Origin of the sequence: Streptomyces sp. NPDC008137, assembly GCF_042957035.1 — a bacterium.
Lineage (GTDB): Bacteria > Actinomycetota > Actinomycetes > Streptomycetales > Streptomycetaceae > Streptomyces.
On record NZ_JBIBHN010000001.1, the window covers coordinates 284873 to 400215 of the forward strand.

The 115343-nt window shown below is 70.7% G+C and carries 91 protein-coding genes, 2 tRNA genes and 1 pseudogene (2 of these 94 running past the window's edge); 31 read left to right on the forward strand and 63 right to left on the reverse strand.

Translation table 11 applies throughout. The features are described 5' to 3' along the window. The 9 genes from obgE to ACFZBT_RS01280 form a co-directional block, all read right to left on the reverse strand. A protein-coding gene (obgE, locus tag ACFZBT_RS01240) for a GTPase ObgE (protein WP_391097498.1) crosses the window boundary here: on the reverse strand, window positions 1-210 show its 5' end (the start). 1227 nt of this gene lie to the left of the window's left edge; only the first 210 of its 1437 coding nucleotides appear in the window; its start codon is at window positions 208-210; its stop codon lies off the left edge, out of view. 106 nt (window positions 211-316) lie between these two features. Next, window positions 317-571 (reverse strand): 50S ribosomal protein L27, encoded by a 255-nt coding sequence (rpmA, locus tag ACFZBT_RS01245; RefSeq protein ID WP_215121439.1) that lies wholly within the window; start codon window positions 569-571, stop codon window positions 317-319. A 14-nt stretch (window positions 572-585) separates the two neighbouring features. Beyond that, window positions 586-906: a 50S ribosomal protein L21 gene (gene rplU / locus ACFZBT_RS01250; RefSeq protein ID WP_010041937.1), complete on the reverse strand. Its 321-nt coding sequence runs from the start codon at window positions 904-906 to the stop codon at window positions 586-588. A 228-nt stretch (window positions 907-1134) separates the two neighbouring features. Beyond that, window positions 1135-5241 (reverse strand): Rne/Rng family ribonuclease, encoded by a 4107-nt coding sequence (locus tag ACFZBT_RS01255; protein WP_391097499.1) that lies wholly within the window; start codon window positions 5239-5241, stop codon window positions 1135-1137. Window positions 5242-5500: 259 nt separating this feature from the next. Continuing rightward, window positions 5501-6283 (reverse strand): TIGR03936 family radical SAM-associated protein, encoded by a 783-nt coding sequence (locus tag ACFZBT_RS01260; RefSeq protein WP_391097500.1) that lies wholly within the window; start codon window positions 6281-6283, stop codon window positions 5501-5503. Window positions 6284-6331: 48 nt separating this feature from the next. Beyond that, the gene (locus ACFZBT_RS01265) at window positions 6332-7504 is read right to left on the reverse strand and encodes a hypothetical protein (RefSeq protein WP_391097865.1); all 1173 of its coding nucleotides are present in this window, start codon (window positions 7502-7504) and stop codon (window positions 6332-6334) included. A 44-nt stretch (window positions 7505-7548) separates the two neighbouring features. Further along, window positions 7549-8016, reverse strand: coding sequence for a GNAT family N-acetyltransferase (locus ACFZBT_RS01270; RefSeq protein WP_391097501.1), 468 nt, complete (start codon window positions 8014-8016; stop codon window positions 7549-7551). Further along, window positions 8016-8246 carry a helix-turn-helix domain-containing protein gene (locus ACFZBT_RS01275; protein ID WP_391097502.1) on the reverse strand — a complete coding sequence of 77 codons (231 nt, stop codon included), beginning with the start codon at window positions 8244-8246 and terminating at the stop codon, window positions 8016-8018. Before ACFZBT_RS01275 ends, ACFZBT_RS01270 begins: the two co-directional genes overlap by 1 nt. Continuing rightward, window positions 8246-8743: a DUF2975 domain-containing protein gene (locus ACFZBT_RS01280; protein ID WP_391097503.1), complete on the reverse strand. Its 498-nt coding sequence runs from the start codon at window positions 8741-8743 to the stop codon at window positions 8246-8248. Before ACFZBT_RS01280 ends, ACFZBT_RS01275 begins: the two co-directional genes overlap by 1 nt. Window positions 8744-8877: 134 nt before the next feature. Between ACFZBT_RS01280 and ACFZBT_RS01285 the strand changes: the two genes are divergently transcribed. Beyond that, window positions 8878-9567: an ANTAR domain-containing protein gene (locus tag ACFZBT_RS01285; RefSeq protein WP_391097504.1), complete on the forward strand. Its 690-nt coding sequence runs from the start codon at window positions 8878-8880 to the stop codon at window positions 9565-9567. Window positions 9568-9692: 125 nt separating this feature from the next. On the opposite strand, the gene ACFZBT_RS01290 is transcribed toward ACFZBT_RS01285, so the two are convergent. Continuing rightward, the gene (locus ACFZBT_RS01290) at window positions 9693-13343 is read right to left on the reverse strand and encodes a LamG-like jellyroll fold domain-containing protein (RefSeq protein WP_391097505.1); all 3651 of its coding nucleotides are present in this window, start codon (window positions 13341-13343) and stop codon (window positions 9693-9695) included. 352 nt (window positions 13344-13695) lie between these two features. Here ACFZBT_RS01290 and ACFZBT_RS01295 point away from each other — a divergent pair, with 352 nt between their 5' ends. The 5 genes from ACFZBT_RS01295 (at window position 13696) to ACFZBT_RS01315 (ending at window position 19739) form a co-directional block, all read left to right on the forward strand. Continuing rightward, window positions 13696-14742, forward strand: a complete 1047-nt coding sequence (locus ACFZBT_RS01295) for a substrate-binding domain-containing protein (protein WP_391097506.1) — start codon at window positions 13696-13698, stop codon at window positions 14740-14742. A gap of 177 nt (window positions 14743-14919) precedes the next feature. Next, window positions 14920-16167 (forward strand): extracellular solute-binding protein, encoded by a 1248-nt coding sequence (locus tag ACFZBT_RS01300; RefSeq protein ID WP_391097507.1) that lies wholly within the window; start codon window positions 14920-14922, stop codon window positions 16165-16167. 2 nt (window positions 16168-16169) lie between these two features. After that, a complete protein-coding gene (locus tag ACFZBT_RS01305; RefSeq protein ID WP_391097508.1) occupies window positions 16170-17072 on the forward strand; it encodes an ABC transporter permease subunit in 903 nt (300 codons plus the stop codon). Next, window positions 17069-17893: an ABC transporter permease subunit gene (locus ACFZBT_RS01310; protein ID WP_391097509.1), complete on the forward strand. Its 825-nt coding sequence runs from the start codon at window positions 17069-17071 to the stop codon at window positions 17891-17893. Before ACFZBT_RS01305 ends, ACFZBT_RS01310 begins: the two co-directional genes overlap by 4 nt. 64 nt (window positions 17894-17957) lie before the next feature. Continuing rightward, window positions 17958-19739: a trehalase family glycosidase gene (locus tag ACFZBT_RS01315; RefSeq protein WP_391097510.1), complete on the forward strand. Its 1782-nt coding sequence runs from the start codon at window positions 17958-17960 to the stop codon at window positions 19737-19739. Here ACFZBT_RS01315 and ACFZBT_RS01320 read toward each other — a convergent pair. The 12 genes from ACFZBT_RS01320 to ACFZBT_RS01375 all read right to left on the reverse strand — a co-directional run bounded on the left by ACFZBT_RS01320 (window position 19693) and on the right by ACFZBT_RS01375 (window position 35785). After that, on the reverse strand, window positions 19693-21663 hold the full coding sequence (locus ACFZBT_RS01320) for a TIGR03960 family B12-binding radical SAM protein (protein WP_391097511.1): 1971 nt from the start codon (window positions 21661-21663) through the stop codon (window positions 19693-19695). The two genes, ACFZBT_RS01315 and ACFZBT_RS01320, sit on opposite strands and share 47 nt — an antisense overlap. 87 nt (window positions 21664-21750) lie before the next feature. Continuing rightward, complete coding sequence (locus ACFZBT_RS01325) at window positions 21751-23256, reverse strand: CHAD domain-containing protein (RefSeq protein ID WP_391097512.1); 1506 nt, start codon at window positions 23254-23256, stop codon at window positions 21751-21753. 65 nt (window positions 23257-23321) lie between these two features. Next, window positions 23322-23930, reverse strand: coding sequence for a hypothetical protein (locus tag ACFZBT_RS01330; RefSeq protein WP_391097513.1), 609 nt, complete (start codon window positions 23928-23930; stop codon window positions 23322-23324). Window positions 23931-23952: 22 nt separating this feature from the next. Beyond that, window positions 23953-25155 carry a rod shape-determining protein RodA gene (rodA, locus tag ACFZBT_RS01335; RefSeq protein ID WP_391097514.1) on the reverse strand — a complete coding sequence of 401 codons (1203 nt, stop codon included), beginning with the start codon at window positions 25153-25155 and terminating at the stop codon, window positions 23953-23955. Continuing rightward, window positions 25152-27398: a penicillin-binding protein 2 gene (gene mrdA / locus ACFZBT_RS01340; RefSeq protein WP_391097515.1), complete on the reverse strand. Its 2247-nt coding sequence runs from the start codon at window positions 27396-27398 to the stop codon at window positions 25152-25154. Before mrdA ends, rodA begins: the two co-directional genes overlap by 4 nt. A gap of 140 nt (window positions 27399-27538) precedes the next feature. After that, on the reverse strand, window positions 27539-28210 hold the full coding sequence (gene mreD, locus ACFZBT_RS01345; protein WP_391097516.1) for a rod shape-determining protein MreD: 672 nt from the start codon (window positions 28208-28210) through the stop codon (window positions 27539-27541). A gap of 13 nt (window positions 28211-28223) precedes the next feature. After that, complete coding sequence (gene mreC / locus ACFZBT_RS01350; RefSeq protein ID WP_391097517.1) at window positions 28224-29171, reverse strand: rod shape-determining protein MreC; 948 nt, start codon at window positions 29169-29171, stop codon at window positions 28224-28226. Between the two features lie 145 nt (window positions 29172-29316). After that, entirely contained in the window at window positions 29317-30336 is a 1020-nt protein-coding gene (locus tag ACFZBT_RS01355) for a rod shape-determining protein (protein ID WP_004001297.1), read from the reverse strand. A 265-nt stretch (window positions 30337-30601) separates the two neighbouring features. Then, window positions 30602-31015, reverse strand: a complete 414-nt coding sequence (gene ndk / locus ACFZBT_RS01360; RefSeq protein ID WP_184592637.1) for a nucleoside-diphosphate kinase — start codon at window positions 31013-31015, stop codon at window positions 30602-30604. 76 nt (window positions 31016-31091) lie between these two features. Beyond that, window positions 31092-31466, reverse strand: a complete 375-nt coding sequence (locus ACFZBT_RS01365) for a DUF4233 domain-containing protein (protein WP_391097518.1) — start codon at window positions 31464-31466, stop codon at window positions 31092-31094. A gap of 5 nt (window positions 31467-31471) precedes the next feature. Beyond that, on the reverse strand, window positions 31472-32992 hold the full coding sequence (locus tag ACFZBT_RS01370; protein ID WP_391097519.1) for a glutamate ligase domain-containing protein: 1521 nt from the start codon (window positions 32990-32992) through the stop codon (window positions 31472-31474). 162 nt (window positions 32993-33154) lie between these two features. Beyond that, window positions 33155-35785: a valine--tRNA ligase gene (locus tag ACFZBT_RS01375; RefSeq protein WP_391097520.1), complete on the reverse strand. Its 2631-nt coding sequence runs from the start codon at window positions 35783-35785 to the stop codon at window positions 33155-33157. A gap of 139 nt (window positions 35786-35924) precedes the next feature. Between ACFZBT_RS01375 and ACFZBT_RS01380 the strand changes: the two genes are divergently transcribed. Further along, window positions 35925-36875: a hypothetical protein gene (locus tag ACFZBT_RS01380; RefSeq protein ID WP_391097521.1), complete on the forward strand. Its 951-nt coding sequence runs from the start codon at window positions 35925-35927 to the stop codon at window positions 36873-36875. 61 nt (window positions 36876-36936) lie between these two features. Here ACFZBT_RS01380 and clpX read toward each other — a convergent pair whose 3' ends face one another. The 5 genes from clpX to ACFZBT_RS01405 all read right to left on the reverse strand — a co-directional run bounded on the left by clpX (window position 36937) and on the right by ACFZBT_RS01405 (window position 41839). Beyond that, window positions 36937-38223 carry an ATP-dependent Clp protease ATP-binding subunit ClpX gene (clpX, locus tag ACFZBT_RS01385; RefSeq protein ID WP_020271910.1) on the reverse strand — a complete coding sequence of 429 codons (1287 nt, stop codon included), beginning with the start codon at window positions 38221-38223 and terminating at the stop codon, window positions 36937-36939. A 185-nt stretch (window positions 38224-38408) separates the two neighbouring features. Then, window positions 38409-39116 (reverse strand): ATP-dependent Clp protease proteolytic subunit, encoded by a 708-nt coding sequence (locus ACFZBT_RS01390; RefSeq protein WP_391097522.1) that lies wholly within the window; start codon window positions 39114-39116, stop codon window positions 38409-38411. A 109-nt stretch (window positions 39117-39225) separates the two neighbouring features. Then, on the reverse strand, window positions 39226-39831 hold the full coding sequence (locus tag ACFZBT_RS01395) for an ATP-dependent Clp protease proteolytic subunit (RefSeq protein WP_030818448.1): 606 nt from the start codon (window positions 39829-39831) through the stop codon (window positions 39226-39228). A 339-nt stretch (window positions 39832-40170) separates the two neighbouring features. Further along, entirely contained in the window at window positions 40171-41559 is a 1389-nt protein-coding gene (gene tig, locus ACFZBT_RS01400; RefSeq protein WP_391097523.1) for a trigger factor, read from the reverse strand. Between the two features lie 203 nt (window positions 41560-41762). Next, window positions 41763-41839 (reverse strand) — tRNA-Pro (locus ACFZBT_RS01405). A 163-nt stretch (window positions 41840-42002) separates the two neighbouring features. Here ACFZBT_RS01405 and ACFZBT_RS01410 point away from each other — a divergent pair. Beyond that, a tRNA-Gly gene (locus tag ACFZBT_RS01410) sits at window positions 42003-42073 on the forward strand. Window positions 42074-42158: 85 nt separating this feature from the next. Here ACFZBT_RS01410 and ACFZBT_RS01415 read toward each other — a convergent pair. Together ACFZBT_RS01415 and ACFZBT_RS01420 are read right to left on the reverse strand one after the other, a co-directional pair. Continuing rightward, a complete protein-coding gene (locus tag ACFZBT_RS01415; protein ID WP_391097524.1) occupies window positions 42159-44417 on the reverse strand; it encodes a PQQ-binding-like beta-propeller repeat protein in 2259 nt (752 codons plus the stop codon). An 82-nt stretch (window positions 44418-44499) separates the two neighbouring features. Beyond that, window positions 44500-44694 (reverse strand): hypothetical protein, encoded by a 195-nt coding sequence (locus tag ACFZBT_RS01420; protein WP_215121407.1) that lies wholly within the window; start codon window positions 44692-44694, stop codon window positions 44500-44502. Between the two features lie 623 nt (window positions 44695-45317). Between ACFZBT_RS01420 and ACFZBT_RS01425 the strand changes: the two genes are divergently transcribed. Continuing rightward, complete coding sequence (locus tag ACFZBT_RS01425) at window positions 45318-46499, forward strand: acyltransferase family protein (RefSeq protein ID WP_391097525.1); 1182 nt, start codon at window positions 45318-45320, stop codon at window positions 46497-46499. Between the two features lie 95 nt (window positions 46500-46594). Here the strand turns inward: ACFZBT_RS01425 and ACFZBT_RS01430 are convergent, their stop codons facing one another. The 13 genes from ACFZBT_RS01430 to ACFZBT_RS01490 form a co-directional block, all read right to left on the reverse strand. Then, entirely contained in the window at window positions 46595-48016 is a 1422-nt protein-coding gene (locus ACFZBT_RS01430; protein WP_391097526.1) for a DUF6177 family protein, read from the reverse strand. Between the two features lie 4 nt (window positions 48017-48020). Continuing rightward, window positions 48021-51995 (reverse strand): type VII secretion protein EccCa, encoded by a 3975-nt coding sequence (eccCa, locus tag ACFZBT_RS01435; RefSeq protein WP_391097527.1) that lies wholly within the window; start codon window positions 51993-51995, stop codon window positions 48021-48023. A gap of 50 nt (window positions 51996-52045) precedes the next feature. Beyond that, window positions 52046-53506 carry a CpaE family protein gene (locus tag ACFZBT_RS01440; RefSeq protein WP_391097528.1) on the reverse strand — a complete coding sequence of 487 codons (1461 nt, stop codon included), beginning with the start codon at window positions 53504-53506 and terminating at the stop codon, window positions 52046-52048. A gap of 57 nt (window positions 53507-53563) precedes the next feature. Further along, a complete protein-coding gene (gene eccD, locus ACFZBT_RS01445; RefSeq protein WP_391097866.1) occupies window positions 53564-54901 on the reverse strand; it encodes a type VII secretion integral membrane protein EccD in 1338 nt (445 codons plus the stop codon). A gap of 94 nt (window positions 54902-54995) precedes the next feature. Next, window positions 54996-55304 (reverse strand): hypothetical protein, encoded by a 309-nt coding sequence (locus ACFZBT_RS01450; protein WP_391097529.1) that lies wholly within the window; start codon window positions 55302-55304, stop codon window positions 54996-54998. Window positions 55305-55334: 30 nt separating this feature from the next. Then, entirely contained in the window at window positions 55335-55790 is a 456-nt protein-coding gene (locus ACFZBT_RS01455; RefSeq protein ID WP_391097530.1) for an HD domain-containing protein, read from the reverse strand. Between the two features lie 84 nt (window positions 55791-55874). Next, complete coding sequence (locus ACFZBT_RS01460) at window positions 55875-57074, reverse strand: DUF6508 domain-containing protein (protein WP_391097531.1); 1200 nt, start codon at window positions 57072-57074, stop codon at window positions 55875-55877. 480 nt (window positions 57075-57554) lie between these two features. Next, the gene (locus ACFZBT_RS01465) at window positions 57555-57956 is read right to left on the reverse strand and encodes a hypothetical protein (RefSeq protein ID WP_391097532.1); all 402 of its coding nucleotides are present in this window, start codon (window positions 57954-57956) and stop codon (window positions 57555-57557) included. Between the two features lie 41 nt (window positions 57957-57997). Further along, on the reverse strand, window positions 57998-60748 hold the full coding sequence (locus tag ACFZBT_RS01470; RefSeq protein ID WP_391097533.1) for an ADP-ribosyltransferase: 2751 nt from the start codon (window positions 60746-60748) through the stop codon (window positions 57998-58000). After that, window positions 60745-61134, reverse strand: a complete 390-nt coding sequence (locus ACFZBT_RS01475) for a DUF6507 family protein (protein WP_391097534.1) — start codon at window positions 61132-61134, stop codon at window positions 60745-60747. The genes ACFZBT_RS01470 and ACFZBT_RS01475 overlap by 4 nt, the downstream gene beginning before the upstream one ends. A 64-nt stretch (window positions 61135-61198) precedes the next feature. Beyond that, on the reverse strand, window positions 61199-61513 hold the full coding sequence (locus ACFZBT_RS01480) for a pore-forming ESAT-6 family protein (protein WP_328413977.1): 315 nt from the start codon (window positions 61511-61513) through the stop codon (window positions 61199-61201). Window positions 61514-61571: 58 nt separating this feature from the next. Beyond that, a complete protein-coding gene (locus tag ACFZBT_RS01485) occupies window positions 61572-61898 on the reverse strand; it encodes a hypothetical protein (protein WP_053671823.1) in 327 nt (108 codons plus the stop codon). A 166-nt stretch (window positions 61899-62064) separates the two neighbouring features. Then, window positions 62065-63243: a SpoIIE family protein phosphatase gene (locus ACFZBT_RS01490; RefSeq protein WP_391097535.1), complete on the reverse strand. Its 1179-nt coding sequence runs from the start codon at window positions 63241-63243 to the stop codon at window positions 62065-62067. Between the two features lie 162 nt (window positions 63244-63405). Between ACFZBT_RS01490 and ACFZBT_RS01495 the strand changes: the two genes are divergently transcribed. After that, entirely contained in the window at window positions 63406-64668 is a 1263-nt protein-coding gene (locus ACFZBT_RS01495) for a GNAT family N-acetyltransferase (protein ID WP_391097536.1), read from the forward strand. Between the two features lie 19 nt (window positions 64669-64687). On the opposite strand, the gene ACFZBT_RS01500 is transcribed toward ACFZBT_RS01495, so the two are convergent. After that, window positions 64688-65500 carry a DNA-formamidopyrimidine glycosylase family protein gene (locus tag ACFZBT_RS01500; protein ID WP_391097537.1) on the reverse strand — a complete coding sequence of 271 codons (813 nt, stop codon included), beginning with the start codon at window positions 65498-65500 and terminating at the stop codon, window positions 64688-64690. Between the two features lie 255 nt (window positions 65501-65755). Continuing rightward, window positions 65756-66253 (reverse strand): ribose-5-phosphate isomerase, encoded by a 498-nt coding sequence (locus ACFZBT_RS01505; protein ID WP_391097538.1) that lies wholly within the window; start codon window positions 66251-66253, stop codon window positions 65756-65758. A 280-nt stretch (window positions 66254-66533) separates the two neighbouring features. Here ACFZBT_RS01505 and ACFZBT_RS01510 point away from each other — a divergent pair, with 280 nt between their 5' ends. Next, the gene (locus ACFZBT_RS01510; protein WP_391097539.1) at window positions 66534-68018 is read left to right on the forward strand and encodes an amino acid permease; all 1485 of its coding nucleotides are present in this window, start codon (window positions 66534-66536) and stop codon (window positions 68016-68018) included. 107 nt (window positions 68019-68125) lie between these two features. On the opposite strand, the gene ACFZBT_RS01515 is transcribed toward ACFZBT_RS01510, so the two are convergent. Next, window positions 68126-70408, reverse strand: a complete 2283-nt coding sequence (locus tag ACFZBT_RS01515; protein WP_391097540.1) for a protein kinase — start codon at window positions 70406-70408, stop codon at window positions 68126-68128. Between ACFZBT_RS01515 and ACFZBT_RS01520 the strand changes: the two genes are divergently transcribed. Further along, window positions 70407-71150 carry a hypothetical protein gene (locus ACFZBT_RS01520; protein ID WP_391097541.1) on the forward strand — a complete coding sequence of 248 codons (744 nt, stop codon included), beginning with the start codon at window positions 70407-70409 and terminating at the stop codon, window positions 71148-71150. The two genes, ACFZBT_RS01515 and ACFZBT_RS01520, sit on opposite strands and share 2 nt — an antisense overlap. An 82-nt stretch (window positions 71151-71232) precedes the next feature. On the opposite strand, the gene ACFZBT_RS01525 is transcribed toward ACFZBT_RS01520, so the two are convergent. After that, complete coding sequence (locus tag ACFZBT_RS01525; protein ID WP_391097542.1) at window positions 71233-71811, reverse strand: biotin transporter BioY; 579 nt, start codon at window positions 71809-71811, stop codon at window positions 71233-71235. Between the two features lie 403 nt (window positions 71812-72214). Here ACFZBT_RS01525 and ACFZBT_RS01530 point away from each other — a divergent pair, with 403 nt between their 5' ends. Then, entirely contained in the window at window positions 72215-73597 is a 1383-nt protein-coding gene (locus ACFZBT_RS01530) for an amino acid permease (RefSeq protein ID WP_391097543.1), read from the forward strand. A 135-nt stretch (window positions 73598-73732) separates the two neighbouring features. Further along, window positions 73733-73864, forward strand: a pseudogene (locus tag ACFZBT_RS01535) (superoxide dismutase); the annotation flags it as partial. 121 nt (window positions 73865-73985) lie between these two features. Here the strand turns inward: ACFZBT_RS01535 and ACFZBT_RS01540 are convergent. The 3 genes from ACFZBT_RS01540 to ACFZBT_RS01550 form a co-directional block, all read right to left on the reverse strand. Next, complete coding sequence (locus tag ACFZBT_RS01540) at window positions 73986-74762, reverse strand: SAM-dependent methyltransferase (RefSeq protein WP_391097544.1); 777 nt, start codon at window positions 74760-74762, stop codon at window positions 73986-73988. Window positions 74763-74774: 12 nt separating this feature from the next. Next, the gene (locus ACFZBT_RS01545; protein ID WP_391097545.1) at window positions 74775-75398 is read right to left on the reverse strand and encodes a histidine phosphatase family protein; all 624 of its coding nucleotides are present in this window, start codon (window positions 75396-75398) and stop codon (window positions 74775-74777) included. A 901-nt stretch (window positions 75399-76299) separates the two neighbouring features. Beyond that, on the reverse strand, window positions 76300-77769 hold the full coding sequence (locus ACFZBT_RS01550; protein WP_391097546.1) for an FGGY-family carbohydrate kinase: 1470 nt from the start codon (window positions 77767-77769) through the stop codon (window positions 76300-76302). 148 nt (window positions 77770-77917) lie between these two features. On the opposite strand from ACFZBT_RS01550, the gene ACFZBT_RS01555 reads away from it, so the two are divergent. The 10 genes from ACFZBT_RS01555 to ACFZBT_RS01600 all read left to right on the forward strand — a co-directional run bounded on the left by ACFZBT_RS01555 (window position 77918) and on the right by ACFZBT_RS01600 (window position 87893). Continuing rightward, window positions 77918-79339: an extracellular solute-binding protein gene (locus ACFZBT_RS01555; protein ID WP_391097547.1), complete on the forward strand. Its 1422-nt coding sequence runs from the start codon at window positions 77918-77920 to the stop codon at window positions 79337-79339. Between the two features lie 3 nt (window positions 79340-79342). Beyond that, window positions 79343-80221: an ABC transporter permease subunit gene (locus ACFZBT_RS01560; protein WP_391097548.1), complete on the forward strand. Its 879-nt coding sequence runs from the start codon at window positions 79343-79345 to the stop codon at window positions 80219-80221. After that, window positions 80218-81042: an ABC transporter permease subunit gene (locus ACFZBT_RS01565; protein WP_391097549.1), complete on the forward strand. Its 825-nt coding sequence runs from the start codon at window positions 80218-80220 to the stop codon at window positions 81040-81042. Before ACFZBT_RS01560 ends, ACFZBT_RS01565 begins: the two co-directional genes overlap by 4 nt. Next, window positions 81039-82127, forward strand: coding sequence for an ATP-binding cassette domain-containing protein (locus ACFZBT_RS01570; protein WP_391097550.1), 1089 nt, complete (start codon window positions 81039-81041; stop codon window positions 82125-82127). The genes ACFZBT_RS01565 and ACFZBT_RS01570 overlap by 4 nt, the downstream gene beginning before the upstream one ends. Further along, window positions 82124-82933 (forward strand): DeoR family transcriptional regulator, encoded by an 810-nt coding sequence (locus ACFZBT_RS01575; protein ID WP_391097551.1) that lies wholly within the window; start codon window positions 82124-82126, stop codon window positions 82931-82933. The genes ACFZBT_RS01570 and ACFZBT_RS01575 overlap by 4 nt, the downstream gene beginning before the upstream one ends. Before the next feature lie 117 nt (window positions 82934-83050). After that, window positions 83051-84145 carry an ATP-binding cassette domain-containing protein gene (locus tag ACFZBT_RS01580; protein ID WP_391097552.1) on the forward strand — a complete coding sequence of 365 codons (1095 nt, stop codon included), beginning with the start codon at window positions 83051-83053 and terminating at the stop codon, window positions 84143-84145. After that, window positions 84142-85173: an NAD(P)-dependent oxidoreductase gene (locus tag ACFZBT_RS01585; protein ID WP_391097553.1), complete on the forward strand. Its 1032-nt coding sequence runs from the start codon at window positions 84142-84144 to the stop codon at window positions 85171-85173. Before ACFZBT_RS01580 ends, ACFZBT_RS01585 begins: the two co-directional genes overlap by 4 nt. A 19-nt stretch (window positions 85174-85192) precedes the next feature. Next, complete coding sequence (locus tag ACFZBT_RS01590) at window positions 85193-86617, forward strand: FGGY family carbohydrate kinase (protein WP_391097554.1); 1425 nt, start codon at window positions 85193-85195, stop codon at window positions 86615-86617. 26 nt (window positions 86618-86643) lie between these two features. After that, complete coding sequence (locus ACFZBT_RS01595) at window positions 86644-87672, forward strand: glycerophosphodiester phosphodiesterase family protein (RefSeq protein ID WP_391097555.1); 1029 nt, start codon at window positions 86644-86646, stop codon at window positions 87670-87672. Beyond that, window positions 87672-87893, forward strand: coding sequence for a hypothetical protein (locus ACFZBT_RS01600; RefSeq protein WP_391097556.1), 222 nt, complete (start codon window positions 87672-87674; stop codon window positions 87891-87893). Before ACFZBT_RS01595 ends, ACFZBT_RS01600 begins: the two co-directional genes overlap by 1 nt. A 3-nt stretch (window positions 87894-87896) precedes the next feature. On the opposite strand, the gene ACFZBT_RS01605 is transcribed toward ACFZBT_RS01600, so the two are convergent. Beyond that, entirely contained in the window at window positions 87897-88535 is a 639-nt protein-coding gene (locus ACFZBT_RS01605; protein WP_391097557.1) for a DsbA family protein, read from the reverse strand. A 137-nt stretch (window positions 88536-88672) separates the two neighbouring features. On the opposite strand from ACFZBT_RS01605, the gene pepN (ACFZBT_RS01610) reads away from it, so the two are divergent. From pepN (ACFZBT_RS01610) to ACFZBT_RS01625, 4 genes are all read left to right on the forward strand, one after another. Then, window positions 88673-91249, forward strand: a complete 2577-nt coding sequence (gene pepN / locus ACFZBT_RS01610) for an aminopeptidase N (RefSeq protein WP_391097558.1) — start codon at window positions 88673-88675, stop codon at window positions 91247-91249. Window positions 91250-91458: 209 nt separating this feature from the next. Continuing rightward, the gene (locus ACFZBT_RS01615; protein WP_391097559.1) at window positions 91459-92499 is read left to right on the forward strand and encodes a hypothetical protein; all 1041 of its coding nucleotides are present in this window, start codon (window positions 91459-91461) and stop codon (window positions 92497-92499) included. Between the two features lie 276 nt (window positions 92500-92775). Beyond that, window positions 92776-93387, forward strand: coding sequence for an ECF RNA polymerase sigma factor SigK (sigK, locus tag ACFZBT_RS01620; RefSeq protein ID WP_391097560.1), 612 nt, complete (start codon window positions 92776-92778; stop codon window positions 93385-93387). Next, window positions 93384-94127, forward strand: a complete 744-nt coding sequence (locus ACFZBT_RS01625) for an anti-sigma factor domain-containing protein (RefSeq protein ID WP_391097561.1) — start codon at window positions 93384-93386, stop codon at window positions 94125-94127. Before sigK ends, ACFZBT_RS01625 begins: the two co-directional genes overlap by 4 nt. 3 nt (window positions 94128-94130) lie before the next feature. On the opposite strand, the gene ACFZBT_RS01630 is transcribed toward ACFZBT_RS01625, so the two are convergent. The 10 genes from ACFZBT_RS01630 to ACFZBT_RS01675 form a co-directional block, all read right to left on the reverse strand. Then, complete coding sequence (locus tag ACFZBT_RS01630) at window positions 94131-94754, reverse strand: 4'-phosphopantetheinyl transferase superfamily protein (protein ID WP_391097562.1); 624 nt, start codon at window positions 94752-94754, stop codon at window positions 94131-94133. 116 nt (window positions 94755-94870) lie between these two features. Further along, complete coding sequence (gene sbnA / locus ACFZBT_RS01635) at window positions 94871-95854, reverse strand: 2,3-diaminopropionate biosynthesis protein SbnA (protein WP_391097563.1); 984 nt, start codon at window positions 95852-95854, stop codon at window positions 94871-94873. 44 nt (window positions 95855-95898) lie between these two features. Further along, complete coding sequence (gene sbnB / locus ACFZBT_RS01640; protein WP_391097564.1) at window positions 95899-96972, reverse strand: 2,3-diaminopropionate biosynthesis protein SbnB; 1074 nt, start codon at window positions 96970-96972, stop codon at window positions 95899-95901. After that, window positions 96969-97964: a TauD/TfdA family dioxygenase gene (locus ACFZBT_RS01645; RefSeq protein WP_391097565.1), complete on the reverse strand. Its 996-nt coding sequence runs from the start codon at window positions 97962-97964 to the stop codon at window positions 96969-96971. Before ACFZBT_RS01645 ends, sbnB begins: the two co-directional genes overlap by 4 nt. A gap of 12 nt (window positions 97965-97976) precedes the next feature. Then, window positions 97977-100391 carry an amino acid adenylation domain-containing protein gene (locus tag ACFZBT_RS01650; RefSeq protein ID WP_391097566.1) on the reverse strand — a complete coding sequence of 805 codons (2415 nt, stop codon included), beginning with the start codon at window positions 100389-100391 and terminating at the stop codon, window positions 97977-97979. Beyond that, window positions 100391-102898, reverse strand: a complete 2508-nt coding sequence (locus ACFZBT_RS01655) for a Pls/PosA family non-ribosomal peptide synthetase (protein WP_391097567.1) — start codon at window positions 102896-102898, stop codon at window positions 100391-100393. The genes ACFZBT_RS01650 and ACFZBT_RS01655 overlap by 1 nt, the downstream gene beginning before the upstream one ends. 210 nt (window positions 102899-103108) lie before the next feature. Next, complete coding sequence (locus ACFZBT_RS01660) at window positions 103109-104260, reverse strand: serine hydrolase (RefSeq protein ID WP_391097568.1); 1152 nt, start codon at window positions 104258-104260, stop codon at window positions 103109-103111. A gap of 50 nt (window positions 104261-104310) precedes the next feature. After that, complete coding sequence (locus ACFZBT_RS01665; RefSeq protein ID WP_391097569.1) at window positions 104311-105453, reverse strand: serine hydrolase; 1143 nt, start codon at window positions 105451-105453, stop codon at window positions 104311-104313. A gap of 94 nt (window positions 105454-105547) precedes the next feature. After that, window positions 105548-107317: a TIGR03767 family metallophosphoesterase gene (locus ACFZBT_RS01670; protein ID WP_391097570.1), complete on the reverse strand. Its 1770-nt coding sequence runs from the start codon at window positions 107315-107317 to the stop codon at window positions 105548-105550. 230 nt (window positions 107318-107547) lie between these two features. Then, window positions 107548-107988: an NUDIX domain-containing protein gene (locus ACFZBT_RS01675; RefSeq protein ID WP_391097867.1), complete on the reverse strand. Its 441-nt coding sequence runs from the start codon at window positions 107986-107988 to the stop codon at window positions 107548-107550. Window positions 107989-108224: 236 nt separating this feature from the next. On the opposite strand from ACFZBT_RS01675, the gene ACFZBT_RS01680 reads away from it, so the two are divergent. Further along, window positions 108225-111521, forward strand: a complete 3297-nt coding sequence (locus ACFZBT_RS01680; protein WP_391097571.1) for a S8 family serine peptidase — start codon at window positions 108225-108227, stop codon at window positions 111519-111521. A gap of 54 nt (window positions 111522-111575) precedes the next feature. On the opposite strand, the gene ACFZBT_RS01685 is transcribed toward ACFZBT_RS01680, so the two are convergent. After that, window positions 111576-112466 carry a hypothetical protein gene (locus ACFZBT_RS01685; RefSeq protein ID WP_391097572.1) on the reverse strand — a complete coding sequence of 297 codons (891 nt, stop codon included), beginning with the start codon at window positions 112464-112466 and terminating at the stop codon, window positions 111576-111578. 1 nt (window position 112467) lies between these two features. Beyond that, window positions 112468-113064, reverse strand: a complete 597-nt coding sequence (locus tag ACFZBT_RS01690) for a sigma-70 family RNA polymerase sigma factor (RefSeq protein WP_391097868.1) — start codon at window positions 113062-113064, stop codon at window positions 112468-112470. 348 nt (window positions 113065-113412) lie between these two features. Here ACFZBT_RS01690 and ACFZBT_RS01695 point away from each other — a divergent pair, with 348 nt between their 5' ends. Beyond that, complete coding sequence (locus tag ACFZBT_RS01695; RefSeq protein WP_391097573.1) at window positions 113413-114429, forward strand: aspartate-semialdehyde dehydrogenase; 1017 nt, start codon at window positions 113413-113415, stop codon at window positions 114427-114429. On the opposite strand, the gene ACFZBT_RS01700 is transcribed toward ACFZBT_RS01695, so the two are convergent. Beyond that, window positions 114430-114906, reverse strand: a complete 477-nt coding sequence (locus ACFZBT_RS01700) for a DUF1203 domain-containing protein (protein ID WP_391097574.1) — start codon at window positions 114904-114906, stop codon at window positions 114430-114432. Between the two features lie 181 nt (window positions 114907-115087). On the opposite strand from ACFZBT_RS01700, the gene pepN (ACFZBT_RS01705) reads away from it, so the two are divergent. Further along, a protein-coding gene (gene pepN / locus ACFZBT_RS01705) for an aminopeptidase N (protein ID WP_391097575.1) crosses the window boundary here: on the forward strand, window positions 115088-115343 show its 5' portion. Its footprint extends 2324 nt past the window's final position; only the first 256 of its 2580 coding nucleotides appear in the window; the start codon lies at window positions 115088-115090; its stop codon lies beyond the right edge, outside the window.

A 115343-nucleotide genomic window follows, 5' to 3' on the forward strand; every position in this document is an offset into this window, starting at 1 on the left:
GTTGGTGGCCTTGCGGTGCGGGGAGTGGTGGTAGTCGAGAAGCGTGGTGATCGACTGGTCGACGGTGAGGATCACGTCCCCGCCGCGACCGCCGTTGCCGCCGTCCGGTCCGCCCAGCGGCTTGAACTTCTCACGGTGGACGGAGGCACAGCCGTGGCCTCCGTTACCCGCGGCGACATGCAGCTCGACGCGGTCCACGAAGGTGGTCATGGGATGTGCCTCCAGTTACGTACGGGGTGTTCTCTGAGAACCAACACGCGAAAGGCGGACCCGCTTCCCGTGAGGGAAGTGAGGTCCGCCTCGCGAAAGCTTCCGGTCAGGCGACCGGAACGATGTTCACGACCTTGCGGCCACGGTGGGTGCCGAACTGCACCGAACCGGCGGCCAGGGCGAACAGCGTGTCGTCGCCGCCACGGCCGACGCCGGTGCCCGGGTGGAAGTGGGTGCCACGCTGACGGACCAGGATCTCACCCGCGTTGACGACCTGACCGCCGAAGCGCTTCACGCCGAGCCGCTGGGCATTGGAGTCGCGACCGTTCCGAGTGGACGATGCGCCCTTCTTGTGTGCCATTTCTCCTCAGTCCCTTACTTCGCAGCCGCGGGGATCTCAGTGACCTTGATCGCCGTGTACTGCTGGCGGTGGCCCTGGCGACGGCGGTAACCGGTCTTGTTCTTGTAGCGCAGAATGTCGATCTTCTGGCCCTTGTGGTGGTCCACGACCTCGGCCTGGACCTTGATGCCGGCCAGCACCCACGGGTCGCTGGTCACGGAGTCGCCGTCGACAACGAGCAGGGTCGAGAGCTCGACCGTGTCGCCAACCTGGGCGGTGGAAATCTTGTCAACCTCAACGATGTCGCCGACAGCAACCTTGTGCTGGCGACCACCGCTGCGCACGATGGCGTACACGCGGAACTCTCTCTCGCTCGGGGAAACGGCACCCCCGCAGGCCAGCCGCCCGACTCAGCGAGCAGCCTCTCCTGGGCGCCCGGCGCCCGGAGGGTGAGGTTTACGGGGATGTGACGCGTCATTCGACACGCCGACGGTCAAGGTTACGGGGCCCCGGCCAGGGGGGTCAAACCGAGGCCGGTCCGCCGCCTGTGCGACCGGTCACGCCGGTCGCACAGGGGCGGGATGTCAGCCCTCGTCGGTGGAGGCCGAGACGGAGGACGCGGACGACACCGTCTGCTCCGCCGCCACGGTCTTCTTCGACGCGGTCTTCTTCGCGGCGGTCTTGGTGGTCGCCGCCTTCTTGGCCGTCGTCTTCTTGGCCGCGGTCTTCTTCGCGGCCGTCTTCTTGGTGGCGGCCTTCTTCGCCGTGGCCTTCTTCGCCGTCTTGCGGGCCGTCTTCTTGGCCGGAGCCGGCTCCTCGGCGGTCTCCGGGGTGGCCTCGGCGGCGGCCGGGGCCGCGACGTCCGACGCCCCCTCCGCGGCCGACGAGACGACCACGACGGCCGCTTCCTCGGAGGCGGTGGACGCGGTGGGCTTGCGCACGGCACGGCGCCGCGGACGGGCCGGGGCGGCGCTCTCGGCGGGCGCCTCGGGCGTCTCCGTGGCCGGCTCGGGCGCCTCCGCGGCCTCGGCTGCGGCGGGCGCGGTCTCGGAGACCGTCACCACGGTCGCCTCCGCTCCCGCCGGAGAACCGGCCGGAGCCGACACCTTGCGCGTCGCCCGCCGACGGCCACGGCCCTTGGGCGCGGCCTCCTCGACGGCCGGAGCCTCTACGGCGGCGGCCGGGGCCTCGACGACCGGGTCCTCGACGGCCATCGGCTCGGCCTGCGCCTCGGTGGCCGGCTCCGGCTGCACCGGACGGGCGACCTCCTCGGCGGCGGTCACGTCCTGCGCCGTCGGTACCTCGGCCTCGGCCTGCTCGGCCTTCCTGCCCTTCCTGGCCTTCGGCTCCGCCGTCTCACCGCGCGGCGCACCCGCCGGAGCGGACGCCCGCCTGCTCGCCCGGCGCCTGGTACGGCCGCGTCCGGCCGCGGCCTCCGCCTCGGCGGCGCTGCTGTACAGCTCCTCGTCGGGCTCGAAGGACGGCTCGGGCAGGGCGATCGGCTCGGCGATCTCGGCACCCACCTCCGCCTCGGTCTGCGCCTCCTGCTCGGCGGTCTCGACGGCGGCCGCCTCGTGGACGTGCGGCTGCTCGGCGGCACCGGCACGCGCGCGCTTCTTGCGCTTGCCGCCGCCTCCGCCGCCGGCGCCGGTCGGCTGCTCCATGTGCACGATGACACCGCGGCCGTTGCAGTGGACGCAGGTCTCGGAGAAGGACTCCAGCAGGCCCTGCCCGACCCGCTTGCGGGTCATCTGCACAAGCCCCAGCGAGGTCACCTCCGCCACCTGGTGCTTGGTCCGGTCCCGGCCCAGGCACTCCAGCAGGCGCCGCAGCACCAGGTCCCGGTTGGACTCCAGCACCATGTCGATGAAGTCGATGACGATGATGCCGCCGAGGTCGCGCAGCCGCAGCTGGCGCACGATCTCCTCGGCCGCCTCCAGGTTGTTTCTGGTGACGGTCTCTTCCAGGTTGCCGCCCTGACCGGTGAACTTGCCGGTGTTGACGTCGACGACGACCATCGCCTCGGTCCGGTCGATCACCAGCGAACCGCCGCTGGGCAGCCAGACCTTGCGGTCCAGGGCCTTGGCGAGCTGCTCGTCGATCCGGTACGTGGCGAAGACGTCGACCTCGGAGGTCCACTTCGACAGCCGCTCGGCCAGGTCGGGGGCGACGTGCGAGACGTACCCGTGGATGGTCGACCAGGCGTCGTCACCGCTGACGACGACCTTGGAGAAGTCCTCGTTGAAGATGTCGCGCACGACCCGGACGGTCATGTCCGGCTCGCCGTAGAGCAGCGTCGGCGCGTTGCCGCTCTTGGCCTTCTTCTGGATGTCCTCCCACTGCTGCTGCAGTCGCTCGACGTCCCGGCGCAGCTCGTCCTCGCTCGCGCCCTCGGCCGCGGTGCGCACGATGACGCCCGCGTCCTCGGGGACGATCTTCTTGAGGATGGTCTTCAGCCGGGCCCGCTCGGTGTCGGGCAGCTTGCGGCTGATGCCGGTCATGGAGCCCTCGGGGACGTACACGAGGTAGCGGCCCGGGAGGGAGACCTGGCTGGTCAGACGGGCGCCCTTGTGCCCGATGGGGTCCTTGGTGACCTGCACGAGGACCGACTGGCCGGACTTCAGGGCCGACTCGATGCGCCGCGGCCCGTTGGCCATGCCGAGCGCCTCGAAGTTGACCTCACCGGCGTACAGGACGGCGTTGCGGCCCTTGCCGATGTCGATGAAGGCGGCCTCCATCGACGGCAGCACGTTCTGGACCTTGCCCAGGTAGACGTTGCCGACGTACGAGGTCGACTGCTCCTTGTTGACGTAGTGCTCGACGAGCACGTTGTCCTCGAGGACGCCGATCTGCGTACGGTCGCCGTGCTGGCGGACGACCATCACGCGCTCGACGGCCTCGCGGCGGGCCAGGAACTCGGCCTCGGTGATGATCGGGACGCGGCGGCGGCCCTGCTCGCGGCCTTCGCGGCGGCGCTGCTTCTTGGCCTCCAGACGGGTCGAGCCCTTGATGGACTGCACCTCGTCGGACGGCTCCGCCTTCGGCCTGGGCTCGCGGACCTTGACGACCGTGCGCTCCGGGTCGTCGTCGGAGGTCTCGGACTCGGTGCCGCTGTCACCGGCGCGGCGACGGCGGCGCCGGCGACGGCGGCTGCTGCTGGAGCCGCCCCCGCCGGACGACTCGTCACGGTCGGCGGCCTCGTCGGACTCCTCGTCCTCGTCGGCCGTGTCCTCGCCGTCCTGGGCCGCGGCGCCCTGCTCGGACTCCTCGTCCGTGGTCTCGTCGGAGTCGGCGGAGTCGCCACGCCGACGGCGGCGACCGCCCCGGCGACGGCGGCGGCGCGAGCCGCTCCCCTCGGACTCCTCTTGCTCGTCGGAGTCGTCGGAGTCCTCGGCGTCCTCCGACTCGTCGTCGGCGCTCTGGGCGGCGGCGGCCTCGGCGGCCGGGGCCTCGGACTCGTCGCCGGCACCCCGGCGGCGGCGCCGGCGGCGCGACCCGCCGGACTGCTCCTCCCGGGGAGCCTCGGCCGGCGCGGACGCCTCGGTCTCCTCGGGCTCGTCGGCCACGGCCGCCTCGGCTGCGGCAGCGGCGGCGGCCCGCTCCGGCGTCTGGAACTGGGGCTCGGTGAACACGGGCGCCTGGAACACGGCGACAGCGGGACGCGCGGGGCGCGCGGCCGACTCGCTCTCACCGTCAGCCGTGTCGTCGGCCGCGGCGGACTTCGAGGCCTTCGAGGACCTCGGGGACTGGGCGGGCTCGGCGAAGCCACTGGCGGCCCTGCGGGCGACCCGACGACGCCGCCGCGGGGCGGCATCCTCGGCGGCCTCGGCGGGCTCCGCGGGTTCCGCGGCAGGGGCGGCTTCGGCGGGGGCCTCCGGCGCGGGAGCGGCCTCGGAGGCGGGGGCCTCGGAGGCGCGGGCGGGCTCGGCGGCGGGGTTCTCGGTCACAGGTGCCTTCGCCTCCTCGGCGTTGCCTTCCGGCGCTCCGGCAGGCGCGGACACCCGCCGCGAGGCACGGCGACGGGTACGCCGGGGAGCGGCGTCCTCGGTGACCTCGGTGGACGCGGCGGCTGCGGTGGCCGCGGCGGCCTCGGTCTCTTCGGCGGGCCCACCGGTCGCGGCCGCCGGCTCCGGGGCACCGGACGCGGCCTGAGCCGTCTCGGGCGTCTCCGCCGGAGCCGCAGCAGGCGAGGTCACCGTGCGGGTCGCACGACGCCGGGTACGCCGGGGAGCGGCGTCCTCGGACACCGCGGCGGGGGCGGAGACCTCGGCCTGCTCCGACGCCTCGGAGCCGGCCGGAGCGGCGGCGGTCACCGGGACCACGGTCTCGGCGGCCTCGGCGGCCGCCGGGGTCCCGGCAGGTGCGGACGCGCGACGGACGGCCCGGCGCCGCCTGGGAGCGGCGGGCGCGGCCTCCTCGGCGCTCTCGGCGGCCTGCGCGGCCTCGGACGTCTCATCCGCCTCGGCGGCCGCGTCCTCGGCGGCTTCCACGACCTCGGTCGCGAGTTCGTCGGGATCGGCGGCCGGTATGGCCGGCGCGACGGTCTCCACCGGGGCGTCGGAGGAGCCGCCGACGGGGGGACCCGCCGGGCGGGACGCGGCACGCCGCTGCCGACGAGGCGGCAGGGTGTCGCTGGGGGTGTTCTGTCCGGAGCCCGTTGAGGACTCTGTGGGTTCGGTCGGTTCGAGCATGCGGGCTTTTCTCCCGTCAGGCTCCCGGGCGCCGCGCCTGGTCCGGCGATGCCGGTGACGTCCGCGGCTCGCGCTGTGCGCGTCGCCGCCGTCCGGGGCGCGGGCGCCGCACGGGAGCTCTCCGTGTCCTGTCTCGCCGGTTCCGTACGCCGAATGCGTACGGCCTGGCGAAAGTCTGCTGGTCGGTACGCTGCCCGACCCAGGTGGCTCCCGAGTCCGAGGGCGGCGCTACGACGTCCGTCCCTTCGCGGAACCTTCCTTACGCCGGCGCCGTCGCGGCGGCAGTCGGTTCGGCCGTTGAGAGGGCCTCCGCTGCCTCGCGGTCGGGCGCGAGCGGGTCGGTCACCGTGCCGGTCTCTTCATCGAACAGCCCCTGCGCCAGCCTGGTCACCGCTGCGGGGACCGGCGGCGCCAGGTCGGCCACGGCGCGGAGACCGGACAGGACGTCGTCGGGTCGTACGGCAGGCGTCACGTGCCGAACAACCAGCCGCAGTATCGCACAGGGCTGGTCGGTCGGCCTATCAGCCTGGGAACTGTGTGTTTCTGTGAGGTCTGGGATCTCCAGGCTCACTACGGCGGCGCGGGCGTCGAAGGTGCGGATGCCGTTCTTGGCCTGGCGCTGGACCTCGACGGTCTCGGCGGCGGTGAAGGCGTCCGCCGCGCGGCGGGCCTCCTCCGGCGGCACACCGTCCAGCCGCAGCTCCCATACGGAAGCCGTCAGCCGGTCGGCGAGTCCCGAGGTGCGGGCCTCGACCGCCTCGACGATGTCGAGCCCGGTGGGCATCGACGCGTCGAGAAGGGCCCTGAGCCGCTCCGGATCGCGCGCTGCGGTGAGCGCGATCTCCAGGTATTCCGCCTCACTGCCCGTGCCGGTGGGTGCGGCATTGGCGTACGACACCTTCGGGTGCGGTGTGAAGCCCGCCGAGTACGCCATCGGCACCTCGGCACGGCGCAACGCACGCTCGAAGGCGCGCTGGAAGTCACGGTGGCTGGTGAACCGGAGGCGGCCGCGCTTGGTGTAGCGCAGTCGGATGCGCTGCACCGCGGGTGCGGGCGGCGGGCCTTCGGGCTGTCGCTTGCCCAGTGTCGTTCAGTCCTTCGTGAGAGCGGTCGTACTGCTACCAAGAGTACGTGTCCCGCGCCCCGATGGTTCCCCGCGGTCGACGGGCCGCGCTCGCCTCGGTTCGCCGAGGAGCATCCGCCGGAAGTCGGCACGCGCCTGCCGCGCGGACTCCCGGGCGGTGGCCAGGGCCTGCCTGGTGGCGCGGCCCACAGCGCGGGCGGCTTCCGCTGCGGGCCGCAGGACGGTGTCCCGCACGACGTGTCCGACCGGTTTCAGCACGCTGCGGTACACCCACCGCAGCGGCTCTACGAAAGCCCACCGGAAGAGGGTGGCGAGGAACCGCCCGACGGCGAGCGAGATGTGCCCGGCGACGCGCCAGGCGTGCCCGAGGGCGTCCCAGACCTCCCGTCCGATGACGGCGAGGACCCTCCCGACGGGGGCGAGAACCCAGCGCCAGAGGGCGAGCCCGGGCAGGACGAGCAGGATCCGGGTGATCCAGTAGAGGCCCGCTCCGATACCGGCGACAATCATGCTCACCAGCCACACCAGCCCCCTGCCGCACCAGGCGATCGCACGCCCGACGGGTGCGAGCACCCAGGTCCAGAGCCATACGCCGGGTACGACCAGGAGGTACTTCGCGAGCCACGCCAGGGCGGTCCAGACTCCGATGCCGATCGCGGCGAGCACGGCGCCGAGGCCCTTCAGGACCCACGTCACGGCATGCCCGGCCGGCGTCAGCAGATGGGCGTACACCCAGCCGAACGCCGCCCCGGCTCCCCGCGCGAGCCAGGCGATCCCGTGCCCTGCGGGGGTGAGCACGTACCGGTACGTCCACACCACAGGCACGACGAGGAGCACGTTCCCGAGCCACCCGAGGGCCTTGCCCACCGGCACGACGACATACCGCCACAGCCCGACGACGGGCCAGACGAACACCGCCCGCCCGAGCCACAGCAGCGCCCGCCCCAGCGGCCGGAACAGCACGTCGTTCAGGAACCGTCCGGCCACGACGAGCGCGTCCCACGCCATCCGCACGGGGACGACCAGCACGAGCACGACGATCCGCACGGGAATCCGGATCGCGACAGCGAGACACCCCTCGGGCGCCCCGGGTACGGGCGGCCCGGGCGATGCGGTCCCCTGTTTCCGCAGGTCGACTCGCTCCTCGGCCCCCTCTCGGGCCGGCTTCTCCAGATCCATACCGTCGTAGACGCCACAGCGCCCCGTCCGGATCCAGACCTGGCTCACGCGCTTGTGACCCGCGTCTGCAGCAGCCGGGGCGATTCCTGGAATCCACACCGGGCGTAGGCGGGGATCGCTCGCGAGGTGGAGTGCACGGTCACCCGTTCCAGCCCGAGCTCCCCGGCCTGGTCCAGGACGGCCTGGATGAGCTGCGCCCCGAGCCCGCCGTCCCGCGCCTCGGGTGCGACGTAGACGCACTGGACGTCCCCGGAGGCCCGCCGCGGTGCCTGCGGCGTGGGCACCCGTCGCACCACCACGAGCCAGGCCATGCCGATGACCACGTCGTCACGGACGAGCACCGTGCATCGATGCGACCCGGCGTTCTCCCCGGCCCATCCGACGAAGTGCTCCACGAACTCCTCGCGTTCGCCGACGGCCTCGCCGCCGTTCTCGACGAGCCAGTCCCATCGCAGTGCGGCCACGGCCGCCAGTTCACCTGATCGAGCCGGGCGGATCTCGATGTTCTCCATCAGGGCATTGTCCGGACCGCGACCTCGTCCGCCTCCCACCGCAGCAGATCCCCCGGCTGGCACTCCAGCACCTCGCAGAGCGCGGCGAGCGTCGAGAAGCGGACCGCCTTGGCGCGGCCGTTCTTGAGGACCGCCAGGTTGGCGGGGGTGATGCCGACGCGTTCCGCGAGCTCGCCCACGGACATCTTCCGTTTGGCCAGCATCACGTCGATGTCGACGGCGATCGCCATCAGATGACCTCTTCCAACTCGGCCCGCATCCGTGCCGCCTCGATGTCGCGCGCGACGGCCTGCGCGAGCAGCACGCGCAGCACGAGCACGACCAGCGCGACGCCCAGCACGGCCACGACCACCCCGCACAGCAGCAGGACCACCCCGGGAGCGACGGCCTCGCCGGGCGCGAGAACGACCGCGAGGGCGAAGACCAGCAGGGCGGCCGAGACGAACGCGCCGATCACGATGTGCACGTACCGGAAGGCGGCGGTGGAGAACACCGTCCCGCGGCGCACCATCGTCACCAGCCGCCACACGCAGACCACAACGACCTGGGCCGTCACGATACCGAGGATCGTGATCACGAGGATCGGGGTGCGGAGGTACGCGTAGTCCGGATTCAGGCCGTCCAGATCGACGGCCAGCAGCGGCACCATCACCGCCTGCACGAACAGCGACCCGGCGAGCAGCACGCCGAGCACCCCACGCAACGCCGCCACGGCCAGCTTCCCCATCACCACTCCTTCGATCGAGCTACGATGAAAATCTATCGACACTCGATAGATAGCGCAATGAGGCGGCCCTCACGTGGGAATCGTGACAACGTGGGCAGTGAGCACGCCGAGGCGACGACGGAAGGAGACCCGGAGTGGACTGGCGCGTGTTCGCGCAGCAGATGGCCTCCATGGCACGGGTCCTGCTCGCCCAGGAGTCGGTCGACGCCACCCTCGATCACATCACCGGTTCGGCCACGACACTCGTGCCGGGATGCGACGCGGCCGGCATCCTCCTCCTGCACGGCAAACGGGTGGAGACGCTCGCCCCCACCGCCGACCTGGTCGTCAAGAGCGACCAACTGCAGGAGCGCCTGGCGGAGGGGCCCTGCTTCGACGCGGCCCGCAGCGACACGGGGGAGCGGGTCTTCCGCATCACCGACTTCACCGACGAGCAGCCGCGCTGGCCCGCGTACGCCGAGCAGGCCCGTGACCTGGGCGTGGGCAGCATGATGGGCTTCCTGCTGTACACCGATGACGAGGAACTCGGCGCGCTCAATCTCTACTCCGGCCGTCCGGGAGCCTTCGCGGAGGACAGCGAGACCGCCGGGTGGCTGCTGGCCTCGCACGCCGCCATCGCCTTCGCCAGCGCCCGCAGCCACGCCCAAATGGAGCAGGCCGTCGCCACGCGTCACCTCATCGGCGAGGCCATGGGCATCCTCATGGGCAGCCACCGCCTCACCGAGAAGCAGGCCTTCGACGTGCTGCGCCGCTTCTCCCAGGAGAAGAACATCAAGCTCCGCGAGGTCGCCCGGCGTGTCTGCGAAGAAGGCCGCCTCGACTGACGGCTCCCCCGGCACATGGCTGAACCGGGGGAACCTGGGCCGGGCCGGTCCCCCGGGGGAGCGCCACCGACCCCGCCTTGTCTCAGCGGGTCCCCCGCAGGACCGACCTCACCCCTCGGTTCCTCTCAGTCTTCTCGTGCGTACGGCACGACGGTGATCCGGTCGATCAGCGGCGCGAAACGGGAGCGGAGGAGCACCCCGGGAAAGGTGTCCGAGGCGTAGGTGGTGCCGTCGAAGTCCGGCAGTTCCTCGGAGCGGAAGGCGATCGTGTTCTTCCCCTTCCTCAGCTGGAGGGGGACGGTCAGCTCCCAGAAGTTGTTCTGGTGGAAGCTGTGCGGGAAGCCGACCCGCCGCGTCCCGCCGCCGTTGACGCTGATGTCGGCGTGGCGGGCGAGCGGGTCCGGGTTGTAGTGCGTGGCCTCGGACTGCTCCGGGTTGGAATAGCGGACGCGCAGCGCGTGCAGGCCGGGCCGGTCGGCCGTGACGGTGAAGGTCGCGGTGTTGCCGTTGCCCGGGTCGCCGCCGATGCCCGTGATCGCCGTGCCGTCGGTGGCCAGCGAGAGCGGCGTCAGGGTGGCCGAGCCCGCGAGCTTCGCGCCACCGGCCTCGTACGTACGCGCCGGCAGCGTGCCCTCGGTGAGTGTCACCGTCAGACGGTCGACGAGGGTCGTGGCCGAACCGCCGGTCACGGTCACCTTGTTGACGCCGCCCGAGAGCGACACGGCGACCTTGCTCCGCTTCTCGGCCAGGCGCAGGACGTCGTGCCCGTTGACGGAGAGCCGGGCGTTCGCAGCGCCGAGGGTGCCGACGTCGAGGGTGGCCTCGCGGTCGGCCGGTGAGTAGACCCAGAACGTGGCGGTCTGGCCCTTGGCGAGGCGGGCCGCGCCCGAGCCGGTGGCCGCCTTCTCGGGCAGGTCGTAGACGGGCCGAGCCCCGCCCGCCAGCCACGCCAGCTCACCCTCGTACACCCGCGTGCCCGCCGAAGCCCCGGGGAGGGAGAGGGTGAGGCGGTCGACGATGGCGTCGCCCTTGGTGGCGCGCTTGCCGTCGAGGCTCTTCGCGGCGAGCGTCAGGGTGTGCTTGCCCTTGGTGAGCTGCACCTTGGTGCCGGTGTGGTCCCAGACCACCCACTTGTAGCCGAGCGGCAGGTGGAGCTGCTGCTCGCTGTCCGCCTTGCCGTCCACGCGCAGGAAGACGTTGGTCGGGCCCTGCTCCTTCACCTTGTCGAAGGTGTTGAGGGAGTTGGCGAAGACGCTCAGGTCGTAGAGGCCGTCCTCGGGCACGTCCACGGTGAAGTCCAGCGTGACGTCCGAGCCGGTGCGCAGACCGCCCACGTCGTAGCCGCCGGAGGTGTAGAACTTCGACACGTCCTTGGGCGAGCCCTCCGGGCCGTTCTTCGACCAGCCGGACCCGGTGTGGGCGGCGTCCTCCGCCTCGTACGAGCCCTGCCAGCGCGTGGGCGGGGACTGGGTGCTCTTCGCCTTCCCGGCCGGGCTGAGGACGATCTCGTAGGCCGAGGACTCCTTCAGCTCCGGCAGGGCGCCGTCGCCGAAGTCGACGACCACCGTGCCGTCGTCACCGACCTTCAGGTTCTGTTCGGCGAGCAGCTTCGGGCCGGAGTTGTCGCCGACCTGCCCGCTCCACTCGATCTCCTTCACCCAGGCGTGGACGCGGTCCCCGAAGAGCTTCCTCGGAACCTTGTCGAAGGTGATGTGGCCCTTGCCGGTGGAGCCGCCGAAGACCAGCCGGGACTGCTTCTTCTTCTCGTCGAGCGTGGCGACGCCCTGCATCGTGTAGTTCTCGCCGGGGAACGGCGGGGTCACCCTCACCGTGTGCCCGCTCATCGAGGCGTACGAGTTGAGCAGCCACCACTGGCCGTTGCCGCGGTTCGACTGCACCGCGGAGTCGGAGAGGTTGCCGTCGATGTTCCAGTAGGCGATGTCGGCGTCGACCTTGGACTCCTCGATCGCCGACACCCACTGGATCATCTGGCCGGGCACCGAGGTGTGGTAGTTGAAGGCGTACTCGTTGATGTTGACGGGCAGTCGGGTGCCCTCACGGGCAGTGCCCTTGAACAGGTCCTTCTCCCACGCCCGGTACTTGGCGACGCTCGCGCGCACCGCCTCCGGGTGGCTCAGCTCGTGCCAGGTGATGACGTCCGGGAGGGTGCCGGCGGCCATGGTGTGGGTGAGGAAGCCCTTCACCTGGTCGTACAGGACGCTGGTGTTGGGTCCCGCGATGCGGGCGCCGGGCATCCTGCTCTTGATGAGCTTGTGGAAGTCGTCCCAGGCGGCGAAGAAGTCGTCGGGGTCGTTCAGCCAGCTGACCTTGTCGTAGCTCCACTCGCCGGTGCCGAACATGTTGCCCTCGGGCTCGTTGAACGGCACGAAGACGATGTTGTCCTGGTACTGCTTCGGGAGCTTCAGGACCTGGTCGACCTGGGTCGCGACCTTCTCCCGGTAGAGCTTGAGCTTCTCCTCGGGCGTGTCTCCCGGCCACTGGTAGGGGAACCCGCGGTGGATGTCGGTCATGTAGATGTACACATCACCGTCGGTGGAGTCGGCCAGCGGCTTCACCACCTCCAGCGCGTCGGCACCGGGGTGCTGCGGGCCGTCCTGCGCCTTGGTGGAGACCGTGCGCAGGCCCATGCCCTCCATGAGGTTGTTGGTGGGGACGTCCGGTCCGTACACGCCGTAGAGGGTGCCGGAGGCGCCGCCGTGGAAGGCGCCGGTGTCCGAGCCCAGGTCGACGGTGAGCTGCCCCTCGCGGACCACGGTGACGGTGGCCTTCACCGCGCGTCCGGCCGAGGTCCCGGCGACGGTGAACGTGCCGGGCTTCGCGTACTTCTCGGACGGTACGGCGTCCCAGGTGACCGGTATGTCCCGGTCGTAGCCGTCGGAGAAGGAGGCGCGGGCGGCGGTGGGGAGGGACGGGGCGGTCCCGGTCGTGGTACGGACCTCGAAGGACGTCTTCGAGAGCTCCTGGGCGGTCGGCACGGCACCGACCGTACCGGCCACCTGCTCGGCGCTCAGCGCCGTGTGCCACACGGTGAAGTCGTCGATCGCGCCCTTGAGGAGGGGGTCCGGGTAGAAGGACTTGCCGATGTAGCCGGCGGCGGCGGCCGAACTCTCCAGCAGGTCCCTGGCCTTGACGCCGGTCTCGGCGGTGGAGACCGGCACGCCGTCGAGGTAGGTGGTGAGCCGCCCCGCGGAGGTGTCGAGGGTGACGGTGACGGTGCGCCACCCGTCCGCGGGGAGCGGCGCGTAGCCGCGGACCTGCGCCTCCGCACCCCCTCCGCCGGTGGTCACGGAGGTCTGGAACAGTCCGCTGCCGTTGTACGGGGTGCTGAAGAGGTACTTGGTGGTGTTGGAGCCCAGGTCGAAGATCCGCTGCCAGGGCGACTTGTCACCGCTCCACTTTACGCGCGCGGAGACCGTCAGGTCGGCCGCGTCGCCGACCACGTCGCGGGGCAGACGGACGTACGCGCCGCCGGAGTCGGCCGCGCCGCCGGGCAGGGCGAGGGCCCTGCCGCCACCCGTGCCCTCGACGGACCGGGCGGTGGAGCCGTTCACCAGGTCCGCCGTCAGTCCGTTGCCGGAACTGTCGGTGATCTTCCCGGTGGTCATGTCGTCCTGGTCGAAGGTGTACCGGGCGGCGGGCCGGGGCGGCTCCGCCGCGTGCGCGGGCGCGACCGGCGCGGCCAGCAGACCGGCGCCGAGGGTCAGTGCCACGGCGGCCGGGGCGCGGCGCCGGGTGGATCTGTCAGCGGATGGCATGGGTGGCGTCCTCAATCGTCGGGGAGGGCGGTCGTGACACTGCCGTCGAACCGGTTCGACTCGATGGCGCACGGAGGGGCAGTCATGGCTTGACGGAAGTGGCCCGCGAACGGACAGGGCAGGCCCGGGAGGTGGATCGCTGCATCGAACCGGTTCGGGAAGCTAGCACCGGTGCACCGGGCCGACAATCCCTCCGACACAAGGATCTTGCCCGCTCCCACGCCCGGCCAGGGAAGTTCCGTCCGGGTATTGACAGGCCTCGGGGCACTTCCTACGTTCCTTCATGCGAACCGGTTCGACGACGACCGGTCAGCGTCGAACCGGTTCGAGCATGGTCGAGCAAGGAGTTGCCGTGAACATCGGTGAGATCGCACGCCGGGCCGGAGTCTCGCGCAGCACCGTCTCCTACGCACTGAGCGGCAAGCGCCCGGTGTCGGACGACACCCGCCGCAAGATCCAGCAGGTCGTCGACGAGCTCGGCTACCAGCCCAGCGCCAGTGCCCGAGCCCTGGCCAACGGCCGGACCAGCACCCTCGGCCTGGTCTTCCCGCCCGCCGGGAACCACTACACGGGGATGCAGCTGGACTTCATCGGCAGCGTGGTGGAGGCCGCAGCGGTCTACGACTACGACGTGCTGCTGTCCCCCAGCGGCGTGGACAGCGACCGTTCCTTCCAGCGGCTGCTGGGTGAGCGGCGGGTCGACGGCGCGATCCTGATGGAGATCAGGCTGGAGGACGACCGGGCGGACCACCTGGCCGCCCTGGACTTCCCGTCCGTCGCCATCGGCCGTACGGCACGCGCCGAAGGCAGCTGGTGGGTGGGTCTGGACCACACCGCGCTCGTGGAGGCGTGCGTCCATCACCTGGCGGATCTCGGCCACCGCCGGATCGCCTTCGTCAACCGCCCCGAGCAACTGCTGCGGGCCGGGTACGAGTCCGCTCACCGCGGCCTGGACGGTTTCACCAAGGCCGCGGCCGAGCGCGGGCTGACCGTCCGGACGTACTGCTGCGGGGACGACGCCGCCTCGGGCCAGGCCTGTGTGGAACGGATCCTGCACGACGACCCGGCCACGACCGGCCTGGTCACGCTGAACGAGGCCGCGCTGGGCGGCCTGTACCGGGGGCTGGCCCAGGCCGGCCGCCATGTGCCGCGCGACTTCTCCGTCACCGGGGTCGTGGCCGCCCGCTGGGCGGAGACGGTGACCCCGCAGCTCACGGCGGCGGACGTGCCCGCGGCCGACCTGGGCCGGCTTGCCGTCGACCTGCTGGTGGAGCGGCTCGACCACCCCGGCGCCCCGCCCCGGCACCACCTCCTCACCCCGCCCATCTCCCTGCGGGCCAGCACCGGGCCCGCGGGCGTCCCGCCCGCCGCGGGCGCCGGCACCGATACGACGCCCTGACGCCTCTCTTCTCGTCCCGTCACACGCCCTGACGGCACCACGCCGTTCGGCGCCCCACCCTCAAGAAGCGCCCTAGCCTCGGCACCCGCATGCCGGAAACAGCCTCAGCACCGCATGCCCCGGCACCTCCATGCCCGCCACATCGGCACCCGCATGCCCGACACGAAGGACCCCGCGATGAACAGCTTCTCCAGACGACGCCGCCTGACCGCCGCGGCCCTGACCGCCCTGGCCGTCGCCACGAGCGCCACCGCCTGCGGATCCGGCTCGGCAGGCACCGGGACGAAGGCAGCGGACGACGGCACGTACACGATCTGGGACCCGTACCCGCAGTTCGCCAAGGGCTCCGCGTGGGTGAAGCTGCTGGACGCCTGCGGCAGCGAGGCCGGAGTGAAGATCAAACGGACCGGCTTCGACACCAGCGACCTGGCCAACAAGACGCTGCTCGCCGCCCAGCAGGGCAACTCCCCCGACGTCCTCATCGTCGACAACCCCGTGGTGTCGACCCTGGCCGAGGCGGGCGTGCTCACCACCACCGACGACAGCGAGCTCGACACCTCGCGCGTGGACCCCAACCTGCTCGCGGCCGGCCAGTCGGGCGGCAAGACCTACGGCACCCCGATCGGCGCCAACACCCTCGCCCTCTACTACAACAAGAAGGTCCTGAAGGAAGCCGGGGTGAACATAGCCTCCGTCAAGGACTGGAAGTCCCTGACAACGGCACTGGAGAAGGTCAAGCAGGCCGGGAAGAAGGGCATCACCTTCTCCGCGATCGGCACCGAGGAGGGCAGCTTCCAGTTCCTGCCGTGGTTCTGGGGCTCCGGAGCCGAGCTGACCGACGTCGACTCGGCCGCGGCCGTCTCCGCGCTCTCCCTCTGGAAGGACTGGCTGGACCAGGGCTACGCCCCCAACTCGGTGCTCAACAACACCCAGACCACCAGCTGGCAGGAGTTCGCGACGGGCGACTACGCCTTCGCCGAGAACGGCACCTGGCAGCTCGCGGCCGCCAAGAAGGCCGGCTTCGACTTCGGTGTCCTGCCCGTCCCCGCCGCCCGGGGAGGCAGCGCCGCGGCCCCGACCGGCGGCGAGTTCGTCACCCTCCCGGTGCAGGGCGACACCGGCCGCTACACCACCACACGCAAGCTCGCGACCTGCCTGACCAGCACCAAGAACCTGTACGACACCGACACCACCCTCTCCTACGTCGCACCCACCGCCGAGGTCCAGGACAAGCAGGTGGCTGCCGACCCCGACCTCAAGCCCTGGGTGGACGCGGTCAAGTCCGCCAAGGGCCGCACCAGCGACGACCTCGGCACGAAGTACCCCAAGATCTCCGAACAGTTGTGGAAGGCCGTGCAGTCCGCCCTCAGCGGCTCCAAGTCGCCGAAGGACGCGCTCACCACCGCCCAGTCCACGGCCGAGTGACCATGGGCCGGGGCCTTCCGACGATCCACACGAGGCAGTGGGCCGCCTGGGCCTTCCTCACCCCGGTGACGCTGTACCTCGTCCTCTTCTACGCCTATCCGCTCTACCGCAACCTCGACCTGAGCCTGCGCGACTACACCGTCCGCTCCTTCGTCCAGGGCGACGCGCCCTTCACCGGCCTCGCGAACTACCGGACCGTCCTCGACGACCCGGCCTTCGCCCCGGCCCTGCTCCACACCCTCGTGTTCACCGCCGTGTGCCTGGTCCTCCAGTACGCCATCGGCCTGGCGCTCGCGGTCTTCTTCAACCAGCACTTCAGGCTCTCCGCCACCCTCCGAGCACTGTTCCTGGTGCCCTGGCTGCTGCCGCTGATCGTGTCGGCCTCCACCTGGTCGTGGCTGCTCAACAGCGACTCCGGGCTGGTCAACGCCCTGCTGAGCGCCATCGGCGCCGACCCGGTGAACTGGCTGACCTCACCGTCCTGGTCACTCACCTCCGTGATCATCGCCAACGTCTGGATCGGCATCCCGTTCAACCTGGTCGTGCTCCACAGCGGCCTCCAGTCCATCCCACCCGGCCTGTACGAGGCCGCCGCCCTCGACGGGGCGGGCCCCTGGCGGCGCTTCTGGAGCATCACCTTCCCGCTGCTCCGGCCGGTGTCCGCGATCACCCTGCTGCTCGGGCTGGTCTACACGCTCAAGGTCTTCGACATCATCTGGATCATGACCAAGGGCGGCCCGGCGGGAGCCTCCACGACCTTCGCCACCTGGTCCTACCAGCTCGGCTTCGGCAACCTGCTGCCCGCCTTCGGCCCGGGCGCGGCCGTGGGCAACCTGCTGGTGCTGGCCGCCCTGGTGTTCGGCCTGGTCTACGCCCGGGTGCAGAGAAAGCAGGCCCTCTCATGACCCGGAACGGCACACGCGCCCCCGGCAAGACCATCATCGGCGTCCTGCTGACGGGAATCATGCTCTTCCCGGTCTACTGGATGCTGAACGTGTCCCTCACGCCCGACCAGGACATGCGCAAGACCCCACCGGACCTCTTCCCCGTCCACGGCACCCTGTCCGGCTACCGCACCGTCCTCGACGAGCAGTTGCCCTACCTCGGCACGAGCCTCGTCATCGGCCTGGGCACCGTCGCCCTGACCGTGGCCCTCGCCGCCCCCGCCGGCTACGCGCTGGCCAAACTGCGCCCGCGCGGCGGCGGAGCACTGAGCTTCCTCCTCCTGACCGCGCAGATGATCCCCGGCATCATCATGGCGATGGGCTTCTACGCCATCTACCTCCAGCTCGGCCTCCTCCAGTCCGTCCCCGGCCTGATCGTCGCCGACTCCACCCTGGCGGTCCCCTTCGCGGTGCTCATCTTCACCGCGTTCATGTCCGGCATCCCCGACGAACTGCTCCAGGCGGCGCGGACGGACGGTGCCGGTCCCTGGCGCACCTTCCGGTCGATCGTCCTGCCGATGAGCCGCAACGCCGTCGTCACCGTGTCGCTGTTCGCGTTCCTGTGGTCCTGGTCCGACTTCGTCTTCGCGAGCACCCTCGTCAACGGCGGTGCGCGGGAGCCGATCACCCTCGGCATCTACCACTACATCGGCAACAACAACCAGGAGTGGAACGCCATCATGGCCACCGCCGTCGTGGCCTCGCTGCCGGCCGCGGTCATCCTCGTCCTGGCCCAGCGCTACGTCGCCGCCGGCGTGACGGCCGGTGCGGTCAAGGACTGACCTGACGCGGTCACGGACCGCTGCTCCCCCAGACGATCCCTGCTCGAGAAACGAGTGCCCCCACATGACCGCCGACCGCTCCGGACCGGCCTTCTCCGTCCAGGACATCCCGTTCAGCACGTACGGGTCGTGGTTCGACATCTCCCCCGTGGTGGCGGAGAAGACGTACGCCGACGACCTCCACCTCGTCTCGCACCAGAACGGCATGCACCCCGTCCTGAGCCTGACGCCGCTCGACGGGACGACGGGCGAGCGCGCCGAGACCCGGGTGGAGGCCACCCCGGCCCTGCTCAGCTGGACCGGCGTCAGCGGGACCGGCCGCATCGGCCTCGCCTACGAGTCACCGGACACCGTGCGCCTGCGCGGCACGGCACTGTCGCTGCGCGTCTCCGCGGCAGCCCTTTGCCTGACCCCCTTCAGCGGCACGTACTTCTTCCGCGACGCGGCCACCGCGGCCTACGTCTTCACGTCGTACGAGACCGGCCGCCGCTACCGCGTCACCGTCCTGGCCGGCACGGTGACCCACACCTGCGGCGACCAAGTCCTGGGCACCGCCGACCGCGGCCTCACGGTCACCGCCGGCCCGGACGACTCCTGGGAGATCGCGGTCGAGGAAATCGACACGGCCCGCCCGCCCTACGTTCCGGCATCACCCTTCGGCAAGACCGTCGAGGCGGCGCGGAACGCCTTCGCGGACTTCGTCGACGCGGTGGCCCCCTGGCGCACCCCGGCCACCCCGGCCGCCGAACTCGCCGCCTACGTCCTGTGGTCCGCGACCGTACGACCGGCCGGACTGGTCCCCCGCCCCGCCGTCCTCATGTCCAAACACTGGATGGACAAGGTCTGGAGCTGGGACCACTGCTTCAACGCCCTGGCCCTGGCCCCCGGCCACCCCGAACTGGCCTGGGACCAGTACCAGCTGCCCTTCGACCACCAGGACGAAACCGGTGCCCTCCCCGACTCGGTCACCCACTCCGAGGTCCTGCACAACTTCGTCAAACCGCCCATCCACGGCTGGGCACTGGGCCACCTGCGCCGCCGCCTGCCCACACCCCCCGACCGCACGGAACTGGCCGAAACCTACACCAGGCTGGAACGCTGGACGACCTTCTGGCTCACCGCCCGGCGCACCCCCGGCGCGGCACTCCCCCACTACCACCACGGCAACGACAGCGGCTGGGACAACGCCACCACCTTCGACCCCGAACGCGTGGTCGTCACCGCCGACCTGGCCGCCTTCCTCAGCCTCCAGCTACACGAACTCGCCGCCCTGGCACAGCACTTGGACAGACCCGACGACGCCCGCCGCTGGACACGGACCGCCGAGACGACCCAGGCGTCCCTCCTGGACGAACTCTGGACCGGCGACCGATTCGCGACCCGAGGCGTCCACAGCGGGAACGCCTGGACCAGCTCCAGCCTCCTCGACCTGATGCCCATCGTGCTCGGCGAGCACCTCCCCGCCGAGATCAGCACCGTCCTGGCCGACCGCATCGCGGCCCACCTGACCCCACACGGCCTGGCCACGGAGCTGCCGACCTCACCGCACTACCTGTCCGACGGCTACTGGCGCGGCCCGATCTGGGCCCCGGCCACGGTCCTCATCGAAGACGGCCTGCGCCGCGCCGGCCACCACCGGCTGGCAGCCGACATCAGCACCCGCTTCCGCACCCTGTGCGAGACCCACGGCTTCGCCGAGAACTTCGACGCCCTCACCGGCACGGGCCTACGGGACCGCGCCTACACCTGGACCGCCGCCGGCTACCTCCTCCTCGCGGAGGCAGCCGCCGACGACACCCTCAGTGCGCGTGCCCACTCGAAGCGGGCGCCGGGCCGGCGTTCTTGACCGACAGTGGCAGCAGCTTCTTGCCCGTCGGGCCGATCTGGATCTCCGTGTCCATCTGCGGACACACCCCGCAGTCGAAGCACGGCGTCCACCGGCAGTCCTCGACCTCGGTCTCGTCGAGGGAGTCCTGCCAGTCCTCCCAGAGCCAGTCCTTGTCCAGGCCGGAGTCGAGGTGGTCCCAGGGGAGGACCTCCTCGTAGGTGCGCTCGCGGGTGGTGTACCAGTCGACGTCGACCCCGAAGTCCGGCAGCGTCTTCTCGGCACACGCCATCCAGCGGTCGTACGAGAAGTGCTCACGCCAGCCGTCGAAGCGGCCGCCGTCGTCGTAGACCGCGCGGATGACCGCGCCGATGCGACGGTCGCCTCGGGAGAGCAGGCCTTCGACGATGCCGGGCTTGCCGTCGTGGTAGCGGAAGCCGATGGAGCGGCCGTACTTCTTGTCGCCGCGGATCTTGTCCCGCAGCTTCTGCAGCCGGGCGTCCGTCTCCTCGGCGGAGAGCTGCGGGGCCCACTGGAAGGGGGTGTGGGGCTTGGGGACGAAGCCGCCGATCGAGACCGTGCAGCGGATGTCGTTGGAGCGGGAGACCTCGCGGCCCTTGGCGATGACCTTGGTCGCCATGTCGGCGATCTGGAGGACGTCGTCGTCGGTCTCGGTGGGCAGGCCGCACATGAAGTACAGCTTCACCTGGCGCCAGCCGTTGCCGTACGCGGTGGAGACCGTGCGGATCAGGTCCTCCTCCGAGACCATCTTGTTGATGACCTTGCGGATGCGCTCCGAGCCGCCCTCGGGGGCGAAGGTGAGGCCGGAGCGGCGGCCGTTCCTCGTCAGTTCGTTCGCCAGGTCGATGTTGAAGGCGTCCACGCGGGTGGAGGGGAGGGACAGACCGATCTTGTCCTCCTCGTAGCGGTCCGCCAGGCCCTTGGCGACGTCGGCGATCTCCGTGTGGTCCGCCGAGGAGAGGGAGAGCAGGCCCACCTCCTCGAAGCCCGTCGCCTTGAGGCCCTTGTCGACCATGTCGCCGATGCCCGTGATGGAGCGCTCGCGGACCGGGCGGGTGATCATGCCGGCCTGGCAGAAGCGGCAGCCGCGGGTGCAGCCGCGGAAGATCTCCACCGACATGCGCTCGTGGACCGTCTCGGCCAGCGGGACCAGGGGCTGCTTGGGGTACGGCCACTCGTCGAGGTCCATGACGGTGTGCTTGGAGACCCGCCACGGGACGCCCTTGCGCTTCGGTACGACACGGGCGATCCGGCCGTCCGGCAGGTACTCGACGTCGTAGAAGCCGGGGACGTACACCCCGCCCGTGCGGGCGAGGCGGAAGAGGAGTTCCTCGCGGCCGCCGGGGCGGCCCTCCGCCTTCCAGGCGCGGATGATCGCGGTGACCTCGAGGACGGCCTGCTCGCCGTCGCCGATCACCGCGCAGTCGATGAAGTCCGCGATCGGCTCGGGGTTGAACGCGGCGTGCCCGCCGGCCATGACGATCGGGTCGTCCAGGCCGCGGTCCTTGGACTCCAGCGGGATGCCGGACAGGTCGAGGGCGGCCAGCATGTTCGTGTAGCCCAGCTCCGTGGAGAAGGACAGGCCGAACACGTCGAAGGCCTTGACCGGCCGGTGGCTGTCCACCGTGAACTGCGGGACCTTGTGCTCCCGCATCAGCTCCTCGAGGTCCGGCCACACGCTGTAGGTGCGCTCGGCGAGGACGCCCTGCTGCTCGTTCAGGACCTCGTAGAGGATCATGACGCCCTGGTTGGGCAGACCGACTTCGTAGGCGTCCGGGTACATGAGCGCCCAGCGGACGTCACAGGAGTCCCACTCCTTGACCGTGGAGTTGAGCTCTCCGCCGACGTACTGGATCGGCTTCTGCACATGCGGGAGCAGAGCTTCGAGCTGCGGGAACACCGACGCAGCGACTTCGGCAGGCATGTCGCGCACCTTCGTGGGCTGGACTGTACTGACAGGGGTGACCATCCAGCCTAACGTGATCGCGGGGCGTCCTCGTACGCCCGAGGCTCAGAGGCTCGCCGTCCCGTCCTTGATCGCGTCCCAGAACCCGGGCAGTTCGGCCTCCACGTGTGCTGCCCGCTGCGCCTCGCGCTCGTGGAGCAGGCCGTAGGTGAAGGCGCTCTCCCCGGCCGCGTGGGCGACCGCCGACAGCTCGCGCAGGGTTTCCCGGGCCATCACGCTGTCCTGGTGCTCGCCGAGCAGGTTCTGCAGCGCCTTCATGGACTTGACCAGGTTCTTGGCCGGTTTGCCGAGGGCCGGTTTGCCGGCCTCCGCGGCGTAGCGGGTGCGCTTGGTCTTCTTGCGGGCCTCGTGGATCGCGACGTCCCGGTCGGTGCCGGGTTCCAGTTCCCGTGCTTGCTGGACCAGCGCGGTGACCTTGCGGAAGTCCTTCTTCACGGCCTTGGCGATCACCTTGCGGGGCTTCTTTCCGGCCGCCTTGAGCAGCGGCGGGTCGGCGATCAGCGCGTCCAGGGTGTCGAGCAGGGCGAGGTAGCGGTGGGAGTCCAGGACGCCGAGGAGCTTGCCGCGGGCGCCGCTGTGCTCGGCGCTCGACCAGGAGTGGAGCCGCTCGGACACCGGGCCGCGGACCAGGGCGGCGGGCACCTCGTCCAGGGCGGCCGTGAGCCGTTCGCTCAGCACCTCGCGGTCCCGGTCCAGGCCCAGCTCACCGGCGAGCCACTTCAGCTCGTCGGCGACCGGGTCGGTGGCGGTCCGGTCGAGGACACCGCCGAACGATTTGAAGGTGCTGCGCAGCCGTCGGGTGGCCACGCGCATGCTGTGCACGGAGTCCTCGGCGTCCCGGCGGACGGCCGGGTCGAGTTCGACGATCGCGTCGCGTTGGGTGCGCACATAGGCGAGCACATGGTCCCCGGCGGTGACCGGCTTCCCGCCGGTGCCGGACGGGCGCTTCTTGGCCGGCGCCGTCTCGGCGAGGGCGCGGGCCAGCTTCGACGCCGATGCCGACGGTCGTACGCCCGCCTTGCGCAGCCGTTTCTCCACCTTGTCGAGTACGGCCGGGTCGCCTCCGTCGGCGAGTTCCACCTCGATCTCGGTCCACTGGGTCTCGGCGCCGCCGGGTGTGAGCCGCTCCGCGTGTACGGCGTCGACGGCGACCTCGGCGAGCAGCCCGCCGTCGGCGTCGACTAGGTGGCGTACATCACGCTCGGAGCGCAACCGGACGACGGGCAGCAGTTCGCCGCCCCGGACCCGGGAGCGGACCAGCCCGGCGAGCTCGTCGGGGAGGGTGTCGGAGAGCGGGGCGTGGATCTCGTCGCGGACGCCCGGGGCGATCGGGAACTTCAGGTGCCAGCCCGCGTCGGAGCCGCCGGTGCGGCGGCGCAGGGTGACGGACGACGCGGCGAGGCGTTCGTCGACTGTGTCGTAGTAGGTGGCGTCGAGGTGGGCGACACCTTTGTCGACAACGGCCGCGACCCCGGCGACGCCGGTGAGGTCGGGAAGCCCACTGTCATCGGATTCGTACTTGCGTTCGATCTCGCGTTTCGTCTCCGCCATGAACCAAATCTAGTGGCTGACCGGCCGGGAAAGCAGTGGTGGGCGCCCCGAAAGGGTTGCCGCGTTCAGGTCGTCAGCAGGGCCCGCATCTCCGCGCCGTCCGGGAACGGCGCGTCCTGCGCCGTCCGGGAGACGAGGTACACATGGGCGTCCTCGAACTGGTGGTACGACAGCGGCTCCGGGCCCTGTCCGACGATCAGCGCGTTGTGCTCCAGCCGCCAGCTGACGTGCCGGGTGTCGTACCTGGGCTGCCGGATGTCGTGGTCCGGCAGGCCCAGCCGCTCGGTGAAGCGCCGCACCACGGCGGCGAAGTGTGCGTCGAACTCCGGCCGCCAGGCACCCTCCTCGCTGGTCCAGCCGGGCATGGGGCCCCAGCAGTCCTCGTCGAGCAGACCGCCGTCGACCGAGTAGAGGTAGGCGAACGGCAGGTGGAGCGAGCCGTCGCCGTCGCAGGTGACGAAGTGTCCCTGCGGGGTGACGTGGGTGGCGTCGGGGACATCGGGCGCGTCCTCGTACGCCGGTCCACGCACCGCCTGCGACCAGTCGGGCCAGCCGGCCTCGCGCATCCTCGCCTCGATGGCGTCGCCGTCGGTCAGGTCCAGCTCCGCCACCGCGAGGAGCTGGACCGCCAGCTCCTCGGTCACCGGGCACCGGGCCACATACTCCCCGGACACTCCGCTCCCCCCTCTCAGGTCGCTAGGCCGACATCGGCCGCTGCACCCGGATCGACTGCAACAACCCGACCGCTATCCACACGGCGAACATCGACGAGCCGCCGTACGACACGAAGGGCAGCGGCAGGCCGGTGACCGGCATGATGCCGAGCGTCATGCCGACGTTCTCGAACGTCTGGAAGCCGAACCAGGCGACGATGCCCGCGGCCACGATGGTGCCGTACAGGTCGCTGGTGTCCCGGGCGATGGTGCAGGCCCGCCACAGGACGATGCCGAGCAGCACGATGATCAGGCCGCCGCCCAGGAAGCCCAGCTCCTCGCCCGCCACGGTGAAGACGAAGTCCGTCTGCTGCTCGGGCACGAACTGGCCGGTGGTCTGCGAGCCGTGGAAGAGGCCGGAGCCGGTCAGTCCGCCGGAGCCGATGGCGATCCGGGCCTGGTTGGTGTTGTAGCCGACGCCCGCCGGGTCGAGCTCGGGGTTGGCGAAGGCGGCGAAGCGGGCGATCTGGTAGTCGTCGAGCACCCCGAGCTGCCATACGGTGACCGCCCCGAGGGTGCCCGCGCCGAGCAGGCCGAACACCCAGCGGTTGGACGACCCGGAGGCGAGCAGCACACCGAGCACGATGATGACCATGACCATGACCGATCCGAGGTCGGGCATGAGCATCACGATCAGCATGGGCACCGTGGCCAGGCCCAGGGCCTGCACGACCGTGCGGTGATCGGGGTACTGCTTGTCGCCCGCGTCGACCCGGGCCGCCAGTAGCATCGCCATGCCCAGGATGATCGTGACCTTCACGAACTCCGAGGGCTGCAGGGAGAAGCCGCCGGGGAGCTTGATCCACGAGTGGGCGCCGTTGATCGTGGAGCCGAGCGGGGTGAGCACCAGCAGGATCAGCAGGACCGAGACGCCGTACAGGATCGGCACGGCCGTGCGCAGGGCGCGGTGGCCGAGCCAGATCGTGCCGGCCATCAGGGCGAGGCCGATGCCGGTGTTCAGCAGGTGGCGGACGAGGAAGTAGTAGGGGTCGTCCTGGTTGAGCTCTGTGCGGTTGCGGGTCGCCGAGTAGACGAGGAGCGTGCCGAGCAGCGACAGGGCCAGCGCCGACAGCAGGATCGGCCAGTCGAGCCGCCGCATGACCGAGTCGCGGGCGAGGAGCCGGGTCCAGCCGGAGCGCTCGGGCCCGTAGCCGGAGACCTGGAAGCTGTTCACTCCGCCGGTCATGTCGTGGACCTCCGGCTTCCCTTCCGGCGCCGCCGCCTTCGGGTGTCACGGTTCTCCGGCGTCGGCGGGGCCGCCGTCGCCGGCTGGAGCGGGTCGGCCGGGGCGTTGGGGTCCTTCTTCTTGGCCTGCTGGTCCTTGGCCGGGTCCTTGGAGACCTTCGGGGAGGAGATGGTGCCGTCCGTCCTGACCTTGGGCAGGGTTTCCTGCGGGATGGGCAGCAGGGCCTTCTTCTTGTCGATCTTCCCGTCCTCGGAGACGCCGTACAGCGCGTTGTAGATGTTGCGGACGGCGGGGCCCGAGGCGCCGGAGCCCGTACCACCCTGGGCGATCGTCATGACGATCGCGTAGTCCTTGGTGTAGGTGGCGAACCACGAGGTCGTCTGCTTGCCGTAGACCTCGGCCGTACCCGTCTTGGCGTGCATCGGGATCTTGTCCTGCGGCCAGCCGCCGAACCTCCAGGCGGCCGTACCGCGGGTGGCGACTCCCGCGAGGGCATCGTCTATCCGGTCGCGCGTCGTCTTCGACATCGGCAGCTTGCCGTGCGACTTGGGCTTGATCGGCGTGACGGTCTTGCCGTCGGCGCTGATGACGGCCTTGCCGACGGAGGGGTCGTAGAGGGTGCCGCCGTTGGAGATGGCGCCGTAGATGGTGGCCATCTGGATGGGGGTGACGAGGGTGTCGCCCTGCCCGATGGAGTAGTTGATGGAGTCACCGGCGCGCAGGCGGTTGCCCTCGAGACAGTTCTCGTAGGCGATCTTCTCGGCGTAGCTGCCGTTGCGCTTGCCGGTGCGGCACCAGACGTCCTTGTTGGCCTTCCAGTAGTCCAGCTTCCACTGGCGGTCGGGGATGCGGCCGGTGACCTCGTTGGGCAGGTCGATGCCGGTCTCCTCGCCGAGGCCGAACTGGTGGGCGGTCTTGTAGAACCAGTCGTTGGCCTTCTTCTTCGGCTTGGCTCCGCCGTCGCGCTTCCACTCCTCGTGGGAGAGGCGGTAGAAGACGGTGTCGCAGGAGACCTCCAGGGCGCGGCCGAGGCTGATCGGGCCGTATCCCTTGGACTCGAAGTTCTTGAAGACCTGGCCGCCCAGGGAGTACGAGCTGGAGCACTGGTAGGGGCCGTCGAAGGAGTACCCGGCATTGACCGCGGCGGCGGTCGGGATGACCTTGAAGATCGAGCCGGGCGCCGACTGGCCCTGGATCGCGCGGTTGAGCAGCGGGTAGTTGGAGCTCTTGCCGGTGAGTCGCGCGTAGTCCTTGGCGGAGATGCCGCCGACCCAGGCGTTCGGGTCGTAGTTCGGGTTGGACGCCATGGCGACGACCCGGCCGGTCTTGGCCTCCATCACCACGACGGCACCGGAGTCGGCCTTGTAGTTGGTGCCGGTGTTCCGGTCGTGCTGCTTGCGGGCTTCCTTCATGGCCTCGTTCAGCTGGTACTCGGCGATCCGCTGGACGCGCGAGTCGATGCTGGTGACGAGGTTGTCGCCCGGCTCGGTGGGGTCGGCCTCGGCCTGGCCGATGACGCGGCCGAGGTTGTCGACCTCGTAGCGCGTGACGCCGGCCTTGCCGCGCAGCTGCTTGTCGTACTGGCGTTCAAGCCCGGAGCGGCCGACCTGGTCGGAGCGCAGATACGGCGAGTTGGTGTTCTGCGCCTCCTTGATCTCCTCGTCGGTGACCGGTGAGAGGTAGCCGAGGACCTGGGCGGTGTTGGCCTTGCCCGGGCTCGGGTAGCGGCGCACGGCCTCCGGCTCGGCGGTGATGCCGGGGAAGTCCTCGGCGCGCTCGCGGATCTGCAGGGCCTGCTTGGGCGTGGCCTCGTCCGTGATGGGGATGGGCTGGTACGGCGAGCCGTTCCAGCAGGGCTGGGGCGTCTCGGAGTCGCACAGCCGGACCTTCGCCATGACCTCCGCGGGCTTCATGCCCAGGACCTTGGCGAGCTTGGCGAGGACGTCCTTGCCGTCGTCCGGCATCTTCAGCAGGTCGGTACGGGAGGCGGAGACGACCAGCCGGGTCTCGTTGTCGGCGAGGGCCACTCCGCGCGCGTCCAGGATCGAACCCCGGACGGCGGGCTGGACGACCTGCTGGACGTGGTTCCCGGACGCTTCCTTGGCGTACGCCGCGCCCTCACGGATCTGGAGGTACCAGAGGCGTCCGCCGAGCGTGAGCAGGAGGGAGACGACGAGAACCTGGATGACGACGAGCCGGACCTGGACCCGGGTGTTCCGGCCGGTCTCGGGAATGTTGGTCACTGCGGCTGCCTCCCCCTCTCAGTGCGCGTACGAGTGTGTGGTGACGACGGATGGCGGACGGGCTGTGACATGTGAGGAACGGCCGGCCCATGAGCCGACGTTCCTACTGGACCGCCCCGTTCGGGTGAACTTCCCTGCGTTCACAGCCGCTTGACCCCCTTGATGCGACCGGCCCGCGCCATCCGGGCCCGGGCCGCCTTCACCCGCAGCCCGTTCCGCTGGCTGCCGATCTTCAGGCCGGTGCCGCCGGAGAGCCAGCCGTTGGAGATGTCGGTGGCCTTGGCGCCGGAGCCCGAGTCGGCGAGCGGATCGTTCTCGGCGCGCCGGGCCAGGGCCATGATTCCCGGCACGACGAACGGGGCGAGCAGCAGGTCGTACAGGGCGGCCGTGAACAGCAGGCTGCCGAGGCCCACATGGCGGGCGGCGGTGTCCCCGACGAGGGCGCCGACCCCGGCGTACAGCAGGGTCGTGCCGACGGCGGCGGCGACTACGACGACCATGGGGCCGGTGGCGGACCGCAGCCGGCCCGTCTCCGGCTTCACGAGGCCGGCGAGATAGCCGATGAGGCACAGCACCAGGGCGTACCGCCCGGCGGCGTGGTCGGCGGGTGGGGCGAGGTCGGCCAGCAGTCCCGCGCCGAAGCCGACGAGGGCGCCACCCACATGGCCGTACACCAGGGCGAGGCCGAGGACGGTGAGGAGCATCAGGTCGGGCACGGCGCCCGGCAGGTGCAGGCGGGCGAGGACGCTCACCTGGATCACCAGGGCGACGACGACCAGGGCGGAGGAGAGCAGGATCCGGTTGACGCGCATGAGGTGACAGCTCCTACTGCTCTTGCTGGTTCTGGCCGTCTGCCGGTGCCTCGGCGGACGGCGTCACGGTCACCGTCACCGTCGGCCTGGGGGTGGGCTTGGGTTTGGGCGGGAGCACTGTGTCTCGCGGGTCCTTCTTCGGGACCTCGACGACGACACCGACGATGTCGAGCTTGGTGAAGCTCGCGTACGGCGTGACATAGAGCGTGCGGGTCAGGCCGCCGCCGGACGGGTCGACACGCGAGACCACGCCGACGGGCACGCCGGGCACGAACGGCCGGTCGGCCTGCGAGCCGAAGGTGACCAGACGGTCGCCCTTCTTCACCTCCGCCTTGCCGTTGAGGAGTTCCACGCGCAGCGGGCGGTCGCCCTGCCCGGAGGCGAAGCCGAGCTCGTCGCCGGACTCCATCCGGGTGCCGACCGTGAAGTCGGGGTCGCTGGCGAGCAGGACCGTGGCGGTGTCGGGCCCGACGGTGGTGACCCGGCCCACGAGTCCGTCCCCGTTCAGGACGGTCATGTCGCGCTTGATGCCGTCGTTGGCGCCGACGTCGACGGTGATGGTCCAGGAGAAGCCCTGCGCGGCGCCGATGGCGATGACCTGGGCGCCCTTGATGCCGTACTGGCCCTGACCGGCGACCTTCAGCATCTTGTCGAGCTGCTTGAGGCGGCTGCGGCTGCGGTCGTCGCTGCCGAGCCTCGCCTTCAGGGCCGCGTTCTCCTCCTCCAGCACGGCGAGCCGGTCGTGCCGGTCGCCGGATTCACGGATGGCGGAGACCGCGTTGCCGACCGGGTCGACCGCGGCCGAGACACCGCTCTCGATCGGGCCGAAGACCGTCGCCGCGCCCTGCCGGGCACCGTCGACGGGCGAGTCCTCTCCACCGCGGATGTCCACCGTGATCAAAGCGAACGCGATGGCGATCAGCAGCACCAGGAGCAGCCGACTCTCTCGTGTGTCCCTCACGTGCGGCGGCCGTGCCCTTCCTCATAGGAATTCGGGGGAGCCCCAGGGAAACCCGAGGGGCTGCTTTGTGGGAGCTTATGCCTCTATATCAACGATCCGCCGCACGAGAGGAGATCGTCCCGTACGGCGGAATCGAAGAGTTATGTCATCTGCGCGGCTGGGCGTCCAGCACCTGCTGGAGCGCCTCGAACTCCTCGACGCACTTACCGGAACCGAGAGCCACACTGTCCAGCGGATCCTCGGCGATATGGATCGGCATACCGGTCTCCCGGCGCAGCCGTTCGTCCAGGCCCCGCAGCAACGCCCCGCCACCGGTCAGGACGATTCCCCGGTCCATGATGTCGCCGGACAGCTCCGGCGGACACTTGTCGAGGGTCGTCTTGACGGCGTCGACGATCGCGTTGACCGGTTCCTCGATCGCCTTGCGGACTTCGGCCGCGGAGATGACGACGGTCTTCGGCAGCCCGGACACCAGGTCCCGGCCGCGGATCTCGGTGTGCTCGTCGGAGTCGAGGTCGTACGCCGATCCGATCGTGATCTTGATCTGCTCGGCCGTGCGCTCACCCAGCAGGAGGGAGTACTCCTTCTTGATGTGCTGGATGATCGCGTTGTCCAGTTCGTCGCCCGCCACGCGGATGGACTGGGCGGTGACGATGCCGCCGAGGGAGATGACCGCGACCTCCGTGGTGCCGCCGCCGATGTCGACCACCATGTTGCCCGTGGCCTCGTGGACCGGCAGGCCGGAACCGATGGCCGCGGCCATGGGCTCCTCGATGATGTGCACCTGGCGGGCGCCGGCCTGGGACGACGCCTCGATGACGGCGCGGCGCTCGACGCCCGTGATGCCCGAGGGCACACAGACGACGACCCGCGGACGAGCCAGATACCGCCGCTTGTGGATCTTCAGGATGAAGTAGCGGAGCATCCGCTCGGTGATCTCGAAGTCGGCGATCACGCCGTCCTTCAGAGGACGTACGGCAACGATGTTGCCGGGCGTGCGCCCGATCATCTTCTTCGCTTCGGCCCCGACCGCGAGGATGCCACCGGTGTTGGTGTTGATCGCGACGACGGACGGCTCGTTGAGTACGATCCCGCGACCCCTGACGTACACCAGCGTGTTGGCGGTCCCGAGGTCGACAGCCATGTCACGGCCGATGAACGACATTGAGTTCCCCATCAGGATTCGTCTGGCCTTCCCACTAGCTTTTGAGGGCTTTTCAGGTAGGCAAAGGTGGGTGCTGTGACGTGAAGGCTTCCATCGTAGACGCGCCTTCGCGAACACTGCGGGAGGGTCTCCGCCAATGTCAGCAGATGCTGTGCGGGTTCGCTTGTGGAGACGGGCGTTCGGGGGCGATCGTTCCCTCGATCGGCACGTATATGCCAGGAAAGTCCGGGAGCGGCGCTCCCGGACTTTGCTCGCCCTTCGCGCTTTAGGCGCGACCCGGGAAGAAGATCTTCACTTCTCGCTCCGCGGACTCCTCCGAGTCCGAGGCGTGGATCAGGTTCTCGCGGACGATGACGCCGTAGTCGCCGCGGATGGAGCCGGGCGCGGCGGCGATCGGGTCGGTCGGGCCGGCGAGCGCGCGCAGCCCCTCGATGACCCGCTCGCCCTCCACGATCAGCGCCACCACCGGACCGGAGGCCATGAACTCCACCAGCGGCTCGTAGAAGGGCTTGCCCTTGTGCTCGCCGTAGTGCTGCTCCAGCGTGTCCTGGTCCAGGGTGCGCAGTTCCAGCGCGGTGATCCGCCAGCCCGCCTTGCGCTCGATGCGGCCGATGATCTCGCCGGTCAGGCCACGACGGACGGCGTCGGGCTTGAGCAGGACGAGGGTGCGCTGGGTCACGACGGGCTCCTATGCGTCAAGGTATGCGTCAAGGTTTTACGGAAAGACGAGATTACCCGGCGTGTCGGGGCGCTCGTTACGCAGCGTCAGGTGTGGAGGGACCCGGAGGACCCGCCTCGGCCCCCTGGGCGGCGAATCGCGCCTTGGCCTCGTCCACCTTCCGCCCGTAGTGCACGGACGCCCACCACAGGGCCGCGAAGATCGCGCCCAGGAAGAACATGATCGGCACGACGAAGCCCGACGCGATGAGCGCGAGCTGCAGCGCCCAGCCGAGCACGACTCCGCCGGGGCGCGTCACCAGGCCGCACAGCACCAGGCACAGGAACATCGCTACACCGCTGACCGTCCACACCGTCGTCATGGACAGGTCGGGGTCCTTCATGGCGACCAGACCGGCGAAGCCGATGACGAAGAACTCGCCGATCAGGGTCGAGGAACAGAGCGTACGCACGGGTCTCAGCCCTTCCCCAGGAGCAGTCGGGCCTCGCCGACGGTGATGACGGAACCGGTGACGAGCACACCGCCGCCCGCGAACTCGCCCTCCTCCTCGGCGAGCGTGATCGCGGCCTCCAGCGCGTCGGGCAGCCGCGGCTCGACCTGGACGCGGTCGTCGCCGAAGACCTCGACGGCGATACCGGCCAGCTCGTCGGCGTCCATCGCGCGGTGGCTGGAGTTCTGCGTGACCACGATCTCGGCGAACACCGGCTCGAAGGCCTCCAGCAGCCCCCGTACATTCTTGTCGCCGCTCGCGCCGACGACACCGATGAGGCGGCTGAACTGGAAGGCTTCCCCGATCGCCTCGGCCGCCGCCCGGGCGCCCGCCGGGTTGTGGGCGGCGTCGAGCACCACGGTGGGCGAGCGCCGCACGACCTCCAGCCGCCCCGGCGAGGCCACGGCCGCGAACGCCTTGCGGACCGCGTCGATGTCCAGCGCGTCGGCCCGCTGCGCGCCGACCCCGAAGAACGCCTCGACGGCGGCGAGCGCCACGGCCGCGTTGTGCGCCTGGTGCGCGCCGTGCAGCGGCAGGTACACCTCCGGGTACTCACCGCCCAGGCCGCGCAGCGTCACCAGCTGCCCGCCGACGGCCACCTGCCGGTCGACGACACCGAACTCCAGGCCCTCCCGGGCCACGGTCGCGTCCACCTCGACGGCCTTCTTCAGCAGCACCTGCGCCGCCTCGACCGGCTGCTGCGCCAGGATGACCGTCGCGCCCTGCTTGACGATGCCGGCCTTCTCCGTGGCGATCTCGGCGTGCGTGGTGCCGAGCCGGTCGGTGTGGTCGAGGTCTATGGGCGTGACGACGGCGACATCGCCGTCGATCACGTTCGTGGCGTCCCAGGAGCCGCCCATGCCGACCTCGACGACGGCGACGTCCGCTGGCGCGTCGGCGAAGGCCGCGTAGGCCATGCCGGTGAGCACCTCGAAGAAGGACAGCCGGTACTCCTGCTGCGCGTCGACCATCTCGATGTACGGCTTGATGTCCTCGTACGTCTCGATGAACCGCTCGGCGGAGATCGGGGCGCCGTCCAGACTGATGCGCTCCGTGATCGACTGCACGTGGGGCGAGGTGTAGCGGCCGGTGCGCAGCTCGAAGGCGCCGAGCAGGGCCTCGATCATGCGGGCGGTGGAGGTCTTGCCGTTGGTCCCCGTGATGTGGATCGACGGGTACGACCGCTGCGGCTCGCCCAGGACGTCCATCAGCGCGGCGATACGGCTGACGGACGGCTCCAGCTTGGTCTCGCCCCAGCGCGAGGCGAGCTCCGCCTCGACCTCGCGCAGGGCCTTGTCCACCTCGGGGTCGGCGGGCCTGGCGGGGATGTCGGCCTCGGGCGGGCCGCCCTGGGTGCGGAGGGTTCGGCTGCCGGCTTCGATGACCGCGAGGTCGGGGTCGCGGGTGGTCTCCTCCGCGATGATCTCGTCGAAGTTGTCGAGGGGGTCGGGCTGGTCGTCGCTGTGGTCTGGAGGGAGCTCGCTCACGGGGCCCAGTCTACGGAGGGGCAGTGACAATGGTCGGGGGTGGCCTGTGTCGTGCCTTGTCTGCGGGATTGTGGGGGCTTGTCGCGCAGTTCCCCGCGCCCCTGAACTGCGTGAAGGCCCCCGCGCTGACAAGCACGGGAGCCTTCACGACCGTACGAACCGCTACGCCTGCGGCAGACGGTCCAGCTGCGCCTGGATCCGCGCGATGTCCTCGTCCGCCTTGGCGAGGCGGGTGCGGATCTTCTCCACGACATGATCCGGGGCCTTCGCCAGGAACGCCTCGTTGCCGAGCTTGCCCGTCGCCTGGGCCTTCTCCTTCTCCGCCGCCGCGAGGTCCTTCGCGAGGCGCTTGCGCTCCGCCGCGACGTCGATCGTGCCGGAGAGGTCGAGGGCGACCTCGGCGCCGGCGACCGGGAGGGTCGCCGTGGCCGTGAAGGCGTCGCCCTCCGGCTGGAGCCGGAGCAACTGCCGGATGGCGGCCTCGTGGGCCGCGAACGGCGTGCCGTCGAGGGCCAGCCGGGCCGGGACCCGCTGGCCGGGCTGGAGGCCCTGGTCGGCGCGGAAGCGGCGGACCTCGGTGATGACCGACTGGAGCGACTCGATCTCCTGCTCGGCGCCCTTGTCACGGAAACCGCTGTCGCTCGGCCACTCGGCGATGACGACCGACTCGCCGCCGGTGAGCGTGGTCCACAGGGTCTCGGTGACGAAGGGGACCACCGGGTGCAGCAGCTTCAGCGTGACGTCGAGGACCTCGCCGAGGACCCGCTTGCTGACCTCGGCCGCCTCGCCGCCCGCCTGGAACGTCGTCTTGGACAGCTCGACGTACCAGTCGAAGACCTCGTCCCACGCGAAGTGGAACAGGGCGTCGGACAGCTTCGCGAACTGGTAGTCCTCGTAGAACGCGTCGACCTCGGCGACGACCGAGTTGAGGCGGGACAGGATCCAGCGGTCGGTCGACGACATCTTCGCCGGGTCCGGCAGCGGGCCGTCCACGGTCGCGCCGTTCATCATCGCGAAGCGCGTCGCGTTCCAGATCTTGTTGGCGAAGTTGCGGGAGCCCTGGACCCAGTCCTCGCCGATCGGGACGTCGACGCCCGGGTTGGCGCCGCGCGCCAGGGTGAACCGGAGCGCGTCGCTGCCGTACTTGTCCATCCAGTCCAGCGGGTTGACCGCGTTGCCGAAGGACTTCGACATCTTCTTGCCGAACTGGTCGCGGACCATGCCGTGCAGGGCGATGGTGTGGAACGGCGGGGTGCCGTCCATGGCGTAGAGGCCGAACATCATCATCCGGGCGACCCAGAAGAAGAGGATGTCGTAGCCGGTGACCAGGACGGAGTTCGGATAGAACTTCGCGAGCGACTCGGTCTGCTCGGGCCAGCCCATCGTGGAGAACGGCCACAGGCCGGAGGAGAACCAGGTGTCGAGGACGTCGGTGTCCTGGCGCCAGCCCTCGGCCTCGGTGCCGGGCGGCTCCTCGTCGGGGCCGACGCAGACGACCTCGCCGTTCGGGCCGTACCAGACCGGAATCCGGTGACCCCACCACAACTGCCGCGAGATGCACCAGTCGTGGAGGTTGTCGACCCAGTCGAAGTAGCGCTTCTCCATCTCCTGCGGATGGATCTTGACGCGTCCGTCGCGGACGGCGTCACCGGCGGCCTTCGCGAGCGGACCGACCTTGACCCACCACTGCATGGACAGCCGCGGCTCGATGGTGGTCTTGCAGCGCGAGCAGTGGCCGACGGAGTGGACGTAGGGCCGCTTCTCGGCGACGATCCGCCCTTCGGCGCGCAGGGCCGCGACGATCGCCGACCGCGCTTCCAGCCGGTCCAGGCCCTGGAAGGGGCCGTGCGCCGTGATGACCGCGTGCTCGTCCATGATCGTCAGGGCCGGAAGGTCGTGGCGCTGGCCGATCTCGAAGTCGTTCGGGTCGTGCGCCGGGGTCACCTTGACGGCGCCCGTGCCGAACTCCGGGTCGACGTGCTCGTCGGCGACGACCGGGATGGAACGGTCGGTCAGCGGCAGCTTGACCAGCTTGCCGATCAGGTGCCTGTACCGCTCGTCACCGGGGTGAACGGCGACGGCCGTGTCACCGAGCATCGTCTCGGCGCGGGTCGTGGCGACGACGATCGTCTCGTCCCCGTCGCCGTACTTCATGGAGACGAGCTCGCCGTCGTCGTCCTGGTACTCCACCTCGATGTCCGAGATGGCCGTCAGACACCGGGGGCACCAGTTGATGATGCGCTCGGCGCGGTAGATGAGCTCGTCGTCGTAGAGCCGCTTGAAGATGGTCTGGACGGCCTGGGAGAGGCCCTCGTCCATGGTGAAGCGCTCGCGGGACCAGGCGACACCGTCGCCCAGCCGCCGCATCTGTCCGCTGATCTGCCCGCCGGACTCGCCCTTCCACTGCCAGACCCGCTCGACGAAGGCCTCACGGCCCAGGTCGTGCCGGGACTTGCCCTCCTTCGCCAGCTCCCGCTCGACGACGTTCTGCGTGGCGATGCCGGCGTGGTCCATGCCCGGCTGCCAGAGCGTCTCGAAGCCCTGCATGCGCTTACGACGCGTCAGGGCGTCGATGAGGGTGTGCTCGAAGGCGTGCCCGAGGTGCAGGCTGCCCGTGACGTTCGGCGGCGGGATGACGACGGTGTACGGCGGCTTGTCGCTCTTCGCGTCCGCCTCGAAGTAACCCCGCTCCACCCAGCGCTCGTACAGCGGCCCCTCTACGTCGGCCGGCGCGTACTGGGTCGGCAGGTCGGTGCTGGGCGCTGGTGGCTGCTGCTGAGCGTTCTCGGTCACGGGGGTCAGTTTAGGGGTGTCACTCCCCCGTCCCGAAACTCGTTTCGCTTTGTAACGGCGGGGACCCCGATGCCATGCACACGACGGGTCTGCGCCAGGATGTCCGGAACACATAAGCATCTGGAGGGGAACCCAGAACATGAGCTACAACCAGCCGGGCCCGTACGGCGGGCAGCAGCCTCAGCAGCCCGGTCCGTACGGCCAGCCGGGCCCGTACGGCCAGCCGCCGCAGGCGCCCCAGCCCGGCTACGGCTACCCTCAGCAGGCCCCTCCGCCCCAGCCCGGTTACGGCTACCCGCAGGGCGCCCCGCCCCAGCAGCCCGGCCCCTACGGCCAGCAGCCCCCGTACGGCCAGCAGCCGCCCTACGGTCAGCAGCCCCAGTACGGCGTCCCGCAGCCCCCGGCGCCGGGCGGCGGCAAGAAGAAGACGGGCATCATCCTCGGCGCGGTCGCGGTCGTGGCGGCCCTCGCTGTGGGCGCGTACTTCGTGATCGGCGGGGGCGGTGGCGGTCTGGAGGACGACGGGCCGCACAAGCTGTCGACCCCGGCGACGGTGCTCAGCGAGTACAAGCGCACCACGAAGGACGGGCAGACCACCGGTGACGAAGAGAAGTCGGAGCTGGAGAAGAGCGGCGTGAAGAACGCCAAGACGTCGGCGGCCCTCTACTCCAACGTGGACATGAGCGACTACGACCCCGACGATCCGTCGTCCGCGGCGAAGATGGCGTCGGCCAAGACACTCACGGTGGCCGGTGCCTACGGCGAGATCTCCGATCCGGAGGCGACGCTCGACCTGTTCCTCGCCAACTTCAAGAAGTCGTCCGAGAAGGAGGCCGCGTCCGGGTCCACCAAGCCCGAACTGATCGGCGAGCCCGAGGAGGCGGATCTCGACGGCGCGGTCATGAAGTGCCAGTCGGTCAAGGGGCGGGACGAGCTGTCCAAGAAGGAGAAGACCAACTGGTTCTGCGCGTGGGCCGACTACAGCACGATCGCCCTCGTGTCACCGGGTGAGGCGGCGCGGGGCGTCACCAAGGACGTGGCGATCGACCTCACCACCAAGGCCCGCAAGGAAGTCCGCGTCCCGGCCTGACGCGGACAACGACGAAGGCGCCCAGCGGCTGTGCTGGGCGCCTTTCGCGTGCGGTGGGTGACTACGCCGTCTTCTGCTCGCCCGGCCCGCGCCCCCGCGCATCCCGCGGAATGAGCGTCGGGTTGACGTTCGACTGGACGACATCCGCCGTGATGACGACCCGGGCGACGTCCTTGCGGGACGGGACCTCGTACATCACGCCCTGGAGGACCTCCTCCATGATGGCGCGCAGGCCGCGCGCGCCGGTCTGGCGGAGGATCGCCTGGTCGGCGATGGCCTCAAGGGCCTCACGCTCGAAGTCCAGCTCCACGCCGTCGAGTTCGAAGAGGCGCTGGTACTGCTTGACGAGCGCGTTGCGCGGCTCGACGAGGATCTGGAGCAGGGCCTCGCGGTCGAGGTTGTGGACCGAGGTGATGACCGGGAGCCGGCCGATGAACTCGGGGATCATGCCGAACTTGACCAGGTCCTCCGGCATGACCTCCTGGAACTGGTCCTTGGACTCCATCTCGCGCTTGGAGCGGATCTGCGCGCCGAAGCCGATGCCCTTGGCACCCGCCCGGGACTCGATGATCTTCTCCAGGCCGGCGAAGGCACCGCCCACGATGAACAGCACGTTCGTCGTGTCGATCTGGATGAACTCCTGGTGGGGGTGTTTGCGGCCACCCTGCGGCGGGACCGAGGCCGTGGTGCCCTCCAGGATCTTCAGCAGGGCCTGCTGGACACCCTCGCCCGACACGTCGCGCGTGATCGAGGGGTTTTCACTCTTCCTCGCGACCTTGTCGATCTCGTCGATGTAGATGATCCCGGTCTCGGCCTTCTTGACGTCGTAGTCGGCGGCCTGGATCAGCTTGAGGAGGATGTTCTCGACGTCCTCGCCGACGTATCCCGCCTCCGTCAGCGCCGTGGCGTCGGCGATCGCGAAGGGGACGTTCAGCATGCGCGCGAGGGTCTGCGCGAGGAGGGTCTTCCCGGAGCCCGTGGGGCCGAGGAGGAGGATGTTGGACTTCGCCAACTCGATGGCGTCGTCACGGCCGTTGCCCCCGCCGTTCTCACCGGCCTGGACGCGCTTGTAGTGGTTGTACACCGCTACGGAGAGGGCCTTCTTGGCGGCCTCCTGGCCCACCACGTACCCCTCGAGGAACTCGTAGATCTCGCGAGGCTTCGGGAGTTCCTCCCAGCGGACCTCGCTGGTCTCGGCCAGCTCTTCCTCGATGATCTCGTTGCAGAGGTCGATGCACTCGTCGCAGATGTACACACCGGGCCCTGCGATGAGCTTCTTGACCTGCTTCTGGCTCTTGCCACAGAACGAGCACTTGAGCAGATCGCCGCCGTCACCGATGCGTGCCACGGTGTGCTTCCCCTTCGCCTGGGAGACGACTGGACGTCGACGCGACGTCCAACGGCTCCTGGTGCAGCCTTATGTCCGACGGTACCTTGCCGGGCCCCTCGTTCGGGCCCCCCTTGGCGCGGTTCACTTTGACGTGCACCGTGCCAAACCGTGCCAAGGGGCGGCAGACGATACAGCCTCTCGCCTCAGCGCAGGCTCGAGTTGTCCATCTTCCGGGTGGTGATGATCTGGTCGATCAGCCCGTAGCTCAGCGCGTCCTCGGCCGTGAGGATCTTGTCGCGCTCGATGTCGTCCCGGATCTTCTCGACCGGCGTGGTGGAGTGCTTGGCCAGCATCTCCTCCAGCTGCGAGCGCATCCGCAGGATCTCGTTCGCGGCGATCTCCAGGTCGGACACCTGACCGCGGCCGGTCTCGCTGTACGGCTGGTGGATCAGAACGCGCGCGTTCGGCAGGGCCATGCGCTTGCCCGGCGTACCGGCGGCCAGCAGGACGGCGGCGGCGGAGGCGGCCTGGCCCATGCAGACCGTCTGGATGTCCGGCTTCACGTACTGCATCGTGTCGTAGATCGCGGTGAGCGCCGTGAAGGAGCCGCCGGGGCTGTTGATGTAGACCGAGATGTCACGGTCGGGGTCCATCGACTCCAGGCACAGCAGCTGCGCCATGACGTCGTTGGCGGAGGCGTCGTCGATCTGGACGCCGAGGAAGATCACGCGCTCCTCGAAGAGCTTCGCGTACGGGTCGTACTCGCGGATGCCCTGGGAGGTGCGCTCGACGAAGCGGGGGATGACGTAGCGGGACTCGGCCTGCGGGCCGGTGTAGCGGCCCTGCGAGCCGCTCATGTCCTGCACGGCGTTCATACGGTCGTAGATCCCGCTGCCGGGGAACTGGTTCACGGTGTCTCCTGAAAAGGGCTGAGGCGGTCGGCTGGGGCTGTCTGGGGTCGCTGGGGCCCGGGAGGGCTCCGGGGGCCTCACGGGGCGCCACAGGCCCCGTGGGGACCTCTCAGGCCCCGGTGCCGCCGCCGCCCGGCATACCTGCGGCCGTGGGGATGACGTCGTCGATGAGGCCGTACTCCTTGGCCTCGAAGGCGTCGAACCAGCGGTCGCGGTCCGAGTCGCGGGTGATCTGCTCGACCGACTGCCCCGTGTGCTGGGACGTGAGCTCGGCCATGCGCTTCTTGGTGTGCAGCAGCCGCTCGGCGTGGATCTTGATGTCGGAGGCCGAGCCGGCCAGGCCGGCGGAGGGCTGGTGGATCAGGATCTCGGCGTTCGGCAGCGCGAAGCGCTTGCCGGGGGTGCCCGCGCTGAGCAGGAACTGGCCCATCGAGGCCGCGAGACCCATGGCGATCGTCACCACGTCGTTCTTGATGAACTGCATGGTGTCGTAGATCGCCATACCGGCCGTGATCGAACCGCCGGGGCTGTTGATGTAGAGGTAGATGTCCTTGTCGGGATCCGCGGCAAGGAGCAGCAGCTGTGCGGTGATCTTGTTCGCGATGTCGTCGTCGACCGGCTGGCCGAGGAAGATGATCCGCTCGTTGAGCAGCCGGTTGTAGACCTGGTCGCCGAGGCCGCCACCGATAGAGGGCTCGCCGGCGGCTGAGGGCATCAGATTCGTCACGTATCCACCTGCTCGTCTTACGACGGCGCCGGGCCGTCTCACGTTTCCCTAGGGGCTAGGAGCCGTTCGGGGACTCCACTGCCCTCGTATTCATGGACCCTAACGCGCGGGTCCCTTCGGGGAATCCCGGAGATGGGAGTGTTCGCCGGGGGCGTAGCGCCGCGCGGCTGGGCCGGGGGCGGTTTCGGGCCGTGGGCGGCTGCGGGTGCGTGGGGGCTTGCCGCGCAGTTCCCCGCGCCCCTGGGGCGCGCTGCCCCCACGGGCAGCAAGAAGGCCCTGGGGTTCGCACCCCAGGGCCTTCCCTGTGACCTAGTCGGAGCCGGGGGCTCAGCCCTCGGTCTTCTCCTCGGTGGACTCGGCGGCCTCGGCCGGGGTCTCCTCGGTGGAGGCCTCGGTCTCGTCCTCCTCGTCGTCCAGGTCGACGACCTCGCCGTTGGTGTCCTTGACCGTGGCCTTCTCGACCACGACGGCCAGGGCCTTGCCGCGGGCGACCTCGCCGACCAGGAGCGGAACCTGACCGCCCTCGACGACGGCCTGGGCGAACTGGTCGGGGGACATGCCGGAGGAGGCGGCGCGGCGCATGAGGTGCTCGGTGAGCTCCTCCTGGCTGACGTTCAGCTTCTCCTGCTTGACGAGCTCGTCGAGCACGAACTGCGTCTTGATGCCCTTGACCGCGGCTTCCTTGGTCTCGGCGTCGAACTCCTCGGCCGTCTTGCCCTGGATCTCGAGGTACTTCTCGAGGTCGAGGCCCATCTGGCCGAGCTGGTGGTGCTCGAGGTTGTGCTTGCGGGTGTTGACCTCGTCCTCGAGCAGCTTGTCCGGGACCGGCACCTCGACCAGCTCGAGCAGCTTCTCCAGGACGCGCTCCTGGGCCTGCGTGGCCTGGTCGTACTGCTTCATGTTCTCCAGGCGCTTGCGGCTGTCGGCCCGCAGCTCCTCGATGGTGTCGAACTCGGAGGCGAGCTGCGCGAACTCGTCGTCCAGCTCGGGCAGTTCACGCTTGGCGACCTGGGTGACCTTGACGGTGACCTCGGCCTCCTTGCCGGCCGCCGAGCCGCCCTTGAGCTCGGAGGTGAAGGTGGCCTCGCCACCGGCCTCCACGCCCTTCACGGCGTCGTCGATGCCGTCCAGCAGCTCGCCGGAGCCGATGGTGTAGGAGACGCCGTCGGCGACGCCGTCCTCCAGGACCTCGCCGTCGACCTTGGCCTCCAGGTCGATCGTCACGACGTCGCCGTCCTCGGCGGCACGCTCGACCGGAGCGGTGGAGGCGAAGCGCTCACGCAGCTCCTCGACCGCCTTGTCGACGTCCTCCTCGGTGACCTCGACCGCGTCGACCTCGACCTCGATGCCGGAGTAGTCCGGGATCTCGATGGACGGGCGGATGTCGACCTCGGCGGTGAAGTTCAGCGTCTCGCCGTCCTTCAGCTCCGTGATGTCGACCTCGGGCTGGCCCAGCGGGTTCAGCTCGGCCTCGTTGACCGCGTCGGTGTAGAACTTCGGCAGCGCGTCGTTGACGGCCTCCTCCAGCACCGCACCGCGGCCGAACCGCTGGTCGATGACCCGGGCCGGGACCTTGCCCTTGCGGAAGCCCTTCACCGTGACCTGCTGGTTGATCTTCTTGTACGCCGCGTCGAGGCTGTCCTTGAGCTCCTCGAAGGGCACCTCGACAGTGAGCCGAACCCGAGTCGGGTTCAGGGTCTCCACGGCGCTCTTCACGGTTCGGTCTCCTTGTGGCTGACTTCTTGGGTTCTGCCGGGGCCAGAGCGGCCCGGCGGATTTCGCCGCCCGGAGACTTCAGACGCTGATGACACACGGGCGTGCAGCTTGCATAGTAACGGCAGCGACTACACCGCCCAAAAGGCGATCACATGAGTGACCGGAAGACGATCACCCGGGATGACTCGAGATGATCTGCCGGCTGGTCGGGGTGGCGGGATTTGAACCCACGGCCTTCCGCTCCCAAAGCGGACGCGCTACCAAGCTGCGCCACACCCCGTCTGGTGCGACACGTAGGGTACATGGCGCGAGGCCGTACGGCCGCCGCATTTCCGCTGCGTCCGCGCCGGGAAGGCCGGGATCCGAATGCGGTGTGCGACGAGGGCGCACAACCCGCTACGATGCTTGCGTGCCGCGGTCACCCGACCAGCAGCGCGCAGCGTGCGGGCGTAGCTCAATGGTAGAGCCCTAGTCTTCCAAACTAGCTACGCGGGTTCGATTCCCGTCGCCCGCTCTGAACGGCTCGGGCCCGGTTCTTCGGAACCGGGCCCGAGGTGTTTCTCACCGGTGTTCCAGGGATTCACCGGTGTTCCGAGGATTCAGAGGTCGCGTACGTCCACCGTGTAGACGGAGCGGACGCCGTACGGGACGTACAGGGCGTCGCCGACGAGGACGAGCGGGGCGCCCGAGGTGAGGAGCATGCTGTCGGTTCTGCCGCCGTCGTCGCGGCCGGGCCGGGTGCCCGTGACCTCGCCGCTACCGGCGTCCAGGGCGGCCAGACGGCCGCTGGGGGACGCGAAGTACACGTGGGTGGCGGAGGCTGTGGGCGGCCCCTGTTTCTCCACGCTCGAGTTGGATTCCCACAGGGTCCGGCCGGTGCGGGGCGAGACCGCGCGGACGCCGCCGCTGTCGCGCGTGAAGTAGACCGTGCCGCGGACCAGGTACGCGTCCGCGTCCTCGGGCCGGGGCTCCGCGAGCCGTCGCACGGTGAGCACCCGCGAGGAGACGTCGATCAGCGTCAGGCCGCGGCCCGTGGAGCCGGTGTCCGCGAGAACCAGGCTTCCGTCGTGCTGTCCGAGCAGGTACTGGGCGCCCTTGGCCTCGACGGTCCAGCGGGCCTTTCCGGTGGCCGGGTCGATCTGGGAGACGGTGGTCCTGGAGGCTCCTTGTTCCGACTGCTCCGACAGCCCGATCGCGCAGAGGAGGTAGGCGTTGCCGGCCGCCGAGCGCAGCAGGCAGTCGGCCGAGGCGCCCGGGGCATGCGGCTTGGGGCGGCTCCAGCGGACGTCGCCGGTCTCGGCGTCGAGCAGGGCGTAGCGGTCGCCCTGGGAGCCGTAGAAGGTGACGACGCCCTCGGGGACGGTCGTGGCGGCGTCCTGCGTGCTGTCGGGGACGCTCGCCATCTCGCCGGTACCGGTGCGGGTCCGCCAGAGCTCCTCGCCCGTGTCGGCGGCCAGGGCGTACACCGTGTAGCTGAACCGGGGGCCGGCCGTCGTCTCCCCGTCCTCTGCCTCGTAGGCGTAGACACGGCTGCCGGCGGTGCCGATGAGCGCGCCGGCGTCGCTGGAGGAGCCGTCGGGTGTGGGGTCCACGGGCCGGCCCCAGGTGTTGCGGCCGTCGGCGAGATCGAAGCGGGTCGCCATGAGGCCGGAGCCTGCGCACACGAGGGAGCTGTCGATGGCCGCGCAACCCTTGAGAGCGCTGTCGGCCCCGCCCAGGACTCGCTCGCTGCCCTTCGGGGCCTTCGCGGCGGTCGCCCAGGACCGCCAGCCCTCGGGGAGGTCGCTGGGGGCCGCGGAGCCCGAGGGGCCGGGCTCACCGTCGCGGGAGAGGGCGCCGCCGAGGACGATGGTGGCGGCGGCCAGTACGGCGGCCACGGCCGTCGCGGCCGCCGCGGCGAGGAGGTAGCGGCGTCTTCGGCTGCCGCGCGGCCGGGCGGGCTCGGGCGGCGGGTCGGCGAGCGGGGTGTCGCGCTGCGGCGTGGTCTCGGGCGCGCGCCGGGGCAAAACCCCACTCAGTTCCCCGGTTGCCGGGAGCAGGGCGGCCCGGTCTCCGTCGCGCAGCAGGGTCAGGAGTTCGTCGGCGGTCACGCGGGACTTGGGGTGCTTCTCCAGGCAGAGGCGTACGAAGGGGAGCAGTTCGTCCGGTACGCCGTCGAGGGCCGGTTCGCCCTCGACGACCCGGACGGCCGTCTCGTAGGGGCTCGGGCTGTCGAAGGGGCCGCGGCGGGTGGCGGCGTAGGCGAGGACCGAGCCGAGGGAGAAGATGTCGGCCGCCGGGCCGACGTCCTGCGGGGCGGAGAACTGCTCCGGCGACATGAAGGGCGGGGTGCCCATGACACGGCCGGTCTGGGTGAGGACGTCGGCGGCGGCGAACTCGGCGGCGCGGGAGATGCCGAAGTCGATGACGCGAGGGCCGTCCTCGGCGAGCATCACGTTGGCCGGCTTCAGATCGCGGTGGACGACTCCGGCGCGGTGGATGTCGCGCAGTGCCTCGGCGAGGCCGGCGGCGAGTTCACGGAGCCGGGGCACGGAGAGCGGGCCGTGCTCACGGACGTGGGTGCCGAGGTCCGCGCCCGGTATGTAGAGCGTGGCCATCCAGGGGCGCGACGCGTCGGCGTCCGCGTCCACGACGGGGGCCGTGAAGGCGCCGCTGACCTGGCGGGCCGCGGCCACCTCGCGGCGGAAACGGGCGCGGAACTCGTCGTCGTCGGCGTACTGGCCGTGCACCACCTTGACGGCGAGGCGCCGGCCGGAGGCCGAGCGGGCGAGGTAGACGACACCCATGCCGCCGGAGCCGAGGCGGTCCTCGATGCGGTAGCCGCCCACCTCCGCGGGGTCAGAATCGCGCAGCGCCATCCCCGTACGTTCCCCCCGTCACGCACCGTCCCGTCGGGAGGAGAGTAACCGCACGCTCCCGGGGCCCGCGGCAGCGGCCCGGTCAGAAGCTGATGGAGTTGACCGTCTCCGCTATCGAGTTGAGGAAGCGCTGGATGGACGGGGCCATGCCGGTCGAGGCGAGGAAGAAGCCGAAGAGGACCGCCACGATCGCGGGACCCGCCTTGATGGATCCCCCTCTCAGCAACACCACAAGGATGATCGCCAACAGCAGCACCACAGACAGTGAAATGGCCACAACTGATCACACCCTCGGTCGGTCCGCTCTCCCGGCCCGGGAGCGCGCCTCGGCACACCCCCGCCAGAACCATCGTGCCACCAACGCGGCCGGGCTATGCGGCCGGTGACGCATCGACCGCACCCGTGTCGTCCGGGCCCGTGTACACCGCGTGTGGGAGGGGACTCGACAGCAGGGACTCGTACGGCAATTCGATGTACCACCCGCACAGGGAATTGGGCCGGATCGTTTCCGTCTCCACACAACGCGTTCGCAGCTAATTCGAATTGCTGCCCAAGGCTCCTCAACAACCCTGCGGAGAGGCTTGCGAAGAGCGCTGAAGCGGACATTCCGCTGGAGTCGCCTGCTGGTCTTATGCGCCGCTTAGTCCGGAAGTATCACGACAAGCAGGGCACCTGTGACGGGCGCAACTCGATGCCGAAGATGTGTTGGTCATCACGTCGACAGGGACGTCAACTACCCGAAATCCGGGGTACCCACAGCGAATAGCCAGGAATGACGTCCGGCGTTTTACGAATAGCCGCAGGGAAGGCTAGGGTGCCTCAGATGTTCCACGCTGCCTCGTCCCCCGCAAGTGCAGCGAGGTCCCGGATCGTCTCCCCGAGTTCCTGGTGGGAGGGTCTGTGACGAACTCGCTGCGACCGAACGGCGACCGCAAGGCGCCACTTCCCCCGGCACAGTCGCCGGCAGGCGGAGTGCCGAGCCCGCGCTCGCCGCAGAGCCCCCAGAAGAAGCAGAACGGCAAGCAGCGCGACGCGTTCTTCGACAACGCGAAGTACCTCGCGATCGTGCTCGTGGCCATGGGCCATGTCTGGGAGCCGCTCAAGGGCGACAGCCGGATACTCGAGGCGGCGTACCAGGTCGTCTACGCGTTCCACATGCCGGCGTTCATCCTCATCTCCGGCTACTTCTCGCGCAGTTTCGACATGCGGCCCGACCGGCTCAAGCGCCTGATCACGGGCGTGGCCGTGCCGTACATCATCTTCGAGACGGCCTACCCGCTCTTCAAGCGGTGGATCGACGACGACCCGGGTCAGGACATCAGCCTCCTCGACCCGTGGTACCTGACCTGGTTCCTGGTCGCGCTGTTCATCTGGCGGCTGACCACCCCCATCTGGAACCTGGTGCGCTGGCCGCTGCCGATCGCGCTCGGACTCGCGATGCTGGCGACCGTCACCCCGTCGATCGGTGACGACCTGGACCTCCAGCGCGTCCTGCAGTTCCTGCCGTTCTTCGTGCTGGGCCTGGTGATGAAGCCCGAGCACTTCCAGATGGTGCGCCGCCGTTCGGTGCGGATCGCCGCGGTGCCCGTGTTCGCCGCCGCGCTCGCCTTCAGCTGGTGGGCCGTGCCGCGCATGAACACCGCGTGGTTCTACCACCGTGACGCCGCGCAGGAACTGGGCGCGCCGTGGTGGGCCGGCCCGGTCATGGTGCTCGCGATGTTCGGCTGCTCGCTGGTGCTGACCGCCTGCTTCTTCGCCTGGGTGCCGCGCCGCCACATGTGGTTCACGGCGCTCGGCGCGGGCACGCTCTACGGCTATCTGCTGCACGGCTTCCTCGTGAAGGCCGGCGACTACCAGGGCTGGTTCGAGGCGAGCTGGTTCCACCAGCCGGCCGGGCAGATCACCATGACCGTCCTCGCGGCCGCCGTCGTGACGGTGCTGTGCACCAAGCCGGTGCAGCGCATGTTCCGGTTCGCGATGGAGCCGAAGATGGCGTGGGCCTTCAAGCAGGACGCGGCCGAGGTCGCCCGCGGGCGCCAGAGTGCCGAGCGGCGCGAACGCGAGAAGGTTGCGGTGGGCTGACCCCACCTGTCCCCGTACGGACGGCCCCGCACTCATCGGAGAGTGCGGGGCCGTCTGCTTGCCGACGGGGTCGCGGCGTCGGCGGGGCGGCGGGACTAGTTGCCCTTCAGGTGTCTCATCAAGTGCTCGAAGTCCTGCCAGCCCGACAGGTCGGACGGGTTGCCCGGAAACGCGTAGTACAGCGCCGGACGGGTTTTCGGGCCCAGCTCCCGCGGGGCCTCGGCGAGCGGGGTGCGGCGGGCCCGGTCACCCGGCATCGCGCGGACCTCCTCGGCACCCAGGACGAAGGCGTAGGGCACGCCGGGGCCTTCGAAGCGGGGCGGGACGGACAGGTCCCGGCGGGCCCGGCGGATCTGGACCAGCATGGACTGCAGATCGTGCCGGGTGGCCAGGGCCTCCGCAGCGGCGGCCACGGAGTCCGTCGGGACCTGCTCGCCCGGCCCGTAGCCGAAGACCATCGTGACGTCCTCTTCGACACCGCCCTGAGTCCGGGTGATGCGGACCGTAGCGAGACCGGGACGTTCCGGGGTGCCGACGACCACCAGCCAGGTCGGTTCGGGTGCGCGCTCGTGCGCCACATCGGTCAACTGCCGCAGGGACCAAGGGAGGTTGGCGGGCTCCTCGGTGCCCCAGCCGGCCGGCGGCTCACCGGTGATCTCCTGCCAGACGGCTTCCACGGCACCGCCGAGAACGAGCCGGTCGTCGGCGGGGTGGACCGCGCGGAAGGAGATCGCCAGCTGGCGCTCACCCGTGTCGCCGGTCTCCGGCTGGAAGGACGCGGCGATGGGTGTACGCGGATCCTCGAGGGTGGCCTCCGGCGAATCGACCGTCACGAACAGGCCGTCGCTCCACCGCAGGACCGCTCCGGTCAGACCGTCGTAGTAGCCGTCGCGCTCGTCCTGCACCACCCAGCGGGAGGGCCAGCCCGGCAGGCTGCCCCGGACCGCCGGGGAGAGGCGGGTGCCCGCCGGGGTGACGATCTGAAGGCCGAGACCGGCGTTCGCGACGGCACGGAACGCATCCGACAGCCAGGCCGTCATCGCGACCACGGGGCGGTCCTGGATGACGACGGCGACCTTGTCGGTGAGCACGTCCACGGCGGGCTGGGCGGCGGCCGGAGCCGGCGCCACGGTCATCCCGTCCGTCTTGACCACGGCCAGCGACCACGCGGTCTGCGGCGGCCAGGCCGTGCCACCGACCAGCGTGGCGATGCGGGCGGCGAAGGTTCCGGCGAGTTCCTCGGCCTCCTTGACCCCGGTCGTGGCGCGGGCCTCGGTCCACCAGTACGGCACCTCGGGCTCGCGCGCCCCGAGCAGCCTCTCGGCCTCTCCCCTGACCTGCACGAGCAGCGGCGCCTCCACGGAGACGAGCGGCCGGCCCTGTGGGTCGCAGAGCTGCACCACAGCCCCTTCGCCCTCGGCACCCACCAACAGGTCCGGGCCGCCGGAGAGCAGGCCCGCGAGGACACTGAGCGGGTCGGGCATCTTCTTCGTGAGGGCGATGACATCCTTCGTCACGCGTTCACCTGGTCCCCTGGTAGACGGTCTGGATGAGCCGACTCGGTTCGCCCCTGCGGACCAGCACGCCGCGGCCGGGCGGCTGGTGACTGGCGTACACGCCGGAGAAGAGCTGCCCCTCGCCGCGGTCCCCCGCCATCACCAGCGCCGAGGCACCGGACTCGTGCAGGCCCTGCAGCAACGGCTCGTACATGGCCCGGGAGGCCCCCGCGACTCGGCGGGTGAGGACGAAGTGCAGTCCGATGTCGACGGCCGACGGGATGTACGGCACAAAGGGCGCCAGCGGCTGCTGCCCCGCGGTGGTGAGGACGTCGTAGTCGTCGACGAGGATCACGATCCGCGGGCCGGAGAAGCTGCCCGGTTCCAGGTCGGCGCCGTCGGCGGTCTCGTCGGGCAGCCGCTTGTCCAGTTCGGCGGCGATGCCCGCGGCGAGGCCGGCGCACAGCTTGGTGTTGTAGGCGTAACCGCCCCGGTACTCCTCCGGGATGACGCCGCGCAGGCCACGGCGCGGGTCGAAGACGCCGAAGACCAGTTCGTGGTCTCCGTGGCGCTCGATCAGGCTCTGGGCGATCACCTTGAGCAGGTTGGTCTTGCCGCACTCGCTGTCGCCCATGATCAGCAGGTGCTGGTCGCGGTGGAAGAGGTCGAGCAGGACGGGGGCCAGCCGCGTCTGGTCCAGGCCGATCGGGACGCGGCGCGGTTCCGCGGCGGGGCCGGGCAGCTGGCGCGCCTCCAGTACGTGCGGCAGCACGCGGACGGGCTGGGCGACCTCACCGGTCCAGGTGGCGCGGATCGTGCGGGCGGTGGTCTCCAGGACCGCGCCGAGGTCGGCGGTGTCGGCGAGGCCGTCGGTGCGGGGCAGGGCGACCTGGGCGAAGAGCTTGCGGTCGAGGAGGACGCGCCCCTTCTCCTCGGGTGAGAGGGTCTCGCCGAGCTTGCGGTCGATACTGGACTCGCTCGGGTCGTTCAGGCGCAGTTCCACTCGGGTGCCGAACTGGGACTGGGTGGCGATGCGTACGTCGTTCCAGCGCAGCATGCCGGCGACGACGTGGATGCCGTAGCCGCTGCCCCGCTTGAGGATGTCCACGACCGGGTCGTCGAGGTCCTCGAAGTCGTCGCGCAGCGCGCCGAACCCGTCGATGAGCAACACGATCTCGGTGCTGGCCAGTTCAGGCACCCGTCCCGCCGCACGCAGGGTGCGCAGTTGCTCCAGCGAGTCGATGTTGTGGACGCGGAAGAGCTCTTCGCGCTGGTCGAGCATGGCACGCACCGAGTCGATGGTGCGGGCGGCACGCTCCCGGTCCGCGCGGCCGGCGATCCCTCCGACATGCGGCAGCCCGGAGAGGGCCTGCAGGCCGCCGCCGACCAGGTCGAGGCCGTAGACGCCAACCTCCTGCGGAGTGTGGGTCAGGGCCAGGGAGAGCGCGAGCGTACGCAGCAGGGTGGTCTTGCCGGACTGGGGACCGCCGATGATCGCGGCGTGACCACCGGCGAGCGTGAGGTCCAGGTACCACTGGCCCTGCCACTGCCTGGTCGGATCGTCGAGGAGGCCCAGCGGTACCTGGAGCGGGCCGCGGCGCCGGGCGAACTGCATGCCGCGCGGACCCACCTCGACGGCGCCGGCGACCTTGTCGAGCGGGACCGCGGCGGGCAGCGGCGGAAGCCAGATCTGGCGGACCGAGCCGGCACCGGAGCGCTCCAGCTGGTCGATCATCACGCCCATCTCCGTGGGTCCGGTCTCCCGGCGCCGCATCTGCGGCTCCTCGGGGGAGGCGCTGTCTTCCCGGCCGAGGGTGTTGTAGGCCTCGTACTCCAGGACGAGTGGCCCGGTGTCCTCGGTCTCGCGCCGGACGGGGCCTCGGTAGGCGCCGGAGACATAGCCGGCTTTGAACCGCTCATAGTGGCTGGTGTCGACCTTGAGGTAGCCGAAACCGGGCAGCGGGGGCAGGTGGAAGGCATCCGTGGTGTCGAGGACCGTACGGGACTCGTCCGGGGAGAAGGTGCGCAGGCCCAGCCGGTACGACAGGTAGGTCTCCAGTCCCTTCAGCTTGCCGGCCTCGATGCGCTGGCTGGACAGCAGCAGGTGCACACCGATGGACCGGCCGATCCGGCCGATGGACAGGAACAGGTCGATGAAGTCCGGTTTGGCGGTGAGGAGTTCGCCGAACTCGTCGATCACGACGAAGAGGTGGGGCAGCGGCTCCAGGTCGGGCCGCCGCTCGGCGCGCAGCGCGGCGTAGTGGCCGATGTCGGCGACGTTGCCCGCGTCCTTCAGCACCTGCTGACGGCGCTTGACCTCGCCCGCGAGGGACGCGTGGACGCGTTCGACCAGGCCGGCCTGGTTCTCCAGGTTGGTGATGACGCCGGAGACGTGCGGCAGGTTCGCGAACGGGGCGAAAGTGGCGCCGCCCTTGTAGTCGACGAGGACCATGGCCAGGTCCTCCGGCGGATGGGTGGCGACCAGGGCGAGGACCAGGGTGCGCAGCAGCTCGGACTTGCCGGAACCCGTGGCGCCGACGCACAGGCCGTGCGGTCCCATACCGAGTTCGGAGGATTCCTTCAGGTCGAGGAGCACCGGTTCCTTGGCGTCGCTCACGCCGATCGGCACCCGCAGGAAGGCCCGTTCACCGCGCGGGGCCCACAGTCGGCTCAGGTCGAGCCCGGCGACGTCGTCGATACCGAGCAGGTCGGCGAAGTCGACCGGGCCGGAGAGCGGTGCGTCGGCCATCGACTCGGCGGACAGGCGGAGCGGGGCGAGCATCCGGGCGAGTCCCTCGGCGAAGGGGACACCGATCTCGTCGACCGTGCCGTGCGCGCTGATGGGCTCCTTCGCGCGCAGGTCCTCGATGACGACGCGCTCGCCGTCGACCGTGATGCGGACCCCGACGCTGCCGGGCTCCTGGACGCGCTGGTCGAGCAGGTGCAGCACGGTGACGCTCATGTCGTGCAGGCCCACCGCGTCATCGGGTCGCGGCAGGTCCACCGCGTCGTCGCCGTGCGCGTCGGCCACGACGAGCAGCCGGGAGGTCATGGCCAGGGCGTCCTTGCCGGACAGACCGCGGCGCACCTCGGCCGCGTACGAGGCACGGCGGCGCAGCTCGCCGCCGATCTGCCGGGCCAGCTGCGGCAGGGAGGGCGCGAACCGGCGAGCGGCGACGGGTCCGTCGAACTGGTCGCTTTCGAGCAGGTGCGGCAACCACTTGGTCCATTCCCAGTCGCCGATCCGGTCGCCGGGTACGGCCAGAGCCATCGCCACGTCGTCGGGCGCGTGGGTCGCCGCGGCCTGTGCGATCAACGCGCGGGCGACCCGGAGGGTGTCCTCGCGGCGGCCGATGACGGTGATGTTGCCGACGCGGTCGAGCGGGACGGTGAGCGGCAGTTCGGTCCCGTTCCCGAAGCGGGCGACGAGGGCGGAGGCCTCGTTCAGCATGAACTCGTCGGGTGGGGTGAGCACGGACGATCCCGGCGGGGCCACCTTCAGATCGCGCACCGGCATCTCGCCGGTGCCGACGCGTACCCGCAGGAAGTCCGCGTCCATGCGGCGCCGCTCCCACAACCGGGCCGGGTCGCGCACGATGTCGTAGAGCGCGTCCGGCGGAGGGCTGAGGACCTGGGTGCTCTCACGCCGCTCCCGCTCTTCCTTCGACAGCTCCTCCCGCAAGTCCTCCAGGTAGGAGAGGTAGGCCTCGCGCTGGGTACGGCGCGTGCGCTGGGCCTTTCCTCGCTGCGAGAAGACCATGACGAGGGAGCCGAGGATGGTGACGACGAGGATGATCGCGCCCAGCCCCGCGAACTGGCTGTTGCGCACGACCGTCATCATCACGACGGAGGACATCACACCCGCGACGGGCAGCAGCGCGGTCGCTATCGAGCCCGTCTTGCCGTCCGGCAGGTTGGGCGGCGCCTCGATGGTGCGCGCTTCGGGGGCGGCCGGGGGCCGTGTGGTGCGGGCCGGCCGGTGGATCAGTCGGGTGCTCATCTTGCTGCCTTGTCCTGTGAGTCCTCGAGGTCCCTTCGCGCAGGGCGATGTCAGCGGCGCCTGTGGGAGAGCTGGAAGGCCTCGGCCGCCAGACGGGCGGCGGCCTGCCGGGTGTCCCGCGCGAGAAGCTCGGTGCGGATGGTGCCGCCCGCCGCCAGATGGCGGTCGTAGGGCAGGACGCACACACTGGCCCCCGTCGCCTTCAGCTGCTCGGCCGCCTTCTCGAGGTCGATGCCGGTGTGCGGCACGGTCTTGGTGAGCACGACGACGGTGGAGGTGGTGATGTCGCGGGGCAGGCCGCACATCCACTCCAGGACGGCGTGGGTGCTCGCGATTCCGTCGAGCGTGGCCGGCACCGTCAGGATGCGGGCCTGGGCGGCGGACAGCGCGGTGCGGGCGACCTCGGCGGGCAGTGTCTCGCAGTCGGCCACGGTCACGCCGAAGTAGCGGCGCATCGCCACCATGATCCGCTCGTACCCCTTGGTGTCGAGCATGGCCCCGACCTGCCCCTGGCTGCCGGGCAACAGCCAGGCGTTCTCGGGGAGTTGCACCAGATATCCGGTGATGTCGAGGAGCGTCATCTGCGGTTCGACGACATCGGCGAGATCGCCGGTGGTCCAGCGCAGGCTCTCCGCGCCGAGCCTGAGCGGCAACGAGCCGAGCGCGGGATCGGCCTCGACGGCGAGGACCGGGTCCTGGCGGTAGTGGGCGTAGGTGGCCGTGAGCAGCGCTGCGACCGTCGTCTTGCCCGAGCCGCCGCGGATGGAGGTCACCGCGATCTGCCGGCCGGTGGTGACCGGCTGCTGCAGTGTCTCGGCGGTGGCGGTGGTCTCGGCGACCTCACGGGCGGCCGAGGAGGCGACGGTACGGCGTACCGCCCGCAGGGCGCGGGCGGCGAACGGCTCTCCGCGCCGGGGTCCGGTGTCCGCACCGAGGAGCTTCTTGTCGACGACCGGGCGGCTGTCCGGGGCGGAGCGTGAGGTGCGGGCGCGCGGGGCGGGGGCAGACTCCGCGTACTGCTGCGGCCGGCTCTGGTTCGGGCCTTGCTGGGCGGACTGCGGCTGCGTCTGGCCGGAGGAGGCCTGCTGCTGGGCGGCGTACTGCTCGGCGTATGCCTGCTGCTCGACGTAGGCCTGCTGCTCGACGTAAGCCTGCTGCTCGGCGTAGGCCTGCTGCTGCGGATGGGCTTGGTGGGCATAGGCCTGGGGGTGCGGCTGCTGGCCATGCTGTTGAGCGGCGTACTGCTCGGCGTACATCGGCTGCTGCGCGTACTGCTGATCCGGGGCAACGGGCTGCTGGTATTGCTGCGGGTAGCCGTAGCCCGGTGCCGGTCCTTGCCCCTGCCCCTGGGGGTACGGACCGGCCGTGCCCTCCTGCGCCTGCTGGGGCGTGTGTGGTGTCTGTCCGCCCTGTTGCACGGCACTCCGCTGAGGCGTGCCGCCCCTCAGGTCGCGCAGCACGTCGTTCTGCCAGTTGTCCCCGCTCGGCATGTCGCCCTTCTCTCCTGCCACGCCCCGCCCTGCCGTTCCGCGGGAGCGACAGCGGGTGGGCGTCTGGTCTTCGCAGCCTCAGAACTTGTTGAGCAGCTGCCCGTAGATGCCGAACGCCCCGATGGCGAGTGGGAAGAGCCCGATCACGCCCAGGGACTCGATCAGGTCGGCGAACCTGCGCAGCCGGACCCGTACGTGATCGGGCGGCTCGATGCCGAGAACCAGCAGCGGCAACAGTGCCGCGGCACCCAGCAGCACCAGGGCTCCGGCGCCCCCGGCGTGGTCCAGCCACAGCACCGCGAGGCGTACGACGAGGAACGCCGCCGCCGCGAACAGCGCGACGACCTCGGCGACCAGGGGGAAGGCCCGGGCCCGGGACAGCAGCACGACTGCCACGAGGGAGGCGAGGCCGACCGTCCAGACCGTCGGTTCCTTCGCGGTGGTCAGCATCCAGCCGCCGAGGGCGGCCGACGCCGCGGTGACGATGGTGGCGAGGGCGAGCCCGCGGTGGGTGGCGGCGAGGGCGTTGGCGACCTGGTGGCGGCTCACGGACGTCCCCGTCGAGCGTTTGTCGTCCAGCGCGGTGAGTCCGGAGGCCATCAGTGCGAACCGGGGCAGCAGCCCCAGCAGGATGATGGAGAACACGGCCATAACGGCGCCGATCCGGTCCGCCCGGTCCTGGAGGAGGGCGACCGCCTCCCACACCAGGGCGACGACCACGATCGCACCGGCCCCGATCAGTCCGCCCTTGCCGAGCGGCGAACAGTAGGACAGCAGTACGAGGGTGATCACCAGTGCGGCGGCGACCCCGGCCAGCCGGGCCGTTCCACCCCAGTCGTAGGCGTCGGCGGCGGTCCAGGCGGTGAGCAGGCCGAGCCCGCCGGAGGCCAGCAGCAGAGCGGTGGCCAGGCCCTGGTTGCCGTCGCCGACCCTGGCGATGGCCGCACCGGCGAGAAGGAACAGCACGGTGACGACCGCGAGCCCCGTGGTGAGGGACTCCAGTGAGAACTCCTGCCGGGCCAGGACGGCCGCGGCCACGGCGAACACCACGGTCGCCACGCCGGCGCTGATGCGGCGGGCGGCCGGGCGCCAGCGCCAGGTCCGCAGGTCGAGGTCGTCCGCGACCTGGTCGGTGACGTCGTGCACGACCGGCGCCGGCGGCGCGGCATGGGCCCGCACGAGGCGCAGCACGGCACCGTCGGGCACCTCGGCCGAGGACAGCGTCGCGTCATGGGGCAGCGCCGAGCCGTCGGAGGTGATCAGCTGCCGGGTGGTCGGCCGGGCGGCGGCCCGGTCGTCCAGCAACTGGAGTATGTCCGGAAGCAGTTGGCCGATCGGCGTGTCGGACGGGAGTACCAGGTCGGCTCGTCGTCGCTCGCCGATCAGGGTGACCCGGCTCAGCTGGGTCCGGGGCATCGTTGCTGCGCTCACCACTTGCCGGAACCTACCATCGCGTTGTTTCGGCCACGGCCGCGCTCCGATCCGGTAGCGCCGACCGCACACACCCCGTTCACTGCTTCTCCGCACCCTTGCCGCCGGCACCGCTCGCGGAGGCGCTGGGCGTCGGGTTGTACAGCTGCTCCTGCTGCTGTTGCTGCTTCTCCGCCGCCTTCTGCTTCGCCAGCGTGGCCTGCAGGAAGGACCAGCCGATACAGCCGGCGCACAGTACGGCGGCGATCGCGATGCCCGCGAACATCTTGCCGAACCGCTCGTCCACCGTCCGCCGAGCGCGCTGCGCGCCGAACAGCAGTGCGTCGCGCATCCGGCGCCGGCGCACCGCCACCGACTCGAGCAGCTGGCTGTCGTAGTCCCGTGCCATTCAGTCGTCCTGTGCCTTGTTGGTGCGTGATCAGTCGGCCGGGGTCAGACCGAGGTGCTTCCGCATGGCGGCGTACTTCTGCGTGAGCCGCCGGGCGGTGTGCTCGTCGAGTGCGGCGAGGCGGTGGGGGTCGGCGTTGTGCGCGAGGTCGGCCGTCTTGACCAGCCGGGCGCCCGGTGTGGCCAGGATCCGGCGCGCGTACGCCTCCGGCTCCTCACCCGGCCGCTTGGTCATGGCTCGTACGACGTCCTTGGTGTGCTGCGTGAGCGCGGCCGCGTCGAGCCACTCCTCGCTGAGGACGCCGTCCTCCAGCGCGTCGTGCAGCCAGGCGGCGGCGACCAGTTCGTCGCCTCCGCCCCGGGCCCGCACGCCATCCGCCACGGCGCACAGATGCTCGGCGTACGGCCGCCCGGCCTTGTCCGTCTGTCCGGCGTGCGCGGCGCGAGCGACGGCCTCGACCTCGGCGAGACTCATCTCCTGTGGCATGCGTTTCCCCCTAGCTTCGCTTCCGCAACATAGGACACGAACGCGCCACCCGTACAACCGGTGCGGCCGTCCCCCCGAGCGTCTTCACACACCTCCGGACAGCCCCGTCACGATCATGAAGAGCACCCACAGCAGGGGGATGAACGCGATGTACGCGCGGGGCCGTCGCCGCACGGGTACGCCGGGGTCGTAGCGGGGGCCGAGCGTGCCCGGCCCCGGTGCGGGGAGTTTCCGCACCTTGCGTACGGCCAGGACGTTGCGGATCAGCGTCAACGGTGCGAAGACGAAGAGGGACAGGGGGCTCCACCAGCCCCAGGCGAGGGTGTGGGTGGTCAGCGCGCGGTACACGGCCAGCCCGCAGGTCATGCACATCGGGCCGTCCGTCCTCCGGAATCCCATGAGGACGACGAGTCCCCGATGAGCCCGGAACGCGACGTCCGCGGCGGGAGAACCTCCGCAGAACCTGCACATGAGGGAGGACGGATCCGGGGGTTCCGGGAGGTCCTGATCAGGGAGGCGGCGGGCCTGGCCGTTGTCGGGTCGGGCGTCGGCCGGCGCATCAGGGGGCTGCACAGCGGAAGGGTCGGCGTACCAGGCACGGAGTGATGCGACGACGGCGTCCAGGAGGCCGCTCTTCAGAGCATTGTCGATGGACCCGTCGCAGAACTTCTCCCCACGGATCACAGCGGTGGCGGCCCGGACGGCGTCGGCGGGCCGCAGCGTGCCGTCCGGCGAAGGCGTCGGCACAGGGTTGTCGATCCACCGGTGCTCGGGCGTGACGGCCCCGACGCGGAGGAGGGCGTCGACGGCCCGGTCCACCCCCTGGCTGTACATGGGGAACGGCACGTGGATGGCACCGCTCGGCGACTTCTGCCCACCGCCCCACCGCACGTCCCGGTCCTCGTCCGTGAGCGACTCGAAGGCGTCGGCGAGTTCCCTCCACGCCTCAGGGTTGTCCCGGTCGAGCTGGTCGAGGAGACGCTGGTCGTCGGCCCGTGTGACGATGCGGGCGAGTTCCTCGACGGTGGCGGCGTCGGCGGTTTCGGTGACGGGGCCGACGCCGGGTTCGTGGCTGAGCAGGTGGAGGACGCCGAGCGGGGTGAGCCCACGTCCGCGGGCTTCACGTATCCGGCTGTACCACGCCGTGCTCGCCTCGTAGGCGCTGACGCTGCTCGCCTTCCGCTGGATCCACTCGACGTCATCGGAGCCGGCCTCTGCCCAGGCGTATCCGATCACCTCGCCGTGGGGGGCGGTGACGGTGATGTAGTGCACGGGGTTGGTCATGCTGCTGTCTCATGGCTTCTCATTCGGAGGCGGATCAGCCGACTGCGGGCTGGTCGCTCGCAACAAGGGCCTCGACTGGCCGCGTTCGGGGCGTCATTCGCTCACAGGTAACCGATGACCATGGCGCTTCGGCCTGCGGCGCTCAGGCACGCGATGGACCCCTCGGTGTTGATGCTGTCCGTTGCTAGGGGCTGTCGTTTGGATCACGCCGCAGACGCGGGGTCTGGCACGCGCATCTGCCGCGTTGTCGTCGGTTGCCGATGCTCCGCATCGACGCCCTCCTCCGCCTTGCAGCTGCACGCACCAGACCCCGCTCACGGCGCTGGAAGACAGCGTCACTTTCCTGCGGCGTGATCCAAACGACAGCCCCTAGGCCTGCCGCCTGCTTGAACTGCAAGTTTTCCGCGAAGCGCGAATTGTTCGACTACCCACTGATCACGCTGCGCTTCCCCTCTGGCCAGCGCTCCCACCGCGCCTCTTCTACTTAGTCTTGGCGAGTGCCTTGACCGCGTCGGCGTTCGGGGCGTCGGTGAGGGAGCCCGGCAAGGCCCGGCCTCGGTTGCCCTCCGGGTTCGACAGCATCTCCTCGAGGGCCTGGGACGGCAGGAGACCTCGCTCCTTGGCGTCCTGCAAGCGGGCGTGCCAGTGACCGGTCTCTGCGAGGGCTCGCCCGCCGGCGGCTTCGCGCGGTACCCATGTGGCGGCATCGTCCTCGTCGCTCCCCCACACATAGCCGAGAGGCGCACCGCCCTCTTTGTCCACCACCGTGAAGTAGCGGACCGGCTTGTCGGTCCAGAAGTTGTACTTCGGCGGTCCCTGCCTCACGAGGTTGAAGTGCACATCCTCGGCGAAGCGCGGATTGATCGGTCGTTCGCTACTCATGGACTCCACGTTTCCCTAACTCTGCCCGGCCCTCAACGCGGCTACCGCTGTGGCATCGACCTCGGCAGCACCTCGCCGTAGAGGTGCCACTTGCCGTGTGCCTCGTCGAAGAACACACGAGTTACCTTGTACTCAGAACCCTTCGCCAGGAGCAATTCACGTTCTCCGGGATACTTCGAGAGATGATCGATCCAAAGGGCTGGGGTGTCCTTCGGTACTCGCAGGTGCATCCACACGGGATTCTGGTCGAACGGCGGCGGTGGGGTCTTGCCCAGCGCTGTGGAGGTGAAGGCAGGGTCGTCGAAGGTCCCGCCGAGCATATCGGCAGGTGAGTCGATCAGGCGGCCGTTCACCTTTACGTGACCGACACCGGTACCGCGGACGACCATGACATTTTCGGGCACCGGGCGGGCACCCATGACCTTGTCCATCTCGGTGATGGTGTGCTTGAGCGAGTCGTCCAGGAAGTCGCCGAAGCGCAGGTGACTGTTGATCGCGTCGTAGTCGTTCCCGCTGTATGTCTTCAGTGCCTGACGTGACTCCGCGGGCAAGTCGTCCAGGAAGTCGTTCCAGTACGCGTCGCCGTATTCCTGGCCCGCGCGGTTGCTGGTGCTGGGGTGGCCGTTGGTTCCCCGCTCTAGCTCCGCCAGGGCTACCGCGTGCCGCTCGGCATCGGTGGCCAGGTTATCGAAGTCCTTCGCCGACATGACCGGCTTGTACTCGAACGGCTCCGCAGCACCGCCGCCCGTCGCGTCCGCGCCCTGGTGCCCCGGAGCGAATGGGGCATCAGTGCCGTGGTGTGCGGCAGCATCCGTCACGTCATGGCCGGTGTCCCCGTGGTCGCCGGCGTGCGCCACCTCGTCCCCGTGCCCGGCGCCGTGCGAGGCGTCGTCCGCATGACTGGCGCCGGGGACATCGTGGCCCGGGCCGTGACCGCCGGTGCTCGGGATGTCGTGGCCGCTGGGGTGAGGTGCGGTCGGGACGTCGTGCGCCGGGCCGGTGGCCTGGTGGTACCACGGCGTCGAGGAGCCAGGGTGAGCACCGCTGCCGGGAACGTCGGGGCCGCCCGTGTGCGGGGCCGATGGGACGCTGTGCGCCGGGTTGGCGCCCGTGGTCTGGCTGTACCAGGGGGTCCCCGCACCAGGGTGACCGCCCGTGTGCGGTGTGGTGGTCGGGGTCGTGTCGTACGCCGAGGGCGGAGGCGCCTGGTCGTACGCCGACGGGGCCGGTGCGTGATCGTACGCCGACGGAGCTGGTGCCTGATCGTACGCGCCCGGCGACGGTGCGTGGCCGTACGGCGAACCGGTCGGTGCGTGGTCGTACGCGGATGGGGCCGGCGTCGGATCGAAGGCGCCGCCCGGGGCGTGGATCGGGGCCGTGGGCGGCGTGTTGTAGTGCCCCGCGTCGGCCACGTTGTCCACCGTGTGCGCGGCTCCGCTGGCCCCCGCGTACGACGGCGTCTGGGCGCCCTGCGTCGTCCAGTGAGCCGGAAGCGTCGGGGTATTGCCGTGCGGGACCGTCGGCGTGGTGCCGTGCGGGACCGCAGGGCCGGTGCCGTGCGGCACCGGCGTCGCGTCGATGGTGCCGGTGGGCGCGACGAGGTTGCCGTTCGGGGCCAGTTGGTGGCCGTCGGGCAGGTGGACCGAGCCGTCGGGAAGGGTGGGGATGTCGATGTTGCCGACGCCCTTCAGGCCCTTGGTGATGTCGCCGATCTTCGACAGGCCCGCGCCCGCGCCCTTGGCGATGTAGGTCATCGGGTCGATGACCCGGCCCGCCTTGCCCGCCACCGAGAGGGCCTTGGCGACCGCGCCCGCCTTGCCCGCACCCGCCGCCGCACCACCCGCACCACCGGTGAAGACCGTGGTCAGGACATTGAAGGTGACCGCACCGGCCGCACGGGCGGGGTTCTTGCCCCACTCGTCCCACGCCACCAGCGCCTTGCCCGTCTCCTTCATCGCCGTGCGCGAGTCACGCAGCCAGGACGGCAGCTCCTTGTCCGACGCCGTCCAGAAAGCGGCGTTCGCCCCGGGGATCGCGGTGATGACCAGGCCGGTCGCAAGCTGCGCCAGGCCCTTCCAGGCCTGCTTCATCGCATCCCAGCCGCCGAAGCCCACCAGCGTGCCCAGGCCCTTGATCGTGCCCCACACACCGTCCACGATCAGGCCGTCCCACACGAAGGACTTCACCCAGTGGCCGACCTCGTACCACTTGTGCTTCTCCTCCACCGGGTCACCCCAGGGAAGCTTCGCGTCCTTCATGTCCCCGGCGTTGAAGCCGTACTGGTTCTTCTTCTTCGAACCGTCCCCCGCCACCATCTGCGTCCCGCCCCACAGAGCGGTGATCTTGTTGTGGCAGGTCCGCTCCGCCGCCCAGAACGCCGCCACCGTCGCGGTGATGTCGTCCCGCAGCTGATTGTGCTCGTCGACCTTGTCCTCGTCGTACTCCCACTCGTCGTCGTCCTTCACCGAGGAGACGAAGGCCGCGGCATCCGTCTTCAACCGCTTCAGCTTCGCCACCAGCGGCCGGACTTCCGTGGCATACGACGACAGCGCACCCGACACGGTCTCCAGATCGTCGGCGAACGCGTCCGCCTTCTCCTTCACCGGCTTCGTCGTGGCGAACAGCCGCTCCGCCTCCGGAGCCGTGTAGAACGCCGACAGGCCCTGGAACCGGGAATGGACGTCGGCACCGGTATCCCGGATATGACCCGCGTCCTTCTTCAGATCCGCGTAATCCGTCTCCAGCTGCTCCAAGTTCCCCGTGAACTGCGGGATCTTCTCCGGCTGAATCACTTCTTACCGACTCCCGGCAGATCCACCGGGGGCGCCTTCAGCGTGTTGCGCTGCGCCTCCGCCGCCATCTCCTCGTCACCGTTCAGATATGCCGTGGTCGCATCCACCGCGCCCTGCAACGACTTACCCGTCCGTGCCGCGACGAACTTCAGATCCTTTGCCGCGTGTTCCGCGAACTGCGACAACGCGAGAGCCACCAGACCGCCCTGCGCCTTCTCGCCGCCCTCACCGCCGCCCTCGGCGGAAACCGTGCCCGCGCTGGACGCCGCCGACGTCAGATGCTCCCCGAACGACGTTGCGTACTTCTCCAGCTTCGACGCCGCGTCACCCGTCGTCGTCAGCACATGAGAAATCCCCTGCGGCTTCAAATCCCAGCCGGGCACCACAAACCCCCGTCATACACCACTACCGACTACACCGAACAGAAAACGGACACGAAACCAGCGGCGCTCAGCCGATGTTGTCCACGGCCGCCTTCGCCCGCTGAATCGTCGACTGCGCCGTGCCGTCGTTCTTCTCCAGCGTCGACTTCAGCAGATGAATGATGTTCTTCACCTCTTGCGAGGCGTTGTTCCACCGCTTTTCCTTGCCGTGGTACTCATCCGCCACACCATCCGCCGTGAAGTCCGCCATCGCCGCCTTCACCTGCTTGTCACGCTGGGCGATCAACGATTCCAGACGGCCGATCACCACCTGAATGTTGGACTGTGCATCCGTCGACGCACCCAGGTCATACGACCGACGATCCGAACCCGCGCCTGCCATCACAGACCACTCCCCGAAAAACGAACAGACAGAACCAAGCAGAGAAAGAAGAGACGGGTCAGCGGAAGCGCGCGGCGTCGAAGTTCGCCGCCGACATCTGCTGACGCGCGTTGTCCCCCTGCTCCTGGTCACCCGAGGAGAACGCCGAATCCATGCCGGACTGACCGCCCAGAATCGCCGACAGCGACGAGTTCAGGTCCGATGCGATCCGGTCCGCCCGCGTCTTGAACTGGTCGAACATCACACGACCAGAACCATTGAACTTGCCCTCCAGCGGCTGCGCCGCCGCCACCAACTGCCGGACCAGACCACCCAGGTCATCCGTCGAACCACGTGTGTCACGCTGCAACGACGACAGCGTCTGCGCGCCCATGTCGAACTTCATCCTGCTGGCTCGCCTCCCCCGTATGGGCCCCAACGGCAGCTCTCAAAGCCGCCTCAAGTCTCTCGGCAATGTCTATCAACAGGAAAGTTGCCAATGCAATCTGGGTCCGAGCCGCTCACAGAAGCGGCACGAAAACATGACCAAGTGTTGGTTTGCAGTGTGGGCGTCAGCGGGCGGACGCCGCCGTCGGGCCCTCTCGGCAGATGAGGAGGAGGGCCCGGTCGTCGTTGACGTCCTTGGCCACCGCTTCGATGAGGTGCCAGGCGGCGCCGTGGAAGCCGCCGGCCACGTAGCGGTCGGCTTCGCCGGTGAGGCGGTCGATGCCCTCGACGATGTCGCGGTCGGAGGTCTCCACCAGGCCGTCCGTGAAGAGCATCAGTACGTCGCCCGGGCGCAGCGAGCCCTTGACGGGGTCGAACTGGGCGCCGTCGTAGACGCCGAGGAGGGGGCCCTCGGCGGCCTTCTCCTCCCAGCGTCCGGTGCCGGCGCTGAGCTGGAGGCCCGGTGGATGGCCCGCGGAGTAGAGCTCGTAGTCGCCGGAGTCCAGGTCGAGGACCAGGTGGATGGAGGTGGCGAAGCCCTCGTCCCAGTCCTGGCGGAGCAGATAGCCGTTCGCGGCGGGGAGGAAGGCGTGCGGCGGGAGGGAGCCCAGCAGGCCGCCGAACGCGCCGGACAGGAGCAGGGCGCGGGAGCCCGCGTCCATGCCCTTGCCGGAGACGTCGGTGAGGACGACCTCGAGCGTACGGCCGCCGTTGGTGCGGGCCGCGACGACGAAGTCGCCTGAGAAGGACTGGCCGCCCGCCGGGCGCAGCGCCATCTCCTGGTGCCAGCCGCCCGGCAGGTCGGGCAGCTGGCTCTGCACCCGGATGCGTTCGCGCAGGTCGAAGAGCATGGTGCCGCCGCGCCGCCAGGGCACACCGACCCGGCTGCGGAACTGGGCCAGCAGCAGCCCGAAGAAACCGCAGGCCGCGACCACGAGCACGATGCCCGGAGTGACCCGGGAGGGCCCCTCCGTGTACGGGCCCAGCTGCACCGACTCCACGATCAGTGCCGTGGCCGCCGCCGCGTACAGACCGAGCAGACTGGCCGGGCGCAGGAGCAGGCCGCCCACGACGACGGGCAGGACGAGCGCGGCCGGTGAGAACCACACCGAGTTCGCCAGCGTCGCCGTCGCGAGCAGCGGGACGGTCAGGAGCAGACCGGCCAGGGCGATCCAGTCCGAGCCGTCGCCGCGGAAGTAGTCCACGGCGGCTCGGCGCACGCCGACGCGAGCCCGGTGCCACTGCTTCTTCAACCGGGCCGTGAACGTGTCGGCTTCCGCGCGCCGCTCTCGTCCTGATGCCATTAGTTCGGGACCCTATCCATCGGACCAGCCCCTTGGCACGGGAGGTCCTACTTGTCCCCCGTCCGAGGGCCGACTTCACAGTGAACTTCACCGCGCGCCGCCCCGCTGCCAGCTGGGAGGAATTCCCTCGCTCGTCCCGCATTGCCCTGGTAGGCATGGGCCATGGCGACTGACGCGACCGGGTCCGCGACCGAGCTGCGGGTGCTGCGGCGGGACGATTGGGACAAGTGGTACGACACCCTGATCCGGGGCTTCGGCGGAGTGCCGGAGTCCGCCGAGGAACGGGAGTTGTGGAACTCGCTGACCGAGCTCGACCGCTCGCTCGGTGCCTGGGACGGGGACGAGTGTGTGGGGACGGCCGGGGCGTTCAGCTTCCGGCTCACGGTGCCCGGCGGCGCCTCGGTGCCGGCGGCGGGCGTCACCATGGTCAGCGTCGCCGCGACGCATCGTCGGCGCGGGGTCCTGACCTCGATGATGCGGCGGCAGCTCGACGACGTCCGGGCCTGGGGTGAGCCGCTGGCCGTGCTCACGGCGTCCGAGCCGGCGATCTACGGCCGGTTCGGATACGGGTGCGCCACCTTCCAGTTGAACGCCGAGATCGACACGGCCCGGGTACGGCTCACGTCGCTGCCCGCGGGGACGGATGACGTACGTGTGCGGTACGCGGATCCCGCCGGTGTCCTGGACGCGTGCGAGGCGGTGTACGCCCGGCTGGTGCCGTCGCGGCCCGGGATGCTGGCCCGGCAGCCCGGCTGGGAGCGGCTCCCGCTGCTCGATCCGGAGGGCGACCGGGAGGGGGCGTCGCCGCTGCAGTGTGTCGTCGCCGAGCGGGACGGCGAGACGGTCGGGTACGCGCGGTACCGCGTCAAGCCGGGCTGGGAGGCTGCCGGGCCCGAGGGCACGGTGATCCTGGAGGACTCGGCCGCGCTGGACCCCGCGGCGGACGCGGCGCTGTGGCGGTTCCTGTTCGGGATCGACCTGACGTCGTCGCTGGTGGTGCGAGGGCGGGGGCGGCCGGTGGACGACGCGTGGCGGCACTGGGTGTCCGACATCCGGCGGTGCCGGCCGCGGTTGGGGGATTCGCTGTACGTACGGCCGGTCGAGCTGGGAGCCGCGCTGGAGGCGCGGACGTATCAGGCGCCGGTGGATGTGGTGTTCGAGGTGGAGGACGCGTTCTGCCCCTGGAACGCCGGGCGTTGGCGGCTCAGCGGGGACGCGAAGGGGGCGTTGTGTGAGCGTACGGCGGACGCGGCGGATGTCGTTCTGTCCGTACGGGAGTTGAGCGCGGCGTACCTGGGGGGTGTGTCGCTGGCCTCGTTGGGGGCGGCGGGGCGGGTGCGGGAGGTACGGCGGGGGGCGTTGGCCGAGGCCTCGCTGGGGTTCGGGGCGGGCGGTGTGGAGCCGTGGTTGCCGCACGGCTTCTGAGGCCGGGGGTTCCGGTTCCTCAGGGGCGGCCTTGACAGGTGGGGCACCAGAAGAGGTTGCGGGCGGCGAGGTCGGCGGTGCGGATGCCGTCGCCGCAGAGGTGGCAGGGCTGGTTGGCCCTGCGGTAGACGTACACCTCGCCGCCGTGGTCGTCCACGCGGGGTGGGCGGCCCATCGCCTCCGGGGTGTGGTCCGGGCGGACGGTGTCGATGCGGTTGTGGCGGACGCCCTCGTGCATGAGGTCGACCAGGTCGGTCCAGATCGACTCCCACTCGGTGGGGGTGATGTCCCTTCCGGGGCGGTACGGGTCGATGTTGTGCCGGAAGAGGACTTCCGCGCGGTAGACGTTTCCCACGCCTGCGATGACCTTCTGGTCCATGAGAAGGGCGGCGATCGTCGTACGGCTGCGGGCGATGCGGCGGTACGCGGTGTCCGGGTCGGCGTCGTCGCGGAGGGGGTCGGGGCCGAGGCGGTCGTGTATCGCCTGCTTCTCCGGGGGTGTGATCAGGGCGCAGGTGGTGGGGCCGCGGAGGTCTACGTACGCGGTGTCGTTCGCGAGGCGGAGGCGGACGGTGTCGGTGGGCGGGGGTGCGGGGGCCGGGCCGAAGGTGACCTTGCCGAAGAGGCCGAGGTGGATGTGGATCCAGTCCGTGTCGCGGAAGCCGAGGAAGAGGTGTTTGCCGTGGGCTTCGGTGTGGGTGAGTTCCGTGCCGGTGAGGAGGGTGGCGGCGTCGGTGAACTTGCCCTGGGGGCTGGTGGTGTGGGGGGTTGTGCCGAGGAAGGCGGCGGCGTAGTCCTGGGCCAGGCGGTGGATGGTGTGGCCTTCCGGCACGGGGTTCTCCTTGGCGAGTCCAGCCTCTCGACCGACCGAGTCGGGCGGGCAAAGGCAACGCCCCTCTGAGGCGCCGCCCCGAACCGCACTGGGGGCCGCGCCCCATGGCCCCTGCCCGCCAGGCGGTTGCGCCCTGTGCGCCGCGCCGGGCCTGTTGACGGAGACCGCCCTGGTCTCGCGGTGCGCCTCAGCCGTGCCCGAGTCGGGGTCGGGGTCGGGGCGGAACCGTGGAGGAACGTGGTTTGTCTCAGCCGGTCAGGCGTCAGGGCCCTGCTGGGGGTGGTGCGGCGGGATCGGGGGGAGGGCGCCGGTCGTTTCGTACTCGGCGAGCATGTCGATGCGGCGGATGTGACGTTCGTCACCGGAGAACGGTGTCGCGAGGAACGTCTCGATGAAGGCCGTCGCCTCGTCCTGCGAGTGCATGCGCGCGCCCACGGCGACGACGTTGGCGTTGTTGTGCTGGCGGCCGAGGGCAGCCGTCTCCTCGCTCCAGGCGAGGGCCGCGCGGACGCCCTTGACCTTGTTCGCGGCGATCTGCTCGCCGTTGCCGGAACCGCCGATGACGACGCCGAGCGCGTCGGGGTCCGCGGCCGTGCGCTCCGCCGCGCGGAGGCAGAACGGCGGGTAGTCGTCCTGGGCGTCGTAGATGTGCGGGCCGCAGTCGACGGGGTCGTGACCCGCCGCCTTCAGCCAGTCGACGAGGTGGTTCTTGAGTTCGTAGCCGGCATGGTCCGAGCCGAGGTACACGCGCATGGGATGAGTGTGACACGGGTGTTTCGGGGAAGGCGCGCGGGGTGGCGCTCATGAAAACGTGAGGCGAATGTGAGCCGCATTACGGAACCTCAGGAAAACCTCAAGTAACAATCTGGATTCAAAGGTTCTCGAAAACGTTCGCCTCCGATTCACTGGACCGGCTCGTACACCCGCTCGTACGAGGCCCCGTACACCGTCATGCCGCGACACACCCCGTTCGTACGGCTCGTGCGGCTTCGTACGGAAGAACAGCTCCCCCGGCGCAAAGGAAATCCGTTCCATGACCTCGCAGCCGACACTGAAGACGACCGGAAACGACCCCGGAGAACCCGGCGGGCCGGAGGGCAGCTCCGGACTGCAGGCCGGGCTCAAGAACCGGCATCTGTCGATGATCGCCATCGGTGGCGTCATCGGAGCCGGGCTCTTCGTGGGGTCCAGCTCCGGTATCGCCACCGCAGGCCCCGGCATTCTCCTGTCGTACGCCCTCGTCGGCACGCTCGTGGTGCTGGTGATGCGGATGCTGGGTGAGATGTCTGCCGCCAACCCGACGTCGGGTTCCTTCTCCGCGCACGCCGACCGCGCGCTCGGCCCCTGGGCCGGTTTCTCCATCGGCTGGCTGTACTGGTTCTTCTGGGTCGTGGTGCTCGCGGTCGAGGCGACCGCCGGTGCCGTGATCCTGGAGGGCTGGATCCCGGCCGTGCCGCAGTGGGCCTGGGCCCTGATCGTGATGCTGGTGCTCACCGCGACCAACCTGGTCTCCGTCGGGTCGTACGGCGAGTTCGAGTTCTGGTTCGCCGGGATCAAGGTCGTCGCGATCGCCGCGTTCATCGTCATCGGCGGGCTGGCCGTCTTCGGGCTGCTGCCCGGCGTGGACAGTGAGCAGGCCGGGTTGAGCAACCTCACCGAGCACGGCGGCTTCCTGCCCCATGGGGCCGGCGCGATCCTCACCGGTGTGCTGCTCGTCGTCTTCTCCTTCATGGGCAGCGAGATCGCCACCCTGGCGGCCGGTGAGTCCGAGAACCCGCAGCAGGCCGTCACCAAGGCCACCAACAGCATCATCTGGCGAGTCGCCGTCTTCTACCTCGGCTCGATCTTCGTCGTGGTGGCCCTGCTGCCGTGGGACAGCAAGTCCATCACCGACGACGGCTCCTACGTCGCCGCGCTCAACTCCCTGGGCATTCCGCACGCCGGTCAGATCATGAACTTCATCGTGCTGACCTCGGTGCTGTCCTGTCTCAACTCCGGCCTCTACACCGCCTCCCGCATGGCCTTCTCGCTCGGCCAGCGCGGCGACGCGCCGAAGTCCTTCGCCCGCACCACCGGCAACGGCGTGCCCCGGACGGCGATCCTCGCCTCCGTCGCGTTCGGCTTCGTCGCCGTCTTCTTCAACTACAAGTTCCCGGACTCCGTCTTCCTCTTCCTCGTGAACTCCAGTGGCGCGGTCGCCCTGTTCGTGTGGCTGGTGATCTGCTTCTCCCAGCTGCGCATGCGGAAGATCATCCAGGCGGAGGCGCCGGAGAAGCTCGTGGTCAAGATGTGGCTGTACCCGTATCTGACCTACGCGACGGCCGCACTGATCGTGTTCATCCTCGGCTACATGCTCACCGACACCGAGCACGACGGACGCCAGACCATTCTGCTGTCGCTGCTCGTCGCGGCCGTGGTGCTCGTCATCGCCTTCGTGAAGCACAGGGGCCGCGGCACGCGCGAAGCGGACGCCGCGCAGGTGCAGGACCAGGGCCGGGACGAGGTCTCGGCCGGCTGACCGGCGGGCGCTCGCCTCTTCCTGTTGTGGGGCCTGCGGTACGTGTTCTCCCTTGCGGGACACGCGCCGCAGGCCTCTTTTTTGTGGCTCAGCGGTCCCCACAGTCCCTACAGCACCGTGAAGCTGTCCTTGACCTTCTCGTACGTGCTCAGGGCCTCCTCCTCGATCCCTGACTGGTACCAGGTGTTGACCTGGTACGACTTCCCGTCGACGTTGAAGCCGAGCAGACGGGCGTGCCAGCGGACGTCCTCCAGCGTGAACGTGTACTCCCAGACCACCGCCGGGTGCTCACGGAACGTCGTCTCCTCCAGCCGGATCTTGCGGTAGTCCTGGCCCTGATGGGCGCTGCGCTCGGAGGTCTGCCAGGTCTCCAGGAGGTCGCCGCGGGCCAGGGCGGACTTGCCGACCAGTTCCTGGGCGCCGTCCGGGGACGTGTAGTGCACCTCCGCGCCCGTCTTCACGTCCCGCCGCCAGCCCTCCGGTGTCGCCCAGGCGAACCCGCCGGCCTCCCGGCGCGTGCCCGGCGGGAGGCTCTGTGGCCGGGATGTGCCCTCGACGGTGGGTGTGGGTGGTTTCTTGTCGGGCGCGGAGGTCGCGGAGGTCGAGGAGCCCGCGCGGGTGTCGTCGCCGCCCGGTGAGCCGGACGACGTCGCCAGGATGATTCCCGCGACGGCACCGGCCGTCGCGACCGTGGCCGCCGCGGCGGCGAGCGTCCTGCGGCGGTGGCCCGCGCGGGGGCGGGGCACGGCCGGGACCGCGGGGCCGGGGAGTTCGCCCGGCGGCATCGGGGAGGGTGGCGGCGTGGGGTGGGGACGGCACTGGGTCGCCGCCTGTGCGCGGGCGAGGGAGACGGGGCCCGGGCGGGGTGCCACCTCCAGGACCGGGGCGGGTCGGCGGGGATCCTGCGGCAGGGCTGGTACCTGGGGTACCTGGGCGGAGGCCCGTGACTGCTGTGGATCGTGTGACTGCTGCGAGTCGCGTGACCCCTGTGGGGTGGTGGGGCCGGTGAGAGGTGGGGGCGCCGTGGTCGGGGCCGACGTCCGGGGTTCCGGTTCCAGGGCGGGCTGCTGGTCCTCCTCGGGTCGCGGTTCCGGGGGCTGTCGCCGGTCCGCTTCCGGTTCCGGTTCCGGCTCCGGCTCCGGCTCCGGCTCCGGCTCCGGCTCCGGCTCCGGCTCCGGTTCCGGCTCCGGCTCCGGCTCCGGCTCCGGCTCCGCATCCCGCTCCGGCCGCCCCTGCCCGAGCCCCTCTCCCCCCAAGGTCTCCTCCAGGGCGGCCGCCCCCACCGCCCCCCACCCCACCGACACCGTCGGTGTGGGAACCGGGAACGCCACCGCCTCCAGGGCCGTTTCCAGGTCCTCCAGTGTCGGGCGGGCCGACGGTTCCTTGTGCAGGAGGGCCGTCAGGATGTCGCGCAACGGGCCCGAGGCGGCGGGGAGTTCGGGCTCCTCGTAGAGGACCGCGTGCAGGGTTGCCAGCGTGGTGTCGCGGGCGAAGGGGGAACGGCCGCCCAGGGCGGCGCAGAGGGTCGCACCGAGGGACCAGTTGTCGGAGGGCGGGCCCTGGGGGCGGCCGGAGACGCGCTCGGGGGCCATGTAGTCGGGCGAGCCGACCAGCATCCCGACCATCGTGAGTGCCTTGGCGTCCTGGATCGCGGCGATGCCGAAGTCCGTGAGGACGACGCGCCGTTCATGGGAGCGAGGGGCCGGGCCCTGACCGGAGACCGTGCCGTCGCGGCGTCCCGCTCCGGCCGGACCGGCCGGTCCGGCCGCGTTCTCCACGAGGACGTTCCCGGGCTTGATGTCCCGGTGCAGGACGCCCCGCGCATGCACCTGCCGTAGCGCCGCGACCAGGCCGAGGCCGATCCGGGCCGTCTCGCAGGGGCTCAGGGGGCCGTCCTCCGCGAGGATGCGTTCGAGGGAGCGGCCGACGACCAACTCCATGACGATCCACAGACGTTCGCCTTCGTCGACCACGTCGTAGACCCGTACGACGTTGGGGTGGTCGATGCGGGCGGTGGCCCTGGCCTCGCGCAGGGTGCGTTCGCGGCGCGTCCTGTTGTCCTCCGCGTCGAGACCGTCGATCCGCATTTCCTTGACGGCGACCGGACGGTCGAGTATTTCGTCGGCGGCTCGCCACACCCGCCCCATTCCCCCCTGGCCGATACTTTCGACCAACCGATAGCGCCCCGTCACCAATATCCCTGGAACACCGCCGCTATTCGCATTCCCCGGCAATCCGCTGCACCCCCTCCACGACGCCGCGACCGTCTCCAGTGAAACACAACGGTCACACTTCGCGCCGTACCAGGATAGTGCGGTGAAATCTTGTGGTACCTCTTTCAGTGCTGCGAATTCAGGCGCAGTGCAGGGGGACACAAGGGGGGCGAACATGAGTTCTTGTCGTACGGCCGTGGTCGTGGGGCCGCTGGTCGCGGCATCATTCTCGGCGGTGCTGATCCTTTCCGGCACCGCCGGGGCGGAGGACGGAGGGCCCGCGAGCAGCGAGGGGGGAAAGGTGGTTGACGCGGCACCGGCGGGGGTGAAGCTCACCACGCTGCTGCCCGAGAAGATCTCGGTCGCCAACGGTTCGAAAAAGACGGCGATTACCGCCACCGTGAAGAACGAGGGGAGCAAGGACAGCGGGAAGATCAGGCTGCTGGTCGTCGGATTCGACGGGCTTGTGGTCAAGAACGTCGAGGGCTGTTCCGCGATACCCGAGAACAGCCTTCCGGAGGGTTCGAACAGCGGTTTCGCCTGCCCTCTCGACAATCTCGCGGCCGGTAAGTCGAAGTCGTACGCCGTCGACGCGACATACGACCTGAGCAAGGCCGGGAAGATCTGTCTGCCCGTCCAGACCGCCGACGGGAAGAAGACGTTCTGGCAGCAAGGACCGGTGCCGTTCGGCACGACCAACCCGTCGCCGGACGCCCCGGCCACGCCCCTGCTGCTCGGCACCGACAACAAGCCGGTGTCCCCGGGCGGCAAGGAGTCCCCCGGCGGCAAGGAGTTGGCGGAGACCGGCTCGGCGCGTGAGCTGCTGCCGCTGGGCGCGGCCGGTGCGGCGCTGCTCGCGGCGGGCGCGGCCGGGATGTGGTGGTCGCAGCGGCGGCAGGCGGGGGTGCGGCAGGGCTGAGTCGGCCCTGCCGGGCTCGCGTACGCACGAGAGGCCCGCCGGGGCGGTGTACCCGGCGGGCCTCTCGGTAACGACTGCGGGTTCAGCGCTTGTTCGCGAACTTCCAGGCCGTCGGCAGCGCCCCCATCGCCAGCGCCGCCTTCAGCGCGTCGCCGATCAGGAACGGCGTGAGGCCGGCCGCGATCGCGGCGGTGGCGGACATGCCGGTGGAGAGGGCCAGGTAGGGCACGCCGACGGCGTAGATGATCGCCTCGCCCACCAGCATCGCGCCCGCCATGCGCAGCATCGAGCGGTCGGCACCGCGGCGGGCCAGGGCGCCCACGACGGTGGCGGCGAGGATCATGCCGAGGATGTAGCCGAAGGAGGGGGCGACACCCGAGGTGCCCTGCGCGAACCACGGCACGCCCGCGACGCCCGCCACGGCGTACAGGGCGAGCGCGACGAGGCCGCGGCCGGCGCCGAGGGAGGTGCCGACGAGCAGCGCGGCGAAGGTCTGACCGGTCACCGGCACCGGGGAGCCCGGCACGGGCACCGAGAGCTGGGCGGCGAGACCGGTGAGCGCGGCGCCGCCGAGCACAAGGGCCGCGTCCCGGACACGAGAGGAGGGGAGCAGGTCGGCGAGGACCTGGCCGGTGCGTACGGGGACGGCGGCGGTGCTCATGGGGACTCCGCGAGGGTGAGGGTCGGTCGGGACACGGTGACGCTATCCCAGCACCCTCGCCCTGATCACCGTCAGCGCTCGACAAAGGCGCCGACGTGCGGTTGGTTGGCTTCGGACAAAGGATGGGCGTTACACCGACGGCGACGTGATACCGGTCACGCTGGCAGCGAGGCTTCGGTCACGGACTCGCCGAAGAAGCGGACTGTAGGGTTTCGCCAAATGCCCTCCGGAGCGGATGCCGATGGCTTCCGTGGCGTGCGTCCACTCTCCGTTCCCGGGGCCTCACGGCGAGCGTTCCAGGTGTCCGCATACTGGACAACCCTCCCTCCCGGGCGCGGGGACCGCCCAGACTGGCGGCGTTTTTGCCCTCTCTCGCCTCTCACGCATTGGACGAGCCGCGCCCATGCCCAGCAGCACCACCACCGGGACGCCGCCCCACACGGACGACGCCTCCCTCTCCCATGGCCTGAAGCAGCGCCACCTGTCGATGATCGCCCTCGGCGGGGTGATCGGCGCCGGTCTGTTCGTCGGCTCCGGTGCGGGTATCGCCGCGGCCGGTCCGTCGATCGTGGTCGCCTACGCCCTCTCCGGTCTCCTCGTGATGCTGGTGATGCGGATGCTCGGCGAGATGTCGGCCGCGCATCCCTCGTCGGGTTCGTTCTCGGCGCACGCGGAGCGGGCGATCGGGCCCTGGGCCGGATTCACCGTCGGGTGGGCGTTCTGGGTCCTCCTCTGCACGGCCGTCGGCCTGGAGGGCATCGGGGCCGCGAAGATCGTCAGCGGCTGGCTGCCCGGCACCCCGGAGTGGGCGTGGGTCGCGCTGTTCATGGTGGTCTTCTGCGGCACGAACCTCGCGGCCGTGAAGAACTTCGGCGAGTTCGAGTTCTGGTTCGCCGCACTGAAGGTCGGCGCGATCACCCTGTTCCTGGTGCTCGGCGTCCTGGCGATCGCCGGTGTCCTGCCCGGCACGGACTCGCCGGGCGCGAGCCACCTCACCGACTTCATGCCGAACGGCGGTGAGGGCCTGGTCATCGGCCTGCTCGCCTCGGTGTTCGCCTACGGCGGTCTGGAGACGGTCACCATCGCGGCGGCCGAGTCGGAGAACCCCGTCAAGGGCGTGGCGAGCGCGGTCCGTACGGCGATGTGGCGCATCGCGCTGTTCTACGTCGGCTCGATGGCCGTCATCGTCACCCTGGTGCCGTGGAACTCCAAGGAGGTCGTCGAGAAGGGGCCGTACGTCGCAGCCCTCGACGAGCTGGGCATCCCCGGCGCCGGGCAGCTGATGAACGTGGTCGTGCTGGTGGCTTTGCTGTCCGCCATGAACGCCAACGTCTACGGCGCCTCGCGCATCGGCTACTCCCTGGTGCGGCGCGGCCAGGGCCCGAAGGTGCTGGGCCGGGTCTCGGGCGGGGTGCCGCGGATCGCCGTACTCGCGTCCTCCGTCTTCGGGTTCCTGTGCGTGCTGCTGAGCTACTGGCGGCCGAACGACGTCTTCGCCTGGCTGCTGAACATGATCGGCGCGGTCATCCTGGTCGTCTGGATCTTCATCGCCGTCTCGCAGCTGCGTCTGCGCCGCCGCCTGGAGCGCGAGGCGCCGGAGAAGCTGGCCGTACGGATGTGGGCGTTCCCGTGGCTGACGTGGGCCGCGCTGGCCGGTATGGCCGCAATCTTCGTCCTGATGGCCCGGGAGCCGGACACGCGGGTGCAGCTGTACTCGACGGGCGCGATGACGCTGGTGCTGGCGGCCGTCGGGTACGCGTGGCAGAAGGCGCGCCCCAGGCAGTAGCCCAGGCGGCAAAAATCCCCTGGTGAAGGCCCCCGGTGAAGGCCCCCGCGACACGAGCGGGGGCCTTTCTTGCGCCCTGGGCACCCATCGCCGCCATCTTGCTGCTAGCGTGCAGTTGCAAGCAGCTTGCAATAAGAGCTCCGAGGAGTCTCCGCGACCACGCAGGGGTCCGGCTGGGGTGTGCCCACCTACGAGCCGCTGAACGTACGGCGGATCGTGGAGCAGGTCTACGACCACCAGGGCAACGTCGGTCGGGGCGCCACACCGAGCCCCCTGAGGTCGTATGAAGCGTCCTGCCTCGTGATCGTCTTCTCACCCTTCACCTGGCAGGCGGATGGAGGGAAACCCCCGCGAGGACGTGACTCGCGGGGGTTTTCCCGTGTGAGGGCTACGGTTTGCGGCCCAGGCCGCCGTGCTGGCCGATCGGTTCCGTGGACGCGCCGGGCTCGGGGTGCCACAGCGGTACCGGGACCACGCCCGGTTCCACCAGCTCCAGGCCCTCGAAGAAGGCCTCGATCTGCTCCACCGGCCGCAGGAAGTAGGGGACCGCGCCGGTCTCGTTGTAGGCGTCCTGGGCCCGCTCGTAGGCCGGGTCGGTGCCGCGGGAGCCCTCGTTGAGGGAGAGGTAGCTGCCCGCGGGCAGTCCGGCCAGGAGGCGTCGGACGAGGTCGCGGGCCTGGTCGTAGTCGGCCACGTGGCCCAGGATGCCGCTGAGGATGAGGGCGGTGGGGCGGGTGAGGTCCAGCGTCTTGCCGGCGGCCTCGACGATGGCCTCCGGCTCGTAGAGGTCGATGGGCTCGTAGGCCGTCGCACCCTCGGGCGTGGAGGTGAGCAGGGCGCGGGCGTGTGCGAGGACCAGGGGGTCGTTGTCGACGTAGACGACCCGCGACTCGGGGGCGAGGCGCTGGGCCACCTCGTGGGTGTTGTCGACGGTGGGCAGGCCGGTGCCGACGTCGAGGAACTGCCGTACGCCCGCCTCCTGGACGAGGTGGCGGATGGTGCGGCCGAGAAAGGCGCGGCTGCCGCGGGCGATGGTGACGATGCCGGGGAACACGGCGGTGTAGGCGTCACCGGCCGCCTCGTCCACCGGGTAGTTGTCCTTGCCGCCCAGCCAGTAGTTCCAGATCCGGGCCGAGTGCGGCACCGAGGTGTCGATCTGCGTCATGGGCCCATAGTGCTACGGCACTTCCGCCTCGCAGGGCACATTGAGTGAGAGGAGTGCGGCGGAACCGTCGGAGTTCATCCGCAGTTCGCTGATCGCCGCGTTCCGCAACCGTGGGAGCACTCTGCGGTACTCCCGGGGCGGGATCGACAGCAGCGTGCACAGCACCAGCCGCAGCAGGGTGTTGTGCGCGACGACCAGGACACGCCCGCCGGTGTGGGCGGTGGCGATGCCCCGCAGGGCACGGGTCGCCCGGGCCGCTGCCGCCAGCGGATCCTCGGCTCCGGGGAAGGAGTGGGCCACCGGGTCGGCACGGTAGGCCGCGGCCCACTCCGGGTCCTCCGCCTCGAACTCGGCGAGCGTACGGCCCTCGACAACGCCGAAGTCGCATTCACGCAGGGCCGGTTCGACCTCCGGGGCGATACCCAGGGCGCGGCAGGCGGGCTCGGCGGTGGCGATCGCGCGGGACAGCGGGGACGTCCAGATCGCGTCGACGGGGTGGGCGGCGGCCCACCGGCCGAGGGCCTCGGCCTGCGCACGGCCCGTGTCGGTCAACTCGATGTCGCTGACCCCGGCGTACCGGTTCTCGGCGTGCCACACGGTCTGCCCGTGCCGGGCCAGCAGGAGGGTCGTGGTCATGGGCCGGTCCGTTCGTACGTGGTCGGGGCGCCGATGCGGGGCGGCAGCCGGGTGGTCGGAGCGCTGGTGCCGGGCGGCGCCAGGGTGGTGCTCGGGCCGCCGGGACGAGGCGGCGCCAGCCCGCTTCGGTCACCGGCACCAGGCCGCGCCAGGCCGGACCGCCCACTGGGGCGAGGCCGGGCCAGACCGCTCCCGCCTCCAGCGTGAGGCCGCGCCACCACGCCCGCGGCGCCCGCGGCGCCCGCGCGGGACCGTGCCAGAGCCGTCGCTCCCCGGAGCGGCAGCCAGGTGGTCAGAGCACCGATGCCGGACAGCGCCAGGCCGGACCGGCTGCCGGGGCGAAGCCGCGCCGGACCGCCCCCGCCACCAGCGTGAGGCCGCGCCACCACGGCCAAGGCACCCGCACGGGACCGCGCCAGAGCCGTCGCACCCCGGAGCGGCAGCCAAACGATCGGAGCACCGACACCGAGCGACGCGAAGGCGCTCCGCCCACTGAGGCGAAGCCGCGCCAGACCGCCCCCGCCACCAGCGTGAGGCCACGCCACCACGGCCAAGGCACCCGCACGGGACCGCGCCAGAGCCGTCGCACCCCGGGACGGCAGCCAAACGATCGGAGCACCGACACCGAGCGACGCGAAGGCGCTCCGCCCACTGAGGCGAAGCCGCGCCAGACCGCCCCCGCCACCAGCGTGAGGCCACGCCACCACGGCCAAGGCACCCGCACGGGACCGCGCCAGAGCCGTCGCACCCCGGGACGGCAGCCAAACGATCGGAGCACCGACACCGAGCGACGCGAAGGCGCTCCGCCCACTGAGGCGAAGCCGGGCCAGACCGCTCCCGCCACCGGCGCCAGGCGGCGCCGCCGGGGCGCCCGCGTGGGGGCGGGGCAGGGCCGTTGTCTTCATGGCTGCTTCGGGTTCGTACGCAGGCGGGTACGGGCGTGTTCCGCGACGGACGGGGGGAGCCAGCCGTGGGCCTCCAGCGTGTTCACGAGGCGAGCGTACGGGTCGGCGAAGCGGGCCGTGTGCTCGGCGCGGGGTTCGAGCACCGTCCGGACGCGGACCATGCGCTCGGCGATGTCGGGGAGTGTGCCGGCTCCCGACACTCCGTACGCGGCCAACGCCGCCATTCCCAGGGCCGGTTCCGTCTGCTCCGGGACGCGGGCCGGGCGGCCGAGGATGTCGGCGCGGAGCTGGTTCCAGTAGGGGCTGCGGGCGCCGCCGCCGGTGAAGGTGAGCGGGCCGTCGAGGGGGGCGCCGAGGTGGTGGAGGTAGTCCAGGCAGAGGCGTTCGGCGAAGGCCACGCCCTGGAGCAGCGCGGCCCACAGCTCGGCGTCGTCCGCGGGGTCGCCGAGGACGAACCCGGTGGCCTCGGGCGCCCGGAACGGGAACCGCTCCCCCGGTGACACCAGCGGGTAGGCGATCGCCCGGGACGGCTCGAAGGCCACGGCCCGCTCGTCCATGGCCGCCGGGTCGGCATCCGGGAAGTGCGCCGCCAGGGCCCCGGCACCCACGCTCGACGCCCCGCCGGGCAGCCAGGTGCCGTCGGGGGCGCGGTGGTTGTAGACCACGCCGGTGGGGTCCCGGACCGGGTCCCGGGCGGCTCCCTTGAGGACGAGCGTGGTGCCGAGGACCGAGTTCCAGGAGCCGGGCCGCAGCGCGCCCGAGGCGATCTGGGCAGCGCAGCCGTCGGTCATGCCGGCGAGCACCGGGGTGCCGGCGGGGATGCCGGTGGCGTCGGCCGCCTGTGCGCTGACCTGGCCGAGGCGAGTGCCGGGGCGTACGACGTCGGGCAACAGGCGGCCGGATACGCCCAGTTGGGCCAGGGCGGCCTCAGGCCAGGCCTCCCGGTGGAGGTCGTAGCCCGTCTTGAGGGCGTGACTGGAGTCGGCCGGGGGCGGTTCGCCGGTGAGGCGGGTGACGATCAGGTCGGGCTGGTGGGCGAGGCGCAGTCCGGGACCGTACTCCCCCATCAGCCACAGCGCCTTCGGCAGCGCCCAGGTGTCCTGCACGGCGAGCCCCGCGTCCCTGGCCCGCGCCGCCTCCGCCGCCGCGCGTCCGTCGTCGTACATCAGTGCGGGGCTCACCGAGCGGCCCGAGCCGTCCGTGAGCAGGACCGTGCCCGATGTGCCGCACACGGCGAGTCCGCCGATCGGCAGGCCCGGCGGGGCGGAGCCGAGGGCCGTCCGGGACGCCGCGCACAGTGCCTGCCACCAGTGCTGCGGGTCCTGCTCGTGCCGCACCCCGTCCCGCCGCCCGGCCAGAGGGGCCGAGCCGCTGCCGAGGACCGTGCCGTCGGCGGTGACGAGCAGCACGCGGACGCTCTGCGTGCCCAGGTCGATCCCCAGCCAGGCCTCGTGCTCGTCCGTCATACGGCCTCCCGCACATACGAATCCGTGAAGTTCACACTCTGTCCTGAGATTTTCCCTTGCGCGAGGGATTGACGCCCAACTTCAGCCGTTCCACCCTCTGTTAACGAGTCGACTCGACGTGTTGACCAGGCTCCACGTGGAGGTACGGATGGACACGCACGTGCACGACCGCCGGCGCTTCCTCGCCCTCGCCGCCGGGGCCGCCGCCGCCCCGCTGCTCACGGCCTGCGGCTCCGGATTCGGCGGGAACGACAGCAAGAGCGACGGGTCAGCCGCGGACGACATCACCGGTTCCTTCGACTGGAAGCGGGAGAAGGGCACCACCGTCAAGGCGCTGCTCAACAAGCACCCGTACACGGACGCCCTGATAGCCGACCTGAAGTCCTTCACCGAGAAGACCGGCATCAAGGTCGAGTACGACGTCTTCCCCGAGGACAACTACTTCGACAAGCTCACCGTGGACCTGTCCAGCGGACGTGCCTCCTACGACGTGTTCATGCTCGGCGCGTACATGGTGTGGCAGTACGGGCCGCCGAACTGGCTGGAGGACCTCGGGCCCTGGATGCGCAACTCCTCGGCGACGGGGGGTGAATGGGACCAGGCGGACTTCTTCCCGAACCTGCTCCAGGCCGACCAGTGGTCGCTGAAGGCGGGCGCGCCGCTCGGCCAGGGCGGGCAGTACGCGCTGCCGTGGGGCTGGGAGACGAACGTCGTCGCCTACAACACCGAGGTGTTCGGGAAGCTCGGTGTGAAGCCGGCCGAGTCCTTCGACGAGCTGACCGAACTCGCCGAGACCATCAAGCGGAAGGCGCCGGGCGCGGGCTACGACGGCATGTACGGGATCGCCGTACGCGGGTCCCGGAGCTGGGCCACCATCCACCCCGGCTTCATGACGATGTACGCCCGCAACGGGCTGAAGGACTTCACGGTCGACGACGGGAAGCTCACACCCGCCATGAACAGCCCCGAGGCCGTCGCCTTCACCGAGGACTGGGCGCGGATGGTCAAGCGGGGCGGCCCGCCGTCCTGGACGTCGTACACCTGGTACCAGTGCTCCAGCGACCTGGGCGCGAAGAAGGCCGGGATGCTGTTCGACGCCGACACGGCCGCCTACTTCCAGGCGGTGAAGGGCGCCAGCCCCGCCTCCGGGAAGATCGCCTTCCACCCGGGGCCGAAGGGGCCGGACGGGTCGCTGGCCACCAACATGTGGATCTGGTCGCTCGGCATGAACGCCAAGAGCAAGAAGAAGAGCGCCAGTTGGCTGTTCCTGCAGTGGGCGACCGGCAAGGAGCACCTGCGCAAGAGCGCGATCACCCACAACCACATCGACCCGGTGCGCAAGTCGGTCGCCGACGACGCCGCGTACAAGGACAAGATGCGGCATCTGCCGGGCTTCCTGGAGACCTTCGAGACGGTCGTCGACCAGACGAAGATCCAGTTCACCCCGCAGGCGCAGTTCTTCGACGCGACGACCAGCTGGGCGGCGGCCCTCCAGGAGATCTACGGCGGCCAGGGCGCGAAGTCCGTCCTGGACGGGCTGGCGGACGACCTCGCCGACAAGGTGGGGTAGCGCATGCGCCTGGCCCTGCGCCCGTACCTCCTGATCGTCCCGGCCCTGCTGCTGACCTGCGGGATCCTGTACCCGTTCGGGCTCGGGCTGTACTACACGCTGTTCGACTTCTCGGCGAGCAAACCGCAGCCGGACATGGTGCGGTTCGAGAACTACTCGACCGTCTTCACGCAGGAGGCGTTCTGGAACTCGGCGTGGGTGACCGTGCTGTACGCGGTCGGGGCGGCCCTCGTCGAGACCGTGCTCGGGGTGGCCGTCGCCCTGCTGCTGCACCGCTCGACCCTGCTGGGCCGGGTCCTGGAGAAGATCCTGATCCTGCCGCTGATGATCGCCCCGGTGATCGCGGCGATCATCTGGAAGCTGATGCTCCAGCCGTCGGTGGGGGTGGTCAACTACCTGCTGAGGCCCTTCGGGCTCGGCGGGGTGCAGTGGACCGACACCCCGACGGGCGCGTTGCTGTCGTCGATCGCCGTGGACGTGTGGGTGTACACGCCGTTCGTGGCGATCCTCGCCCTCGCCGGTCTGCGGTCGCTGCCCGCCTCCCCTTTCGAGGCGGCGGCCGTGGACGGCGCGGGGTGGTGGTACACCTTCCGGCGGCTGACCCTGCCGATGCTGTGGCCGTACGTCCTGGTCGCGGTGATCTTCCGGTTCATGGACTCGCTGAAGGTGTTCGACATCATCTACGCCCTGACGGAGGGCGGGCCGGGTGACTCGACCGTCGTCCTCCAGATCCGGGCGTATCTCGAAGCCATCCGCTTCCAGCGGTACTCCTTCGGGATCAGCTACACGATCGTGCTGTGGGCCGTGGTGTATCTGGCCGCGATGGTGCTGGTGAAGCACCTCGGGAAGATCCAGCGGAAGGCCGCGGAGGTGTCCTCATGAGGAAACGCCTGGTGGGGTGGTTGTGCGACACCGCCCTCGTCCTCTACTTCGTCTTCGCGCTGTTCCCGATCGCCTGGATGGTGATCCTGTCGCTGAAGCCGGCCGACCAGCTCTTCTCCACCTACTTCTCCTTCTCCCCCACCCTCGACGGCTACCGGACGGTCCTCGGCGACAGCGAGGGCATCCCGTTCGTGCGGTTCTTCGTCAACAGCCTGGTGGTGTCGGTGGGGGCGGTCGTGCTCTCGCTGGTGGTGGGGCTGCCGGCGGCGTACGCCTCGGCGCGCTGGCGGTTCAAGGGCTCCGAGAACCTGATGTTCACGCTGCTGTCGTTCCGCTTCGCGCCCGAACTGACCGTGATCATCCCGCTGTTCGTGCTCTACCAGAAGCTCGGGCTCTTCGACACGTACCTCGGCATGGTGTGGGTGCTGCAACTGGTCACGCTGCCGCTGATCGTGTGGATCATGCGGTCCTACTTCGCCGATCTGACACCGGAGCTGGAGCAGGCGGCCCTGCTGGACGGCTACACCCGCAAGCAGGCCTTCTTCCGTGTAGCCCTTCCGCTGGTCAAGCCGGGCATCGCGGCCGTGTCGCTGCTGGCCTTCATCTTCGCCTGGAACAACTTCGTCTTCCCGCTGATCCTCACCTCCAACGAGGCCCAGACGGTGACCGTGGGCGCGCTGTCCTTCCTCGGCGGGGACCGGCCCAAGTACAACCTGACGGCCGCAGCGGCGCTGGTCTCCGTCGTACCGCCGCTGCTGCTGGCGCTGACGATCCAGCGGTATCTGGTGCGGGGCCTGTCGTTCGGGGCGGTGAAATCGTGATCACGCTGAGCGGGATACGGAAGGCGTACGGGAAGACCGTCGCGCTCGACGAACTCGAACTGGAGGTCAGGGAAGGCGAGTTCTTCTGCCTGCTGGGACCGTCGGGGGCCGGCAAGACGACGACGCTCAAGACGATCGCCGGGCTCGAACCGCCCGACTCCGGCACGGTCGTGCTCGACGGCGAGGACATGCGGGGCGTGGAGCCCTACGACCGGGGCGTGGCCATGTGCTTCGAGAGCTACGCGCTCTACCCGCACCGCTCGGCCTACGACAACCTGGCCTCGCCGCTCCGCTCCCCCCGGCACCGGCTGCCCGCCGACGAGGCCCGGCAGCGGATCGGCGCGGTCGCCGAACTGCTCGGCATCTCCGCCCTGCTGGACCGGCCGGTGGGCCAGTTGTCCAACGGCCAGCGGCAGCGCGTCGCCCTCGGGCGGGTGCTGGTGCGGCCCGCCCGGGCCTTCCTGCTCGACGAGCCGCTCTCCCACCTGGACGCCAAACTCCGCCAGCAGATGCGGGCCGAGCTGAAGGCGATCGGGGCCGTGCAGCACACCACCACGCTGTACGTCACCCACGACTCCGTCGAGGCGCTGGCGCTCGGCGACCGGATCGGGGTGATCCGGCAGGGGCGGATCGTGCAGACGGGCACGCGGGAGGAGATCTGGTACCAGCCGTACGACACGGAGGTCGCGCGGGCCTTCGGGCGGCCCCGGATCAATCTGCTGCCCGGGGTGGTCACGGAGAGCGGGGTACGGGCGGAGGGCGGGGTGGAGCTGCCGGTGCGGGCATCGGCCGCGCCCGGCACGGACGTCCTGGTCGGCCTGCGGCCCCGGGACATCGCCCTGCACGGCGAGGGTCACGGACTCACCGGGACCGTGTACGTCACCGAGGTACTGGGACGGTCCGTCGAGGTCACCGTCCGGCTCGGGACCGGCGAGCAGCGGGTGTCGCTCGTAGCCCCCCGGGCGGACGCGGCACGCCTTCGTGCGGACGATCCCGTACGGCTCGCGGTCCGGCCTGAGAACCTGCTGCTGTTCGAGGCCGACCGGCCGGAGCGCCCGGGACGACGGATAGAGACACGATCATGAGCAGCAGCAGTGGCGGACAGCAGGGGCCCGCGGCACGGCAGGCCGCGATGGCCGAGCAGGTGCTGGCCGACGGTTCGGCGACGGCGGCGGAGCTGGCCGAGCGGTTCGGGGTGAGCCTGATGACCATCCACCGCGACCTCGACGAGCTCGAACGGCAGGGCATCGTACGCAAGTCCCGGGGCGGGGTGACCGCGCAGCCGTCGGGGGTCTTCGAGTCGAACGTGCAGTACCGGCTGAAGACCATGCGGGCCGAGAAGGCCGCCGTCGCCGAGCACGCGCTGCGGATGGTGGAGCCCGGCATGGCGATCCTGCTGGACGACTCCACGTCCACCCTGGAGATAGCCAGGCGGCTGCGCACGGGCGAGGTCACGCCGCTGACGGTCGTCACCAACTTCCTTGAGGCCATCAACCTCCTCTCCGACCAGCGGGGCATCCACCTGATGGCGCTCGGCGGCGACTACGACCCGCTGCACTCCTCCTTCCTGGGGGTGTCCTGCGTGGAGGCGGTCGAGCAGCTGCGCGTGGACGTGTGCTTCGCGTCGACGTCGGCCGTGCACGGGGGCTACGCCTACCACCAGGAGCAGCACATCGTGTCCGTGAAGCGGGCGATGCTCGACGCGGCGGCACGCAACGTCCTGCTGATCGACCACACCAAGCTCGGCCGGGTCGCCCTGCACCGGGTCGTCCCGCTGTCCCGCTTCGACACGCTCCTGGTGGACGACGGGGCGTCGGCGGAGGCACTGCGGGATCTGGACGAGCACAAGGTCCGTTACGAGGTTTGCGCGACGCCCGCTCGTGAGCCGTAGGGGTGCGCCGTTGTCGAGGGTGCGAGCGCGCGGAGGCCCGAAGGGTCGAGCACGGTCGTGGCCTCGACAACGGCTGAAAGCGCCCTGGAGGCGAACGAGCCAAGAGAGGGGACGGCCATGGCGAGCGGAACGGGACTGGAGCTACGTGAACTCCGTAAGACGTATCAGTCGCGGGGGCGGCCTTCGGTGGAGGCCGTTCGCGGCATCGATCTGAGCCTCCGGTCCGGGGAACTGCTCGGGCTGCTCGGCCCCTCCGGGTGCGGCAAGTCGACGACCCTGCGGATGATCGCCGGTCTCGAGCCGGTGACTGGCGGGGACATTTTGGTCGGCGGGGACTCGGTCGTCGAACGGCCCGCTCAGCAGCGGAACATCGGGGTCGCGTTCGAGAACTACGCGCTGTATCCGCCGCTGTCGGTCGCGGAGAACCTGGCGTTCGGGCTCAGGGCCCGGCGCAGAGCGGCACGCGGTGACGTCGACCGCAAGGTGAAGGAGATCGCCGAACGGGTCGGTCTGACGGACCTCCTCGGTGCCCGGCCGGCAGGCCTCTCCAGCGGCCAGAAGCAGCGGGTCTCCCTGGCCCGGGCCCTGATCCGCGAACCGGACGTGCTGCTCCTCGACGAGCCCCTGTCCCACCTGGACGCGGCCCAGCGCGACACCACCCGCCGTGAACTCAAGCGCATCCAGCAGGACCTGGGCCACACCACGATCCTGGTCACCCACGACCAGGAGGAGGCACTCTCGCTCGCCGACCGGATCGCCGTGATGAAGGACGGCGTGATCCAGCAGCTCGGCACGCCGTACGAGATCTACGACAGCCCGGCCAACGTGTTCGTCGCGGACTTCGTCGGCGAGCCCGCGATCACCCTGCTGCCCGGCATCGCCACCGGCGACGGGCACGCCCGTCTCTCCGGCTCGGTGCGGATCGCGCTGCCCGTGCCGGTGTCCGTGGAGGCAGGCCGGGAGGTGGTCGTCGGGATCCGCCCCGAGGACGTCTCGCTCACCGCCGAAGGCGGCCTGCCCGCCCGGGTCGTCGCGCACGAACCGCTCCTGGAATGGGGCCTGGCGACCCTCGCCCTGGAGGGGGTCGAACACCATCTGGTCGTCCTCACCGACCCCGAGGTGCGGCTCGCCCACGACGAACGGGTCCGGGTCGCCGCCGATCCCGACCACACCCATGTCTTCGACGCCGAGACAGGAGCCTCACTGCGATGACCTCCGGAGAGAACGTGCGTGTCGTGGCCGCCGGTGACCACTTCGTCCTGCCGTCGCTGATCACCCGGGCGGTGGAGCACGAGGTCGAGCGGGCGGACGTCAGGGAAGTGAGACTCGGCTGGCCGCTGGAGCCCTTCGGGCCGGTAGCCGAGGTGCGGGAGGCCAGTGACGCCGAGGACGAGCTGATCGAGGCGCTGGCCGGGGCGGAGGTCCTGGTCACGCAGATGGGGCCGGTCACCGAGCGGGTGCTCGCCGCCTGCCCGGAGCTGAGGCTGGTCGTGGTGTGCCGGGGCGGGCCGGTCAACGTCAATCTGGACGCGGCCAAGAACCATGACGTGCGGGTGTGCTTCGCGCCGGGCCGCAACGCCGCCGCCACCGCCGAGTTCACCGTCGGCCTGATGCTGTCCGCCCTGCGCCGCATCCCGCAGGCACATGAGCCGCTGGCCCGGCAGGGCAGCTGGGAGGGCGCGACGTACTACACGTACGAGCGGAGCGGTCTGGAGCTGGAGGACCTGCCCGTCGGTCTCGTCGGGTACGGGGCCGTCGGCAGCCGGGTCGCCCGGGTGCTGTGCGCGTTCGGGGCGCGGGTGATGGTGTACGACCCGTATGTGCACGGGGAGATCCACGGACTGCGCGTGAACTCCCTCGACGACCTGCTGCGCGACTCCCGGGTGATCACCCTGCACGCCCGGCTCACCCCGGAGACCCGGGGACTGATCGGCGCCCGGGAGCTGGGGCTGCTGCCGCCCGGCGCGGCGGTGGTGAACGTGGCGCGGGGCCCTCTGCTGGACGAGGGCGCGCTGTGCGACGCCCTGGAGAGCGGGCGGCTGTCCGCGGCGGCGCTCGACACCTACGAGCGGGAGCCGCTGCCTGCCGAGTCCCGGCTGCCGGCGCTGGGTGACCGCGTGGTGCTGACCCCGCACCTGGGCGGGGCGTCGCGCGCGGTGGCGGAGAAGGCCGCGCGGATCGCCGCCGAAGAGGTGGGCCGCTGGGTGCGCGGGGAGCCGCTCGCGCACTGCCTGACCTGAGGACCGGGAGGAGAGCCGCATGTACGTCGGTATCGATGTGGGCACGTCCATGGTCAAGGCGGCGGCCTTCGACGCGGCAGGGCGCCAACTGGCCGTGGAATCACGCCCGGTGGGGCTGTCGCTGCGGGGCGGGGTCGTCGAGCAGGACATGGAGGAGGTGTACGGGGCGGTCGTGGCCGTCCTGGGCGAGGTCACCGAACGGGTCCCGGAACCGGTCGAGCTGGCCGGGCTCACCGGGCAGGGCGACGGGGTGTGGCTGGTCGACGGCGAGGGACGGCCGGTGCGGCCCGCGGCCTCCTGGATGGACGGGCGGGCGCACGAACTGGTCGACCGGTGGCTGGCGGACGGCACGTTCGAGACGGTGTTCCGGCGGACGGGCAGCGCGATGTTCCCCGGGTGTCCGGGGCCACTGCTGGCCTGGCTGGACGGCAACGAACCGAAGACGCTGGATGCCGCGAAGGCCGCCCTGTACTGCAAGGACATGGTGTTCCAGCGGCTGACCGGGGCCGGTCCGACGACGGATGTGTCGGACGCCTCGATGCCCTTCCTCGACCCGCGGACCCGGACGTACGACAACCGGGTGGTCGAACTGCTGGGGCTGACGCACCGCCGGGGTCTGCTCGCCCCGGTGAGCGACCCGGTGGCGACGGCCGAGGCACTCGGTGAGGGTCTGCCGTCCGGCACCCGGATCGCGAACGGCCCGTACGATCTGCCGGCCTGCGCGCTGGGCGCCGGGGTGACGTCCCCCGGCGACGGTCTGCTGATCGTCGGGACCTGTCTGGCCAGCCTGGTCGCCACGACCGAGCTGGATCTGAGCGGTGAGCCGGCGGGCCTGTACATCTCCACGGACCGGCCCGGCCACTGGCTGCGTGCCATGCCCGCGATGGTCGGCACCGCGGCGCTCGACTGGGTGCTGTCCACGACCGGCGTGGCGCACGAGGAGGTCGACGGCCTGCTGGCCGAGACCCCGCCGGGCGCGAACGGCGTCCGGGTGCTGCCGTACTTCGCGCCCTCCGGTGAACGCGCCCCGTTCGTGGAGCCACGCCTGCGCGCCGAACTCCTCGGTGTCTCCCTGGAGTCGACCCGGGGCGATCTGGTCCGCGCGACCTGCGAGGGCATCGGGTACGCGGCCCGGCACTGCCTCCAGGCGGCGGGCCTCGACGGGAACCTGGCCGTCTGCGGCGGCGGCACCCGCAGCCCCGCGTGGATGCGGCTGCTCGCCGACGTCCTCGGCAGGCCCCTGCGGGTCGTCGAGGGCGAGGTGGGCGCGCGGGGCGCGGTCCTCGCGGCGGCGGAGCGGTACGGGGTGCCGCTGGACGCGGCGGAGTGGACGCGGCCGACGGAGGTCGTCGAGCCGGATCCGGGGCGGGCCGCGTTCTACACGAAGGGCTATGAGGAACACCTGGACCGGCTCGCCGAGGCACGGACCCGCGCGAGGGCCTGAACACCCGTATGACGAGAGGGACTTGGATGCACCTGAGACGGCGATCTCTCCTGCTCGCGGCCGCCGCCACACCGGCGGCCGCGGCCGTACCCGCCCACGCGGCCCCCGCCGAGAGGCGCCCGGTGGTCATCGGCCACCGCGGCGCGGCCGGCTGGCGCCCCGAGCACACGGCCGCCTCCTACACCTACGCCGTGCAGACGGGCGCGGACTGGATCGAACCGGACCTGGTGCCGACGAAGGACCATGTGCTCGTCGTCCGGCACGAGAACGAGATCTCCCAGACCACCGACGTGGCCCTGCGCCCCGAGTTCGCGGACCGCCGTACCACGAAGACGGTCGACGGCCGTGCCGTGACGGGATGGTTCACGGAGGACCTCACCCTCGCCGAGCTGAAGACGCTGCGGGCGGTGGAGCGGCTGCCGCAGGTCCGCAACCGCAACACGGTCTTCGACGGCCGTGAGCAGGTGATGACCTTCCAGGAGGTCGTGGAGCTGGCGCGGCGGCTGTCGCGTACCCACGGCCGGACGATCGCCGTCTTCCCGGAGACCAAGCATCCGACGTACTTCCGGTCCCTCGGACTGCCGCTGGAGCCGAAGCTCGCGGCCGCGATCCGCCGCTACCGGCTCGGCCGACGCGACTGCGTCGTGCAGTCCTTCGAGCCGACGAGCCTCAAGCGCATGACGGGCCTGGGTGTGCCGCTGTGGCAGGCGCTGGGGACGACGGGCGGGCCGTACGACCTGCCCGGGAGGACCTACAAGGAGATGATGACGCCGGCGGGGCTGGCGGAGATCGCCGAGTACGCGGACTGGATCGGGCCGGACAAGTCGTCGCTCGTCGGCACGTCCCTCCTCGCGGACGCCCATGCCGCGGGGCTGCGCGTGGGCCCGTACACCTTCCGCGCGGAGAACCAGTTCCTGCCGGCACAGTTCCGGCGCGGAAGCGGACCGAACGATTTCGGGGACGCGTTCGCCGAGTACGCGCTGTACTACCGCATGGGAGTCGATGCGGTGGTGACCGACTTCCCCGACCTGGCGGTGATGGCGAGGAGGGGCTGATGTTCTTCAAGGACAAGCACTGCCCGACCTGCGGCGGCAGCGGCACTCAGGTGTTCACGCCGCTCAAGCCCGAGGAGCTGAAAGCGCTCGGGACGGGCCGTACGGACCTGTGGCGCTGCACCGCCCCGGGCTGCCGGTGGTACCAGCCCTGGGGTCATCAGGCCGGCGGGGGCCGGCTCCCGGAGGAGTTGCAGAACCCGGGAGCCGACGCCTCGGTGTGAGTCCTAGAGGTTGGAGAAGTCCGGGCCCTTGGTGCGGGTGCGCTTGATCTCGTAGAAGCCGGGGACCGAGGCCACCGCGAGGGCGCCGTCCCACAGGCGGCCGGCCTCCTCGCCCTGCGGGGCCGGGGTGACGACCGGGCCGAAGAAGGCGATCTGCTCGCCGTCGGCGCCGGGCACGGCGATCACCGGGGTGCCGACGTCCTGGCCGACCTTGTCGATGCCCTCCTTGTGGGAGGCGCGCAGCTCGGCCTCGTACGGGGTGGAGTCCCAGTGCTCCAGGAGGGACTCGGGCAGGCCCACGTCCTTGAGGGCGGCGGCGACGGTCTCCTTGCCGGGGCCCTCCTCCCGGTTGTGGATGCGGGTGCCGAGCGCGGTGTAGAGGTCGCCGAGCACCTCGGGGCCGTGCTCCTGCTGCGCGGCTATGACGACCCGGACGGGGCCCCACGCCTTGGTCTCCAGCAGCTCGCGGTACTCCTCGGGCAGCTCGTCCAGCTTGGGCTCGTTGAGGACGGCGAGGCTCATGAGGTGCCAGCGGACCTCGATGTCCCTGACCTTCTCCACCTCAAGCACCCAGCGGGAGGTCATCCACGCCCAGGGGCACAGCGGGTCGAACCAGAAGTCGACGGGGGTCTTGTCCGACATGTCTCTCCTCAGGAGGAAACTGTTTCCTCCGGGAACGCCGGTGCTCGCTCCGGTCATTCCCGGCCCCTGGTGTCAGGGGCACGTGGCAGGATCGGTGCAGTTCAGCCCTGCCCCACGACATCTGAGGAGTGCCGCCCGTGCCCGGTGAGAATCTGTCCCGCGACGAGGCCCGGGAGCGGGCCGCCCTGCTGAGCGTCGACGGGTACGAGGTGTCCCTCGACCTGCGGTCCGCGGTCGGCGAGGACGACGGTGCCGGGCCCCGCACCTTCCGCTCGGTGACCACCCTCCGCTTCCGCTGCAACGAGCCCGGGGCGAGCAGCTTCGCCGACCTGATCGCGCCGAGCGTGACGGCCGTCTCACTCAACGGCCGTGATCTGGACCCCGGTGAGGTCTTCGACGGCTCCCGGATCACGCTGGAGGACCTGGCCGCCGACAACGAGCTGGTGGTCGACGCCCAGTGCGCCTACTCCCGCACCGGCGAGGGCCTGCACCGCTTCGTCGACCCCGAGGACGGCGAGGTGTACCTGTACACGCAGTACGAGCCGGCCGACTCCCGCCGGGTGTTCGCGAACTTCGAGCAGCCCGACCTCAAGGCCCCGTTCCGCTTCGAGGTGCGGGCGCCGGAGGGGTGGACGGTGTGGAGCAACGGCGTCGGCGAACTCGGCGACGGCGTCTGGCGGTTCGCGGAGACCAAGCCGATCTCGACGTACATCACGTGTGTGGTGGCGGGCCCGTACCACTACGTGACGGACTCCTACTCCCGCACGTTCGCGGACGGCACGACGCTGGAGATCCCCCTCGGCGCGCTGTGCCGCAAGGGCCTCGCGCCCCACTTCGACTCCGACGACGTCTTCCTGGTCACCAAGCAGGGCCTGGACTTCTTCCACGACCACTTCGACTACCCGTACCCGTTCGGGAAGTACGACCAGGCGTTCGTGCCCGAGTACAACCTGGGCGCGATGGAGAACCCGGGCCTGGTGACGTTCCGGGAGGAGTTCATCTTCCGCGGGAAGGTGACGCAGGCGTCCTACGAGGGACGGGCCAATGTCATCCTGCACGAGATGGCGCACATGTGGTTCGGCGACCTGGTCACCATGGAGTGGTGGGACGACCTGTGGCTGAAGGAGTCCTTCGCCGACTTCATGGGCGCCTTCTCACTCGTGGGCGCGACCCGCTTCACCAACGGCTGGATCACCTTCGCCAACCGCCGCAAGTCCTGGGCCTACCGCGCCGACCAGCTGCCCTCCACGCACCCGGTCACGGCGGACATCCGCGACCTCCAGGACGCCAAGCTGAACTTCGACGGCATCACGTACGCCAAGGGCGCGTCGGTGCTGAAGCAGCTCGTGGCGTACGTCGGGCAGGACGCGTTCCTGGAGGGCGCCCGGCGCTACTTCAAGCGGCACGCGTACGGGAACACACGCCTGGGCGATCTGCTGTCGGTGCTGGAGGAGACCAGCGGCCGGGACATGAGCGCGTGGGCGCGGTCCTGGCTCCAGACGGCCGGGGTCAACTCGCTGACCCCGCAGGTGCTGCTGAGCCCGGAGGGCCGCGTCGAGGAGCTGGCGGTGGTGCAGGAGGCCGCCGAGTCGCATCCGGAACTGCGGCCGCACCGGGTGGCGGTGGGTCTGTACCGGGTGACGGACGGCGGCACGCTGGAGCGGTACGCGCGCACCGAGACCGACGTGGACGGTGCGCGGACGGTGGTGGCGGACCTGGCCGGTGCCGACGCCCCCGATCTGGTGCTGGTCAACGACGACGACCTCACGTACTGCAAGATCCGCTTCGACGCGACGTCGCTGGCGACGCTGCGCGAGCACCTGGGGTCGGTGACCGATCCGCTGGCGCGCGCCCTGTGCTGGTCGGCGCTGTGGAACATGACGCGGGACGCGCTGCTCCCGGCGCGGGACTTCGTGGACCTGGTGCTGCGGTTCGCGGGGCGCGAGTCCGAGATCGGCGTGCTCCAGATGCTGCACGCGTGGGCCGAGTCGGCCGTCACGCACTACGCGGCGCCCGCCTGGCGGGAGACGGGCGAGCGACTGCTCTCCGAGGGCGCGCGGCGCGAGCTGTACGCGGCCGGGCCGGGCAGCGAGCACCAGCTCGCGTGGGCGCGGTTCTTCGCCCGGGTGGCCGCCGCCGACGCCGACTTCGAGCTGCTTCGGGACCTGCTGACGGGCACGGTGACGGTCGAGGGCCTCGACCTGGACCAGGAGCTGCGGTGGGGTTTCCTGGAGCCGCTGGCCGCACACGGGGTGGTGGACGAGAAGGTACTGGCCGAGGAGCTGGCGCGGGACGACACCGCCTCGGGCAAGCGTCACCAGGTGCGCTGTCTGGCCGCCCGCCCTGCGGAGGCGGTCAAGGCACAGGCGTGGGCGCAGGTCGTGGAGTCGGACACGCTGTCCAACGCCATGGTGGAGGCGACCATCTCGGGCTTCGAGCAGGGCTCGCAGCGCGATCTGCTCGCGCCGTACGCGGCGAAGTACTTCGCGGCGATCGAGCGGGTGTGGGCCGAGCGGTCGATCCAGATCGGGATGCACGTGGTGTCGGGCCTGTTCCCGTCGCTCCAGCAGTCCCAGGAGACCCTCGACGCCACGGACGCCTGGCTGGAGTCCCACCGGGAGGCGGCTCCGGCGCTGCGCCGGCTGGTCCTGGAGGCCCGGGACGATCTGGCGCGAGCGCTGCGGGGGCAGGCGTGCGACGCGGCGGCCGGGTAGACAGGGCCCTGACACCTTTGGCCTGAGATTTCGGGTTCCGTCACCGTTACGGAATACAGGCAATCACAGCCGTAACCCTGGTCCGCACCCGAACGGACCAGGGCGTTTCGGCATCCGAACATCCGTCCTTTAGTGCCGGATTGTCCGTATGTGTCGACGGGCCTGTAACAGGGGTTAAAAGGCGGGTCCGAAGCGGGAAATTGCCGGTCATGACGCACAACACCCCCCTCTCCCCCCGCCCCCTGCACGACCTGACCGGCCGCGGCCGGCTCCGGGTGATGACGGTCGCGCGGCTGCGCGCGCACGGTGTCCCGACGGCCCAGGTGACCGAGCAGTGCGTTCCCAGCGGCCCCTGGCAGCAACTCCTCCCCGGCGTCGTCCTGCTCCACCCGGGCCCGCCGACCAGCGAGGAGCGGCTGCACGCGGTGCTGATGTACGCGGCCCGGGAGCGCGGCGCGGGTGTTCCCGCCCAGCCCGCCGCGGACGGCTCCGGCGCTCCCGCCCCGCCCGAGGCGATGATCACGGGACTGGCCGCGCTGACGCTGCACGGCTTCTCCTCCACTCCCCCGCTGCCGTCCCTGGACGCGATCGACGTCCTGGTCCCGCGGATGCGCCGGCTGCGCTCGACGGGCTGTGCGCGCATCGTCCGGGGTCTCTCGCTGCCCGCCCCCGAGCAGGTCACCGGGCTGCCGGTCGCGCCCGTCGCCCGTGCCCTGGCCGACGCGGTGGCGGGCCTCTCGGACGCCGTGATCGTGCGGAGGCTGATGACGGAGGCGGTGCGCGGCGCGTACTGCGAGCCTGCCGCGGTGGTGCGGGAGCTGAACCAGGCCCGGCTGCTGAGCCGCCCGCACGTGGTGGACGCGGTGGATTCCCTGCTGGCCGAGGGCCGGGCGATCGCGGAGGACCGCCTGTACCGGATGGTGCGTGAGCACGGCCTGCCCGACCCGGTGTGGAACGTGGACCTGCGGCTGCCCGGCGGCCCCTACCTCGGCGGCCTGGACGCCTACTGGCCGGACCATGCGGTGGCCCTGGAGCTGGACACCCGCGCGCCCCGGCAGAACGACGAGGCGCAGTGGTCGGAGTACGCCCGCAAGCGCGAGCACCTGGAACGGCTCGGCATCACGGTCGTCCACATCACGCCCAGGAAGCTCCGCGACTCGGTGGAGCAGCAGGCGGCGGTGGTCCGCACGGCCCTGATGGCGGCGGCCGACCGCGAACCGGCCGCGTATGTCGTGGTGCTGCCCCGGTAGGGAGGGACCTGGGGGGCCAGGAGGGGGCGGGACCAGGAGGGGGGAGGAGGGGCCGCCGGAGTCGCCGGCGGCCCCTCCTCGTGTTCCCGCGGCCCCTGATCTTGATCTGCCGGGCCGGCGGCTACGAACCAGCAGTGGAAACGCGCCGCCTCGCCGCGCGTGAGACCAGCCCGACGTCGGCTGCGGCAGACAGGTGAATCCGTCAGACGGACGGCTTTGGACCGGATGCGCTCCGCGCGGAAGAGGGTCAGTGTCGAGCTGAGCCGAGGAGGCGCGATGGACCGAGGATCAGGAGCCCAGAGGGAAGGTGACACACAAGGGGGACGAGCCGGGGCCTCGGACGACCCCGGCCTGGACCGGCTGCTCATCCGCGCCGCCGACGGCGACGAAGGGGCCTTCGCCGAACTGTACGACGCCCTGGCCCACACGGTGCTGGGACTGGCTACCCGCGTGGTCAGGGACAAGGCCCAGGCGGAGGAGGTGACCCAGGACGTGATGGTGGAGGTGTGGCGGACCGCCGACCGCTTCCAGCCGGCGCGCGGAGCCGCCCGGAACTGGGTGCTCACCCTCGCGCACCGCCGCGCGGTGGACCGGGTCCGGTCCGTCGCCGCCGGCCGCGCCCGCGAGCTGCGCGCCGCCGTCCGGGAGCAGGAGCGTTCCTTCGACACCGTCGCCGAGGAGGTCGAGACGCGGGAGGAGCGGCGGGTGGTCTTCCGCTGCCTGACGCAGCTGACCCGCGAGCTGAGGCTGCCCCTGGTGCTGGCCTACTACGAGGGGCTGACGTACGCGGAGGTCGCCGAGGCGCTCTCGATGCCGGCCGGCACCGTCAAGTCGCGGATGCGTCAGGGGCTGCAGCGTCTGCACGACTGCATGGAGGCCGGCTCGTGAACCTCACCGATGACCCCCACCTCGCTGTCGGCGCGTATGTGCTGCACGCGCTGCCGGCCGGTGAGAGAGCCGCGTTCGAGGAGCACCTGGCCGGTTGTGCCCCGTGCCGTGCGGAGGTCGATCAGTTGTCCGTGGCGGCCGTCGGGATGGGGGCGGCCGAGACGGAAACGCCCTCGGCGGACCTGCGCCGCCGGGTGCTGGAGCGGATCGCGGCCGTACCTCAGGACCGATCCCTCGCGGCGGAGTCCCGGCGCCGGCGCCGCCGGGAACGGGGTCTCCGGCTGGCGCTCGCGGCGTCCCTGGCGGCGGCCGCGGCTCTCGGAGGCATCGCCTTGTGGCAGAGTTCGGAAGCCGACAGCGAGCGAGAGCAGTCCGCCGAGGAGCGCGCCGAGTACCGGCAACTCGCCGATGTCCTGACCGCACCTGACGCCACGCTCAGCACCCAGGAGCTCTCGCGCGGCGGGACCGCGAGCGTGGTCGCCTCGCGGGCGGAGAGCCGGGCCGCGGTGTTCTCCGCGGGGCTGCCGCCGCTCACCGGCGACCGGATCTACCAGCTCTGGTACGCCCAGTCGGGGCGGTACCGGCCGGCCGGGCTGCTGTCCACCGAGGGCGGAGGTCACGCCGATGTCCTGCAAGGGCGCCTCGGCGGGGCCACCGCCGTCTGTGTCACGGTGGAACCGGCCGGCGGCTCCCGGCAGCCCACCACCCGCCCGGTCGGCGTCATCTCCGTCCCCGCGTGACGGTCACCGCCCGGCCACCGCGACGGCGGCCGCACACCCCCTCCCCACCGCCACGTCGTCGATCCGCCAGCCCGGCACCCTGCGGGCCCCGCGCACGGAGGAGCCGAGGTGGTCGAGGCCGAAGTCACGTCCGAGGCCGGTGCCGAGCCCTTTCAGATAAGCCTCTTTGCGGGTCCACACCCGGGCGAAAGCGGCGGGGCGCCGGTCCGGCGGACACGCGGCGATCTCGGCGGCCTCCCGGGGATGCAGCGTCGCCGTGAGCGCGGAGACGGCTTCGGGGGCGGGCAGCCGCTCGACGTCCGCGCCGACCGCCGTGTCCGCGAAGGCGAGAAGGCAGAGTCCGTCGGTCCGGGAGAGGGAGAAGCACAGGGGCACGCCGGGCACGTCGGGACGGCCGTGCGGGCCCTGGCACAGCGGGCACGGTCGCCGTACGAACGTCACGTCCGACGGCTCGATGCCGAGGTAGGCGCCGAGGAGCAGGCGCAGGCACACATGGGCGACCCGGTAGCCGTCCCGGTCCGCCGGCCGGCGCAGTGCCGCGGCCCGTGCCCGTTCCCCGCTGTCCAGCAGCGTGCCGGCGAGCGGGGCCACGACGCCGAGGAGGTCCTCCACCCGGGCCAGCCACACACGGGGCCGCCCTGGGCGAGGCGGCTCCGGAGGCCGGGCCCAGGCGGCGGGTGTCAGACGCTCGGGACGCAGGGGCGGTCTCGCGCGGAGGAGGCACATGGCATGGCCATCCTCCGTCACTCGGACGACGCTCGCACGGCGCGGGGGTCCGCGATGGCGTCGCCGCCGTACAGGGCCTGCACCCAGTTGCTCTGGTAGATCGTGTCGAGGTAGCGCTCACCGAGGTCCGGGGCGATCGCGACGGGCGTGAGGCCCGGTGTGCCGTGCCGGGCGAGCCAGTTCGTCGCCCCGCTGACGACCGTGCCGGTCGACCCGCCGAACAGGAAGCCCCGCCTCGCCATGTCCCGGCAGGTGCGGATGGTCTCGGCCTCCTCGACGCGCACCGCCTCGTCGACGTAGCTCTCGTCGAGCAGCGGAGGCCGCAGGCTCATGCCGAGGCCGGGGATCATCCGCCGTCCGGGCGGGTCGCCGAAGATGGCGGAGCCGACGCTGTCCACCGCGACGATCCGCACCGGCCGGTGCCAGGAGCGGAACCAGCGGGCGCAGCCCATCAGGGTGCCGGTCGTGCCGACGCCGATGAACAGGACGTCCAGGCGCGGGAACCAGCGGGCGATGGCCGGGGCCGTCCGGAAGTAGTGCGCCCGCCAGTTGTCGGGGTTGGTGTACTGACTCAGCCACACATAGCGGTCGTCCGAGGCGCACAGGGCGCGCAGGTGAGCCAGCCGGGCGCCCAGTAGACCGCCGGTGGCGTGCTCTTCGGAGACGACGTGGACCTGGCTGCCCAGGGCCTCCATCATCAGCCGCGTGGCGAGGTTGCACCGGGAGTCCGTCACACAGACGAAGCGGTAGCCCTTGCTCGCCGCGATCATGCTCAGTGCCACGCCGAGATTGCCGGAGGAGGACTCGACCAGGATCGAGTCCCGCCTGAGGGTTCCGCTGCGCTCGGCGGACTCCACCATCTCCGTCGCGGCCTTCAGTTTGATCGAACCGGCGAAGTTGAAGCCCTCGCACTTGAGGAAGAGCCGGTGTCCCGTCATCGGCTCGAGGTCGACGTACAGGTCCTCCTCGTTGAAGGCGTGGGGTACGGATATGACAGGCACGATGTTCTCCTCGTACGGGGCCGGACGGAGGACGGGTTCCGCCCTCAGCCGTGCCGGCTCAGTTCGTGAAAGAAGTTGTCGATGACCCGCAGTTCACCGGAGCGGGCCACTTCGTCGTAGACGTAGGAGCCGACCGCGAGATCGAGCACGCCCAGGCCGAAGGGTGAGAAGACCACCGGACGGCCCGCCGCGACCGTGACCCGTCCGGCCATCACGTCGTCGAGCGTGCCGAGCAGGAAGTCGCGGTTGCCGGTGAGGCGTTCGGTGAGGTGCGGTGAGGTGGCGGCCCGCAGGCAGTGGTCGATGTCGTCGACGACGTTGGTGGCGCCGAGCAGCACCTCGGGTGCGAGATCGCGCAGCGACACGTGCAGCACCACCGGGTTGTGCCGGAACCACGACGGCTCGGTGATGTGCGGCCGGTCGGCGACCGTGGCGAAGACGATCAGGTCGCTGAGGCGGATCAGCTCCTCGGCGCTGCCGTGCACGGTGACGCGTCCGACGGCCCCGGACTGCTCCAGGTAGGTGCGGAATCCGGCGGCGCTGTCGGCGGACAGGTCGTGCACGCCGATGGCGTCGAAGGACCAGCCGGTGCCCTCCAGGTAGGTGTGGATGTAACGGGCGATCAGCCCCGCCCCGACGAACCCCAGCCGGGCCGGGCGGGGCCGTCCCCTGCTGAGCCGGTCGGCGGCGGACGCGGCGGACGCGGCGGTCCTGGCGGCGCTGATGATCGAGCTCTCCATACAGGCGAAGGGGTAGCCCGTGACGGGGTCGTTGAGGATGAGGACGGCGGACGCCCGGGGGATGCCCGAGGCGACGTTGGCGGGGAAGCTGGAGATCCACTTCAGGCCGTCCGGCCGGCCCTCGCCGCCGAGGGAGGCGGGCAGGGCGATGATCCGTGCCGTCGGCCGCTCCGGGAAGCGAAGGAAGGAGGACGGCGGATTGACCGTCCGGCCGGAGCCGTGCAGGCGGTACGTCGCCTCGACGACCTCCACCACGGTCTTCTCCCGGCCCTGGAGCACCTCCTTGACCTGGCTCCCGGGGATGACGGCGAAGGACGGCACCACCGGGGTGTCCGTGTCCGTCATGGCGGTCTGCGGGACGGTGTGCGTGGTGGTCATGCCGCTTCCCTCCCCGGCCGCGGTCCTGGGAGGCCGGGACGCACGGGGTCGGCCATCGCCACCACGATGTCCCTCGGCCCCTGGTAGGCCTCCCGGCTGTGCGCGGTGCGGATGTTGTCCACGAGCATCAGGTCCCCGCGCCGCCAGGGCCGCCGTACGGTGTGGGCCTCGTAGGTCTTGTTGATCTGCTCGACGACGTCCGGGGGCACCGGGTCGCCGTTGCCGTAGCGGGTGTTGAAGGGCAGGCCGTCGGGGCCGTACTCGTCGGTCAGGAACTCCCTGACCTCGGGGGCCATCGTCCACTCGTTCAGGAACGCGATCTGGTTGAACCAGCAGCTCCGGCCGGAGACCGGGTGCCGTACGACGGCGTGCCGGTGCTGCCGGGTTCGCAGCGAACCGTCCGGCTGCCAGGACCAGTCGATCGCGTGGGCACGGCAGTAGGCCTCGACCTCGCCGCGGTCCTCGCTGCCGAAGGACTGCCCGAGTGTCGCGCCGATCCCCTCGTTGTAGGCCCGGGTGAGCAGCCAGCCCTCGCGGGCGAAGCGGTCGACGAGGTCGGCGGGCAGCGCCCGCAGCACGGCCGTCGCGTCGGCCACCGCGGTCGCACCGCCTTCGGCGGGCGGCTCCAGGCACGCGAACAGCATCAGCCCGGGACACTCGACGGCGTAGCTGAGTTCATGGTGCATGCACATGGGCTGGGTGGGCGGCCAGGCCGACGACGAGTAGACGCCGTCCGCGTGGCGGTCGCGGGCGGCGAACGCCTCCCGCTCCGTCATGGGGCGCTCGGCCACCCGGTGGAGGACCGACTCGACGTCGGCCGGGGTGCGCGGTCCGAGGCCGCGGACGATGACCGCCCCGTGTTCGGCGACGAGTTCGCGCAGCGCGGCCCGGGCGTCCGGGAGGTCTTCCGCGTCGAGTACCGGAAGGGCGCCCGGGGCCCCTGTCGTTTCCGTCGTGGTGGGCCTGTTCTTGCGGAAGAGTGCCGACAGCATGTCGATCCCCTCTCATGCTCCTTGTGTTTGTCGTGGTTCTCCGCCGGTCGTCCGGGTGTCGATCAGCCGGGCCAGATCGGCCAGTACGGGGCGGCCCGCGAGGTCGCGCGGGGAGATCACCCGGTCCAGCGAGACGGCGAGCCGTACCGCCGTCAGGGACGTGCCGCCCAGGTCGAAGAAGTTGTCGTCGCGGCGGATCCGTCCGGGCGGCAGGCCGAGTTCGGCCTCCCATCGCTCCGCGAGCCGCCGTTCGGCCGGTGTCCGCGGGGTGCCGCCGGAGTCCCGGGCCGTGCCGAGGTCCTCGGCGAGCGCGGTGAGCGCCTTGCGGTCGGTCTTGCCGTTGGCGGTGAGCGGCAGGCGGTCCAGCCGGTGGAAGAACGCCGGGACCATGTACGCGGGGAGCAGGTCCGCGAGCCGCTCCCGCAGGTCCTCGGCGCTCACCGCGCCCTCGCTCACGCAGAAGGCGGCGAGCCGGCGGCCGTGCCCCTCCGCGCCGGTCACCACCACCGCGCAGTCCGTGACGCCGGGCACCCGCAGCAGCGTGTTCTCGACCTCGCCGATCTCGACCCGGAACCCCCGGATCTTGACCTGCGCGTCCCGGCGGCCGAGGAACTCCAGCTTCCCGTCGGGCCGCCAGCGGCCGAAGTCGCCTCCCCGGTACAGCCGTTGGCCGGGGCGGTGCGGGTCCTCCAGATAGGCGAGCGAGGTCCGTTCGGCGTCGTTGACGTAGCCGCGCCCGACGCACACCCCGGAGAAGACGATGGCGCCGGGCGCGCCGAGCGGCACCGGATGCAGGTTCTCGTCGACGACGTACTGGCGCACGTTGGCGATGGGCCGCCCGATCGGGATCCGGTCGGTGTCGGGCGCCCGGTCCATGACCTCGTGGTGGGTGTCGTCGGACGTCTCGGTCAGCCCGTAGGCGTTGACCAGGCGTACGGCGGGTCCGGCCGCGAACCACCGCCGGACCAGCTCACCGCGCAGCGCCTCGCCGGTGACGGAGACGCAGCGCAGGTCGGGCAGGTCCCGGGGGTCGCGTTCCAGCGCGGACAGGATGACGTCGAGATAGGACGGCACGACCTGGAGGATGTTGACGCGCCCCTCGCTGATCCGGTCCAGGAACCGGTCGGCGTCGAGGATGGCGTCCTGCTCGACCAGCAGGGTCCGTCCGCCCGTCAGCAGCCCGGCGAGCAGCTGCCACAGCGAGATGTCGAAGCACTGCGAGGCCGTCTGCGCCACCACGGTGCCCTCGCCGATGCCCAGATCCTCGATCTTGGCGTACAGATGGTTGAGCAGACCGGCGTGCTCGCACAGCGCGCCCTTCGGCTCTCCGGTGGAGCCGGAGGTGAAGAAGACGTACGCGAGCCGCTCCGCCGGAATGTCCAGGCCGAGGTCCGATCCGTCGGTCGCCCGGTCGACGAGGTCCGGGACGAGCAGCCGCCGGGTTCCGGGACGTGACGCGAGTGCCCGGTCCAGCTGCGCGGTACTGCCCGGTTCGGTGAGAACGTAGGAGCAGTCGGCACGGCTGAGCATCGCGCCGATACGGCCGGGCGGGTGATGCGGGTCGACCGGCAGGTACACACCGCCGGCCTTGAGGACGCCGAGCACACCGGCCGCCCAGTGGAGGTCGCGCTCGGTCACCACGGCGACCGTGTCCTCGGCGGCGAGCCCCTCCGCCAGCAGGGCCCGGGCCACCCGGTTGGCCCGGGTGTCGAGGTCCGCGTACGTGAGGCCGCGGCCCTGGTGGACCACGGCGACGGCGTCCGGATTCCGACGCACCCGCTCCTCGAACAGTTCGTGGAACCGCCGGTCCGGCAGCGCACGGCGCGGCCCCGCCGCCAGCCCGTCGAGCTGGAACCGGAGTTCGTCCGCGGACAGCAGGCTGCCCCGGTCGTGGCGGGCGCCGGGGTCGGCGGCGATCGCCTCCAGCGCGGCGAGGTGGTACCCCCCGATCCGGGCGGCACAGTCCCCGTCCAGCAGGTCGGTCCGGTGCCGCAGGCGCAGCGCGAGCCCGCCGTTCTCCTCGACTGCCGATACACCGAGCAGCACACCGCCGTCCGCGGGGACGGTGACCTCGTCCCCGGCGGGAGCGAAGACCACCTCGGGGCCGGGCCCGGGCGCCGGCACCGCCAATACGGCCGACCCCGTCTCCCGCACCAGCTCACCCCAGGTACCGGGCCTGACGGTCAGCTCGAAGATCCCCGTTCCGGCCGGGGAGAGGCAGCCGCTGCGCACCTCGGGGTCGCCGGAGAGCAGGGCGAGCACCTTCGCGTGGGCCGCGAGAAGGATCGCGGTGAGCGGTACGCCGAGTTCACGGGCCCGCGCCCGCAGGGCCGCCGTCACCTCGCCGGGGACACGGCTGACCTGCTCCCCGGTGCCGGGCACGGCGTCCTTCGCCCATCGGGGCACGGCCGTCACCGTCGCAGCCATCACCGCACACCTCCCCTTTCGTCTCTCTCGTCGTCTCTCTCGTCGAGGGGGCGGGCAGGATTCCCCGCCCAGCGGGTGTGCCCGGGGACCGTCTCGCCCTTCATGAGGAAGGCATCAGCCGCCAGCACGGCGCCGTCCCCCACCGTCACGCCGTAGTGCACGAACGCCCCGACGCCGAGGGTGCAGCCGGCACCGAGCGCGCTGCGGTCCGACTTGAACGTGCCGTCCTCCTGCGAGTGGCACTGCAGGACGCTGCCCGAGTTGAGGGTGCAGTCGTCCCCGATCCGGACCATGGGCCGCTCGGTCACGGCGCAGCCGTCGTCGAAGACCCGCGCCCCGATCCGCACGCCGAGCAGGCGCCATACGAGGCTCTTGAACGGCGTGCCGTCGAGGCTGTGCAGATAGGTCTCGGAGGGGACCTTCCAGTACCGCTCGCGAACCCAGAACCGGCGGTCGTAGATCGAGCAGAACAGCGGCTCCGGCGGGTGCGCCGCCGTGACGGCCCGTTCGAGGAGGACGTAGTACAGCAGAGTGAACGGCAGCACGACGGCGTTGGCGAGGGCGAGAGACGCCGTGCCCCACACCGGGTACCGGCTCGCGGCGAGCGAGAAGATCAGGACGACGCAGAAGAAGAACAGCCATCCCGTGAGCAGATGCCAGGCCATGGTGACGGCGTTGTGGCGGTTCTTGGCCGCGAGGCGGGGGCCGATGCCGTTCCCGTCCTTGAGGTCGTCGAACGTGCTGTCCCGCGCCACCGACCGGGGGATCTCGAAGCAGGGCGAGCCGAGCAGTCCCACGTCGTGCCGGAGCGGCCCGCTGACGGGGACGGCCACCTTGGTGCCGAGCAGGCAGTTGTCGCCGGTCCGGCCGCCGACCGGGTAGGCGATGCGGTTCCCGAGGTAGTTGTGCGCCCCGATCGCGGTCTGCGACAGCCGGAACGAGGTGCTGGAGTACTCGGCGTTCATCAGGGACAGCCCGTCCGCGACCATGGTCCCGGTGCCGACCCTGCTCAGGAAGGGGCTCTCGTGCTTGACCGCTGTGCCGAAGTTGGAGCCGGTCTGCTCCACCGGGGAGAGGCGGTAGCCGATCCAGCGCAGGTAGTGCACGATGCCGCTGCTGTCGCCGAACAGCCGGGTCAGGGACTTCCTGTTCGTCAGCAGGACGATCGTGCGGTGCACGGTGTGGCGGAAGCCGAAGAGCGGATACGTCCGGCCGGGCGGGACGAACCTGCCCAGCAGCCGGGGCACGGTGGCCAGGACCACCAGAGCGGCGAGCACCCCGCCGAAGAACACCACGACCGTGACCACCAGCAGGTCGACCCAGAGCACGGTCGCCCCGCCCTTCAGTACGGCGGATCCCTCCAGCATCCGGGAGAGCAGCACGTCCAGGCAGCCCACCGCCAGCGGCAGATACACCAGCAGCGCCGTGAGCAGCATCAGGGAGCCGTGCGCCGCTCGCCGTACGGTGCCGCACCGGGCGGGCTCCACCTCCGGGAAGGCCCCGTCCGCGCGCTGGGCCGGAGAACCGTGCCAGTGCTCGCCGTCGGGGACCGACTGCCCGGTCTGCAGGGAGGACGCGTGCCCGAGCCGGGACCCCTCCCCCAGCCGGGTCCCGATGTCCAGCACCGTCACCTCACCGACGACCGCGCCCCGGCCCAGGGCGACCGGCCCGGTCTCGATCACACCGTCGACCGCGCGGTAGCAACTGAACAGCACGTCCTTGCGGACGAGTGCGCCGTCACCGACGGTCAGCAGATCGGTGCAGACGGGGGCGCTGCGCGACAGGATCGTCACCCCCCTGCCGATCCGCGCACCCAGGGCCCTCAGATAGAGCGGGTAGAGCGGCGAGCCGGCGAACAGGACCAGCGGGCTCGACCGAATCAGCGTCTTGACCAGCCAGAACCGGAAGTAGGTGAGGCTCCAGACGCGGAACCGCCGTGGCCTGAACCGGCCGATCAGCACCCACTTGGCGATCACGGGCAGGGCGCACAGCACGACCAACAGCGAGGCGCCGAAGACGACGCTGCGCAGATACGCGTCGAGCAGGTGCTCCTGCGCGGCGATCCATTCATAGCCCCGGGCGGCTATGGCCGCGAGGAGGAAGGCATAGCCGAGGTAGGCCAGGAGCTGGAGCGCGCCGCAGAGCACACGGTGCGGGCGGCCGGTCGGGGGCGCCGGTGCCGGGACCGGCGCCCTGGGCAGTTCCGATGGGCTGGACGTCTCGGATTCGGCTGGTGGAGGCGGCGGGGCGCTGTCGACCAGCGCGGCCGCCAGGCCCCCGGCGGTCGGATGCCGATAGACGTCGCGCATCGACACCGCCGGCAGATCCGGCAGGTTCCGCACCCGTGCGCAGAAGTGCGCCATCACCAGGGAGTCGGCACCGAGATCGTCGAAGAAGTCGCTGTCGACCCGCACCTCCTCCAGGTGAGCGACCTCCGCCAGCAGCACGGCGAACCGCTCGGCGACAGCGGAACCCCTGACCACCTCCTGGAGCTGCTGTCCCGCCATGAGAGAACCCCCTCGGCTGCCGACTTTCTGCTCTGCCTCACTGGGGATTCGTAGCCGGGCGGCCGAGGTATGGAAGGTGCCGCTTACTTCTCAAAACGTGAGCGGGTGTCTCACCAGCCGGATGCCTCACAGCAGCCGATCGGAGCACATCGGCCACCACCGACTCGGTTCCTCGCCCACGTCGGCCGGGAAGAGAACCCGTAGCGGCGACTACTTGGCGCAGAACTCCGCCTCGATGATCGCGTCGGTGCTCACCGCCCAGTCCCCGCTGAGGTTGACGGCCAGAGAGTGCCCGCCGTCCTCGGTCGTCACCGCGCTCGACCTGGAGCCGGTGATGCCGCCGTCGTGGCCCCAGACGTGGACTCCGCAGCTGAGCTCGCGGTCGACGAGCCCCAGGCCGTAGCGGCTGGTGTCCCGGCTGGAGGGGACCGTGGTCTTCATCTTCTTCAGCTGCTCGGGTGGGAGCAGCCTGCCCCGGAGAAGGGCCGAGTAGAAGCGGTTCAGGTCGGCGGAGCTGGAGACCATCTGGCCGGAGCCGTAGGCCAGGCGCGGGTTCAGCTCCGTGACGTCGTACGTCGGGCCCTCGGCCGTCCCGGCCAGCTTGGAGTAGGCGCGGCTGCTGGACCGGGGCAGGGTCACCTGGGTGATGGGCACCGACGTGGAGGCAAGCTTCAGCGGGGCGATGACCCGGCGGTCGATCTCGTCGCCGTAGTCGTCGCTGCCCGTGGCCTTCTCGATCACCCGCGCGGCCAGGATGTAGTTGGTGTTGGAGTAGTTGAACGACTCACCCGACTCGGGATACGGCTCGTTCGCCATGGCGAAGGCGAGCAGTTCCTCGGGGGTCGCCTCGTCGAAACGGTGCTTCATGAAGCCGTCCGCGGTCATGTACTTCTGCTGGAACCCGGTGTCGTCCAGGTAGTCGTAGATGCGGCTCGTGTGGTTCAGGAGCTGGCGCAGGGTGACCTTCCGGCCGTCGTGGCCGTTGCCCCGGACCAGGCCCGGCAGCCACTTCTCCACCGTGTCGTCGAGCGAGAGCTTCCCCTCGGCCTCCAGTTGCAGGACGACGGTCGCGACGAACGTCTTCGTGATGCTGGCGACGCGGTAGTGGTCCTGCGTCGAACGCGGTTTGCCTGTCTGGATGTTGCCGACGCCGGCCGTGGCCGCCCAGGTGCCGTGCCCCCGCCGCACGGTCACGGTCACGCCCGGCACGCCGTCGGCGACCGCGGCCCGCACCGCCTGCCGGGTCGCGTTGTGGTCGCCGGGCGCCTTGCTGGGAGCGGCCGCGAGCGCCGGAGCGGCCAGCGCCGCGGTCAGCGCCACGGCCGTCGCCGCCGTCAGGGCCGTACGTATGTGTCTCTTCATGTCCCCGTTTCCCCATGTCATATCGAGTTGTCCTGCCGAGCCGGACCGGCTCAGCGGTCGCCGCAGTACTCCGCCTCGACGACGGCCTTGGTCTCCCCCGCCCAGTCCCCGTTGAAGTTGACGGCCATCGAGTGACGGCCGTCGCCGGTGGTGACGGCCATGGTGGAGGAGCCGTGGATGTCCCCGCCGTGACCCCAGACGGTCGTGCCGCAGGTCAGCTCGTACGAACGGAGACCGAGGCCGTAGCCCTCCTTCTCCTTCGTGGTGGGGGCCGTGGTCTTCATCTCCTGCAACTGCCGCGGCGGGAGCACCTCGCCGCGCAGGAGTGCCGAGAAGAAGGTGTTCAGGTCGGCGGAGTCGGAGATGATCTCGCCCGAGTAGGCGAAGGAGGGCCGGAACTTGGTGACGTCGTAGGTCGGGCCGGTCGTCGTCCGCGCCAGCTTGCCGTAGGCGCGGCTGCTGGGCTGGGGCACGGTGATCCGGTTACGAGGGACGGACGTGGCCGTCAGGTTCAGCGGTTCGATGACGCGCTGTTCGACCGCGTCGCCGTACGGGTGGCCCGTGATCTTCTCGATCACCATCGCGGCCAGGATGTAGTTGGTGTTGGAGTACTTCCACGACGTGCCCGGCTTGAAGTCCCGCTGGTTGGCCAGGGCCATCGCGACCAGTTCCCGTGGCGTCCTCCGGTCGAAACGGTGCCGGAAGAAGCCCTCCTTGAGCATGTAGGTCTGCTGGAAGGTCTTGTCGGCCAGCAGGTCGTAGACGCCGCTGGTGAGGTTCAGCAACTGGCGGATCGTGATGCGGCTGCCGTCGTGGCCGTTGCCGTGCACCACACCCGGCAGCCACTTCTCCACCGTGTCGTCGAGCGAGAGTTCCCCCTCCGCCTCCAGTTGCAGGACGACGGTGGCGATGAACGTCTTGCTCGCGCTGCCGATGCGGTAGTGGTCTCGCGTCGAACGCGGCTCGCCCGTTCTGAGGTCGCCCACTCCGGCGGTGGCCGCCCAGGTGCCGCCGTCCTGCTCCCCCACCGTCACGGTCACCCCGGGGACGCCCTCGGCGACGGCGGCCCGTACCGCCCGTCGGGTCGCGTCATGGCCGCCGGTGGGCGGGGCCGCGAGCGCCGGGCCCGCCAGGGCGACCGACAGCGCCGTGGCCGTCACCGCCGTAAGGATCGTGCGTGCGCGTATGGTCATGCCCCTGTACCCCCGTCAGCGTCGAGCGGTGTCAGGGAGTGGGACCACGAGCCGGCGGCCCGGAGTTGACCGGCCCGGGCCGGTTGAGCGGTAATCAGCCCTTCTTCAGCACCAGTTCGGTGTTGCGGTCCTCCGGGTCGCCGCCGAGGTTCGGGTTCGCGCCGGGGGCGTTGAGGGACAGCTCGCGGTAGAGGGCCGCCAGGCCGGTCTGGGAGAGGTCGGAGAAGTCCGTGCGGCGCGGGGCCGAGGACTCCACCAGGGTGGTGAAGAGGGAGATCGTGCCGTCCTTGTTGTCGGTCAGCTCGATGACCCGGGCCAGCTGGGGGAAGTCGACGTGGGAGGCGGTGGAGATCTCCCAGAAGGTGCCGCCCTCGGACATCGAGTGCGGGGTGATGACGTTCTTGTGGATGTGGCCGTTCACCCAGGCGAGCACGTTGCGGTGGGCGCCGAGGAGGGCCAGGACCTCCTCGCCGCTGTGCCGGCGCTCGCCCGGCCGGGACGGGTCGTCGCGGAGGTTCGTCATCGTCTTGCTGGTGTGATGGCTGAAGATCACCGCGTGGGAGTCCTTGTTCTCCCGCAGGGTCTTCTCCAGCCACTTCATCTGGGCCGTGCCGAGGGAGCCCTCGTAGTGGCCGCCCGCGTCGGTGGTGTCCAGGCTGATGCCGATGACGTCGTCGGAGATGCGGAAGACGTAGTACTGGGTGCCCGCGTCGAGGTTGGCGGAGGAGTAGCCGTGACCGGCCGGGCCGATACCGCGGTAGGCCGGGTCCAAGTGAGCCTGGAGGTACTCGGCCTGGGTGAAGGGGGCGCGGCTCTCGTCCGGGGTGACCGAGCGCATGGAGCGGGCGTGGGACTTGAGGAAGTCGTGGTAGCGGACGCCCTGGGGGTCCCGGGCCTTCTTGATCTGCGCCTGGAGCTGCTGCGCCTCCGCCGCGGACACGTCCATCAGCTTCTTGCCGCCGACGGCGAGTTCGGTGAGGTAGGAGTCGCCGTGCGAGGCGTAGCAGCCCATCGGCAGGGAGTCGTGGTTGCCGACGGTGGAGTACCAGGGCAGGTTGAGGCCGGGGCTGCGGACCTCCCGGATCGCGGCCTTCAGGAAGCCGTCGAGCCGCGGGAAACCGACCTGCTTGTCGCTGTCGCGGACCGCTGCGTCCGGCTGCCAGTACTGCTTGAGGCCGCTGTTCTGGACGCCCTCGTACTGGCGCGGATTCCCGGTGTTGGGCGTGATGCGCCCACCGCTCATGATCTTCAGGAACCAGTCCAGCTCGGACTTGGCGTTGTTGTCCGTGTTGTCGCCGGTGGTCATGGCGAAGTGCAGCGGGGCGCCGGTGACCGGGGCGCCGCGCAGCGCGTTGATCCGCTCCACCAGCGCGATGGCGCCCTGCACGGTCAGCGCCTCGTGCGGCCGCCAGGCGTGGATGTCGGCCGAGCGGAGGTACTCCAGGCGCAGCGGGTGCTGGGCGTCGATGATGTGCAGGTCGGTGAGCTGCACGAACGCGGCGAGCGGGGTACGGCGCCCGGCGCGGCCGGACTTGGGCGCGGCCAGGTCGGAGCGCACGACGCGCTGCCAGCCGGCTCCGTCGCCGAGGCGCCGGTAGCCGGAGCCGCCGCTGCCGCGCGGGGTGGCGACGGAGGCGAGGGTGGTGCCCTTGGTGTAGGGGGCCAGCGGCGCGGCCGGCGCCTGGCGCGAGGAGGCCGCTACAGCCTCGGTCGCCTCCTTGGCCGTTGCGGTGGCGGCCTGGCTGTCGCTGGGCCGCAGGGCGTAGCCGACGCCCGCGGAGAGGGCGACCGCGCCGCCGGCGGCGAGGACGGAACGACGGTGGATGCCCTGGCCGGATCCTGCGACTGAGCGTGTGCGCGACATGCGCTTCTCTCCCCGAGTACGAACGCGTCGGCAGTGGTCGCGGAGCGTTCGCCGTACGAACACTCCGCTCACACTGGATCGTTGGCACCGGGAATGACCTGTACGTAAACGCGACGGCAACGGGCAGCGCCGATCACCGTACGTGGATCTTGGCCACCCTCCGCGTCGACGACCGCTCCGGGAACGGCCCGGAGCCGGTCACTCGGCGTTCATCTTCCTGGGTACTGCACCTAGTCCACGGCCTCTTCCAGCCGCCCGGTGACCGGCCGCTCCCGCCACATCCGCAGCGCCGTGTCGACCAGCCCGATCCGGACCAGTCCGGGCACCGCGTCCAGGTCCTGCCAGGCGGCGAGGTCGGTGGAGCCGCCCACCTCGTAGCGCAGTTCGCCGCCGGTGATACGGCCCTCGTAGACGAACCGGACGCCGTGATGGTCGACGGAGCGGCCGAAGCCGTCGCGGAAGACGCGGTGGGAGGAGTCCACGCCGAGCAGTCCGGTCACTTCTATCCGGTACCCGGTCTCCTCCTCCACCTCCCGTCGGACGGTGTCGTAGGGATCCTCGCCGTGCTCCATGCCGCCGCCCGGCAGGACCCACTCGGGGGTGCCGTCCTGGGCGGGTGAGCGGGCGAGCAGGATCTGTCCGTCACGGACGCATACGGCGTAGGCCGCCACCCTCAACTTCTCTCTCACTCCGGGACGTTAACCGATTTCGCCGTCTTCAGGACTGATGCCCGCAAAACGCATCGCGGGTTTTCCCCATACATCCATCTCGTTTCGGTCAACGGTCCCCAAAGAGCGTGCCCTTACGCAAAGCTGTGCGATCGTCCGGGCTCGCGTTCGGACCGTTACGACCAGGGTCGATCGGTCCTGGTCGTTCCCGCTCGTTCCTTTACCAACAAGGGATGCCGATGACCCTCACCCCCCAGCGCGACCCGATATCGGGCCCGAGACGTGTGGCCCGCATAGCCGTGGCCGCCGGTCTCGTCGCCGCGCTCTCCGCGGCCGGGCCGATCCCCCTGGCCTTCGCCGCCGACGGCCCGGGCGCCGCCGCCCCCGCCGACCCGGACGTCAAGTCCGCACCCGAGAAGCTCGGTTCGGACGACGCGGACCTCCTCGCGGAGGCCAAGGCCGACGGCGACAAGACCGTCACGATGATGATCGCCACCGCGCCCGGGAAGACCGAGCAGGTCGCCGGGCAGCTGGACGCGGTCAAGGGCGGCCTGGTGGGCCGGGCCGACGACAAGCTGGGCTACGTCCGCGCCACCGTCCCGACGTCCCGGGCGGACTCGGCCATCGCCGCCGCCGCCAAGCTCTCCTCCGTGCACGGCATCGACCTGCGCGAGGAGATCCCGCTGGACGACCCGACGCCGAGCGCGGACACCGCCAAGGGCGCCAAGGCCGCGAAGGGCACGTACCCCGCGCCGGGCAAGAAGACCCCGGCGGAGAACCCGTACAACCCGTCCTTCGAGACGGGCGCGGTCGACTTCGTCGAGGACCACCCGAAGGCGGACGGCCGCGGCGTCACCATCGGCATCCTGGACTCCGGCGTGGACCTCGGCCACCCGGCGCTGCAGAAGACGACGACCGGCGAGCGGAAGATCGTCGACTGGGTGACGGCGACGGACCCGGTCGTCGACGGCGACCGCACCTGGCGCCCGATGACCGCCTCGGTGTCCGGGCCCACCTTCACCTACGGCGGGAAGACCTGGACGGCCCCGGCGGGCTCCTACAAGGTCAGCACCTTCCTGGAGTCGTACACCACCGGCGGCGACGCGGCGGGCGACGCCAACCGGGACGGCGACACCACCGACGCCTGGGGCGTGCTGTACGACGCGGCGTCCGGTACGGTCCGCGTCGACCTGAACAACAACAACGACTTCGGTGACGACACCGCGATGAAGCCGTACAAGGACGGCTTCCAGATCGGGTACTTCGGCACCGACAACCCGGCCACCGACATCGCCGAGCGGCAGCCGTTCGTCGTCGAGATCCGCAAGGACGTCGTCGTCAACGCGGCCGGCGCGAAGGCCGACTTCGTCAACATCGGCGTCATCGAGTCCGAGCACGGCACGCATGTCGCCGGCATCACCGCCGCCAACGGCCTGTTCGGCGGCAAGATGGACGGCGCGGCTCCGGGCGCCAAGCTGGTCTCCTCGCGCGCCTGCACCTGGTCCGGCGGCTGCACCAACGTCGCGCTCACCGAGGGCATGATCGACCTCGTCACCAAGCGCGGCGTCGACATCGTCAACATGTCCATCGGCGGCCTCCCTGCGCTGAACGACGGCAACAACGCGCGCGCCGAGCTGTACACGCGCCTGATCGACGAGTACGGCGTCCAGCTGGTGATCTCCGCGGGCAACTCCGGCCCCGGCACCAACACCATCGGCGACCCGGCCCTGGCCGAGAAGGTCATCTCGGTGGGCGCGTCCGTCTCCAAGGAGACCTGGGCCGCCAACTACGGCTCGGCCGTGGAGAAGAAGTACGCGCTGATGCCGTTCTCCTCGCGCGGCCCGCGTGAGGACGGCGGCTTCACCCCGACCCTGGTCGCCCCGGGTGCCGCGATCAACACCATCCAGACCTGGATGCCGGGCCAGCCGGTCGCCGAGGCGGGCTACACCCTGCCGGCCGGCTACGGCATGCTCCAGGGCACCTCGATGGCCTCCCCGCAGGCCGCCGGTGCCGCCGCGCTGCTCCTCTCGGCCGCCGGGCAGAAGAAGATCGACCTCACGCCGGCGACCCTGCGCACGGCCCTCACCTCGACCGCCGACCACATCAAGGGTGTGCAGGCGTACGAGGAGGGCGCGGGCCTCATGAACATCGAGGACGCCTGGGACTCGATCCGCGACGACGCCACCGCGCACGCCTACACGGTGAAGGCGCCGGTCGACACCGCGATCGACCAGTTCCTGAAGACCCCGGGCTACGGCACCGGTCTCTACGACCGTGAGGGCGGCCTGAAGGCCGGCCAGAAGAAGACCTACGAGGTCACCGTCACCCGTACGTCCGGCGCCGACAAGGCGATCCGGCACGAGCTGCACTTCGAGAACAACGCGGGCGGCACGTTCCGCATCGTCGGCTCCGACGAGGTGAAGCTGCCGCTGAACCAGCCGGTGACCGTCAAGGTCCAGGCCGCACCCAAGTCCGCCGGCATCAAGAGCGCGATCCTGGAGGTCGACGACCCGAAGACCGAGGGCATCGACAAGCAGGTCCTGAACACGGTGGTCGTCTCCGAGCCGCTGAAGTACACGTACTCGGCCCAGGGTTCGGTGCAGCGCAACAGCTCGAAGCACTACTACGTCACGGTCCCCGAGGGCGCCAAGACCCTCGAGGTCGCGATGAGCGGGCTGAAGGACAAGAGCCAGACCCGGTTCATCTCCGTCCACCCCTACGGCGTCCCGTCCGACCCGACGTCGACGATCAACTGCTACCCGAACTACGCCAACCCGGCCAACACCTGCCGCCCCGACCTGCGTTCGTACGCGAACCCGCAGCCGGGCGTGTGGGAGATCGAGGTCGAGTCGCGCCGTACGTCGCCGCTGCTCGACAACCCGTACAAGCTGGACGTCGCCGTGCTCGGCGCGGCCTTCGACCCGGAGACCGTGACCGTGCCCGAGGCGAAGGTCGGCACCCCGGCCGCCGCCTCCTGGAAGGTGACGAACGGCTTCGCCGCCATCGACGGCAAGCTGGTGGGCGGCCCGCTCGGCTCGGCGAAGACGACCCGTCCGTCGATCAAGCAGGGCGAGACGCAGACCACCACGGTCGAGGTGCCCGCGGGCGCGGAGTCCCTGGACGTCGCCATCGGCGGTGTCTCGGACAACGCGGCGGACCTGGACCTCGCGGTCTACAACGCCGCCGGCACGCAGGTCGGCAGCTCCGCCGACGGCGACTCGGAGGAGTCGGTCTCCGTGCCCTCCCCGGCCGCCGGCAAGTACACCGTCGAGGTCGTCGGCTACGCGGTGCCGGCCGGCACGACCGCCTACGACTACCAGGACGTGTTCTTCTCCTCGTCCCTGGGCAGCGTCGGCGTCGACGGCTCGGCGCCGGTGAAGCTCGGCACGGGCGCGTCGGCCACGGTCTCGGGCAGTGTCACCGCCGCGGCGGCCGCTCCGGAGGGGCGTGAGTTCTTCGGGCAGGTCCAGCTGGTCAACGCGCGCGGCACGGTCGCGGGCCTGGGCAATGTGAAGATCGAGAAGGTCGTTCCGTAGCGGATCACGGCTACCGGGGGCGGGCGTCCGACGGACGCCCGCCCTTTCTCATGCCTACTGGCACGGGACCGTGCGCGACTCGGGCAGCGCGGCGGTGATCCAGGCCCGTTCGCGGGCGATCTCCTTCTCCCCGACGCTCCACAGGTCCGGTTCGGCCTGCCCGCCCGTGATCCCTACGAGGACGTGGTCGCCCGGCCGCGGCCGGGGGTCGACGTCCTCGCCCATCGGGAAGACGACCCGCTGCTGGCCCTCGGCGGGCTTGTAGGAGCGCTCCACGTCGAGCGTGACGCGGTCCTGTCCGGTGCCGGGGACCGGTTCGACCTCGGCGACGGTGCCCTCGACGACGATCCGGGCACAGGCGAGATAGCCGGCGTGACCGAGCTTGGCGCCCTTGCTGCCGTGCTGCGGACTCGCCGCGGCGTCGGCGGCCGAGCTCCCCGCGGAGTCGTCCCCGGCACCCGTACCGACACCGCCCTGCACCACGAGCCACCCCATGCCCACGACGACGGTGGCCGCCGCGGCGGCGACGAGCCCGCGCAGGGCCAGGGAGAGCGGCCGGGGACGGTCGCGCCGCGACCTCACAGGCAGCACTCTCACCGCCGGGTCGGCGGCCGCCCCCGGCCCGGCGCCGTGCGCGGCAGCCCGCGGGCCTGCTGTGGGCCCTGCCGCCACGGTTCGCCCCGCCGGATCCGCCGCTTCCCCCGGCGCCTCGAGCCGGGCCTCGTCGCCGCGCGCCAGCGCGTCCCCCAGCAGCGTCAGCTGCTCCCGCAGCAGCGCGACGTCAGACGCGGCCGCGCGGTGGGCCGCCGTGTACTCGGCGTCCTGCCGGGCGGCCTCCGGTACGGGGGCACCGACGATCGCGGCCATCAGCGCGTCCATGCCGTCGTACTCGCCACCGTCGTCGCACTCTCCATGACGCCGGTCGTCATCGTTCCGGGCGGTCACGTCACACCACCTCGTCCTCGTGCAGGCGGGCGCGCAGAGCCCGTACCGCCGTGTGCAGCCTGCTCTTGACCGTGCCCTCCGGGACGCCGAGCTGCTCGGCGATGGACCGGACCGGCAGGTCGGCGTAGAAGCGCAGGACGACGACCTGGCGCTGGGCGTCGGGCAGCTCGTCCAGGCCCTGGGCGACGGCGACCGACAGCACGCTGCTGTCCTCGCCGGAGGGGTGCGCCGCCGGCTGGCGCAGGGCGGCCAGCCGCTCCCCGAGGCGCTCCTGGCGGCGCTTGGCCCGGTGCCAGTCCATGGCCAGGTTGGAGGCGACGACCGCCGCCCACGCCGAGACGTCCCGCGGCGCCTCCCGTCCGCTCGCGGCCCGCTCCAGCAGCCGCAGGCGGACCTGCTGCACCCCGTCCGGCAGGTCCGCCTGCGGCACCCCGCCCAGCGCGAGCACCGCCCGCACCCGGCGTTCCTGTGCCGCGTCCAGCGGATCAGCCGTCCGGTGCGGATCAGTCGCGCCCTGCGGATCAGCCGCGCCCTGCGGATCGTCACCGCCACCGGCCCGCGGCCTCTCCCGGCCCCGCCGGGCCCTTCCGCGCAGCAGCACAAGCCACCCCCCTCGCCGTGTTTCTCCTACGACGCCGGCCCGGCCCGGAACGTTCGGTCGTCCTCCGAAGGATTTCCGCCAGGGCGACAGAGGTATACGTCACACTCCCGTGTGGCGGAGGGAGGGAGGGGCAGGTGAGCTTGCGGCGCACTACCCCTGTCGAACGAATTTCTCCAGCTCAGAGCGGTTGACACCGCAGGTCCGCAACCGAGGAGCGGGACACGGCGTCCCACTCACCGGACGGCCCGGGGAAAGAAGTGGACAGATGGGCCGTGGTCGGCCGCATGATGGAAAAGCCTCGGCCAAGCAACGAGCATGTGAAGAGACGCACGAGAGGGAGTCACCGTGAGGGTCGGAATCGTCGGAGCCACCGGACAGGTGGGCACGGTCATGCGCAGGATCCTCAAGGAGCGGAACTTCCCGGTCACCGAGCTGCGCCTGTTCGCCTCGGCCCGCTCGGCGGGCTCCGAGCTGGACGGTGTGACGGTGGAGGACGCGGCGACGGCCGACTACACCGGCCTGGACATCGTGCTGTTCTCCGCGGGCGGTGCCACCTCCAAGGCGCTGGCCGAAAAGGTCGCCTCCCAGGGCGCCGTCGTGATCGACAACTCCTCCGCGTGGCGCAAGCACCCCGAGGTGCCCCTGGTCGTCTCCGAGGTGAACCCGCACGCGATCAAGGACCGCCCCAAGGGCATCATCGCCAACCCGAACTGCACGACGATGGCCGCGATGCCGGTCCTGCGTCCGCTGCACGACGAGGCGGGCCTGGAGGCCCTGGTCGTCGCCACGTACCAGGCGGTCTCCGGCTCCGGTCTCGCGGGCGTGGCCGAGCTGCACGGCCAGACGCAGAAGGTCGTCGCCGAGGCCGACCAGCTCACCCACGACGGCGCGGCGGTCGATTTCCCCGAGCCGGGCGTCTACAAGCGCCCCATCGCCTTCAACGTGCTGCCCCTCGCGGGCAACATCGTCGACGACGGCCTGAACGAGACCGACGAGGAGCAGAAGCTCCGCAACGAGTCCCGCAAGATCCTGGAGATCCCCGAGCTCAAGGTCTCCGGCACCTGCGTGCGCGTCCCGGTCTTCTCGGGCCACTCCCTCCAGGTCAACGCCCGCTTCGCCCGGCCGATCTCCCCCGAGCGGGCGACGGAGCTGCTGGCGGACGCCCCGGGCGTCGTCGTCACCGACATCCCCACCCCTCTCCAGGCCGCCGGCCAGGACCCCTCCTACGTCGGCCGCATCCGGCGCGACGAGACGGTGGACAACGGCCTGGCCCTCTTCCTCTCCAACGACAACCTCCGCAAGGGCGCGGCCCTGAACGCGATCCAGATCGCGGAGCTGGTGGCGGCGGAGCTGAAGGGCTAGCTAGGGCCTGCGCACCTCGTAGTAGAAGCAGCCGTACTCGACGGCCCGGACGTGGACGAGCGCCACGGCCGGGTCGTCGAATGCTTCCGTGAAGGCCTCCTCGAAGGCGCCGTCCCCGACCAGCCGACCGCCCAGGATGCGCCCGTCGGCCGAGTAGCGGCGGACCGTGCGATGGCTGTGGGTGAAGGGGAGGGCGTCGGTGTCCGGCCCCGCGCACTCCTCGGCGTGGATGAAGACGGGGCCCTGTTCGTCGTACGCGCCGGGGTCGACGCCCGTCTCCGCCGCCCAGCGGCGCAGTGGGGCGTAGGAGACCAGGGCGAGGCGTTCGCCCGGCTCACTGTGGCGGAGGCAGCAGCGGAGCGGGGCGCCGCCCTCGGGGGCGGTGAAGGGGGTAGTGGGGCGGCCCGCGTCGTCGGTGGTGCGGAGGTCCTTCAGGACGCGCGGGGTGATGGGACGAGCCAGGTACGTCGGTGTCATGGCTCCAGGTTCCGCCTCGCCCGGTCGCCTCACCGGCGGATTCCGGACGTCGCGTTCCCGCCGGACAGCGGTCGGGCAGCGGTCCGTCGAGGGGTATCCCTAGGAGCCGCCCGGATCGTCGAATGATGCCAGGCTGCCGTGGAAAGATGACGCAAGCCACCCATAACGAGGAGATGACCGCGTGCCTGGCACAAACCTGACCCGCGAAGAGGCGCAGCAGCGGGCGCAGCTGCTCGCCGTTGACTCGTACGAGATCGAACTCGATCTCTCCGGCGCGCAGGAGGGCGGCACCTACCGGTCCGTGACCACGGTGCGCTTCGACGTGACCGCCGAGAACGGCGCCGAGTCGTTCATCGACCTCGTCGCCCCGGCCGTGCACGAGGTGACCCTGAACGGGGACTCCCTCGACCCCGCCGAGGTCTTCGCGGACTCCCGGA

Coding starts and splice junctions, on each gene's coding strand:
- rpmA (WP_215121439.1), bottom strand. CDS start 571: ATGGCACACAAGAAGGGCGCATCGTCCACTCGGAACGGTCGCGACTCC.
- ACFZBT_RS01255 (WP_391097499.1), bottom strand. CDS start 5,241: ATGCTCGAACCGACCGAACCCACAGAGTCCTCAACGGGCTCCGGACAG.
- ACFZBT_RS01265 (WP_391097865.1), bottom strand. CDS start 7,504: ATGGATCTGGAGAAGCCGGCCCGAGAGGGGGCCGAGGAGCGAGTCGAC.
- ACFZBT_RS01270 (WP_391097501.1), bottom strand. CDS start 8,016: ATGGAGAACATCGAGATCCGCCCGGCTCGATCAGGTGAACTGGCGGCC.
- ACFZBT_RS01275 (WP_391097502.1), bottom strand. CDS start 8,246: ATGGCGATCGCCGTCGACATCGACGTGATGCTGGCCAAACGGAAGATG.
- ACFZBT_RS01280 (WP_391097503.1), bottom strand. CDS start 8,743: ATGGGGAAGCTGGCCGTGGCGGCGTTGCGTGGGGTGCTCGGCGTGCTG.
- ACFZBT_RS01290 (WP_391097505.1), bottom strand. CDS start 13,343: ATGCCATCCGCTGACAGATCCACCCGGCGCCGCGCCCCGGCCGCCGTG.
- ACFZBT_RS01300 (WP_391097507.1), top strand. CDS start 14,920: ATGAACAGCTTCTCCAGACGACGCCGCCTGACCGCCGCGGCCCTGACC.
- ACFZBT_RS01305 (WP_391097508.1), top strand. CDS start 16,170: ATGGGCCGGGGCCTTCCGACGATCCACACGAGGCAGTGGGCCGCCTGG.
- ACFZBT_RS01310 (WP_391097509.1), top strand. CDS start 17,069: ATGACCCGGAACGGCACACGCGCCCCCGGCAAGACCATCATCGGCGTC.
- ACFZBT_RS01315 (WP_391097510.1), top strand. CDS start 17,958: ATGACCGCCGACCGCTCCGGACCGGCCTTCTCCGTCCAGGACATCCCG.
- ACFZBT_RS01320 (WP_391097511.1), bottom strand. CDS start 21,663: ATGCCTGCCGAAGTCGCTGCGTCGGTGTTCCCGCAGCTCGAAGCTCTG.
- ACFZBT_RS01325 (WP_391097512.1), bottom strand. CDS start 23,256: ATGGCGGAGACGAAACGCGAGATCGAACGCAAGTACGAATCCGATGAC.
- rodA (WP_391097514.1), bottom strand. CDS start 25,155: ATGACCGGCGGAGTGAACAGCTTCCAGGTCTCCGGCTACGGGCCCGAG.
- mreD (WP_391097516.1), bottom strand. CDS start 28,210: ATGCGCGTCAACCGGATCCTGCTCTCCTCCGCCCTGGTCGTCGTCGCC.
- ACFZBT_RS01355 (WP_004001297.1), bottom strand. CDS start 30,336: ATGTCGTTCATCGGCCGTGACATGGCTGTCGACCTCGGGACCGCCAAC.
- ACFZBT_RS01380 (WP_391097521.1), top strand. CDS start 35,925: ATGAGCTACAACCAGCCGGGCCCGTACGGCGGGCAGCAGCCTCAGCAG.
- ACFZBT_RS01395 (WP_030818448.1), bottom strand. CDS start 39,831: ATGCCCTCAGCCGCCGGCGAGCCCTCTATCGGTGGCGGCCTCGGCGAC.
- ACFZBT_RS01415 (WP_391097524.1), bottom strand. CDS start 44,417: ATGGCGCTGCGCGATTCTGACCCCGCGGAGGTGGGCGGCTACCGCATC.
- eccCa (WP_391097527.1), bottom strand. CDS start 51,995: ATGAGCACCCGACTGATCCACCGGCCGGCCCGCACCACACGGCCCCCG.
- eccD (WP_391097866.1), bottom strand. CDS start 54,901: ATGCCCCGGACCCAGCTGAGCCGGGTCACCCTGATCGGCGAGCGACGA.
- ACFZBT_RS01450 (WP_391097529.1), bottom strand. CDS start 55,304: ATGGCACGGGACTACGACAGCCAGCTGCTCGAGTCGGTGGCGGTGCGC.
- ACFZBT_RS01455 (WP_391097530.1), bottom strand. CDS start 55,790: ATGCCACAGGAGATGAGTCTCGCCGAGGTCGAGGCCGTCGCTCGCGCC.
- ACFZBT_RS01460 (WP_391097531.1), bottom strand. CDS start 57,074: ATGACCAACCCCGTGCACTACATCACCGTCACCGCCCCCCACGGCGAG.
- ACFZBT_RS01465 (WP_391097532.1), bottom strand. CDS start 57,956: ATGAGTAGCGAACGACCGATCAATCCGCGCTTCGCCGAGGATGTGCAC.
- ACFZBT_RS01480 (WP_328413977.1), bottom strand. CDS start 61,513: ATGGCAGGCGCGGGTTCGGATCGTCGGTCGTATGACCTGGGTGCGTCG.
- ACFZBT_RS01485 (WP_053671823.1), bottom strand. CDS start 61,898: ATGAAGTTCGACATGGGCGCGCAGACGCTGTCGTCGTTGCAGCGTGAC.
- ACFZBT_RS01490 (WP_391097535.1), bottom strand. CDS start 63,243: ATGGCATCAGGACGAGAGCGGCGCGCGGAAGCCGACACGTTCACGGCC.
- ACFZBT_RS01495 (WP_391097536.1), top strand. CDS start 63,406: ATGGCGACTGACGCGACCGGGTCCGCGACCGAGCTGCGGGTGCTGCGG.
- ACFZBT_RS01505 (WP_391097538.1), bottom strand. CDS start 66,253: ATGCGCGTGTACCTCGGCTCGGACCATGCCGGCTACGAACTCAAGAAC.
- ACFZBT_RS01510 (WP_391097539.1), top strand. CDS start 66,534: ATGACCTCGCAGCCGACACTGAAGACGACCGGAAACGACCCCGGAGAA.
- ACFZBT_RS01520 (WP_391097541.1), top strand. CDS start 70,407: ATGAGTTCTTGTCGTACGGCCGTGGTCGTGGGGCCGCTGGTCGCGGCA.
- ACFZBT_RS01515 (WP_391097540.1), bottom strand. CDS start 70,408: ATGTTCGCCCCCCTTGTGTCCCCCTGCACTGCGCCTGAATTCGCAGCA.
- ACFZBT_RS01525 (WP_391097542.1), bottom strand. CDS start 71,811: ATGAGCACCGCCGCCGTCCCCGTACGCACCGGCCAGGTCCTCGCCGAC.
- ACFZBT_RS01530 (WP_391097543.1), top strand. CDS start 72,215: ATGCCCAGCAGCACCACCACCGGGACGCCGCCCCACACGGACGACGCC.
- ACFZBT_RS01540 (WP_391097544.1), bottom strand. CDS start 74,762: ATGACGCAGATCGACACCTCGGTGCCGCACTCGGCCCGGATCTGGAAC.
- ACFZBT_RS01545 (WP_391097545.1), bottom strand. CDS start 75,398: ATGACCACGACCCTCCTGCTGGCCCGGCACGGGCAGACCGTGTGGCAC.
- ACFZBT_RS01550 (WP_391097546.1), bottom strand. CDS start 77,769: ATGACGGACGAGCACGAGGCCTGGCTGGGGATCGACCTGGGCACGCAG.
- ACFZBT_RS01555 (WP_391097547.1), top strand. CDS start 77,918: ATGGACACGCACGTGCACGACCGCCGGCGCTTCCTCGCCCTCGCCGCC.
- ACFZBT_RS01560 (WP_391097548.1), top strand. CDS start 79,343: ATGCGCCTGGCCCTGCGCCCGTACCTCCTGATCGTCCCGGCCCTGCTG.
- ACFZBT_RS01565 (WP_391097549.1), top strand. CDS start 80,218: ATGAGGAAACGCCTGGTGGGGTGGTTGTGCGACACCGCCCTCGTCCTC.
- ACFZBT_RS01575 (WP_391097551.1), top strand. CDS start 82,124: ATGAGCAGCAGCAGTGGCGGACAGCAGGGGCCCGCGGCACGGCAGGCC.
- ACFZBT_RS01580 (WP_391097552.1), top strand. CDS start 83,051: ATGGCGAGCGGAACGGGACTGGAGCTACGTGAACTCCGTAAGACGTAT.
- ACFZBT_RS01585 (WP_391097553.1), top strand. CDS start 84,142: ATGACCTCCGGAGAGAACGTGCGTGTCGTGGCCGCCGGTGACCACTTC.
- ACFZBT_RS01590 (WP_391097554.1), top strand. CDS start 85,193: ATGTACGTCGGTATCGATGTGGGCACGTCCATGGTCAAGGCGGCGGCC.
- ACFZBT_RS01595 (WP_391097555.1), top strand. CDS start 86,644: ATGCACCTGAGACGGCGATCTCTCCTGCTCGCGGCCGCCGCCACACCG.
- ACFZBT_RS01600 (WP_391097556.1), top strand. CDS start 87,672: ATGTTCTTCAAGGACAAGCACTGCCCGACCTGCGGCGGCAGCGGCACT.
- ACFZBT_RS01605 (WP_391097557.1), bottom strand. CDS start 88,535: ATGTCGGACAAGACCCCCGTCGACTTCTGGTTCGACCCGCTGTGCCCC.
- ACFZBT_RS01615 (WP_391097559.1), top strand. CDS start 91,459: ATGACGCACAACACCCCCCTCTCCCCCCGCCCCCTGCACGACCTGACC.
- sigK (WP_391097560.1), top strand. CDS start 92,776: ATGGACCGAGGATCAGGAGCCCAGAGGGAAGGTGACACACAAGGGGGA.
- sbnB (WP_391097564.1), bottom strand. CDS start 96,972: ATGACCACCACGCACACCGTCCCGCAGACCGCCATGACGGACACGGAC.
- ACFZBT_RS01645 (WP_391097565.1), bottom strand. CDS start 97,964: ATGCTGTCGGCACTCTTCCGCAAGAACAGGCCCACCACGACGGAAACG.
- ACFZBT_RS01650 (WP_391097566.1), bottom strand. CDS start 100,391: ATGGCTGCGACGGTGACGGCCGTGCCCCGATGGGCGAAGGACGCCGTG.
- ACFZBT_RS01655 (WP_391097567.1), bottom strand. CDS start 102,898: ATGGCGGGACAGCAGCTCCAGGAGGTGGTCAGGGGTTCCGCTGTCGCC.
- ACFZBT_RS01660 (WP_391097568.1), bottom strand. CDS start 104,260: ATGAAGAGACACATACGTACGGCCCTGACGGCGGCGACGGCCGTGGCG.
- ACFZBT_RS01665 (WP_391097569.1), bottom strand. CDS start 105,453: ATGACCATACGCGCACGCACGATCCTTACGGCGGTGACGGCCACGGCG.
- ACFZBT_RS01670 (WP_391097570.1), bottom strand. CDS start 107,317: ATGTCGCGCACACGCTCAGTCGCAGGATCCGGCCAGGGCATCCACCGT.
- ACFZBT_RS01680 (WP_391097571.1), top strand. CDS start 108,225: ATGACCCTCACCCCCCAGCGCGACCCGATATCGGGCCCGAGACGTGTG.
- ACFZBT_RS01700 (WP_391097574.1), bottom strand. CDS start 114,906: ATGACACCGACGTACCTGGCTCGTCCCATCACCCCGCGCGTCCTGAAG.